General features: G+C 39.5%; 93 protein-coding genes, 3 tRNA genes, 1 other RNA gene and 1 riboswitch. Of the genes, 45 read left to right on the top strand and 52 right to left on the bottom strand.

Translation table 11 applies throughout. The annotated features are described in order from the left end of the window. Nucleotides 1-46: 46 nt before the first annotated feature. The 8 genes from artM to dnaQ all read right to left on the bottom strand — a co-directional run bounded on the left by artM (nt 47) and on the right by dnaQ (nt 4819). Nucleotides 47-730, bottom strand: a complete 684-nt coding sequence (artM, locus tag CVP05_RS11130) for an arginine ABC transporter permease ArtM (protein ID WP_100289642.1) — start codon at nt 728-730, stop codon at nt 47-49. A 2-nt stretch (nt 731-732) separates the two neighbouring features. Continuing rightward, complete coding sequence (gene artQ / locus CVP05_RS11125) at nt 733-1404, bottom strand: arginine ABC transporter permease ArtQ (RefSeq protein ID WP_100289641.1); 672 nt, start codon at nt 1402-1404, stop codon at nt 733-735. Between the two features lie 3 nt (nt 1405-1407). Then, a complete protein-coding gene (locus CVP05_RS11120) occupies nt 1408-2136 on the bottom strand; it encodes a lysine/arginine/ornithine ABC transporter substrate-binding protein (protein WP_100289640.1) in 729 nt (242 codons plus the stop codon). Nucleotides 2137-2149: 13 nt separating this feature from the next. Then, nucleotides 2150-2878, bottom strand: a complete 729-nt coding sequence (gene artP / locus CVP05_RS11115) for an arginine ABC transporter ATP-binding protein ArtP (RefSeq protein WP_100289639.1) — start codon at nt 2876-2878, stop codon at nt 2150-2152. A 148-nt stretch (nt 2879-3026) separates the two neighbouring features. Next, entirely contained in the window at nt 3027-3614 is a 588-nt protein-coding gene (gene lpcA, locus CVP05_RS11110; protein WP_100289638.1) for a D-sedoheptulose 7-phosphate isomerase, read from the bottom strand. Nucleotides 3615-3789: 175 nt separating this feature from the next. After that, nucleotides 3790-3866 (bottom strand) — tRNA-Asp (locus tag CVP05_RS11105). A 26-nt stretch (nt 3867-3892) separates the two neighbouring features. Continuing rightward, nucleotides 3893-3969: transfer RNA gene (locus CVP05_RS11100), tRNA-Asp, on the bottom strand. Between the two features lie 94 nt (nt 3970-4063). Next, nucleotides 4064-4819, bottom strand: a complete 756-nt coding sequence (gene dnaQ / locus CVP05_RS11095) for a DNA polymerase III subunit epsilon (RefSeq protein WP_100289637.1) — start codon at nt 4817-4819, stop codon at nt 4064-4066. Nucleotides 4820-4884: 65 nt separating this feature from the next. Here dnaQ and rnhA point away from each other — a divergent pair, with 65 nt between their 5' ends. Next, a complete protein-coding gene (gene rnhA, locus CVP05_RS11090) occupies nt 4885-5349 on the top strand; it encodes a ribonuclease HI (RefSeq protein WP_100289636.1) in 465 nt (154 codons plus the stop codon). 77 nt (nt 5350-5426) lie between these two features. On the opposite strand, the gene mfd is transcribed toward rnhA, so the two are convergent. From mfd to pspB, 5 genes are all read right to left on the bottom strand, one after another. After that, a complete protein-coding gene (gene mfd / locus CVP05_RS11085) occupies nt 5427-8855 on the bottom strand; it encodes a transcription-repair coupling factor (protein ID WP_100289635.1) in 3429 nt (1142 codons plus the stop codon). Between the two features lies 1 nt (nt 8856). Next, on the bottom strand, nt 8857-9942 hold the full coding sequence (locus tag CVP05_RS11080) for a TIGR01620 family protein (RefSeq protein WP_100289634.1): 1086 nt from the start codon (nt 9940-9942) through the stop codon (nt 8857-8859). A 15-nt stretch (nt 9943-9957) separates the two neighbouring features. Continuing rightward, nucleotides 9958-11367 (bottom strand): YcjX family GTP-binding protein, encoded by a 1410-nt coding sequence (locus CVP05_RS11075; protein ID WP_100289633.1) that lies wholly within the window; start codon nt 11365-11367, stop codon nt 9958-9960. A gap of 86 nt (nt 11368-11453) precedes the next feature. Next, the gene (locus tag CVP05_RS11070; protein ID WP_100289632.1) at nt 11454-11738 is read right to left on the bottom strand and encodes a PspC domain-containing protein; all 285 of its coding nucleotides are present in this window, start codon (nt 11736-11738) and stop codon (nt 11454-11456) included. Between the two features lie 39 nt (nt 11739-11777). Further along, nucleotides 11778-12023 (bottom strand): envelope stress response membrane protein PspB, encoded by a 246-nt coding sequence (gene pspB, locus CVP05_RS11065; protein ID WP_100289631.1) that lies wholly within the window; start codon nt 12021-12023, stop codon nt 11778-11780. A gap of 78 nt (nt 12024-12101) precedes the next feature. On the opposite strand from pspB, the gene CVP05_RS11060 reads away from it, so the two are divergent. From CVP05_RS11060 to bacA, 8 genes are all read left to right on the top strand, one after another. After that, nucleotides 12102-13799 carry an ABC transporter substrate-binding protein gene (locus CVP05_RS11060; protein ID WP_100289630.1) on the top strand — a complete coding sequence of 566 codons (1698 nt, stop codon included), beginning with the start codon at nt 12102-12104 and terminating at the stop codon, nt 13797-13799. Continuing rightward, nucleotides 13796-14761, top strand: a complete 966-nt coding sequence (locus CVP05_RS11055; RefSeq protein ID WP_100289629.1) for an ABC transporter permease — start codon at nt 13796-13798, stop codon at nt 14759-14761. The genes CVP05_RS11060 and CVP05_RS11055 overlap by 4 nt, the downstream gene beginning before the upstream one ends. Next, nucleotides 14751-15638 (top strand): ABC transporter permease subunit, encoded by an 888-nt coding sequence (locus CVP05_RS11050; protein ID WP_100289628.1) that lies wholly within the window; start codon nt 14751-14753, stop codon nt 15636-15638. Before CVP05_RS11055 ends, CVP05_RS11050 begins: the two co-directional genes overlap by 11 nt. 8 nt (nt 15639-15646) lie before the next feature. Next, nucleotides 15647-16702 carry a peptide ABC transporter ATP-binding protein gene (locus CVP05_RS11045; protein ID WP_100289627.1) on the top strand — a complete coding sequence of 352 codons (1056 nt, stop codon included), beginning with the start codon at nt 15647-15649 and terminating at the stop codon, nt 16700-16702. After that, nucleotides 16699-17508 (top strand): peptide ABC transporter ATP-binding protein, encoded by an 810-nt coding sequence (locus tag CVP05_RS11040; RefSeq protein ID WP_100289626.1) that lies wholly within the window; start codon nt 16699-16701, stop codon nt 17506-17508. The genes CVP05_RS11045 and CVP05_RS11040 overlap by 4 nt, the downstream gene beginning before the upstream one ends. Before the next feature lie 65 nt (nt 17509-17573). Beyond that, entirely contained in the window at nt 17574-18530 is a 957-nt protein-coding gene (locus CVP05_RS11035) for a sigma 54-interacting transcriptional regulator (protein ID WP_100289625.1), read from the top strand. Nucleotides 18531-18621: 91 nt separating this feature from the next. Continuing rightward, nucleotides 18622-19593: an elongation factor P--(R)-beta-lysine ligase gene (gene epmA / locus CVP05_RS11030; RefSeq protein ID WP_100289624.1), complete on the top strand. Its 972-nt coding sequence runs from the start codon at nt 18622-18624 to the stop codon at nt 19591-19593. 51 nt (nt 19594-19644) lie between these two features. Next, nucleotides 19645-20448 carry an undecaprenyl-diphosphate phosphatase gene (gene bacA / locus CVP05_RS11025; protein WP_100289623.1) on the top strand — a complete coding sequence of 268 codons (804 nt, stop codon included), beginning with the start codon at nt 19645-19647 and terminating at the stop codon, nt 20446-20448. On the opposite strand, the gene srmB is transcribed toward bacA, so the two are convergent. Next, complete coding sequence (gene srmB / locus CVP05_RS11020) at nt 20445-21773, bottom strand: ATP-dependent RNA helicase SrmB (RefSeq protein WP_100289622.1); 1329 nt, start codon at nt 21771-21773, stop codon at nt 20445-20447. The two genes, bacA and srmB, sit on opposite strands and share 4 nt — an antisense overlap. Before the next feature lie 133 nt (nt 21774-21906). Between srmB and CVP05_RS11015 the strand changes: the two genes are divergently transcribed. Beyond that, the gene (locus CVP05_RS11015; protein ID WP_100289621.1) at nt 21907-22614 is read left to right on the top strand and encodes a tRNA1(Val) (adenine(37)-N6)-methyltransferase; all 708 of its coding nucleotides are present in this window, start codon (nt 21907-21909) and stop codon (nt 22612-22614) included. On the opposite strand, the gene pnuC is transcribed toward CVP05_RS11015, so the two are convergent. Next, a complete protein-coding gene (gene pnuC, locus CVP05_RS11010; protein ID WP_100289620.1) occupies nt 22580-23281 on the bottom strand; it encodes a nicotinamide riboside transporter PnuC in 702 nt (233 codons plus the stop codon). The genes CVP05_RS11015 and pnuC overlap by 35 nt on opposite strands. 282 nt (nt 23282-23563) lie before the next feature. Between pnuC and rapA the strand changes: the two genes are divergently transcribed. The 4 genes from rapA (at nt 23564) to CVP05_RS10990 (ending at nt 29826) form a co-directional block, all read left to right on the top strand. Then, a complete protein-coding gene (gene rapA, locus CVP05_RS11005) occupies nt 23564-26464 on the top strand; it encodes an RNA polymerase-associated protein RapA (protein WP_100289619.1) in 2901 nt (966 codons plus the stop codon). Between the two features lies 1 nt (nt 26465). Continuing rightward, on the top strand, nt 26466-27122 hold the full coding sequence (rluA, locus tag CVP05_RS11000) for a bifunctional tRNA pseudouridine(32) synthase/23S rRNA pseudouridine(746) synthase RluA (protein WP_100289618.1): 657 nt from the start codon (nt 26466-26468) through the stop codon (nt 27120-27122). Between the two features lie 137 nt (nt 27123-27259). Then, the gene (uvrD, locus tag CVP05_RS10995; protein ID WP_100289617.1) at nt 27260-29434 is read left to right on the top strand and encodes a DNA helicase II; all 2175 of its coding nucleotides are present in this window, start codon (nt 27260-27262) and stop codon (nt 29432-29434) included. Nucleotides 29435-29502: 68 nt separating this feature from the next. Continuing rightward, nucleotides 29503-29826 (top strand): DUF496 family protein, encoded by a 324-nt coding sequence (locus CVP05_RS10990; protein WP_100289616.1) that lies wholly within the window; start codon nt 29503-29505, stop codon nt 29824-29826. A 38-nt stretch (nt 29827-29864) separates the two neighbouring features. On the opposite strand, the gene CVP05_RS10985 is transcribed toward CVP05_RS10990, so the two are convergent. From CVP05_RS10985 to CVP05_RS10970, 4 genes are read right to left on the bottom strand one after another with little or no spacing between them, the layout of a single operon-like run. After that, on the bottom strand, nt 29865-31034 hold the full coding sequence (locus CVP05_RS10985; protein ID WP_100289615.1) for an FAD-dependent monooxygenase: 1170 nt from the start codon (nt 31032-31034) through the stop codon (nt 29865-29867). After that, entirely contained in the window at nt 31035-32234 is a 1200-nt protein-coding gene (gene ubiH / locus CVP05_RS10980) for a 2-octaprenyl-6-methoxyphenyl hydroxylase (protein ID WP_100289614.1), read from the bottom strand. Next, nucleotides 32218-33519, bottom strand: coding sequence for a Xaa-Pro aminopeptidase (gene pepP / locus CVP05_RS10975; RefSeq protein WP_100289613.1), 1302 nt, complete (start codon nt 33517-33519; stop codon nt 32218-32220). Before pepP ends, ubiH begins: the two co-directional genes overlap by 17 nt. A 12-nt stretch (nt 33520-33531) precedes the next feature. Then, complete coding sequence (locus CVP05_RS10970; RefSeq protein WP_100289612.1) at nt 33532-34101, bottom strand: UPF0149 family protein; 570 nt, start codon at nt 34099-34101, stop codon at nt 33532-33534. Between the two features lie 125 nt (nt 34102-34226). On the opposite strand from CVP05_RS10970, the gene CVP05_RS10965 reads away from it, so the two are divergent. From CVP05_RS10965 to CVP05_RS10955, 3 genes are all read left to right on the top strand, one after another. After that, on the top strand, nt 34227-34538 hold the full coding sequence (locus tag CVP05_RS10965; protein WP_100289611.1) for a cell division protein ZapA: 312 nt from the start codon (nt 34227-34229) through the stop codon (nt 34536-34538). 75 nt (nt 34539-34613) lie between these two features. Continuing rightward, a non-coding RNA gene (ssrS, locus tag CVP05_RS10960) (6S RNA) lies at nt 34614-34796 on the top strand. A 22-nt stretch (nt 34797-34818) separates the two neighbouring features. Continuing rightward, the gene (locus CVP05_RS10955; protein ID WP_100289610.1) at nt 34819-35376 is read left to right on the top strand and encodes a 5-formyltetrahydrofolate cyclo-ligase; all 558 of its coding nucleotides are present in this window, start codon (nt 34819-34821) and stop codon (nt 35374-35376) included. Between the two features lie 71 nt (nt 35377-35447). Here the strand turns inward: CVP05_RS10955 and lysC are convergent, their stop codons facing one another. The 3 genes from lysC to galE form a co-directional block, all read right to left on the bottom strand. Beyond that, nucleotides 35448-36800 (bottom strand): lysine-sensitive aspartokinase 3, encoded by a 1353-nt coding sequence (lysC, locus tag CVP05_RS10950; protein ID WP_100289609.1) that lies wholly within the window; start codon nt 36798-36800, stop codon nt 35448-35450. 89 nt (nt 36801-36889) lie between these two features. Beyond that, a riboswitch (Lysine riboswitch) is annotated at nt 36890-37067 on the bottom strand. A 63-nt stretch (nt 37068-37130) separates the two neighbouring features. Beyond that, on the bottom strand, nt 37131-38408 hold the full coding sequence (locus tag CVP05_RS10945) for an AmpG family muropeptide MFS transporter (protein WP_100289608.1): 1278 nt from the start codon (nt 38406-38408) through the stop codon (nt 37131-37133). After that, on the bottom strand, nt 38408-39427 hold the full coding sequence (galE, locus tag CVP05_RS10940) for a UDP-glucose 4-epimerase GalE (protein ID WP_100289607.1): 1020 nt from the start codon (nt 39425-39427) through the stop codon (nt 38408-38410). The genes CVP05_RS10945 and galE overlap by 1 nt, the downstream gene beginning before the upstream one ends. 151 nt (nt 39428-39578) lie before the next feature. Between galE and CVP05_RS10935 the strand changes: the two genes are divergently transcribed. From CVP05_RS10935 to CVP05_RS10920, 4 genes are read left to right on the top strand one after another with little or no spacing between them, the layout of a single operon-like run. Then, a complete protein-coding gene (locus CVP05_RS10935; protein ID WP_100289606.1) occupies nt 39579-39968 on the top strand; it encodes a DUF805 domain-containing protein in 390 nt (129 codons plus the stop codon). A gap of 29 nt (nt 39969-39997) precedes the next feature. Further along, nucleotides 39998-40630: a dephospho-CoA kinase gene (coaE, locus tag CVP05_RS10930; protein ID WP_100289605.1), complete on the top strand. Its 633-nt coding sequence runs from the start codon at nt 39998-40000 to the stop codon at nt 40628-40630. Continuing rightward, on the top strand, nt 40614-40820 hold the full coding sequence (yacG, locus tag CVP05_RS10925) for a DNA gyrase inhibitor YacG (RefSeq protein ID WP_100289604.1): 207 nt from the start codon (nt 40614-40616) through the stop codon (nt 40818-40820). The genes coaE and yacG overlap by 17 nt, the downstream gene beginning before the upstream one ends. Continuing rightward, on the top strand, nt 40820-41092 hold the full coding sequence (locus CVP05_RS10920) for a GNAT family N-acetyltransferase (protein ID WP_100289603.1): 273 nt from the start codon (nt 40820-40822) through the stop codon (nt 41090-41092). The genes yacG and CVP05_RS10920 overlap by 1 nt, the downstream gene beginning before the upstream one ends. A gap of 100 nt (nt 41093-41192) precedes the next feature. On the opposite strand, the gene hutW is transcribed toward CVP05_RS10920, so the two are convergent. Both hutW and CVP05_RS10910 read right to left on the bottom strand, forming a co-directional pair. Then, nucleotides 41193-43010 (bottom strand): heme anaerobic degradation radical SAM methyltransferase ChuW/HutW, encoded by a 1818-nt coding sequence (hutW, locus tag CVP05_RS10915; RefSeq protein WP_100289602.1) that lies wholly within the window; start codon nt 43008-43010, stop codon nt 41193-41195. A 222-nt stretch (nt 43011-43232) separates the two neighbouring features. Further along, entirely contained in the window at nt 43233-44729 is a 1497-nt protein-coding gene (locus CVP05_RS10910; protein ID WP_100289601.1) for a nicotinate phosphoribosyltransferase, read from the bottom strand. Nucleotides 44730-45007: 278 nt separating this feature from the next. Here CVP05_RS10910 and CVP05_RS10905 point away from each other — a divergent pair, with 278 nt between their 5' ends. After that, on the top strand, nt 45008-47356 hold the full coding sequence (locus tag CVP05_RS10905; RefSeq protein ID WP_100289600.1) for a TonB-dependent receptor plug domain-containing protein: 2349 nt from the start codon (nt 45008-45010) through the stop codon (nt 47354-47356). A 126-nt stretch (nt 47357-47482) separates the two neighbouring features. Then, a complete protein-coding gene (locus CVP05_RS10900) occupies nt 47483-50248 on the top strand; it encodes a M16 family metallopeptidase (protein ID WP_100289599.1) in 2766 nt (921 codons plus the stop codon). Between the two features lie 49 nt (nt 50249-50297). Here CVP05_RS10900 and znuB read toward each other — a convergent pair whose 3' ends face one another. Both znuB and znuC read right to left on the bottom strand, forming a co-directional pair. Further along, on the bottom strand, nt 50298-51083 hold the full coding sequence (gene znuB / locus CVP05_RS10895) for a zinc ABC transporter permease subunit ZnuB (protein ID WP_100289598.1): 786 nt from the start codon (nt 51081-51083) through the stop codon (nt 50298-50300). Nucleotides 51084-51085: 2 nt separating this feature from the next. After that, nucleotides 51086-51889, bottom strand: coding sequence for a zinc ABC transporter ATP-binding protein ZnuC (gene znuC / locus CVP05_RS10890; RefSeq protein ID WP_100289597.1), 804 nt, complete (start codon nt 51887-51889; stop codon nt 51086-51088). Between the two features lie 200 nt (nt 51890-52089). Between znuC and mepM the strand changes: the two genes are divergently transcribed. Beyond that, nucleotides 52090-53637 (top strand): murein DD-endopeptidase MepM, encoded by a 1548-nt coding sequence (mepM, locus tag CVP05_RS10885; RefSeq protein WP_100289596.1) that lies wholly within the window; start codon nt 52090-52092, stop codon nt 53635-53637. 55 nt (nt 53638-53692) lie between these two features. Here mepM and priC read toward each other — a convergent pair whose 3' ends face one another. Next, entirely contained in the window at nt 53693-54274 is a 582-nt protein-coding gene (priC, locus tag CVP05_RS10880; RefSeq protein WP_100289595.1) for a primosomal replication protein, read from the bottom strand. Nucleotides 54275-54592: 318 nt separating this feature from the next. Between priC and CVP05_RS10875 the strand changes: the two genes are divergently transcribed. From CVP05_RS10875 to rlmKL, 5 genes are all read left to right on the top strand, one after another. Then, nucleotides 54593-55633 carry a porin gene (locus CVP05_RS10875; RefSeq protein ID WP_100289594.1) on the top strand — a complete coding sequence of 347 codons (1041 nt, stop codon included), beginning with the start codon at nt 54593-54595 and terminating at the stop codon, nt 55631-55633. Nucleotides 55634-55766: 133 nt separating this feature from the next. Next, entirely contained in the window at nt 55767-56420 is a 654-nt protein-coding gene (gene udk, locus CVP05_RS10870; RefSeq protein WP_100289593.1) for a uridine kinase, read from the top strand. 9 nt (nt 56421-56429) lie between these two features. Then, nucleotides 56430-57017, top strand: a complete 588-nt coding sequence (dcd, locus tag CVP05_RS10865) for a dCTP deaminase (protein WP_100289592.1) — start codon at nt 56430-56432, stop codon at nt 57015-57017. Next, the gene (locus CVP05_RS10860; protein ID WP_100289591.1) at nt 57014-58189 is read left to right on the top strand and encodes a hypothetical protein; all 1176 of its coding nucleotides are present in this window, start codon (nt 57014-57016) and stop codon (nt 58187-58189) included. Before dcd ends, CVP05_RS10860 begins: the two co-directional genes overlap by 4 nt. A 16-nt stretch (nt 58190-58205) precedes the next feature. Next, a complete protein-coding gene (gene rlmKL / locus CVP05_RS10855; protein WP_100289590.1) occupies nt 58206-60353 on the top strand; it encodes a bifunctional 23S rRNA (guanine(2069)-N(7))-methyltransferase RlmK/23S rRNA (guanine(2445)-N(2))-methyltransferase RlmL in 2148 nt (715 codons plus the stop codon). Nucleotides 60354-60410: 57 nt separating this feature from the next. Here the strand turns inward: rlmKL and dctA are convergent, their stop codons facing one another. The 5 genes from dctA to CVP05_RS10830 are packed head-to-tail and all read right to left on the bottom strand — an operon-like array spanning nt 60411 to nt 65491. Then, complete coding sequence (dctA, locus tag CVP05_RS10850) at nt 60411-61685, bottom strand: C4-dicarboxylate transporter DctA (RefSeq protein ID WP_100289589.1); 1275 nt, start codon at nt 61683-61685, stop codon at nt 60411-60413. A gap of 39 nt (nt 61686-61724) precedes the next feature. Next, on the bottom strand, nt 61725-62648 hold the full coding sequence (locus CVP05_RS10845) for an amidohydrolase family protein (RefSeq protein ID WP_100289588.1): 924 nt from the start codon (nt 62646-62648) through the stop codon (nt 61725-61727). Between the two features lie 10 nt (nt 62649-62658). Continuing rightward, nucleotides 62659-63357 (bottom strand): 4-carboxy-4-hydroxy-2-oxoadipate aldolase/oxaloacetate decarboxylase, encoded by a 699-nt coding sequence (gene ligK / locus CVP05_RS10840; RefSeq protein WP_100289587.1) that lies wholly within the window; start codon nt 63355-63357, stop codon nt 62659-62661. Between the two features lie 3 nt (nt 63358-63360). Next, complete coding sequence (locus CVP05_RS10835; protein WP_100289586.1) at nt 63361-64392, bottom strand: amidohydrolase family protein; 1032 nt, start codon at nt 64390-64392, stop codon at nt 63361-63363. A gap of 1 nt (nt 64393) precedes the next feature. Continuing rightward, nucleotides 64394-65491, bottom strand: coding sequence for a 4-oxalomesaconate tautomerase (locus CVP05_RS10830; protein WP_100289585.1), 1098 nt, complete (start codon nt 65489-65491; stop codon nt 64394-64396). A 99-nt stretch (nt 65492-65590) separates the two neighbouring features. Between CVP05_RS10830 and CVP05_RS10825 the strand changes: the two genes are divergently transcribed. Beyond that, entirely contained in the window at nt 65591-66493 is a 903-nt protein-coding gene (locus CVP05_RS10825; protein WP_100289584.1) for a LysR family transcriptional regulator, read from the top strand. Nucleotides 66494-66585: 92 nt separating this feature from the next. On the opposite strand, the gene CVP05_RS10820 is transcribed toward CVP05_RS10825, so the two are convergent. The 5 genes from CVP05_RS10820 to CVP05_RS10800 form a co-directional block, all read right to left on the bottom strand. Then, on the bottom strand, nt 66586-67620 hold the full coding sequence (locus CVP05_RS10820; RefSeq protein WP_100289583.1) for a WaaS/CpsH family glycosyltransferase: 1035 nt from the start codon (nt 67618-67620) through the stop codon (nt 66586-66588). A 106-nt stretch (nt 67621-67726) separates the two neighbouring features. Further along, complete coding sequence (gene mglC / locus CVP05_RS10815) at nt 67727-68737, bottom strand: galactose/methyl galactoside ABC transporter permease MglC (protein ID WP_100289582.1); 1011 nt, start codon at nt 68735-68737, stop codon at nt 67727-67729. Between the two features lie 20 nt (nt 68738-68757). Beyond that, the gene (gene mglA, locus CVP05_RS10810) at nt 68758-70278 is read right to left on the bottom strand and encodes a galactose/methyl galactoside ABC transporter ATP-binding protein MglA (protein ID WP_100289581.1); all 1521 of its coding nucleotides are present in this window, start codon (nt 70276-70278) and stop codon (nt 68758-68760) included. Between the two features lie 77 nt (nt 70279-70355). Beyond that, on the bottom strand, nt 70356-71348 hold the full coding sequence (gene mglB / locus CVP05_RS10805; protein WP_100289646.1) for a galactose/glucose ABC transporter substrate-binding protein MglB: 993 nt from the start codon (nt 71346-71348) through the stop codon (nt 70356-70358). Nucleotides 71349-71570: 222 nt separating this feature from the next. Then, complete coding sequence (locus CVP05_RS10800) at nt 71571-72578, bottom strand: substrate-binding domain-containing protein (protein WP_100289580.1); 1008 nt, start codon at nt 72576-72578, stop codon at nt 71571-71573. 223 nt (nt 72579-72801) lie between these two features. Here CVP05_RS10800 and galT point away from each other — a divergent pair, with 223 nt between their 5' ends. From galT to hcr, 7 genes are all read left to right on the top strand, one after another. After that, complete coding sequence (gene galT, locus CVP05_RS10795; RefSeq protein ID WP_100289579.1) at nt 72802-73848, top strand: galactose-1-phosphate uridylyltransferase; 1047 nt, start codon at nt 72802-72804, stop codon at nt 73846-73848. Between the two features lie 78 nt (nt 73849-73926). After that, nucleotides 73927-75084, top strand: coding sequence for a galactokinase (gene galK / locus CVP05_RS10790; protein ID WP_100289578.1), 1158 nt, complete (start codon nt 73927-73929; stop codon nt 75082-75084). Beyond that, nucleotides 75078-76079 (top strand): galactose-1-epimerase, encoded by a 1002-nt coding sequence (gene galM / locus CVP05_RS10785; protein ID WP_100289577.1) that lies wholly within the window; start codon nt 75078-75080, stop codon nt 76077-76079. The genes galK and galM overlap by 7 nt, the downstream gene beginning before the upstream one ends. 145 nt (nt 76080-76224) lie before the next feature. Beyond that, nucleotides 76225-77130 (top strand): CNNM family magnesium/cobalt transport protein CorC, encoded by a 906-nt coding sequence (corC, locus tag CVP05_RS10780; protein WP_100289576.1) that lies wholly within the window; start codon nt 76225-76227, stop codon nt 77128-77130. Continuing rightward, entirely contained in the window at nt 77130-78686 is a 1557-nt protein-coding gene (gene lnt / locus CVP05_RS10775) for an apolipoprotein N-acyltransferase (protein WP_100289575.1), read from the top strand. Before corC ends, lnt begins: the two co-directional genes overlap by 1 nt. A gap of 352 nt (nt 78687-79038) precedes the next feature. After that, nucleotides 79039-80691, top strand: a complete 1653-nt coding sequence (gene hcp, locus CVP05_RS10770) for a hydroxylamine reductase (protein ID WP_100289574.1) — start codon at nt 79039-79041, stop codon at nt 80689-80691. Nucleotides 80692-80777: 86 nt separating this feature from the next. Then, entirely contained in the window at nt 80778-81815 is a 1038-nt protein-coding gene (gene hcr / locus CVP05_RS10765) for an NADH oxidoreductase (protein WP_100289573.1), read from the top strand. Here the strand turns inward: hcr and CVP05_RS10760 are convergent. Further along, nucleotides 81812-82117: a DciA family protein gene (locus CVP05_RS10760; protein WP_100289572.1), complete on the bottom strand. Its 306-nt coding sequence runs from the start codon at nt 82115-82117 to the stop codon at nt 81812-81814. The genes hcr and CVP05_RS10760 overlap by 4 nt on opposite strands. Nucleotides 82118-82218: 101 nt before the next feature. Between CVP05_RS10760 and secM the strand changes: the two genes are divergently transcribed. Both secM and secA read left to right on the top strand, forming a co-directional pair. Next, nucleotides 82219-82533 carry a secA translation cis-regulator SecM gene (gene secM / locus CVP05_RS10755; protein ID WP_100289571.1) on the top strand — a complete coding sequence of 105 codons (315 nt, stop codon included), beginning with the start codon at nt 82219-82221 and terminating at the stop codon, nt 82531-82533. A 62-nt stretch (nt 82534-82595) separates the two neighbouring features. Beyond that, entirely contained in the window at nt 82596-85298 is a 2703-nt protein-coding gene (gene secA, locus CVP05_RS10750; RefSeq protein WP_100289570.1) for a preprotein translocase subunit SecA, read from the top strand. Nucleotides 85299-85383: 85 nt separating this feature from the next. Here secA and poxB read toward each other — a convergent pair whose 3' ends face one another. Then, nucleotides 85384-87120, bottom strand: coding sequence for a ubiquinone-dependent pyruvate dehydrogenase (poxB, locus tag CVP05_RS10745; protein ID WP_100289569.1), 1737 nt, complete (start codon nt 87118-87120; stop codon nt 85384-85386). A 169-nt stretch (nt 87121-87289) separates the two neighbouring features. Here poxB and mutT point away from each other — a divergent pair, with 169 nt between their 5' ends. After that, entirely contained in the window at nt 87290-87688 is a 399-nt protein-coding gene (gene mutT, locus CVP05_RS10740) for an 8-oxo-dGTP diphosphatase MutT (RefSeq protein WP_100289568.1), read from the top strand. Here the strand turns inward: mutT and holA are convergent. The 3 genes from holA to leuS form a co-directional block, all read right to left on the bottom strand. Further along, a complete protein-coding gene (gene holA, locus CVP05_RS10735; protein WP_100289645.1) occupies nt 87685-88728 on the bottom strand; it encodes a DNA polymerase III subunit delta in 1044 nt (347 codons plus the stop codon). The two genes, mutT and holA, sit on opposite strands and share 4 nt — an antisense overlap. 2 nt (nt 88729-88730) lie before the next feature. Next, on the bottom strand, nt 88731-89219 hold the full coding sequence (locus tag CVP05_RS10730; protein WP_100289567.1) for an LPS-assembly lipoprotein LptE: 489 nt from the start codon (nt 89217-89219) through the stop codon (nt 88731-88733). 176 nt (nt 89220-89395) lie between these two features. Next, on the bottom strand, nt 89396-91996 hold the full coding sequence (gene leuS, locus CVP05_RS10725) for a leucine--tRNA ligase (RefSeq protein WP_100289566.1): 2601 nt from the start codon (nt 91994-91996) through the stop codon (nt 89396-89398). A gap of 217 nt (nt 91997-92213) precedes the next feature. On the opposite strand from leuS, the gene CVP05_RS10720 reads away from it, so the two are divergent. Beyond that, nucleotides 92214-93317, top strand: a complete 1104-nt coding sequence (locus CVP05_RS10720; protein ID WP_100289565.1) for a Fic family protein — start codon at nt 92214-92216, stop codon at nt 93315-93317. Nucleotides 93318-93333: 16 nt separating this feature from the next. Here the strand turns inward: CVP05_RS10720 and CVP05_RS10715 are convergent, their stop codons facing one another. Next, entirely contained in the window at nt 93334-94242 is a 909-nt protein-coding gene (locus tag CVP05_RS10715; RefSeq protein ID WP_100289564.1) for a cupin domain-containing protein, read from the bottom strand. Between the two features lie 109 nt (nt 94243-94351). Here CVP05_RS10715 and CVP05_RS10710 point away from each other — a divergent pair, with 109 nt between their 5' ends. The 3 genes from CVP05_RS10710 to rng all read left to right on the top strand — a co-directional run bounded on the left by CVP05_RS10710 (nt 94352) and on the right by rng (nt 96732). Beyond that, nucleotides 94352-94693 (top strand): carboxymuconolactone decarboxylase family protein, encoded by a 342-nt coding sequence (locus CVP05_RS10710; RefSeq protein ID WP_100289563.1) that lies wholly within the window; start codon nt 94352-94354, stop codon nt 94691-94693. 22 nt (nt 94694-94715) lie between these two features. Continuing rightward, a complete protein-coding gene (locus CVP05_RS10705) occupies nt 94716-95072 on the top strand; it encodes a rhodanese-like domain-containing protein (RefSeq protein ID WP_100289562.1) in 357 nt (118 codons plus the stop codon). A 184-nt stretch (nt 95073-95256) separates the two neighbouring features. Continuing rightward, entirely contained in the window at nt 95257-96732 is a 1476-nt protein-coding gene (rng, locus tag CVP05_RS10700) for a ribonuclease G (protein WP_100289561.1), read from the top strand. 8 nt (nt 96733-96740) lie between these two features. On the opposite strand, the gene rimI is transcribed toward rng, so the two are convergent. Continuing rightward, complete coding sequence (gene rimI, locus CVP05_RS10695; protein ID WP_100289644.1) at nt 96741-97190, bottom strand: ribosomal protein S18-alanine N-acetyltransferase; 450 nt, start codon at nt 97188-97190, stop codon at nt 96741-96743. After that, entirely contained in the window at nt 97183-97608 is a 426-nt protein-coding gene (locus CVP05_RS10690; protein WP_100289560.1) for a DNA polymerase III subunit psi, read from the bottom strand. Before CVP05_RS10690 ends, rimI begins: the two co-directional genes overlap by 8 nt. Before the next feature lie 176 nt (nt 97609-97784). Here CVP05_RS10690 and rsmC point away from each other — a divergent pair, with 176 nt between their 5' ends. Beyond that, the gene (rsmC, locus tag CVP05_RS10685; protein ID WP_100289559.1) at nt 97785-98786 is read left to right on the top strand and encodes a 16S rRNA (guanine(1207)-N(2))-methyltransferase RsmC; all 1002 of its coding nucleotides are present in this window, start codon (nt 97785-97787) and stop codon (nt 98784-98786) included. A 67-nt stretch (nt 98787-98853) separates the two neighbouring features. Here the strand turns inward: rsmC and CVP05_RS10680 are convergent. From CVP05_RS10680 to CVP05_RS10650, 7 genes are all read right to left on the bottom strand, one after another. Continuing rightward, a tRNA-Ser gene (locus tag CVP05_RS10680) sits at nt 98854-98943 on the bottom strand. Between the two features lie 148 nt (nt 98944-99091). After that, complete coding sequence (locus CVP05_RS10675) at nt 99092-100459, bottom strand: sodium-dependent transporter (RefSeq protein WP_100289558.1); 1368 nt, start codon at nt 100457-100459, stop codon at nt 99092-99094. A gap of 11 nt (nt 100460-100470) precedes the next feature. After that, nucleotides 100471-101106, bottom strand: coding sequence for an endonuclease III (gene nth, locus CVP05_RS10670; RefSeq protein WP_100289557.1), 636 nt, complete (start codon nt 101104-101106; stop codon nt 100471-100473). Next, the gene (locus tag CVP05_RS10665; RefSeq protein WP_100289556.1) at nt 101103-101798 is read right to left on the bottom strand and encodes an electron transport complex subunit E; all 696 of its coding nucleotides are present in this window, start codon (nt 101796-101798) and stop codon (nt 101103-101105) included. The genes nth and CVP05_RS10665 overlap by 4 nt, the downstream gene beginning before the upstream one ends. 13 nt (nt 101799-101811) lie before the next feature. After that, on the bottom strand, nt 101812-102423 hold the full coding sequence (rsxG, locus tag CVP05_RS10660) for an electron transport complex subunit RsxG (protein WP_100289643.1): 612 nt from the start codon (nt 102421-102423) through the stop codon (nt 101812-101814). A 4-nt stretch (nt 102424-102427) separates the two neighbouring features. Further along, nucleotides 102428-103468 (bottom strand): electron transport complex subunit RsxD, encoded by a 1041-nt coding sequence (gene rsxD, locus CVP05_RS10655; protein ID WP_100289555.1) that lies wholly within the window; start codon nt 103466-103468, stop codon nt 102428-102430. 19 nt (nt 103469-103487) lie between these two features. Further along, on the bottom strand, nt 103488-103670 hold a 183-nt coding region (locus CVP05_RS10650), incomplete at its 5' end, for a hypothetical protein (RefSeq protein WP_133118719.1).

Below are 103670 nucleotides of genomic sequence, written 5' to 3'. Positions count from 1 at the left end.
TTTTGGGGTGCAGATCATTTTGACCGCTCTTTTTTATCATAGCGCTTTAAGTCGCTTTTTCAGTTTCTAATCGTTCAAAAGCAAGGACTTTGCGTTCGAGTTTACGCAGAAGTAGGGTGGCGATTCCTGTAATCACTAGATAGATAGCGCCAGCTAAGCCGTAGATTGTAAGGGCGTCATATTCTGTGCCATAGAGTTGTCGTGCATAGCCCATGATGTCTAAAATTGTGATAGTTGAGGCAAGTGAGGTGCCTTTAAAAACTAAAATAATTTCGTTGCTATATGAAGGTAAGGCACGCTTTAAGGCATATGGAATTAATATTTTTAAGGTCTGTAATTGGCTTAGACCAAGTGAGGCACAGCTTTCCCATTGTCCTTTGGGTATCGCTTTAACTGCTCCATGGAATAATAAGGTCGAATAGGCTGCACTGTTAAGGGCGAGGGTTAACATGGCGCAGAACCAGGCATTTGATAGTAATGCCCATAGTGGACTGTTGGTGATCCATTCAAACTGTCCAGGCCCGCTATAGATTAAGAAAAACTGTACTAAGAGCGGGGTGCCAGTAAATAAGGTTAAATAGCTTTTAACCATCAATTTGACACATTTACCGCCTAAGGATAGGAGATATGTAAGTCCTAAAGCCATAAAGAAAGCAACAACAAGGGAAACAAAAGTGAGTAATAAACTCGTTGGTATGCCTTGTGCGATAATAAGGAAGTAGTCGAACATATTTATTTACCTCCTCGTTCAAATCGGGTAAAGCGCCATTCTAATTTACGAATAAAAAATTGGCTGATTAGCGTGATCATTAAATAAATTAAAGCGGCAATACCAAACCAGGTAAATGGCTGGTGTGTATTCGTATTGATTAATCCGGCTTGGCGCATAATGTCATCAACCCCCACTAATGAAACAAGCGCGGTATCTTTTAATAGTACGAGCCATTGATTGCTTAAACCCGGTAGGGCATGTCGCCAAACTTGAGGGAGGACAATACGGATAAAGGTTTGTGTTCGATTTAACCCTAGTGCTGCGCCGGATTCCCATTGTCCAAGAGGAATAGCTTGTATGGCACCACGCAAGGATTGGGAAGCATAAGCTGCAAAAATCAATGAAAGTGCAATGACACCTGAACTAAATGCGCTTAATTCTAAATAATCTCCCGTAAGGGTTTCGACGAGTTCAGGCGTGCCAAAATAAATTAAAAAGACCACAAGGATTTCAGGTAATCCCCGTAGTAGGGTCATGGATATACTCGTGATTTGGCGTAGCGCGGCAATTCTCCCAGTTTCTAACACCACAAAGAGCATGGAAAGCAGTAAGCCTACGATCAATGAACAAACCGCTAACCCTAAGGTCATTAGGGTTGCGGTGTACATTAAAGAAAGATAATCAAGAAACATAGTTTATTGTGCAGTCATCCATTTATCGTAAATTTTTTGGTATTCACCGTTTGATTTAATGGCGGCTAGGCCTTTATTTAAATCTTCGACTAATTTTTTGTTGCCTTTGTTAACTGCGATTCCTAAGCCGTTGCCGAAATATTTTTTGTTGTCAACTTTGTCACCAATAAATGTGAGGCTGTCTTCTTTACTTAACATATCGGCAAGCACAGCGGTATCACCAAAAATAATATCAATACGGCCATTTTTAATATCTAAGATTGCATCTTGTAACGAAGCATAAGCTTTGGGTGCATATTGTTTTGCTTCAGCTACAACATATTGTTGGAAAGTAGTACCATTTTGCACGCCAACATTTTTCGCTTCGTCTAGGCTTTTAATTTTACCTTTTACTGCAACAAAGCTAGCTGAACTATCATAATATGGGTCACTAAACGCAACTTGTTTTGCACGAGCTTCGGTAATATCAATAGCCGAAATCGCCGCATCAATGCGTTTTAATTTTAATTCTTGAATTAAAGAGTCAAAAGATTGGCTCTTAAATTTACATGTTGCTTGAATCTCTTTGCAAATAGCATTAGCGATATCCACATCAAATCCGATGATTTCGCCTTTTTCATTGGTGAGCTCAAAAGGTGGATAACTTGGTTCCATCGCAAAAGTGATATCTTGAGCATGAGCAGCGAATGTTGTACTTGCGAAAAGTGCGGTTAAAAGTAGCGTTTTTTTCATGTTGTGTTCCTTTTTAGTGTGATAGATAGTGTTTAAATTGCTCGGTTTGTGGGGTCTCAAAACAGCGAGCATCACCCATTTCAATAATTTTTCCTTGCTCCATGTAGACGACTTTATTGGCGACCTTTTTCGCAACACTGACTTCATGGGTGACAATGACTTGTGTAATACCGGTTTGTTGCAATTCTTGAATAATCGAGACAATTTGCGCCGTAATTTCCGGATCAAGCGCCGCTGTTGGTTCGTCAAACAATAGCACTTTGGGTTTCATCATTAACGCACGAGCAATAGCAACCCGTTGTTGCTGGCCACCGGAAAGTTGCAAAGGGAAACGGTCTTCATAATTTTCTAATCGTAGACGCGCGAGTAATCCTTTTGCTCGTTCTCTCGCTTCTTGTTCTGTGATCCCTAATACTTTCATTGGCGCTTCAATTAAATTTTGTATAATGGTCATATGTGGCCAAAGATTATACTGCTGAAATACCATGCCGACATCTTGGCGTAGTTGGCGAATTTGTTTGGGATCGACTTTTGCAGACAAATTAAATTGGTTATTTGCCACACTTAATTCTCCAGACTGTGGCACCTCCAATAAGTTTAATGTACGAATCAGGGTGCTTTTACCTGCGCCACTTGGGCCAAGTAGCACGATAGTATCGCCATCTTCTGCGCTGAGGTTGATGTCAAAGAGTGCTTGTGATGAGCCATAAAAGAAGTTTAAATTTTTAACACGAATAGTCATTTTTATCACAATTCTCAAGAGAAGCTAAAATTGCAATAATATTAATATTATTTGCATAATTATGCAAATTGTATTTTGTTGTCGGAATGTTATGTAATTGATGGTTTTGTGGAGAGATAAGGCGAGTTGTTAGCTCGCCCAGGATGAATTATTGTTCAGTTTTAGCCATTTCAAATTCAATTAACATCATTAAAATATGAATAACTTTTATGTGGATTTCTTGAATGCGATCGGCATAACGGAAGTGAGGCACACGAATTTCTACATCGGCAAGCCCAGCCATTTGCCCCCCATCTTTCCCTGTCATGGCAATCACTTTCATTCCTTTTTCTTTTGCGGCTTTAATAGCATTTAGCACATTCTTGGAATTACCTGAAGTAGATAAACCAAACAGAACATCACCTTTTTGTCCAACGGCTTCTACATAGCGAGAGAAGACATATTCATAGCCGAAATCGTTACTAACACAGCTTAAATGGCTAACATCAGAAATCGCGATAGCGGGGTAGCCTGGACGGTTTTCTCGATAGCGTCCAGTTAGCTCTTCAGCAAAATGCATGGCATCGCAATGTGATCCTCCGTTACCGCAGGAAAGCACTTTGCCTCCTTGTTTAAAACTGTCTGAAATTAATAAAGCGGCTTGTTGAATTAATTTAATGTTGTTTTCATCGTTTACAAATTTATTTAATACATCTTGCGCTTCAATTAATTCTGCTTTAATTTGCTCCAAATACATAGTATCTCCTTTTATGTTTGTTGTTATAGACTGCAGACAGTCAAATTGTATAGTAAAAGTGTGGTCGGAATCTATATTTTTCAGGCAGAATATTTAGGGAATATAATAGTCGAGTAATATATTAAGTTTTATATTGCTCAAAAAGGTATGAACTAACTATGGAATATAAGAGAATTGGCGGAATGGACGGGACTCGAACCCGCGACCCCCTGCGTGACAGGCAGGTATTCTAACCAGCTGAACTACCACTCCGCAATAGGAAGATATACTATAAAAATTGGCGGAATGGACGGGACTCGAACCCGCGACCCCCTGCGTGACAGGCAGGTATTCTAACCAGCTGAACTACCACTCCGCACTGGTGGAACGCATAATAATCATGTTATTATCTGTCGTCAACTTTTTTTTGAGATCTTTTGTTTACTTGCTTAATCAATGAACGAAAATACTTAATGTAAGGCTTTTTCGCTCGTTGTCCATAAACATTTATCCCCACTTTTTTTATTGATAAGTTTGAGATAGTCAAGATGAGCTGAAAGTTCTTCTTCTGTCGGCATAATGGTTTTTAAATCTTGCTGAAAATGTACCGCACTTTGCATTTGGTGTTGTGCATTGGTTGGGGCAAGAACTTCTTCGGTTTCATCGAATAAGCTGGTTTGTCCCCCCGTCATTGCTAAATATACATCAGCAAGAATTTCCGCATCCAATAATGCGCCATGCAGGGTACGTTTACTATTATCGATAGCTAAACGATCACATAAGGCATCTAAATTGTTGCGTTTGCCTGGATACATTTGGCGGGCCATTTGTAATGTATCAGACACTAGGCAAATATTGGCTGTTTTGACGTTACGCCCAAGTTTGGCAAATTCATAATCCATAAAGCCCACGTCGAAGGGCGCGTTGTGAATCAGCAATTCAGCCCCTTGAATAAATTCAATGAACTCATCGGCAATTTCAGCGAAAACCGGTTTATCTTCTAGCATCTCATCTGTAATACCATGCACCTTGATTGCATCAGGATCAACCGGACGATCGGGTTTAATATAAACGTGATATGTGCGACCAGTATAGCGACGGTTAATCATTTCGACTGCCCCAATTTCAATAATACAGTGGCCTTCATAATGGGCACCAAATTGGTTCATACCAGTGGTTTCCGTATCTAGGACGATTTGACGGTTGGGATTAATTTCTATGCTCATGATAATTTTTAGGTTATGATCTTCGTGTTATGACAACAAATAGACTTCTATTGTAACAAAGATTTATGCAAAAAAAGATTGAAATTTTTACAGACGGTTCTTGTTTAGGTAATCCCGGTACTGGCGGTATTGGCATTTTATTGCGCTATAAGCAACATGAAAAACAGATTTCTCAAGGTTATCGACTTACAACGAATAATCGCATGGAATTACGTGCAGTTATTGAGGCATTAAGTTGTTTGACTGAGCCATGTCATGTAGTGTTGTACAGCGACAGCCAGTATATGAAAAATGGTATCACTCAATGGATTTTTAATTGGAAGAAAAATAATTGGAAGACAAGTACAGGTAAAGCGGTTAAAAATCAAGATTTGTGGATAGCGTTAGATCAAGCCATTCAAAAGCACCATATGGATTGGCAATGGGTGAAAGGACACGCGGGACATCGAGAAAATGAAATTTGCGATGAACTGGCGAAACAGGGGGCGCAAAACCCAACACTTGATGATATAGGTTATCAGCCTGAATAACTCTTCAGGTAAACAGTGTTTATTTTTGACTCGTAATAGATTGGTTATTGGCTTGAGGAATGCTCAAGCCATTTATTTTACGGGAGTAAGGTTTTCAGTAAATCTATCACAAAATCCAATCGCGCTTTATAGCTCTCAAATGTTTTTGTAAATCTAAACTTACTTGGACCATCGAATTTATATACATTCGGCTGTTGTTGAATGAGATGAATAAATTTTATTGGATCCATGTCTGCATTTGGGGCAAATTCAATAAAACCGCCTTGGGCATGGGCATCAATTTTGTTGATTTTTAATGTTTTGGCTTGCAGGCGAAGCTCCGCAATGTGGAACAGATTTTGTGTTGCATCAGGCAGGGTGCCAAAGCGATCGATGAGTTCCACCTTGAGTTCATTAAGCGCGGATTGATTATCGGCTCCTGCAATACGTTTGTAAAAAGATAAACGCATGTTGACATCAGCCAAATATTCTTCAGGCAATAAAGCCGGAATGCGTAAGTCAATTTCTACTTGAGATTGTGTAAGTTCTTCTAAACTCGGTTCTCGTCCGTTTTTTAATGCTTCTACAGCGCTTTCGAGTAAATCCATATAGAGGGCAAAGCCAAGACTTTCAATTTGGCCGCTTTGTTCCGCGCCTAATAATTCTCCAGCGCCACGAATTTCTAAGTCATGGGTTGCAAGTATAAACCCTGCGCCAAGATTATCGAGACTTTCTAGGGCTTCAAGGCGTTTTATGGCATCTTTGGTCATAACCTTTGGATTTGGTGTGAGTAGATATGCATAGGCCTGGTGATGTGAGCGTCCAACGCGTCCACGTAATTGATGTAATTGTGCTAAACCAAAATGATCGGCACGCTCAATGATAATCGTATTGGCAGAAGGTACATCAATTCCTGTTTCAATAATGGTTGAACACACGAGTACATTAAAACGTTGATGATAAAAATCAGACATAACACGTTCGAGATCGCGTTCACGCATTTGGCCATGTCCAATTGTAATACGCGCTTCGGGAACAAGTGCGGTTAATTTTTCTGCACAATTTTCAATGCTGGCCACATCATTGTGTAAATAGTACACTTGTCCACCACGTAGAATTTCGCGCAAAATGGCCTCTCGGATTAATAAATCATCAGATTGACGTACAAAGGTTTTAATCGTTAAGCGACGTGCTGGAGGCGTTGAGATAATGGATAAATCTCGAATGCCATTCATCGCCATATTGAGTGTGCGAGGAATTGGAGTGGCGGTCAATGTCAAAATATCAATATTGGCACGTAGTTGTTTGATTTTTTCTTTTTGTCGCACACCAAAGCGGTGTTCTTCATCAACGATAAGTAATCCTAAATCATTAAAATTGACATCAGATTGTAATAATTTATGTGTACCAATGAGAATATCAACTTTACCATCTTGTAAATCCTGTAAAATTTGTTTCTGCTCTTTGGTTGTTTTAAAGCGAGAAAGCACTTCTACATTGATAGGGAGATTAGCGAAGCGATCTTTAAAATTATCATAATGTTGTTGGGCAAGTAATGTTGTGGGAACAAGCATTGCAACTTGTTTTTCATTCATTATGGCTAAAAATGCAGCGCGCATAGCGACTTCGGTTTTGCCAAATCCGACATCACCACATACCAAACGATCCATCGCTTTTGCTTGACACATATCAGCAATAACGGCATTAATCGCCATTTCTTGATCGAGGGTTTCTTCAAAAGGAAAGGTTGCTGCAAATTTTTGCATTTCTTCTCGATCGTAATGAAAAGCGAACCCTTTTTGCGCTTCACGTTGTGCATATACATCTAATAATTCGGCTGCGACATCACGGATTTTTTCAGCTGCTTTTTGTCGTGAACGCACCCAAGCTTCGCTACCTAGCTTATGCAGAGGCGCATTTTCATCAGCACCTCCTACATAACGGCTAATTAAATGTAATGACGATACTGGCACATAAAGTTTTGCTTCATTTGCATAGATTAATAGTAAATATTCTGCCGTAATGCCGCTGTTTTCAATTGTCACTAAGCCGCCATAACGCCCGACACCGTGTTCCAAATGGACAACGGCTTGTCCAATTTTGAGTTCAGCAAGATTCCGGATTAATGTGTCAGGGTTAACGGATTTTTGTTTCGAGCGATTGCGTTGTTGTACGCGTTCGCCTAATAGTTCAGTTTCAGTGATAATCGCAAGGGTATTATCAATAAGGAATCCTTGATCAAGAGAACTAATCCATAGACTTTGTGCATGTTCCATATCATGACCGAAGCTTTTAATTTGTGTCGGCTTCAGTTTTAATGGTTTAAGGAGATCTAACAAGGTTTCACGTCGTCCTTCGCTTTCCACCGAAAATAGAATATTGCCCTTAAAGCTTTCCATAAATTGTCGTAACAATTGTAATGGTTCTTTATTTTGAGGCTGGATTGTCAGCTCAGGTAATAAGGTAACAGGTAAATTTTGTTGACGGACTGAGTGTCGTAATTTTTCTTTTTTTAAGGTTAAACGAGGGTAGCCTTTTAAAGTGCGGTTAATTTCATCAATTTTTAGCCATAGTTGTTGAGGCGCAAGTAATGGGCGCATTGGATCGATTTTACGGCTTTCAAAGCGATTTTCAGCATCTTGGTAAAAACGCTCGCCTTGAGCCATGTTGTCATCGAAATCCACAAATAATGTTTGTTCAGGTAGATAATCAAACAAACTGGCCATTTTTTCAAAAAAGAGAGGTTGCCAATACTCAATTCCAGCAACGAGAGTACCTTTACTAATTTGCTGATAAATGTGTTCAGGATCTCGGCGAATCTCACTAAAGGTTTCTCTAAATTGACTCCGAAAAAATTCAATACCTTTTTCATCAGTTGGAAATTCATGAGCGGGCAATAGATTAATTTGGGGGATTTCTTCTGATGTCCGTTGACTATCCACATCAAATGTGCGGATAGAATCAATTTCATCATCAAAAAAATCTAGGCGAAAAGGCACCGCACTTCCCATTGGAAAAAGATCTAATAAAGCACCACGTACAGCATATTCCCCATGTTCCCAAACTTGTTCGACTGCACGATAACCAGCACTTTCAAGTTGTAAACGCATTTTTTCAATACGTAACCGATCCCCTTTTTTGATTAACAATACGTTATTCGCCAAATATTCTGGCGGACAAAGCCGTTGCATTAGGCTGTTTATAGGTAAAATAAAAATACCTTGTTTAGCTTGTTGTAGATGAAAGAGTGCACTCAGACGGGCTGAAATAATATCCTGATGTGGTGAAAAGCTATCATAAGGTAACGTTTCCCAATCAGGAAATAGCGTGACAGGAAGTGCGGTCAAAGTTGGGAGAATTTTTTCTAATCGTATGGCACTTCGAGTATCCGCCGTGATAACAACGGTTAACCCTTGATATTGTTGAGCAATTTCGCTAATTGCAAGACTATCGGAACGGGAGAGCACGTTGCCGAGTAGTTTATGATCTTGCGGCTGAGTGGGAATGTTGAGATTAAAATAATGCATATTATAGAACGTCTTTTTCTTTTATTTTGCTACCAGTTAATATAGTGGTTTTAATCGTGTTGAGTAATTCACGATGTACTATACTTAATCGAGGTTTTTCATCTTTTTTAAAACTGAGTGGGCGGCAAAACTCCATCGTTTTGATACCTAAGCGAGCAGTGAGAAGCCCTACCCCGATCCCTTGTGCTGCACGCGCTGATAACTTAGCAGTGATATCTTGAGAGAGCCAATCCATACCAATTTCATGCACCAGTTCAGTCGCACCAGCAAAGGCGATATTGAGTAAGATCATGCGCATTAAGCGTAGGCGACTAAAGTAGCCAAGTTCAATGCCATAGATTTTGGCGATTTTATTTATCATGCGAATATTGCGCCATGCGACGAAAAACATATCAACTAAGGCAAGTGGGCTAATGGCGACGATAACCGCAGACTCTGCAGCACTTTTACTGACCAGTTTTTTAGCCTGACGATCTCTATCTTGCAATACCATTTCACTAAATAAATAGGTGACTTCCTGCGCGGTATGGGCTTCATTGAGATGATTTTGCCATTGAACAAGAGCGGGATGTTGTGAGTTTAGTTGCATATTTCGAGCAATATCTAAACATAAGGCTTTGCCTTTTTCACTGTCATCTAGGGCGGCATTGGCATTGGCTTCAAGGAAAATTTGATTGCCCTTTTGTTGATTTTCAGCAAGAGATTTTAAGCGTACCAAACGTCGCCACTCTTTTATAATGGCTGTGATTCCAACGAAAACAACCGATAAGCCAACTAATGAAAAAGCGAAATAAATCCATTGGTTTTGTTGCCAAGTGTCGATTACCCATTGGATAGATTGTGCTACAGTGGCGGCTAAAAATAAAAGTGCGGTGAATCCTAGCACTTTTTTCCACCAACGAGGTTTCGGTTTCACAATTTGTTCAAATTTATCGGTAAGTAATTCACCTTCTAAAGCTTGGCTATCGATGGGATCGATCTCAATTTGTGTTTCATCACCACTAAACTCCTGTTTCGGTTTGAAGTGATGTTGAGAGTCGATGGTATCGTAAGTGTCATTCGTTTCATTGAAAATTTGTTTACTCATAACTTTCCTTTTTATTTAGCGTAGCTTATCCGCTAATAAGAATTGTAACACAGCATCCATTCTTAAATGAGGGATTAGCTCATTATCCACTAAAGGCTGTGGTTCAAATTGGTCAAAGTCAAATGTTTGTTGTTGCCAAAACTGTTCAGTTGGTAGCTTGTTTGGCACACTGCCAGGATAAAGGGTGACAAGCTGTTTATCTTTGGTTCGAATACCTTGTAGTGCTTTAAACTGTTTACCATTTTGCGTGACGGTGACTTGCTTGGTCGCTCGAATTGCAGCGATCGCGGAGTATTCTGTTTCAATACCTTCAAATGCGACATGTCGTCCGCCTTCTTGCACTAATTGGCGCATAAGGCTAACTAAATTAGGCAGTTGATCGCTGGTAATATGATCGGCTTTGCTTGCGACAAACATTAATTTATCAATTCTTGGAGAGAATAGACGGTGTAATAATGTGCGCTTACCATAATGAAAATTTTGGAAGAGATGCTGCAAACCTTCGCGCATATCGTTAAAGGCTTGTCGGCTATGATTTAATGGCGTTAAACAATCGGCCAAGATAATTTGGCGATCAAAATGGGCAAAGTAATCTTGATAGAAATCTTTAACGATATGCTGGCGATAATAATCGTAGCGTTTGGTTAATAGGCTAAAATAACTTTTTGAGCTAGCTTTATTTTTTAATTCCTGCCATTGCGTTTCATTGAGATGAAGCAAAGGAAAGAATTGTAAGGCGGGAGCGCCGTCAAGCTCGCCAGGCAAGACGAAGCGTCCAGGTTGAATAAAGTGCAGTCCCTCCGCTTTACATGCATGTAAATAAGCCGTGTATTCTTTTGCTAACTGCGCCAAAACATCTTCATCAGCAGTCTCACTAAGATCAAGCTGTTCGACTTTGGCTAACCAGGTTTGGGCCAGAATAGAACGTTGTCCAAAGTTAAGTCGTTGCAGATCTTGTGACCATTGTTGGAAGTTTAAGTCGAGCAAGGGAAGATCTAACAACCATTCACCGGGATAATCGAAAATATCTAAATAGAGTGTGCCAGTGTCTTTAATATGACGCATTAAACCATCGCGATGATAATAGCGAATAGCTAAACGGGTTTCGCTTACGCCGCGTGTTGATTGAGGCCAAATGGGAGGTGTCTGCTGTAAATCTCGTAAGTTATTATCATAATCAAAACGAGGAATTTTCATGTCGAGCTGAGAGACTCGTTTTACACCAATAATATGATTATTACGCGCAGGCTCAAATAGCGCAAGGTGATGATTACCTTGCGAATTTATGTTCAAGAGTTGGTTGACAAGGCTCGTAATAAATGCCGTTTTTCCACTGCGACTGAGCCCTGTAACGGCCAGTCGTAATGTGCGGTCAAAACCTCGATTAAATATATCGTTAACTTCTCGTTGAATACGATTAAACATAGTCATTACCAATTTTTAGAAAATGTATCTGATTTTATATAGTGTTCAAGTTTTTGTGTGCGTTGGGTTAATACTGCAAATTCAAGCTATAATTGCTTGATTTGATTATTATCTGTTCTTGGTGATGTCCATTTTGTTTGTGTCCCATTGCCGTTATATAAAGCACTTGGTGGCGATATATAGTAGTTATCTGGCGCTTTTTCCATTAACAATGCGCCAGCAATATAGAGTAAGGGCATGAAAAAATAACCACCAAAGAAAAATAAAATAATGACAGTTAAGCGGATAACCCAAGCATCAAAACCAAAATAACGCGCAAGCCCTAAGCAAACGCCTGAAACTTGACCTTCTTTAGGATAACGATAAATCATTAAGTACTCCTTAAATATTTTCGACGTTTAATAATATTGTTAGGGGTTTGTTGTATCTGTACGCCAGTTGGGTTGGTGATAATCCAATAGCGCTTCTAGCGTGTTAATGCGTTGTGCTAATTGTTTAGCCTCGTTCTCTAGTTGTTGTAGCTGCTGTTTTTCTTCAATACTCAAATTGATATGAATTTGGCTTCTGCTTTTATAGTGCAAATATAACCAAAATGGCACGATAAGTATGCACACTAAAAACGCAGAGACAGAAAGGAATAAAAAGCTTGTAATCATAAACATCTCCAAATGAAAATAGCATATTTTTCTAATATATCTTACAATTCTCTCATAATGAATAGAAGATAATGAATTATGTGGAATATCAAGTGTTTTTTTGCAGCCGTTTCCATTATGGCATGTGGGGCCACAGAGGTTTTGGCTGCGCCACGTGTGCCAGACGAACTGACTCAAAACGGTCTCATTTATTGTACTCATGCTTCCGGATTTTCTTTTAATCCACAAACAGCCGATGCCGGTACAAGTATGAATGTGGTGACGGAACAGATATATAACAAGCTTTTTGAAATAAAAAATCATACTTCTGAGGTCACGCCCGTACTTGCGCAGTCTTATCATGTCTCATTAGATGGCAAAGTCATCACTATTAATTTGCGACGAGGGGTGAAATTTCATTATACCGAATGGTTTACCCCTACGCGTGATTTTAATGCAGAAGATGTGGTTTTCTCTTTAAATCGAGTATTGGGGCATAATGAGGATTTGCCAACGTTAGATAATGCGCGAGCTTTTGATAGTCCTCAATATACGATTTTTAATAATTTGGTCAAAAAAGCCCGTTTCCCTTACTTTGAAAGTATTAATTTGAAAAGTAAGATTGAAAGCGTACGAGCAGTGGGGCCTTATCAGGTCGAAATTCGATTATTTTCGCCTGATGCTTCAATTCTTTCCCATTTGGCAAGCCAATATGCCATTATTTTTTCCCGTGAATATGCATTACAGCTAAATGCAGATAATAATTTAGCCCAGTTAGATTTGTTGCCCGTAGGGACGGGGCCTTATCAACTTAAAAATTATATGCGTAATCAAGTGGTGCGTTTAGTACGCAATGAAAATTATTGGCGTAAAAAACCTCAAATTGAAAATATTGTTATTGATGTGTCCACTAGTCGTATTGGGCGTTTGGCGAAGTTTTTTAACGGAGAATGTCAGATTGTCGCATTCCCTGAAGTCAGCCAACTGGGACTATTTAAAGAAGATAATTCACGTTTTTTAGTGCAGTCGACAGAAGGTATGAATTTATCTTTCTTGGCCTTTAATTTTCAGAAAGAGGCAATGAACGATATATTGTTGCGCCGTGCGATAGCCAAAAGTATCGATCGTCATCGCATTGTTCGTCATATTTATTATGATACCGCAACTGTCGCTGAAGGGATTATTCCACAAATTTCTTGGGCGGTGAACAATAAAACTCAACGCTTTGACTACGATTACGATCCTCAGTGGGCAAAAACGGTGTTGTCAGATCGCCAATTAGATTTGACGATGTGGGTGGTGAATGAAGAGCAAGTCTATAACCCCGCGCCCATAAAAATGGCAGAGTTGATCCGAATGGATTTGGCCAAAGTTGGTGTCAATGTTAAAGTGAAAAATGTATCACGGAACTATTTGATGCAACAGTTACAGGCGAAAACGGAAGACTATGATTTGATCTTAACCGGTTGGCTAGCGGGGACTTTTGATCCCGATACCTTTTTACGCCCCATTTTAAGTTGTGGCACACAAAATGAAGTAACGAATTTATCAAATTGGTGTTATCGCCCATTTGATGACATGATTGATCGAGCACTTCGACATCGTGGCACATTAACGCGTAATTTGGATTATAATATTGCACAACAAACGATTTTTGAACAAGTTCCCATTGTGCCCATTGCGAATGTGAAGCGTGTATTGATAGCCGATAGTCGGGTAAAAGGCTTAAATATGTCTGCATTTGGCAGTATTCGTTTTGAAACCTTATCCTTGACAAAACAAGGAGGGAAGCCATGATTTTTTCTTTGGCTCGCCGTTTATTTCTGATTGTCTTAACCTTATTTATTTTATCCTTTGTGAGCTATCACATTTTGTTACGCGATCCTTTAAATCAAGAATTGCTGACCGCGCATTTTCATTTGGGTTATTTCAGTTATATCCGAGATGTATTACAAGGGAATTTAGGGATTAGTTATAACGGTGGAGAATCATTACTGACATTAATTTTAACGGTATTGCCGCCAACCGTAGAACTTTGTATTACCGCCATTTTATTGGCGTTGTTATTAGGTATTCCTTTGGGATTGATAGGCGCTTGGAATCATCAAAATATCTTAGGAAAAAGTATTCACGCCGTGTCCTCTTTGGGACTGTCTGTTCCGGTATTTTGGATTGCGCCTTTATTGTTGTATTTTGCTGCGTTATATCATTGGGAAATCGCGGCAGTTGGACAGTTTAATTTACTCTATGAAATTAAGACAGTGACGGGATTTGCTCTAATTGATGTGTGGTTTATGGAACAACCTTATCGAATTAAGGTGATTCAAAATGTATTACAACATTTGATCTTACCAACATTAGTCTTAATGATTTCACCTACTATGGAAATGACACGTTTAGTGCAACAGCGGGCAGAATTTTTAATGCGAGAAAATTTTGTTAAGGTTGCCGCGACACGAGGTTGGTCAAAGTTTAAGATTATGCGCAAATTGGTATTGCGTAATACATTGCCGCTGATTGTGCCACAATTTCCACGAATTTTTACATTAGTGATGGCCCATTGTATGTTGATTGAAAATGTATTTGGTTGGCCTGGTATTGGGCGTTGGTTAATCGACGCATTAGCTCAGGAAGATTATAATGCGATTTCCGCCAGTATTATGGTGATTGGTTTATTAATTATTGCGGTCAATCAATTGAGTGATCTTGTCGCTTTTTTATTTGATCCATTACATCGGAAGGGCTGGTATGCAAGATAAAGAACCGGAAGAATTTCGTGAGCGAGAAGCCTTATTGAATATCTGGCGATATTTCCGCACAGATCGACTTGCCCTATTCAGTTTCTATCTTTTTATTTTATTTATTTTGACCGCACTTTTCGGGACATGGCTAGCCCCTTATCCCAGTGATATGCAGTTTGTGGGGAAAGAGCTGTTACCGCCGTCTTGGAATGATCAAGGAACGGTAACTTATTTTTTGGGAACCGATGATATTGGTCGAGATGTATTAAGTCGGCTGATTATTGGTGCTAAATATACATTTGGAGGCGCGACATTAGTCATTATTGCAACGGCTATTGTCGGAGGGGCCTTAGGGGTATTGGCTGGAATGAGTGAGGGGTTAAAGTCACGTATATTAGGCCATTTTCTTGATGCTTTTCTATCTGTGCCGATCTTATTAATTGCTATTATCATAGCCACGTTAATGGAGGCGAGCTTGCTTAATGCAATGTTAGCCATTTTATTAGCGTTATTACCACACTTTGTTCATGAAGTTTATCAAGCGGTACGAAAAGAATTAACTAAAGAATATGTTTTAACGTTACGTTTAGACGGTGCTTCCAATTTAACATTATTACGCGAAGCGATTTTGCCAAATATAGCCGTACCTTATGTTAAAGAGATAGCGCGCGCTTTTACTATTGCGGTGTTTGATATTAGTGCATTAAGCTTTATTTCACTCGGTGCGCAGCGCCCTCAACCAGAATGGGGCGCGATGATACGAGATTCTTTAGATTTAATTTATTTAGCACCTTGGACGGTCATTTTACCCGGTATAGCAATTATTATTGTTATTTTAACCGTCATTATTTTGGGCAATGGTTTATGTAAAGCCATACAAAAATATGAGGATTAAATAAAAGAATGGCATTATTAGATATTCGTAATCTTTGTATTGAAATAAAAACGCCTAATGGTCGTGTTAGAGTGGTGGATAATGTGAGCCTTACATTAAACGAAGGCGAAATTTGTGGACTGGTGGGGGAAAGTGGTTCTGGTAAAAGTTTAATTGCTAAAGTGATTTGCAATGCCGCAAAAGACAATTGGGTGATTACAGCTGATCGTTTTCGTTTTGATGATATTGAGCTGTTAAAACTGAGCCCAAGTAAACGGCGAAAGTTGGTGGGTAATGAAATTTCTATGATTTTCCAAGATCCGCTAAGTTGTCTTGAACCGAGTAAAAAAATTGGTAAACAACTCATTGAACATATCCCTTTTTCAACGTTTAAGGGACGTTGGTGGCAATGGTTTGGTTGGAAAAAACGCCGCGCAATAGAACTTTTGCATCGTGTCGGCATTAAAGATCATAAAGATATTATGCAGAGCTATCCTCACGAAATTACAGAAGGGGAAGGGCAGAAAGTCATGATCGCGATTGCGGTCGCTAATCAGCCTCGTTTATTGATTGCTGATGAACCCACGCATTCTGTTGAGGCGACAACTCAGGCTCAGATATTCCGCTTATTATCCAGTATGAATCAAAATCATGGCACATCAGTGCTGTTAGTGAGTAATGATATTATCAGTATTAGTGAATGGTGCGATACATTTAGTGTACTGTATTGTGGGCAAAATGCAGAGGCTGGGCCAGTGGAGAGCATACTGGCGACACCACATCACCCATATACGATGGCATTATTGCATTCTATTCCTGATTTCAGCCAGCCTTTACCTTTGAAAAGTCGATTGAATACTTTAAAAGGCACTGTGCCAATGTTAGAAGAAATGCCGATAGGCTGTCGTTTAGGCCCGCGCTGTCCGTTTGCCCAGCGAAAATGTGTCCATAAACCGCCGATGCAACGTATTAAACAACATGAGTTTGCTTGTCATTTTCCGTTAAATTTACGTGTAAGTCGGAAAAAAATAGCAGAATTAACACCGATTACTTTAAGCCATGTGGAAAAGGAAGAAGAACAATGACCCCATTATTACAAGTAGAAGATTTAAGCAAATCCTTTACAGATAGTGTTGGGCTATTTGGACAACGCCGATTTTCTGCGGTTAATCAAATCAGTTTTAGTTTAGAGCGTAAAAAAACATTAGCGATTATTGGGCATAATGGATCTGGGAAATCAACGTTAGCGAAAATGATCGTTGGAATTACAGAACCGAGCGCGGGAAAGATACTATTTAATGGTAATGAATTATACTTTGGAGATCATGAGTATCGCGCTAAACATATTCGAATGGTATTCCAAGATGTGAATAATGCATTTAATCCGCGTTTGAATGTGGGACAAATTTTGGATGCGCCACTGCGTTTGTTGACGAATTTAACAGTGCATGAGCGTAATGAAAAAATTGGTTTAACATTGCGTATGGTGGGGTTATATCCTGATCATGCAAATATTAAAATTAGTACCATGTCGATTAGTCAAAAACAACGTGTTGCATTAGCTCGGGCAGTGATTCTAGAGCCTGAAATTATTATCGCTGATGATGCTTTAGGTTCTCTTGATTCTTCAGTAAAAACGCAATTGATTAATTTAATGTTGGAATTGCAAAATCGGCTAGGGGTTTCTTATATTTATGTTGGGCAACATTTGGGAATCATTAAACACATGGCTGATGAAGTGTTAGTGATGGATAATGGGCAAATGATAGAGTATGGAACAACAAGAGAACTGTTTAGTGCGCCACAAACAGAGATTACCCGTCGTTTGGTCGAAAGTCACTTTGGTAAAGAATTAGATAATAGTGCATGGGAAAGCTTAATGTGTAAATAAAACTTGCCAAAGCAAGCATAAGATTTTACAGTACCGTAATAATAATGTGTTTGTAAGAGGTTAGTATGGCGTTTAGTGCAAATCAAAGTCATGATTTCTCAGAAATTATTTTCATTAGTCCTAAAATGTCTGCGCTTATTGATAAGGCGAAAAAATTTGCCTTATTAGATGCGCCTTTGCTGATCCAAGGTGAAACCGGGACAGGAAAGGAATTACTTGCTAAAGCTTGCCACGCCTTAAGCCATCGCCAACAAGCTAAATTTATTGCGGTCAATTGTGCAGGATTGCCCAAAGACGATGCAGAAACAGAAATGTTCGGTAGTGGGGCAAAAGGTAAGGAAAGCATGGGCTTTTTTGAATATGCTGACGGTGGCACAGTTTTGTTAGATGGCGTGGCAGAATTGCCTTTAGAATTACAAGCGAAATTATTGCGTTTTTTAAATGATGGGACATTCCGTCGGGTTGGGGAAGAAAAAGAACAATATGCAGATGTACGGGTGATTTGTACCTCTCAGATCCCATTACAAAATTATGTTGAACAAGGTAAAGTGCGTAGCGATTTATATCATCGTCTCAATGTCTTAACCCTAGATATTCCGCCATTACGTGAGCGGAAAGAAGATGTGCCGGCATTAGTGGATCTATTTTTAGATAAGATTTGTCAACAGTTACAGATTCGCCCTCCGCGCTTTGATTCACAATTTATGCAGTATTTAATCAATTATCCATGGTCAGGTAATGTACGTGAGCTTTATAATGCCTTATATCGAGCCAGTTCTTTAGCCACTGATGGCCAATTAACCATTGAAAATTTGAGCCTGATTGAACATGATATTCAATCTATGGATATTGCCCAATTTGGTGATGAAACACTTGAACAGATTTTAAGTCATTTTGAAGAGGCAGTATTACGTAAGTTCTATGAACAGTATCCTAGCACTCGAAAACTGGCGGCACGTTTAGGCGTGTCCCATACCGCCATTGCTAATAAATTGCGCCAATATCATATTGGACGTTCTTAATTCTTATCACAGGGCAGTAAAATAGCTGTCCTGGTTTCTATCTCATAAAAATTTCGTTAAAATAGACCGCTCTTTTTATTTGGAAATTATTATGTCTGCAGAAATACAATGGCAACCATCAGCGCCAATTAAAAATTTACTTGCTCGAGCAAAAATTATTGCAGAGATCCGTCGTTTTTTTACCGATCGTGGTGTATTAGAAGTGGAAACGCCGGTGTTAAGTGAATTTGGTGTGACTGATGTACATTTATCAACGTTTAGCACAGAGTTTGTGGCGCCTTTTGAGGCTCAATCTAAAACATTGTGGCTTGGAACAAGCCCCGAATATCATATGAAGCGTTTGTTGGCGGCTGGAAGTGGGGCAATTTTTCAGCTTTGCCATGTTTTTCGTAATGAGGAAGCAGGGCGTAAACATAATCCAGAATTTACGATGCTAGAGTGGTATCGTCCACATTTTGATATGTATCGTTTAATTAATGAAGTTGACGATTTGCTGCAACAAATTTTAGATTGCGAGCCGGCAGAAAGTTTAAGTTATCAATTTGTGTTTCAAGAATATGTAGGGCTTGACCCCTTAGAAGCTGAAAAAGAAGAATTGGTTGCGAAAGCAAGAGAACACGGCTTTCAAGCAGAGGAAGATGAATCAAGAGATACTTTATTACAATTCCTATTTAGTGAAGTTGTTGAACCTCAAATTGGGCAAGAACGTCCTATCGCGGTTTATCATTTTCCAGCCAGCCAAGCTGCATTAGCACAGGTTAGTTCCGAAGACCATCGTGTCGCGGAACGCTTTGAATTTTATTATCGAGGATTAGAGTTAGCAAACGGTTTTCATGAATTGACCGATGCGAAAGAACAATTGCATCGTTTTGAACAAGATAATCGTTCCCGTGAATTAATGGGATTGCCTAAGCGTGCTATTGATTCACGTTTTCTAGCGGCATTAGAAGCTGGAATACCGAGTTCATCAGGCGTGGCTTTAGGTGTGGATCGTTTATTGATGATTGCACTGGGAGCAGACAAAATCTCTGATGTTTTGGCATTTAGTATCGAAAATGCTTAATTTTGCCGTTAAAAGTGCGGTTAATTTTTATTATTTATCTTTGAGGAAGTTATGTCTGAATTATTTATTGCGTTTATTTTAGGTATTGTTGAGGGACTGACAGAGTTTTTGCCGGTATCTTCAACAGGCCACATGATCATTGTGGGACATTTGTTAGGTTTTGAAGGCGAAAAAGCCGCAACCTTTGAAGTGATTATTCAGCTTGGTTCTATTTTAGCAGTTGTGGTCATGTTTTGGCGCAAGTTATTTGGTTTAATTGGAATTCATTTTGGACAAGAAATTAACAAAAATGAACCGCACTTAACCTTAATGCATATTATACTTGGCATGATTCCTGCCGTTATTTTAGGGCTGATTTTTCACAGTAATATTAAAGCGTTATTCAGTCCAGAGATGGTGATGTATTCGCTAGTTGTTGGAGGGGTATTGTTGATTATTGCTGAAAAATGTCGCCCGAAAGTGAGTGCAGAAACCGTTGATCAAATGACCTATAAACAAGCTTTTGCGATTGGATTATTTCAATGTTTAGCGTTGTGGCCGGGTTTTTCCCGTTCAGGGGCGACAATTTCTGGGGGATTATTAATGGGCGTAGGACGTCATGCCGCTGCGGAATATTCTTTCATGCTAGCCGTTCCTATGATGATGGGCGCCACCGTATTAGATGTGTATAAAAGCCTTGATTTCTTAACTTGGGCAGATTTACCGATGTTCGCGGTTGGCTTTGTTACGGCCTTTTTGGTGGCGCTCATTGCTATAAAAACGTTTTTAAATGTAATTAAAAAAATCTCCTTTATACCTTTTGCAATTTACCGCTTTGTCGTAGCGATTGCGGTATATTTTGTGTTTATTTTCTAAGTTTGATGGCCTTCAATTTTATTCGAAGGTTGTCTACGTTTACCGATATTTTTGCTATCTTTATGACGTACTTTGATTTTCTTTTTGAGTGCGTCTTTTTTCTCTTCTCGTTTTTGTTTTATGTAAGCTTTTTGTTTTTTGGTCATTGATTTTATTTCACCATCTTTTGGTGCTTTCGTTCTAGGGGCTAAGCCTTCAATGATACGCGCTTTGAGTATTTCTTGAGTATAGCGCTTAATTTTACCTAATAACTTGTAATCATGGGCCTCAACAAAAGAAATAGCGGTTCCTTTTTTGCCTGCACGTGCAGTACGGCCAATGCGGTGGAGATAGGTATCCGCGCTGTAAGGAAGATCGAAGTTAAATACATGACTAATATCATCAATATCAATGCCTCGCGCAGCAACATCTGTCGCCACCAATATTGTGACCAGCCCTTGTTTCAGTTTATCTATCGCGTTATTGCGTTGAGATTGTGCCATTTCGCCTTCGAGATAGGTTGAACGGATACCCCGTTTACGTAAGGTGTCTGACAGTTCACGCGTATTTTCACGGCGACGAACAAAGACAATCCCTTTGCTCACCTGCTCTTGTTCGATGGCGCGGGCTAATAATTTAATTTTGTGCTCAACGCTATCAGCATGGTAATACCATTGCTGAATTTTTTTCCGTTCGCGACGGCTCGGTTCTGCCTCTATGTGTATTGGATCGTTTAGTAGGCGTTGTGCGAAATCGACCAATAACTCGCCTTCTAATGTGGCAGAAAAGAGTAGTGTTTGCTTACGCCAACGGGTTTCGGCAGCAATTTTTTCGGCATCTTGCCCAAAGCCCATTTGAAGCATTCTATCGGCTTCATCAAAAATAAGAATTTCAACGGCTCGACAATCAAAGTTTTCTTCTTTAATGTATTGTAATAAACGCCCTGGGGTTGCGACGACAATATCTTGATTTTGGTTGAATATTTCACCGTGATTTTGGTAGGCTACGCCCCCTGTGATAGTGGCAATGCTTAAGTGCGTGTAATGAGCAAAGTGTTCTGCTTCTTCTGCAACTTGCATCGCCAGTTCACGAGTTGGTGTTAAAATAAGTACGCGCGGGGCGCCGGGTTTGCGACGCGGATAATCTAATAAATGTTGAATCGCAGGCAAGAGAAAAGCCGCTGTTTTGCCTGTTCCGGTGGGGGCTGAACCTAATACGTCACGCCCTTCCATTGCAGCTGGGATTGCCTCGAGCTGTACTGTGGTTGGACGTGAATAATGTTTATCACGGATAGCTTTTAATAGTTCCGGAGCAAGATCAAAGTGGTCAAATTGCGGTAAATTCATTGTGTTCTCAGTATGATGTAAATTAACTAGCGGGAATTATAGCTCAAAATAGGGTATAGTTTAAGTTTGTACTGAGGGAAACTTAAACTCTCTATGGGGAATGGTAGGGATTTAAGTGCCAAACGGAGGAGCGATGTCAGGTTTTCGTTTTAAACAATTTTATGTCGAACAAGAACATACTGCGATGAAAGTCGGGACTGATGGGGTGTTATTAGGAGCGTGGGCTTCTCATACCAATCCAAGCCATATTTTAGATCTTGGCACAGGAACAGGGCTATTGACGTTAATGTTAGCACAGCGTTATCCTCAGGCGCAGCTATCGGCAGTTGAACTAGATGAAGCAGCGTTTAAACAGGCTCAATTTAATGTGCAACAATCTCTATGGAGTGAACGTATTCAGCTTTTTCATCGTGATATTGTGGCGTTTTCCCAAAGCAATAATCAGAAATTTGATTTAATTGTCGCGAATCCACCTTATTTTGAAACAGGCTGTCAATGCCGTTCGACCGCTCGTCACCTCGCGCGTTATACTGATACACTCACGCATTTGGATTGGTTAAGGATTGCTGCTGATTGCTTAAGTGATGAAGGGAATATTGCATTTGTCTTGCCTTTTTCTGCGGGAGAACAGTTAAAAACATGGGCAAAATCCACCGCACTTTATTGTGTGGCGCAAACGGATATCATCACGAAAACCGGTAAAACGCCACAGCGTATGCTATTAAGTTTTGCTTTTCAAGAAAGGCCAAGGGAGAAAAAAATACTGGCTATTTATGATGAAAATAGCCAGTATCATCCGGATTTTATTACGCTAACTCAGGCGTTTTATTTGCGCTTTTAGTGAGTTGTCGCCAGTTGTAATAGCCGTAAATAGAATTGACTAAATACCCTGTAAACATAATGTACATAGCAGGGGTTTCCGCCCATAAGGCGATAGATAAGATATTGAGAACGATCCATAATAACCACTGTTCACGGTAGCGCAAAATCATTAATAATTGCGCAGTGAATGTAATAATGGTCGTTGTACCGTCTAACGCTGCGGAACTACCGCCTGCGGCACGTACTGCCAAAATAAAGAAGTAAGAACATACGATAATGCCGAGTAGTAAAATAATCCACCCTTTTAGACTTAGGGCTTTTGCTTTAACACTTTCGTTGCCTTGAGAATCTTTTTGCATATTGGCTTTCCAAATGAAATAGCCGATAAATTGAGCCGGTAGGTAGACATAAAGCACCGTATTCATTTCGCCAATAAAATTGCTTCCCCATGCGACATAGAAATAGGTATAGGCAAAAATGAGTCCAAAGAAATAGTTACTAATTTTTCCTTTGCTGACGAAGATGACACATAATAAACCCGCGATACCGGAAACCATGCCGAGTAGTGTGTCTGGGTTTTGTGTATATGCCCAAATTTGTGCACCGACAAAAACAATTATCCAAATGACTTCGAAAGGTTTCCAGCCACCGAAAAATTCCTTTTTAATGATTTCAAAATAATTCATATTGGTTCCTTTAGTAGAAAATTTAGTGAATTTTTGCACCGCACTTTTTATATGTCAAGTATAGGATCTAATTTTTGTGAGCGCACAAACAAAAATTGATATTTTTGTAGCAAATAAACCACTATGTTATCTTGGATTTTGTGCTTTGGCTATGGTTCATTAGGGTTAAATAAATGGGATTGAGCAAAGGGAAAATCTCACTAATAAAGATGAATAAACCCTACATTTTTTATTGAAATGAAGCTAAAATACGCGCCTTAATTAAGCAATAGAAGAATAAAAATGGTATTTGCAGTAGGACAACGCTGGATTAGTGAAGGTGAAAATAATTTAGGTTTAGGTGTTATTGTTGGTGTGGAAATACGCACAGTGACCATTTTATTTCCAGCTTCAGATGAAAAACGCGTATATGCGCTTGCATCTGCGCCGCTAACTCGGGTGCAATTTCAAATTAACGATCGTATTTTCCATCAGGATGGGTGGTCAGCAGATGTATTAGAAGTATTAGAGCAAGAGGGAGTGTTTACTTATCGCGCAAGATGTGTGGAAACTCAAGCAGAAGTGCTTATTCCAGAAAAGGCGCTCTCTCATCACATGAGTGTGAGTAAGCCACAAGAACGTCTATGGGCAGATCAAATTGATCGTAATGAGCACTTTGTCACACGTTATCAAGCCCTATTAAATCAACAGGCGCAATTTCAATCATCATTGCGTGGTTTGCGAGGTTTTCGCGCAAACCTTATTCCTCATCAATTACATATCGCACAAAGTATTAGCCAACGTATAGCCCCAAGAGTGTTATTAGCTGATGAAGTAGGGTTAGGTAAAACCTTAGAAGCGGGTATGATTTTACAGCAGCAGTTGCTTGTAGGCAAAGTAGAGCGCGCGTTGATCATTGTGCCTGAAAATTTACAGCATCAATGGTTAGTTGAGATGTTACGTCGGTTTAATCTCGCTTTTTCTTTGTTCGATGAAGAACGTTGCGCAGACTTTGCCCCAACAGAGGAAGAGGAAAAGGGGGTTAATCCTTTTGAAACAGAAAGTTTAATTATTTGTGCATTAGATTGGTTAGAGCAGTATCCGCAACGCGTGGAACAAATTAGGCAAGCTGGATTTGATTTTTTGATTGTAGATGAAGCCCATCATCTCGCTTGGACAGAACATGCACCAAGTGTGGAATATCAATTGATCGAACAATTAGCGCATGTTATTCCCGCTGTGCTCTTGTTAACTGCCACGCCAGAACAATTAGGGCAAGAGAGCCATTTTGCACGTCTTCGTTTACTTGATCCCCATCGTTTTTATGATTATCAAGCCTTTGTTCAGGAGCAGCAACATTACCAGCCTGTCGCTCAAGCCGTTAATATATTATTAAATGGGCAACAGCTGACGGATACGGACAAAAATCATATTGCGGCATTATTGACTGAGCAGGATGTAGAGCCACTTTTTAAAGCGATCGCTTCCCAAACTGAGGAAAGTGATCATGCTCGTCAGGAGTTGATTACACAGTTAATTGATCGTCATGGCACTAGCCGAGTATTGTTTCGTAATACACGGCAAAGTGTAAAAGGTTTCCCGCATCGGATTTACCATCAAATTACCCTTGAACAACCTAAGCAATATGCTAATGCGATGAATGTTGTCAGTTCTCTCGGGGAGCTTGATCTCAAAACAAGATTTAATCCTGAACAAATTTTTCAACAAATTCATGCTGATGTACGTTGGTGGGAGTTTGATCCGCGAGTAGAATGGTTGTTGCAATTTATCAAGACACAGCGTAATGAGAAAATCTTAGTGATTTGTCAGCGGGCGGATACGGCAATTCAACTCGAGCAGGCTTTACGTGAAAAAGAAGGTATTCGAGCAGCAGTCTTTCATGAACGGTTGTCGATTGTTGAACGAGATCGGGCAGCGGCGTATTTTGCACAGCAAGAAGAAGGCGCGCAGATATTATTGAGTTCTAGTATTGGCTCTGAGGGACGAAATTTTCAATTTGCTTGTCACTTAGTATTATTTAATTTGCCGGATTCGCCAGATTTGCTTGAACAGTGTATTGGTCGTTTAGATCGTATTGGACAGCTGCGTGATATTCATATTCATGTGCCTTGTTTTGCGAATTCCCCTCAAGCTCGACTAGCGCAATGGTATCATGAAGGATTGAATGCGTTCGAAGAAACTTGCCCAATGGGGGAAACATTATTTGAGAAGTGCGGTGAAAAATTACAGTTTTTTTTACAAAATCCGACCGCACTTGCAGACTTTGAAAGCTTTATTCGTCAAACGCGCCATATGCAACAGCATTTAAAACAAGCGCTAGAACAAGGGCGAGATCGTTTACTTGAGTTTAATTCAAGTGGTGGCGAAGCTGCTCAACAGTTAGCGGAGCGTATTGCTAAAGCAGATGGATCACCGGATTTAGTGAATTTTGCTTTGAACTTATTTGATATTATAGGAGTTGAACAAGAGGATTTAGGGGAAAAATCCATTGTGTTATCGCCAACGGGCCATATGTTAATACCGGATTTTCCAGGCTTAAAAGAAGAAGGTATAACTATTACCTTTGATCGACAACAAGCCCTTGTGCGAGAAGATATTGAATTTTTGACTTGGGATCACCCGATGATTCGTCAGGGCATTGATCTGATCACCACAGGTGATATAGGTAAAACAACGGTTGCGTTGCTGGTGAATAAAGGATTACCAGTAGGCACATTATTGTTAGAATTGATTTATGTAGTTGATGTTCAAGCCCCCAATTATTTGCAACTCAATCGCTTTTTGCCACCGACACCGATTCGAGTTTTATTAGATGTTCATGGTACAAATATTGCCTCACAGGTTTCATTCAATGGGTTGAATAAACAGTTAAAACCGCTGAGTAAAAACATGGCGATTAAAGTGGTGAAAATGGCAAAAGCGAAGATTGTGGCGTTATTGGCCAAAGCAGAAAAACAAGTACCCAATTTAGTGGAAAATGTATTGCGTGAAGCGAAACAACGAGCAGACAGTACCTTAAGTTATGAATTAACGCGTTTATATGGGTTAAAAGCAGTCAATAAAACGATTCGTCAAAGTGAAATTGAAGCATTAGAACAAGTACGTGAACAATCTTTACAGCAGATTGAGCAGGCAACATGGCGTTTAGATAGCCTGCGTGTGATCATCAGTAATAAGGAATAACATGGCACTCATTGAATATCATCCACCGGTGGAACCGCTAACGATTTTATATCAGGATAATCATATTATTGCAGTAGATAAGCCGAGTGGTTTATTGTCTGTTCCAGGCAGTCAGCCTCAATATTTTGATAGCGCGATGAGTCGGGTAAAAGCCAAATATGGGTTCTGTGAACCGGCTCATCGCTTAGATATGGCAACGAGTGGAGTGTTACTATTTGCTTTAAGTAAAGCAGCTGACAGGGAATTAAAGCGCCAATTTCGTGAACGTGAACCGAAAAAACATTATCAAGCGTTAGTTTGGGGGCATTTGAAGGAAACTCAAGGGACAATAAATTTGCCATTGATTTGCGATTGGGAAAACCGACCTCGCCAAATTATTTGTTTTGAACGAGGAAAAAAAGCCATCACACATTTTCACGTTTTACAACGGTTATCGAATAATAGCACTCGTGTAAAGTTAACTCCCATCACAGGACGTTCTCATCAATTGCGTTTACATTTGTTAGCGCTCGGGCATCCGATTTTAGGCGATAAATTCTATGCTCACCCTCAGGCTAAGGCGATGTCATCGCGTTTATGCTTGCATGCAGAACAACTACAAATTACTCACCCCATTACAGGAGAACCCTTGTGTTTTCAGGCTAAAGTGCCTTTTTAGTACATTAGTGTTTTATCATGTTTTCTATTGGTATATAAAAATTAGGTATTTTTGACCGCACTTTTTTGCGGTTGCTACTATCCAAATTTTAAAATATTGTTATAATGGGTCTGTATAAAAAAACAGTGGTGGAATGCATGGATTTTTCAGAATTACTTGATGGTTTAAATGATAAACAACGAGAAGCAGTCGCAGCGCCTATTGGAAATTATCTTGTATTAGCAGGGGCTGGAAGCGGCAAAACCCGTGTTTTAACTCATCGCATAGCTTGGCTTATTGGTGTCGAAAATGTGCCTGAGGGGAATATTATGGCCGTGACATTTACCAATAAAGCCGCAGCAGAAATGCGCCACCGTATTGAAAGCACTTTAGCTGAACAGCGTTTATTCGGCATGTGGGTTGGAACATTTCATAGTATCGCCAATAGATTGTTACGCGCTCATCATTTAGACGTCGATTTACCCCAAGATTTTCAAATTTTAGATGCAGACGATCAGTTGCGTTTAATTAAACGCTTGATGAAGTTACATCAGTTTGATGAAAAGGCATTTCCGCCAAAACAAGCATGTTGGTATATTAATAATAAAAAAGATGAAGGATTGCGGCCTCATCACCTTGATGCTGGCGATGATCGCCAAGAAAGAGAATGGATTCGCATTTACCAAATTTATCAAGATGCCTGTAACCGTGCGGGTTTAGTTGACTTTGCTGAGTTATTGTTAAGGGCTTATGAGTTATGGCTTAAAAAACCTGTCATACTCGCACGTTATCAGCAACGTTTTCAGCATATTTTGGTTGATGAGTTTCAAGATACTAACAAGATTCAATACGATTGGATTCGTTTATTAGCGGGAGATACCGGTAATGTGATGATTGTTGGTGATGATGATCAATCTATTTATGGTTGGCGTGGCGCGAAAATTGAAAATATTCAGCAATTTTTACGTGATTACCCTAAGGCACAAACCATTCGTTTGGAGCAGAATTATCGCTCTACTAATAATATTCTGAATAGCGCAAATCAACTCATTTCTAACAACCACAATCGATTAGGAAAAGATCTTTGGACACAAGATGGCGCAGGAGAACCGGTGGGGATTTATGCGGCATTTAATGAATTAGATGAAGCACTTTTTGTCTCATCACAAATTAACATTTGGTTAGAAGACGGTGGAAAATTAGACGATTGTGCGGTGCTATACCGGAGTAATAGCCAATCACGTGTATTAGAAGAAGCATTAATTCGTGCAAATATTCCTTATCGTATTTATGGCGGAATGCGCTTCTTTGAACGTCAAGAAATTAAAGATGCGTTGGCTTATCTACGTTTAATTGCTAATCGTCAAGATGATGCTGCGTTTGAGCGAGTGATTAATACCCCGCCGAGAGGGATAGGCGATCGAACATTAGACATCTTACGTAATTTAACCCGTGAACGACAAGTCACACTTTGGCAAGCGACACAGATCGCAATTCATGAAAACTTATTAGCAGGGCGTGCCTCTACCGCATTACTACGTTTTAGGGAATTGATTAATTCATTACAACAAGAAACAGAAGAAATGCCACTTTTTGCTCAAACTGATTTTGTGATCAAACATTCCGGCTTATATGAAATGTATCAGCAGGAAAAAGGCGAAAAAGGTGAAGTGCGTATTGAAAACTTAGAAGAATTAGTTTCAGCAACCCGAGAGTTTGTTAAACCGGATGAAGTGGAAGATATGACCGATTTAACCGCATTTTTAACCCATGCATCGTTAGAGGCGGGTGAAACACAAGCCTCTCCTCACCAAGCTTGTGTTGAAATGATGACTTTACATGCAGCGAAAGGCCTGGAATTTCCACGCGTGTTTATGGTTGGTGTTGAAGAAGGTATTTTTCCGAGTGCAATGTCTTTAATGGAGCAGGGGCGTTTAGAGGAAGAGCGTCGTTTAGCCTATGTAGGGATTACCCGCGCGAAGAAAAAGCTAACCATTAGTTATGCTGAAAGCCGCCGTTTATATGGTAAAGAAGAGCGCCATGTCGCTTCGCGTTTTATTAGTGAGTTGCCAAAGGAGTGCATTCAAGAAATTCGTCTACGTGGAACCGTGACCCGCGCATATAATCGGGCAGCTACAGTAAATGCTTCTGCATTGTTAAATGATGATGCGGTATGGAAGATGGGGCAAAAAGTGAAGCATGAAAAATTTGGTATTGGCACGATTATTAATGTAGAGGGCGTAGAAAGTAATACTCGTTTACAAATAGCCTTTCAAAATCAGGGGATTAAGTGGCTCATTGCCGCCTTAGCAAAATTAGAAAAAGTCGGTTAATATTTTTTGACGAAACAAAGAAAAACCGTTAAATTAGGGTTAGTGTTATTTATTTAGAGAAATTAGCTATGGAAAATGTTAACAAACAATCTTTTCAAGATGTCTTAGAGTATGTGCGTATGTATCGTCTAAAAAATAAATTAAAGCGTGATATTGCGGACAATGATCGTAAAATCCGTGATAATCAAAAACGTGTACTATTACTTGATAATCTGAACCAATATATTAATGATGATATGAGTATTGAGGATGTGCGTGCGATCATTGCGAATATGCATGATGATTATGAAGGACGTGTTGATGAATATATGATTCGTAATGCGGAATTATCAAAACAACGCCGTGAAATTAGTGCCAAAATGAAAGAACAGGCAAAATCACATAAGAAATAATCTATTTCGGAGCAAGCATAGCGCTTGCTCTTTTTTGTTTATAGGTTTAATGCCTGTTTTATCAGTTGGTCTTTGACGAAATTGAGCTGTTGTGTTGTGGCTAAACCTATACCGCGTACCCATTTTTTTAGTGGATGATCGCCTTCAAATAGGGATTTGAGCCCTTGCATTGCGGCTAGCATTTTCATCGCCTCGACTTTACGTGTCCGTTCATAATGACGCAGATAGCGATATTCTCCAATGTCTAAATGAGCAGCTTCATTCTCCAATAGTGTTTTTGCTAGACTTTCTACATCCTGAAAACCAAGATTTACGCCTAAGCCGGCTAAAGGGTGAATGGTATGAGCGGCATCGCCAATAAGTGCAATACGAGGGTGGGCAAAATTTCGAGCATAACGCGCAGTCAAAGGAAATATTTTACGTTCACTAGTGATTTGGCATAGGCCAAGCTGACCATCAAATGCGACATTTAGGGCTTTATTAAAGCTTATTTCATCACAGCTATGTAATTGTTTGGCTTGCTCTGGAGGTAAAGACCAAACTATAGAACATAAATTAGGTTTATCTAGAGGTAAAAACGCTAATATACTGTCAGAGGAAAAAATTTGGCGCGCACAATGGTTATGCGGTTCTTGTGTATTAACATTGCAGACAAGAGCATGGTGGCCATAATCATGGAATACTAAGGGGATATTAGCTTGTTGGCGAACCCAAGAGTTTGCACCATCGGCACCGACCACTAATTTGGCTGAGATCATTTCATGGTTATCAAGCTGTAAAATAGCGGTATGTGGATTAATGTCTAACCGATGTGGAAGTGCGGTTATAATATCGACATTTTTTTGTTGCATGACATGTTGCCACAAGATACCTTGAATAAGGTGGTTTTCAGCGATATGTCCTAAGTGATTGATACCTAATCCTTGCGTGGTAAAATCAAGACGGCCAAAGCTATCTTTTTCCCAAATTGTCATTTTATCATAAGGAGTTAGGCGTAATTGTTGTAATTCTTGCCATATGCCAATTTGTTGTAAGAGCTTTTCACTGGATAAGTTTAATGCACTAACACGTGGCGCATAACTTGAGAAATCCAACGCGGGGGGAAAAGCTTCAATTATACATAATGATAGGGAGGATTGCTTTAAACGGGCTGCGAGTGCTAATCCCACCATACCTCCACCGATAATAATGACATCCACATGTTTCATTTAAATCCACCCTAAAGTTGGTTTCGCAAAATATTGGCGCAGTAGCTGTGACTGTGCCAGTGTGATTAAGCCTAGATTACGCCCAATTTGCATAGGTAAAAGATGATTAGAGAAAAGAGAAACTAAACCATCGGTTAAGTTTATTATGCTTTGTTGATCGGCTGTGCGTTTCATTGCGTAACGTTGTAATACCTTATATTCTCCCCAGTCTTGTTGTTGCATAAAAGCGTCGCTGACAATCTTGGCTAAGTTTAACACATCACGAATCCCTAAATTAAATCCTTGCCCTGCAATCGGATGTAATGTTTGTGCGGCATTGCCAATAAGTACAACGCGAGGTTGGATACTATGAGAGGCTTTGGTTAAATGAAGCGGGTAGGCAACACGTGGGCCACACTGTTGTAATTTTCCCAATCGCCAGCCAAATCGCTGTTGAAGTTGGCTAAGAAAAGCGGCATCTGATAAATGGAGAAGCGGCTCGGCTTGCTTAACACACCAAACGAGAGTCATAAGATTATTTGCCATGGGCAAGAGCGCAATCGGGCCTTCATCAGTGAATCGTTCAAAAGCGCGTCCTAAATGCGCTTGTTGAGGTTGAATATTCGCGATGATTGCCGTTTGTCCGTATTGGCGAATAATGTCTTGTGTCATATTGAATGTGTGAGCGATTTTGGAATTGGCGCCATCAGCTCCTACCAATAAGCTTGTGGTCAAGCGTCGACCGTTTTTCAGTGTGATGTGAACGATTTGTTTGGTTCGTTCAATCTGTTGAATTTCGTCCGGGCAAATATAGTCAATATTAGGGCAACGTTGAATTTGTTGTAATAATAAGTTTCCCATTGCAGAAAGTTCAACTACCACACCTAACTGAGGTAAATTAAATTCTTTAGCATGAAATTCAACTAGGCCAAAATGCCCTTTATCAGAAACATGTATATGCTGAATTGGAGTGATAATTGGCTGCATTTGAGACCACAAAGATTGTCCATGTGGAAGCTGGATTTGGTCAAGTCGTTGGCATGTACCATCAGACAGCGCAATACAACGGCTATCGAAGCCGCTATGTTGATGTAGGCTCGGGGATTGCTTTTCAATAATGGCAATGCGACATTTGCCTTGTGTGAGATGAGTGAGTGCTAATGCCAACGTTGAACCTGTCATTGCACCACCATTGATTACAACATCATACATGATTGGCATTCCACATCAGTTGTTCAATATCGTCAATTTCTTTTGGCGCCGCACTGGTTAGGTTTTTATTGCCATATTCAGTGATCAGAATATTATCTTCAATGCGAACGCCGATCCCGCGATATTGATGGGGAACATTTGCATCTAGCGGAATATATAATCCAGGCTCTACGGTCACAACCATGCCGACTTCTAATGGCCGATTGCGATTTTCTCCATATTCTCCGACATCATGTACATCTAATCCTAGCCAATGGCCTAAGCCATGCATATAGAATTGCCGATGTGCATTATCTGCAATTAATTGCTTAATATCGCCTTGTAAAATGCCTAATGCAACTAGTCCTTCAACTTTAATACGAATAACTTCATCATTAACTTGTTGAATAGAATTGCCAGCAACGAGTAGTTCAATGGCTCGTTTTTGTGCCTTGAGTACTAAGGTATAAATGGCTTTTTGTGGCTCGGTAAATTTGCCATTAACCGGGAAAGTACGTGTAATATCACCGGCATACATTGCAAACTCACAGCCCGCATCAATTAGAACTAAATCACCATCAACAAGGGGTTGATCATTTTCAGTATAATGTAAAATGCATGCATTATGGCCACCGGCTACAATGGAATTATAAGCGGGAAAACGGGCGCCATGCCGATTAAATTCATATTCAATTTCTCCAGCAATTTCATATTCCAAACGGTTAGGGCGAGTTTGTTGCATGGCTCGAATATGTCCTAACGCTGAGATTCTAGCCGCTTGTTGCATTAAGGTAATTTCATTGGGAGATTTAAACAAACGCATATCATCTAGCCAATGTTTCCAGCTATGTTGGGCATGGGGAAGTTTTAATTGGGCTAATAGCGTTTCGGCCCATTCATGCCAATCGGCTAAATGATAAAGTATGCTGCATTTTGAGAGCAGCTTAGGTAAAATTTGTTCAATATCTTGTATAGAAAAAGCCTGATCAATATGTAAATGTTTAGGCGCCTGCTCAACACCTAAACGACGACCATGCCAAGTTTCCATTAATGGATCTGACGGCCGTAGAAACATCACTGTTTGGTATGTGTTAGCTTGTTTTAGTAGTAATAAGACGGAATTGGGTTCATTAAAACCGGTTAAATACCAAAAGTAGCTGTCTTGACGAAAAGGATAGCAGCTATCATTATTACGTCGTTTCTCGATTTCTGAAAACACGAGCAAAGCCGAATTATCTTGCATGTTTGCAAATAACTGTTGACGTCGTTGTACAAACTCTTCAGTTGGTAGAGCCGACATATATGCTAAGTCCATGTTTTCCTCGCTTTAATGTAACATTTTTGTCTGTGATGTAATGGGTTTAAATTGTGCAAAATGCGTAAAAAATAAGGTTGAGAGTGTGCGCACATATTCAACGATTTCTTCTACTGCGTGATTAAGTTCTTCGAGATCATCGTCTTCGTCGTAGCTTAACATGCAAATGTCTTGTAAATCCCGAAATGCTTCACGAATTTCTGGGGTGTTGAGTTCTTTTTCAAAATGCGGGCGTGCTAAGCCTATGCCTAATAGAAAATGGCTCACCCATTCAGATAAAGCGTCTGCTCGCTGAAAGATATTATCTTCTTCTGGAAGCCATAAATCGAAATTAAACCCGTCTATGTCGGCTAATTTTTGTTTAGTATCAATGTAGAGTTGTTGTGTTTCTTTTAGTAGCTGCATGGGATAAGCATGGCCGTCATTGGTAAATTGATACACAAAATTTAGCCAATCTTCATGGGACACCGCGCCGGCAATTAATCCTGTAATCAAACCGTGTACTTCTGCTGCAGAGTGGGGAATACCTTCACGTTCTAGATAGACTGAAAATTGTTCATAAGATGAAAGTTCAATGGTCATTTTTATAATCCTTACATTAATTGCCCGCTATTTTACCACTCTTACAAGTTGCCCACCAATAAATCTAGATTAAATATAAGAAAAAATGGCATAATAGACAAAAATAGAAAATATGAGGGGCAAAAATGTCATCTAAAAATATTGAATTAAGCCTTTTTGGTCAAGTATTACGCTTAAATTGTCCTGAAGAACAGCATTCAGATTTGCGTGCTGCAGCAGAATCATTGGAGAATAAAGTTTTTGAGTTAAAAGAACGTGCTGGTATTGTTCAATTAGAACGGGCATTAGCGATTGTTGGGTTAAATTTAAGCTATGAACTTGCTCAAGCACAACGAAAAAATGATGCAACAGAAAATCTGTGGCAGAGTCGTTTGCAACAATTAGATCACTCTTTAGAAAATATTCTCACACAACAAAATTTATACAAAACGCAATAATTTGAATAGATTTACAGCATAATCTCAAAATTAATACTAGGAAAAATTGATAAATTACGTTAGTATTATTCTATAAATTTCCTGGAGTGTTCGCCAGTGAGTTACGTCCCTGAGCCGATACTTTAAACTTTATGAATTGGTTCTCTATTATTGGTGTGCAAGCTTAGCTTGACTAAGAAGCCTAAAAATAATAACAACTAATTCCCTTGAACCGTTGGGTTCAAGGACTGCCACTCGCAACGGCACTCTGGGGCCTCTCAAACTGCAATGAATTGATTTTATGGAAACTCGCCAACAAATCCGTTCTCAGATCCGAAAAATTCGTCGAAATTTAACCGCACTTCAACAAACTCAAGCTGAACGATTAGTGACTCGACAAGCGTTGCATTTTATTGAGCAGCATCAAGCGGAGCATATTGCGCTTTATTTGTCTTTTGATGGAGAGATTTCAACTCAAAGCCTTATTAATGCGTTATGGCAGCAGGGAAAATCAGTCTATTTGCCGGTTTTACACCCATTTAGTCAAGGGCATTTATTATTTCTCGCTTATATGCCCACAACGCAAATGCAAGTAAATGCATTTGGCATTTTAGAGCCTCAACTTGATATAAGAGCGGTGTGGCCAAGTGAACAATTAGATATTATTTTCACGCCATTGGTTGCCTTTGACCAGCAAAAGAACCGGCTAGGTATGGGCGGCGGATTCTATGATCGCACATTGGAAAATTGGCAACAAAAGCACTTTATTCCTGTTGGGCTAGCCCATGCCTGTCAACAAGTGGATATGTTACCTGTTGAAAGTTGGGATATACCGCTATTTGATATTTTAATTGGCTAAATAAATTTGAATGTGGGCGCTGTGTTAACAACGCCCATCGCATTTGAATAAATGATGGATTGTAGATGCGATTATTCAAATAATTCGGCATGTAATGCACGTACAACATTATCAGCATCACTGCTGCGCACTAGGGTACAAATATTATTGGTACTTGCACCATAGCTTATCATGCGTACATTGTAGTGTTCCAATGTGCCGAAAATCCGTTTTGCCACACCCGCAGCAATATGTAAATCATTACCAATTAGCGCAACCAAAGATAAGCCAGTATCAACTTTCACATTACATAATGCGCTAAGTTCGGTAAGTAATTCATTCGATAATAACTCCGCACCTGATGAGGCAGAGCCTGTTTTATCTAAGGTTAAAGCGACACTGACTTCAGATGTTGTAATGGTATCAACGGAAATTTTATGTTTGGCTAAAATATTGAAGACATTCGCTAAGAAACCTTGTGCATGTAGCATATTTAAGCTAGATAAGGTTAATAAGGTTTGGTCGCGACGTAATGCTATGGCGCGAAAAGTTGGACGAGGTTGCGGATCGCGTGTTACCCACGTTCCACCTTGTTCAGGCGCTTTGCTTGAACCTACATAAACAGGAATATTACTGCGAACTGCAGGTAGGAGTGTCGCTGGATGTAAGACTTTGGCTCCAAATGTAGCCATTTCTGCGGCTTCAGCAAAACTCATGGTATCAATACGTTTGGCGGCAGAAGCAATACGAGGGTCAGTGGTGTAAATACCAGCAACATCTGTCCAAATTAATACATCTTTTGCATTTAAAACTTCGGCTAATAAGGCAGCAGAATAATCAGAACCACCTCTTCCTAATGTTGTTGTTTTACCAGAAGGTGCGCGGCCGATAAAACCTTGCGTAACAACCAATTCACCTTGATTAATGAGTGGTTTGAGTACATTATCAGCATTATGCTGTGTTTTTTCATCATTTGGTGAGGCTTTACCAAAGTGTTCATCTGTTGCAACAACGGTACGAACATCTAACCAAGTTGCTTGGCAATTTAATTCACGTAACACTTCGACAAAAATGAGAGAAGACATCATTTCCCCATGGCTGATTAATTCATCAGTGAGTGCTGGCGATGTCGCTAAAGCTGCAGCTTCTGCTAAAGATTCGATATTATCAAGATAACGATCGATTTCTTGACGAATAATATTGGCATCTTTGAGCTCATCTAAAATGGCATATTGGATTTGGCGGACATTTTCGATAACTGTTGCACGGTGAACGGGATCACATCCATTGGCTAATTCTACCAAAAAATTAGTGACTCCTGCAGAGGCAGAGAGGACAACAACACGGGTATTGGGGTCGGCAATCACAATATTCGCGCTTGCTTGCATTGCTGAAAAGTTTGCGACACTAGTACCGCCAAATTTAGCGACAGAAAGATTCGACATCATAAAGTTCCTTTTAGTTAATAAAATAATGGCTTAACAGAAGAATATTTAAACTTAGGGAACGCAGGATCAAGGATAAGTAGATAATTGATCTTAGAAGCGCTCCACTAATTAATCATTAGTGACAGCTTTGGAGATTCAACCCTCAAAGCCGATAAAGTACCTATTCGGATAAGTAATTTATCTCGGCGAACATTCCCCTGATTATTTTTTATGGATTCCGAAATCAAAAAATAACGACCTGAATGACGCACCTCTTCCGTACGCTTATAGAAATAACGTTAAAAAAAATATTTGTCAAATAAAATAAATATTTTTTGTTATTCACTGCTAAACAGCCGTTGGTTTTTCTTTCCATGGCGCCACCCAAATCAAGCAAATCATGCCGGGGATACCCACAAAAAAGCAAATCCAGAAAAATTGATAGTAACCTACGTTTTCAACTAATGCGCCGGCAAATGCACCCAAAATTTTGCTAGGAATAGCTGAGAGACTTGTGAAAATGGCTAATTGTGTTGCGGTATAAAGGGGATTTGTTTCACGCGCCATAAATGCAACGAATGCCGCAGTGCCAAGTCCAACACCAATATATTCAGCTATCATAACAGTCGACAACACCATATATTCATAGGAACCAATTGATTCAAACTTAATATAGCTTGCCATCCAGACAAAACATAAAATGGTGATGAGTTGGACAAACCCGAAGATCCATAAAGAGCGATTAATCCCTAATCGGATCATCATCACGCCACCTAACATGCCTGAAATGACAGAGGCCCAAAGAGAATTAAATTTTACGACTGTGCCAATATCAGTTTTACTAAATCCCATATCAAGGATAAACACGGTTTGTAAAGAGGTGGCGAGGGAGTCGCCAAATTTATAGAGAAAAATAAAGAGAATAATCCCAACACCCGACCATACTCCTTTACGAGAGAAAAACTCTTTAAAAGGATTGGTAAACGCAATATAAAACGGGGTTGAGCGATCGATCTCGGGGACATTCGGTTCGCGGGCTAAAATCAGAGAGAGAAAAAGGCCGGGCAGCATAAAAAGTGCGGTGAAAATAAAGACAGAATTCCAGCTCATCATATCGGCCAAAATTAAAGATAAGCCTCCAGGAATGAGACCCGCAATGCGATAGGCGCTAACATGGATAGAATTTCCTAACCCGAGTTCTTGATCGCTTAAAATCTCTCGTCGATATGCATCAATCACGATATCTTGTATTGCAGAAAAAATCGCAATTGACGTGGCTAAAATGGCGACAATTTGGATATCTGCTTTTGGATCAAATTGCCCAAATAAAGCAAGCAGCGCTAATAGGCTAATTTGAGTTAAAAACATCCATGAACGGCGTCGGCCTAAAAAGTTTGGGTAGTAGCGATCGAGTAAGGGAGCGATCATAAATTTCCAGCCATAAGGAAAACCGATCAAGGTAAAAAAACCGATAGTGGTTAAATCTACAGCAGAATCACGTAACCAAGCAGGCACAAGCTGGAAAATAAAATAGAACGGTAAACCGGAACTAAATCCCGTAAATATGCAGAGCAGCATATTACGGGTAAAGATCTGTTTCCATAAGCTAGTTGGAGCGGTTTGCATTAGGCGTCCTTGTAGCCATGAGGGTTATTTTTTTGCCAATTCCAAGTATCTTTCATCATGGTGGTTAAATCACGTTGTGTGGTCCAACCTAACACTTGTTTTGCTAAACTTGGGTCTGAATAACATGTGGCAATATCACCTGGTCGACGGTCAACAAGTTTATAGGGAATAGAGATTTGATTAGCTTGTTCAAAAGCTTTAACCATATCTAGGACAGAATACCCTTGACCAGTACCAAGATTATAAATGTGTAATCCCGCTTGGTTCACATGACATTCTAAGGCTTTTAAGTGACCGATGGCTAAGTCAACTACATGAATATAATCCCGAACCCCAGTGCCATCATGGGTAGCGTAATCACTACCGAATATGGAAAGTTGTGGCAATTTACCAATGGCAACTTGGCTAATATAAGGTAATAAGTTATTTGGTATGCCGTTTGGATCTTCGCCAATTAAACCGCTTTCATGGGCACCAACAGGATTGAAGTAACGTAAAATGGTAATGCTAAATTGAGGTTCAGCCTGAGCAACATCTTTGAGTATTTGTTCAACCATGAATTTTGATGTGCCGTATGGGTTTGTAGTGCCGCCTACTTGACAACTTTCAGTAATTGGAACGATCTCTGGATCACCATAAACAGTGGCTGACGAGCTGAATACAAAATTCCAAACACCCGCTTTTTTCATCTCTTGCAAAAGAGTTAAAGAGCCGGTGACATTATTGGTATAATATTCCATTGGTTTTTGTACGGATTCACCCACCGCTTTTAACCCAGCAAAATGAATGACTGATTGAATGGTATTTTCGGTAAAAATACGCTGCAAGAGTAAACTATCCAGTATATCGCCTTGATAGAATTTAACCGATTTTCCAGTGATTTTTTCTACTCTTTCAAGGGATTTTGGGGAGGAATTAGATAAATTATCTAACACAACTACATCTTTTCCTGCATTTAGTAACTCAACAACGGTATGTGAGCCAATGTAACCTGCGCCACCAGTGACTAAAATCGTCATGATATTCTCCTTTGGATCAATAAACCAAGAGCAATTGCTCTACATTGCTTTATAGTATAAAGCATCTGACAGAAAAATAATGAAAAACTTTTTTCTTTTTGTGGAGATGTGGTATAAATTAAAGTAATTACGAGCCTAAAAAGGAGGTAATATGAATTGGTATTTATCCGTTATTAAACAATATGTGAATTTCAATGGACGAGCAAGACGTAAGGAATATTGGTTTTTTACTTTATTCAATTTTCTGATTGCTTTTGCATTGAGTATTCTTGATCTTGCATTCGGTTTATTTTCTTATGAAAGTAACATCGGTTTATTCAGTGGTATTTATGGTTTATTCGTTTTTCTTCCCACTTTAGCCGTTAGTGTACGTCGTTTGCATGATATTAACCGCTCAGGTTGGTGGCTACTGATTGGCCTTGTGCCAATTTTAGGGGCTATTGTGATTTTTGTGTTTATGTTATTCGATGGTACGCCAGGGGTAAATCGTTTTGGGGAAAACCCAAAAAATATTTCCATTGAAGGTCCTTTAGTTCATTAGGGAAATGCTTTTTGCTTGAGTAAAATATCATGAGCTATATAGTCGGTTTGACAGGCGGGATCGGCAGTGGGAAGTCAACCATTGCCGATTTATTTTCAGCCTTAAATGTCCCCGTAATTGACGCGGATATTGTGGCAAGGAAAGTGGTAGAAAAAGGATCGCCACTGCTTTCGGAAATTGTGGCACATTTTGGCCAAAACATATTAACGGAGGCCGGTGAGCTTGATCGGGCCGCATTACGTAAGTTAGTCTTTAATGATGATAAACAAAAACACTGGCTCAATGATTTATTACATCCTGCCATTCGTACGGAAATGCAGCATCAACTCGCCGTTCAAACAGCCCCTTATGTTATCTGGGTAGTACCGCTTTTAATTGAAAATAACTTGGTAGAGATGTGTGATCGCGTATTAGTTGTCGATGTATCGCCTAGTGTACAGCTCGCACGCGCAGCGAAACGTGATAATCATAGTGACGAATTAATTCAAAAAATTATGGCAACACAGGTTAGTCGCGAAGAACGATTAAAGTCGGCTGATGATGTGATTTATAATGAAGCGAATTTTAGCGATAATGGCGCACATTTAAAACAACAAGTATTGACATTACATCAATTGTATCTAGAACTAGCAGAAGAGAAATGCAATGAGCGAAATAATTGAAGTGCCTTGCCCGACTTGTGGCAAAGTGGTTGAATGGTCAGAAAAAAGTATATTTCGTCCGTTTTGTAGTAAACGTTGTCAATTAATTGATTTAGGTGCGTGGGCTGCAGAAGAAAATGCGATTCCAAGTGAGACAGCTGATTTTGCGATGGAAGTAAGTGATGAAAACCAAGATTGGGTGAAGCATTAATGGATATTCAACATACCTATAATAATGAGCAAGGTGAATTTTTTCTGTTAAATGAAACAGGGGCTAAAATTGCTAAGCTAAGTTATTATTTTGTCGACAAACACACGATTAATGCAAATCATACATTCGTTGATCCGAGTTTAAGAGGGCAAGGCATTGCTGATAAATTGTATCAAGCTTTGTCTGATTTTGTGCAACAAAAGCAATTGGATTTAATACCAAGTTGTCACTATATTGCGACCAAATGGCAAAAAGAGCGGTCAAAAAATTAAAAAAATTTTGAGATTGTCGAACAAATAAGAAGGGCAGATTAGTTGAATCATGCCCTTGAATCAGAGGAATCCGATATTGTGACAATAAACGAAGAACGGTTTATTGGTTAACAGCTTTGATTAGTTGCTTTATGGCATTAATTTGTTCTTCGCGTAATTGCCCCTGTTCATCACGCCCTATGAAAATTTTGAACATTGCTTCGCCTTGCTGATTGATAAAATTTAACGAAACAGTGCGTTTTCCCATAAATGGGCGATCTATTAAATAAATTGCATGGCAATTTTCATAGCGTAAGTGGCCGTGTACCCCGCCTTCTTGTGTATGTTCAAAATTATAAAAACCACGACCAATTTTTCCGGAAGGGAGCCTTGCTGTCACTTCGACAACCGCATCTGGAGTGTGAGCAATAAAGGTAACGGGATGTGGCCAAGTCGCAATAGCCTGCATGATCGTAATAAAATGCTCACCATTGGTTTTTGCAACCATCTCTACAGGTAGGCAGTTGATCACCGTTTCTAAATTGCATTGATGCATACCGGCAACCATTTCTAACACTTGTGCAGGATTTGAGGCTAAGTTTTCACGTAATTTGTTTTGTAATTCTGCATTGGCAGACATCATATTTTTCTCCTTATTAGATTGTGTAGGTAAGCTAAGCATTAATTTGCGGATTAAGGTTGGAGACCAGTAGCGACCACTCGTATTTAAATATGCCATCTTTCCTTGATGTTGAAGCAAAGATTGGGCTTGCCACTGATCTAACAACCGTTGCGCTTTTTCATTGTGCGTAAAGGGGGACGTGTCTAAGTAGCCTAATTCAAGGCTGTGTTGAATGGTCCCTAATAAAGATTTATAGGGGCCATGTCGGCTCAAATAAGAAAGGGGTTTTTGCTCTAGTGGCGTGTTTAAATAGTCTTTTATATTGCTTTGTACTTGATAGCTAAAGTTGCCAATACTGCCACCTGCTCCGGAACCAAAGGCCAAGCAGGGCATATTTGATTTGACTAGAATATTATAACGATTACGTTCCCCTCGTTCAGGGAAAGCAAAGTGGTTATTGCTGACTTGTTGCCAGCCAAGTTGATTGAGGTATTCTACAGCGTAAGCATATTGTATACTTTGGTCACTAAAACTAGCGGGTTCCGGCAATTTACCGTGTTCAATTAGGCGGTTAATCGGTAAAAATGGATAATTATTAAAGGCATAAATATCTAAACCTGATAATGCTAAGCTAGAGATTGTCGCGAGATCTTGTTGCCAAATTTCGGCATTTTGATTGGGTAGGCCAAAGATTAAATCGGCAACGATAACGGCATTTAATTGGCACAATTGTTGTAGATAATCATAGGCTTCTTCGCCACTATGTTTCCGGCCAAGTCGTTTCCGTAAAGCTGTGTTAAATGTTTGAATGCCAATGGAAAATCGATTAGCGCCAGCATCAATACAAGCTTGTGCTTTCTCTAGGCCAAAATGACTAATACGCCCTTCAATGGTGAATTCACATTCTTCACTGAGTGGAAGATAATCATAACAAGCATGAATTAATCGCACGAGATCTTCTGTATGTAATGCAGTAGGTGTGCCACCACCGAAATAAACTGCTTGAATTTTTCCTTTATCCTGGCGCAGGCTAGCTTCATGTCTTAATTCTGCGATTAAGCGATCTACATAAATTTTACTGTATTCATTTTTCCACGCATTACGATAAAACCCACAAAAAATGCAGTGGCTAGCGCAAAAAGGGATATGTAAATAGGCTAATCCATCGGTGTGGAGGGCATGAGGTAATTGTTGTTGCCATAAATTTTGCCACTGAGATAGTTCAACCGCTTCTCCACCCCAAATCGGCATAAGTGCTTGGCGTTCAGGAAATGCATTTGGCGCTGCTTGTAGTGGCGTCCATTTGAAGTTAATCATGTTGTCTCACATTAGCTATTAAAAAGAAGTGTAATTTATAGCAAATAAAAGTAATGATATAATTGATCAAAATCAAATGAGAATTATTTTTAATTGTGTAATGAAGTAGTTGTTGCGTTTTTAGCTAAAAGAGCGGTTGGAATGAAAAAAGTTTTGAGCTTAGGAAATTTTAAGAAGTGTATGTAGAAGCATGTTATAAATGCTTCTACAAAAGAAAAAACGTTATGGCAAAGTAAATTGAAACTGCTCACCAAGAGAAATCAAATCTTTTGTAAAATTTGACCGCACTTCTTCGAAAGAAAGGCTATTTCTGATTTCACCATTATAAAAAATGGTATGTAGCTGATCATCACTAAAATCACTATGTAGCCCTAAACCATCTTGAAAATCGCCATTGGGTAATACTTTTACCATGCCACGTGGTGAGCGTTTGTTGTGATCGGTTTTTGGATCTTTGAAAACAAGTCGTTCTTCGCCATTCACGACGGCATGCGTGGCTTTTACTGCCAGGCCCAGAGAATCACGGGAATTTTGTTGGTAAGCTAAAGAGCCGATACCAAATACAATATTAGAGGCGGCAAAGCCTTGAGAAATAAGCTTTTTGATAATTTGATTAGCTAGTTCAAGATTGATGGAGTCACCGTAAATAACACCAATATGGGGATCGAGCTTAATAAATCCTTTCGCATTTTTTTGTCCGCCAAAAATATGATAAAGTGCTGCGATTAAACCAATACGCTCTGTAGGGTCTTTTGCTTGAGGATTACCACAAATAATCTTCATCGGATCACCGGAGTCCGGCCGAATAACGACTTTCCCTTCTCGCGCTAAAATAAGTGTTTTAAGCGCAGGCAAAGTAACACGGATATTGTGCCAAAAATCATAGCTATCAGACACAATACTTACCGTACCCGTTGGATAAACTTGCGTAATAAGATATTCGAATGTAGCTAATTCATCTCGGCCATGAATACACATAACGGAATGCTCTGTTGCAGGAATGGAGCTTCCAATTAACATTTTGTTATTTATTGGGTAGTAATGTTGGACAAAATGAATAGCAGGGATAACATCAGTGCCTTTAAAAGCGATTAAATGGGCTGCACCGCTTAATGCTGCACTTTCTAATGAGCTTAATCCACGCATAGAAAAATCATGGGCTTGATAGTCAATATAGGCTAAATCAGCATTGCTAATATTTCCCCATTTTTGCAAGGAAGAACGGTACATTGCTGCAATGGTTGCAGAAGTTGTGGGTAGCCATGTGGAGGTTAATAAGAGGGTTTCTAAATAGTTTGTTAGCCAGAAAAAACGCGGATCCGTATTACGTATGGTTAATAATGGGTTTTTAATTGGAATCATTTTTCCCTCTGGTATGGCTTTGATTTCAAGCGGTAAATAGCCGAGATCATGTAAAGCAACCAGATGGTGTGTATCTATTGTTTCATCTGACATATTTAAACAAGCGCGGAAACATTGTTTATATTGTTCAATCAATGTTTGTTTGTCTTGTTGGAAGAAATATTGATCAAAATACTCCATCAGATAACGTTTTATAAACGCTTGATAACCAAAAGAAACAACATGGCTAACATGATAGAGTTTTTTACTCGTGCGTGGGGTTAAGACAGAATAAATATACTGTGTATCTTTTGGGTATTGTTTTCGGTGAAATTGTTTATAAAAGTCACTTAATAGCAAAGGGTTATAATGGAACATAATAGCACCTTGTGTATAGTATATGCTACATATTATGTTTTTTATTTTTAATAAGTCAAGGTAAATGTAAAGCTCACAGTGATTTCTATCGTGTTGTGAAAATTATTTACAACGAAATAGTCAGTGGTAAACGGCCAAATTTGAGGTATGAAGATTAATCAATTTTAGGAAAAATCCAGCGTATTTTTATTGCATTTATGATAATGATTTGCATTTAATTTGTAAGGTATTTAAAATATTGACATTATAAAATAAAAATATAACTAGAGAGTATTTTGATGACGTATAAATTAAATAAAATAACAATTTTACTTTGTGCAAGTTGCAGTTCATGGGCAATGGCGCAAGAGCAGATGGACACCATGCAAAGTTCAGCGAATACATTACACGAGATTGTGGTGTATGCAGAACAAAATGCAAGTTTATCTTCCGCGCAAACGGTTTCTCAAAAAGACATGAGTGTTGCACCGGCAACGAATAATAACATATCCGATTATTTGAAATTGAATCCTCATGTGCGTTTTGTCAATAGCGATGAAAATACGATGCTGCGTGGTGAAATTAAGCCAGCAGAGATCAGTATTAATGGGGCTGAAGCAAGTCAAACCAGCTATTTTGTCGATAATGTAAATATGAATAATGATCTTGGGATTGGCGCTGATCTTTTTGATGGCGTAATGGCAACAATACCACGTGCAGACTATGGGCAAGCTTATTTTTTTGATACAAACTTGCTTTCTTCTGTGACCGTATATGATAGCAATATTTCGGCTAGCTTAGGGGGATTTAGTGGTGGGGCAGTGGTGGCCAAGACCAAACAGTATGGCGGGGAAGATCACGTCCAGTTACGGTATAGAACAACGCGTGCGGCTTGGGCGAAATTCCATGTGGCAGAAGGGGATAGAGCAAAATTTGAAGAAGTGTTACCTAATGGTATGAATGCCGATTTTCAGCCTAAATATAATAAGCATTTTGTGAGTTTATCAGCGGAAAAAGGAATATCAGATAATTTAGGTGTGGTTTTTGGTATTAGCCGTCGTGGAGCAAATATTCAGCAAAACCGTCTTATTTCTCCTGATGGTCAAATGGGAAAACGGAATCATACACGTCGTTCTGATAATGGGTTAGTCAATTTCAGTTGGACACCCAATGAGCAACACCGTATCGAATGGGGGCTGCGCTATTCTAATTATCGAGAGAGTAAATTTTATGCGACAAATTTACACAGCGATATTCATGACTATCATCAAGCATTTGGCACAACGTTAGCTTGGGTAAATGGATTGCCCGCAGGGATATTAACAACGACATTAGCATATGATGACTTCAGAGATAAGCGTAAATCCGCTTCCACGTATATGAAGACGATCATTGATTCACAGGGATTAGAGTATAGTCAAGGTGGAATGGGCAATAGCACATTGAACCAAAAAAATTGGCATATCTCGGCAGAATATGCCCTTAATCCGTTTAGCTGGGGAGATTGGACACATTCCATTTCTTTGGGGGGAATTTATCAGTTTACTCAATATGCTTTCAATCGTGCTCAAGATGCACATAGTGAACTTTATATGGATTCAGGCTTTGGCTTAATTCCTCTTGATCAACATTCTGTGCGTAAAGGCACAGTTAAAGCCAAATACCAAAACATCGCTTTTTATGCGGAAGACTTGATGAAGTGGGCGCAATTGGAATTTCGTCCAGGCATACGTATTGAGCGTGACGATTATCTAAGAAATACCAATATTGCGCCACGTTTTGCGATGCGCTGGCAATTTCTAGAGGATAGTGCGTTAAATTTTGGCCTAAATCGTTATTATGGACGGAGTTTCGCCTCAATGAAATTAGCCGAACAGATATTTCAATTAGATGGCCATGATACATTCCGTTATCAAGATGTGAAACGGTTTAAAACACCTCATGCAGATGAATTGACTATCGGAATTGAGCAGGGGCTTGGTAATGTCATGATGAAATTCAATTATATTCATCGACAAAATAAAAACCGTATCGTGTTACATGAAAGCGAAAATGCCTTAACGGGTGAAAAAGAGCGTTATTATAAAAAGGGTAAAGATTACCATGCGGATATTTATACCTTAGCTTTTCATAATATTGAGCCTTGGGAATTAGGCTTAACTCAGTGGCAAACGACATTGGCATTTGATTGGCTGCGAATGAAGGGCCTAGACTTTGGGCGAGGTTATAACGCAGATAGCCAAGTGATCTTAGATGGTAAATGGACTTCTTATGGCGACATGATGAAAAAAGTGAATAATCATCGCGAGGAATGGGTAGCTCGTTTAGGGATCCATATGGCGATTCCTGCCTATCATGTAAGTTGGACAAATAATGTTTTTGTAAAAGCACCGATTAAGGGGATTGAACATTATGATGATCTGAATAGTATTCCGCTTTATCGCCGTTACGATTATGGCACGCACACACAGTGGGACAGCAGTATTCGTTGGCAACCGATGATTCATGATAAACATTCTGTGTATGTGAAATTAGACATATTAAATGTACTGAACAAAACGCGTAAAGGTATGACAAGCAAAGGTGAAGACTATGGTTTTTATACCGCAGGACGTGAGTTTTGGCTTGAGTTAGGTTATGAGTTTTAGAAGAATATAGCAGACTAAACAGAGGATTGCTCTGCCTCAGATTAATACCAAACCTCGTAAGATAATGGGCGCATGTAATGCGCCCTACAATAAACATCATCATTCATTGAAATTTAAATAATATTTATGAAAAAATTTTGGTTTTTTTTACCGCTCTTTTTCTTATTATCTTGCCAAATAGAGCGACATTCTGAACAAGTATTACCTTTTCATACTCAAATGGAACAGGGGCAGTTAGAGAATGGTTTACGCTATTTTATTTTGCCTCATCAAGAGCCGAAAAATCGTATTTACTTACGTTTAATTGTCAATGCTGGGTCATTACATGAAGAAGATGATCAAAAAGGTGTGGCACATATTGTGGAGCATATGGCATTTAATGGGACAACGCGTTTTCCAGAAAATCAAATTATTCAAGCGTTAGAGCAGCTTGGTATGACTTTTGCCCGCGATATCAATGCGTTTACGGATTTTGAAAATACGGTTTATACCCTTGATTTATCGGATAATGATGAACAAAAGCTGGCATTAGCATTTGATGTCTTGAATGAATGGATCCAACATGTCACGATTTTGCCTAATGATTTAGAAAATGAAAGAGGGATCGTGTTAGAAGAGTGGCGTTCTCGTTTGAGCCCTATGCTACGACTTGGCGATCAAAAAAGCCGAATTGAAATGGCAGGTTCTCGCTATATTTTACGAGATCCTATTGGTGATGTAGACGTGATTAAGCATGTTTCTGCACAGCGTGTAAAAGACTTTTATCAAAAATGGTACCGCCCAGATAATATGTCTGTTGTCATAGTTGGTGATATTGATAGCGCTAAAGTGCGGTCACTTTTACAACAAAAATTAGCCAATATCCCACGCCCTCAAATACCTATTGAAACGGTTGATTATGGTGTGCCTTTGGTGGACGAATGGCGAGTTGCGAGTGTGTCTGAACCTGAAATTGATTACCGGACTTTGGAATTTAGTTTGAATGAGAAATTTATTGAAAACAATACGTTATCTCATTACAGACAACAGCTTATTCTTCAAGTGATGGGGCGTTTACTCAATGAGCGTTTCCAAGAATGGGAGCGTCAACATGCGGAGTTAATTGATTCTGCAACATTCCATCGTACACAGCTAGGACGGGAGGCGTTGCAAAATAGGTTTACCTTACAATTAGCAAACACAAACTATGAAGAGAGCTTGAAGAAGTTGTTCAGTTTTCTCAGTGAAATTGCGCAACATGGCTTTAGCCAAGAGGAATTTGAGGCCGAAATTCAACGTTTACACGGGTTTAATCAACGGAAATTTGAGTTAAAAGAACGTAGTTTACATATTGCCAATCATTTGTTATCGGTAGCTGTTATGGCTTTACCGGTTTATTTAGATAAACAACAAGAATATGAATTAACAGCGAAATTATTAAATAACATAACGAAACAAGAAGTGGAGCAGCAATTTAAACAGCTCATTGCTTTGCCATCTAAATTACTATTGATTACACAGCCTCACCCAAGCAAAGATATCGCTTTTTCTCGTCAAAAAGTGACCGCACTTTGGCAGGATATTCAGCAACAAAATCAGCCTCAATGGGAATCTAAAATTGCCCAAGCTACTTTACCCGATATGTCGCTAACTCAAGGGTATGTTGTTGAAAAGAAAGATTGGGAAAAAGAAAAAGTGACGGAATTTACGCTGAGTAACGGCAGTCGCTTAATTTATATGTATAGCGATAAACAACCTGCTCAAATTTATTTCAAAGCTCTTACATCGGGTGGCATTCGTACAATTCCACCGCAAGATTATCACCAGTTACGTTCCGCAGTGAGTGTATTGGATCAAAGTGGTGTTGGGATATATTCACAAATGCAATTGAACAAGATGTTTGGGGATTCGCCTTTGGGAATATCCACCGTATTAGATGAATATAGTCAAGGGTTTATCGGGGTGAGCAAGGCCGAGAACCTAGAAAACTTGCTGAAATTATTTCGCTTAAAATTACAGTCTAATCAGGTCGATGAAACGGTTTTAGCAAAATATAAAAAAGACACGTTAGAGTATTTAACTCGTGCGGATAGAGAAAGAGAATTTTCGCAAGCTATTGCCGCCCTGAGACAGCCGAATAGCGAGACGGTTTATAGTCATACCCCTCGACACATTCAGGCATTAAATGCACAGTCGATTTTAAGTAGCTATCAAAAATATATTACTCATCAAACAGATTTCACTTATTTTATTGTTGGCGATATAAAGCTGCCGGAATTATTGCCTTTAGTGAATACCTATTTGGCTTCTGTTGAGCATAAAAAGCGAGAGCAAATGCCTTATTTTGTTTATGGTAAAACGCCAAGGCAGACATTAAAGATGAACGGATACACAGAGCCGCGAGCTGAAGTTGAAATTTATTTGACTGCAGATAATGTATGGCAACCGAAAGATGAGTATTTACTAGATATCTTGGGGACGATGATTGAGGAAAAATTGCGCTTAGAATTACGTGAAAAAGAATCAGGCATTTATGCCATTAGTAGCCAATTTTATCAGGAGCCTGAATTGAATCAAATTGAGGGGAGAATCCGTTTTAGCACGTCCCCCGAGCGCGTAGATCAATTAATTGATTTAGTTTATCGTCTTTTTGATGATTGGAGTAAACAGGGCGTGGAAGAAGCCTTACTCCACAAAAAACGAGAGGAAAAAAGGCTACGCATAAAACAAAATAAGGATAGTTTAGTTTATCTGTTTGATCGCCTTGCATACAGTTATCAATATACTCATTCACCTAATTTATTGTTTATGGACGAACAATTCGTGGCGAGTGTGACTAAGTCGGAACTTGATCCATTAGTCAAAAAATTGATGAAAAATGAAGTGCGCTTTAAAGCGATCTTAGTGCCTTAATATAGTGGGTTAGCGCATCTATTGTGGCTAACCCTTTCAGAATCAGGCATTATTTTTTGTCCCGATAAAATAATGACAGCAAAAATAATGTTGATGATGAAATCACAACAGATGGTCCGGCTGCGGTGTCATAAAATGCGGATAAGACAAGGCCTAAAGACACCGCAATCATACTGATAACTGTCGCAATACCCACCATGCTTTCCGGTGTTGAAGCAAAACGTCGCGCTGTTGCTGCGGGGATAATCAGCAATGAAGTAATGATTAATGCACCGACAAATTTCATGCTTAAAGCAATGGTCAAGGCGGTAAGTAGCATCAAAATTAACCGCATTTTGCGAATATTAATGCCTTCTACTTGGGCAAGTTCCGGGCTGACTGTTGTGGATATAAGGGGTTTCCACCAATATAATAAGGCGATTAAAACAAGGACAACGCCTCCACCGATATAGAGTAAATCATCATAAGTAATCGCCAGCAAATCACCAAATAAATAGGCCATTAAATCCACGCGAACGTTATTGAGTAACCCTACTGTAACAACACCGAGAGACAGACAGCTATGGGCAATAATCCCCAAAATAGTATCAACAGAAAATTGATTATGATTTTCTAGCCAAACCATGCCGACAGCTAATATTAAGACTAAAACTAAAATCGATAAATACGGATTGATATTGAGAAAAATCCCTAAGGCAACACCCAGCAAAGCAGAATGGGCTAATGTATCGCCAAAATAAGCCATTTTTCGCCAAACCACAAATGCCCCTAAAGGCGCGGTAATAAAAGAAAGCAAGATACCGGAGAGCCAAGCGGGAAAAAGAATATCAAACATGCTTAACTCCTATTTTTTGATTGATGAGTACATTGCTGAGTATACGAATGCGGTGTGCAACATACATCACCGTGTAAATCATGTTTATGATTGTGATGATGGGTATAAAATGCCACATTTTTAGAAAATTGATCCCCGAAAATATAGCGAAAGGTGGGATCATTGGAAATAGCTTCAGGTGTACCCGCACAACAGATATGTCGGTTAATGCATAAAACTTGATTGGTATCTGCCATAACAAGATGTAAGTCATGGGAAACCATTAAAATAGCGCAGTTTAGTTGCTGTTGTGTATGATGAATAAGTTGATATAACTCCGCTTGACCTGTAATATCAACGCCTTGCATAGGTTCATCTAAAACTAATAAGTTGGGTTTATTTAACATAGCACGAGCCAATAAGACCCGCTGCATTTCTCCACCGGATAACTTTTGCAAACGATTATCGGTTAAATGGGTAATGGACAGTTGCGCTAATGCATGTAGAATATCCGCTTTCTTAGCGTTTTTTTGTAAGGATAAAAATTTTTTTACTGTAATAGGCAGGCTAGGGTCTACATGGATTTTTTGGGGAACATAACCAATACGCACGCCTTTGTTGTAAACCACTCGCCCGGATGTAGGACGTTGTAATTTTAATAACACTTTTAATAATGTTGATTTTCCACCGCCATTTGGGCCGACAATAGTGGTAATGGTATTAGGATAAATATCCAAATTAATATTTTGTAAAGCGATTTTTTGTTCAAATTCAACAGTAATATCGCGAAGCTGCACTAAGGGCGCTTGAATGGATTTGACTAACATGCTGATTATGGTGATAGATTAACTCGTGCCTTGAGGCAAACTTAATATTGCGTTTAACATAGCGTATTTTAGGGGAATTAACAAGTTTCTTGCAAAAGCTGATGATTATTTATTCATACAGTAAAATAATCAGGAATTTTTTGGGATTTCCACTGTCTGAATAACGAATAGAAATAGAGAAGATAAGGAAAAAGAGTATTGTGCGACATGTAAAGTTAGCGAGAGATAGACGGAAGAGGAAATCGCGGATTAAAGCCGTTGTTTTCTTTTTGGCATTATTGTCTATTTTTACAGGCGTGTTGTTACAATTGAATGAAACCTTGCACACACAAGAGCAAACCGTATCGACTCAACTTGACCCTTACCAAAAATTAACCGTTGAGCCGATTGTTAATCCTAATGCTCAACCTTCTATAGATCCAGCCCTTGAATTAGCTAACGCGGTAGAACAGGCTGCTGAAATTGTCACGCCAAAACCACAAGGCGATGAGACAACATCACAGCAAGGGGAAAATGATAATTCTGCAGAAAACACTCAATCCAACACGCCTCAAGTAGCGGGGCAGCTTGGAGAGGCAACCTCTTATGATGATGAGCTTTTAGACGAAGATGATGAGGTCGATGGTGGCCTGCCGGATAGCGCGTTAAGTGCACTAAATGATTTATTAGATGCGGCAGATCAGGCTTGGCGAATTAAAAACCAATTTAGTCATACGGTGGTTCGTGGCGATACATTAAAAGATGTATTGGAGTTGTCAGGTTTGGAAGCGAGTACTAGCCAAGCGTTGATTTCGCGTTATCCTGAATTAAAAAATCTTAAACCGGGTCAGCAATTTTATTGGATTCTGGATAATCACAATGAATTAGAATACATGAATTGGTTAATTTCTGAAAAAGAAGAGCGCATTTATGAATTAACCGAAAAGGGAACATATACCCGACAAATTTTAGAGAAAAAAAGCGTTTGGAAAAAAGAGGTCCTAAAAGGACAAGTTGGTACATCACTCAGTCGTAGTTTACAACGTCTAGGTCTAGATTCTCGACAAATTAATCAATTATCTACCGCACTTCAGTGGCAGGTAAGTGTCAATAAATTAAAAAAAGGAGATAAGTTTGCTTTGCTCGTGTCTCGTGAATATCTTGGTGACAAATTAACCGGGCAAGGTAATGTAGAGGCTATCCACATTATTAGTGGCGGTAAAAGTTATTACGCGATTCAAGCGGAAAATGGACGATATTATAATCGTAATGGTGAAACCTTAGGGAAGGGGTTTGCACGTTATCCAATGCAACGACAAGCGAGAATTTCGTCACATTTTAACCCTCGTCGCAAGCATCCTGTAACGGGGCGAATCTCACCACATAAAGGGGTGGATTTTTCTGTGCCAATAGGTACGCCAATTATTGCGCCTGCCGATGGTGTGGTCGAAAAAGTCGCTTATCAAGGTAACGGCGCGGGGCGTTATATTATTTTGCGACATGGACGTGAGTATCAGACCGTCTATATGCATTTAAGTAAGGCCTTAGTGAAAACGGGACAAAATATTAAGAAAGGGGAACGTATCGCTTTGTCTGGTAATACAGGGCGTTCCACCGGCCCTCATTTACATTATGAATTCCATATTAATGGACGACCGGTTAATCCTATTACGGTTAAATTACCAGGAACAAGTAGCGGACTGAGTTCTCAGGAACGACGTAAATTCCTTGCTGTAGCGAAAAATGCTGTCGCGAGATTGAAAATTTAGCCTATGCCCTCGTTTTTCTCATTAAAAGAAAATGCGTGGGCATTAATTATTATTGCTAAGACTGTCCTTCTTGATAGAGCAAATATTCTTCCAATAAATCTATCGCCTCTAAACAGCGTTGTTTACGTTGTTGGGTGAGAGTTATCTGCTCGTGATAGATCGCTCGCTGCGCTTCAGATTGGGCATCATGAGCGAGTAAATGAAATCCATCAATTTTGTCATTCAATGCTTGCAAGGCTGCGTAATATTTTTCAAGACGCTGTGCGGGTGGAAGAGTGTGAATATTGTTTTTTTCCCTAGTGGGTTTTTGAGGCGAAATATGTACCGCACTTTCACGATACATACGTTGGGGTTTCGTCTTTAATGCCTCAGTGAGCGCGGTACATTGCGCGGTTAATTTTCTCGCCAAATAGTCACATTGTATTATTTGTGATTCATCAAGATTGTTTAACGTAGTCAATGTATTTTCAATTTCCTGTAGATAAAATCCCACATTTTCAAAGTTTTGACTAAACAAAGTGCGGTCAAATTTGGCAAAGATTTTTTGTTCTTTGCGGAAGGCGTATTGCTGGCACAACTGATTGACATGTTGAGATAATATATCTTTTAGGTGATGTATTGAATTTGGCATAGACATAAATGAAGAGAAATACTCCTAAAAGCAATAATGATGAATACACAGAAAAATCATAAAACGATTTGATAAGATGTGCAACTTGTGTTGTGTTTTGAAATCCTAATTAAGTTGGCGTAATCAGTCAAATAATCAGTAATCATCCCGTTGATATTTTCCAAAAAACTGATCATGATCAACAAAAAATGGTGTAGTCAGGTGATTTTCTATTGACACTAGACAATACATCTGCCATTATTCCCCTCGATTGACATCTCTTCTAGAGAAAAGTTCAATTAAATTAATTTAATTATAACTATTTCATCATGAGAGGAAATTATCATGAAAAAGACATTAGTAGCATTAGCAGTAGCAGCAGTAGCGGCAACTTCAGCAAACGCAGCAACCGTGTATGAAGCTGACGGTACTAAAGTAGAATTAGGCGGTTCATTACGTTTATTCTTAGGTAAATTAGGAAAAGATGAGCGTGGTGATTTACTTAATGACAAATCTCGTCTTATCCTTAAAGCAAGCCAAGATTTAGGAGACGGCTTCAAAGCATTAGGTGGATTTGAGATCCGTTTTGATAATGTTAACGGTAGCTCAGATAAATATAAATTCGGTGATCCACGCACTGATAAACTTTATGCTGGTTTTGCACACTCTGATGTTGGTACTGTGACTTTCGGTCGTCAAGCGACAACGGGTGATGAAGTAGATTTAGCAAATAACGCACATATTATCGGTGATGGTAATAACAACTTAAATACTTCTGGTAAAAAAGTTGCTAAATTCCGTTCTGCAGAGTGGCAAGGTTTTAGCTTTGGTGCGGATTATGTATTCGGCCAAGCGAATAAAAATGCGTTAGTACATGGTGAAACCAAATATGGTTATGGTGCATCTTTATTCTACTCTCGTGAATTAGCACAAGATTTCCTTTTTGATTTCGCAGCAGGTTACACCAAAGTGAAAACTGATGTTGGTGCAGGTAACGTACGTCCAACACAAACTTTCGGTTCTGATGTTCAATGGCGTGCAGCGACTAAGTTTACTTACGGTCCAGCTTCTTTAGGTGCAGAATATGGTCAAGGCCAACTTAAAGAGGGTGGTGTGAAAACTGAAGAGAATCGTAACTTAATCGTGAGCTTAAAATACCATGTTAATGAGCCAATCGCGGTTTATACACAATGGTTAAACGATCGTACTAAAGACTTAGTTAACAATACGAAAGAAACAAAAAATACCATCGTAGCAGGTGTAGGCTATAGATTACACAAAAATGTGTTAACTTATGTTGAGTATGGTTACACACGCACTAAAGAGAATGATCAATCAGCTGAGCGCGATAACGCATTTGGTGTAGGTTTACGCGTATTCTTCTAATTTTGGTTAATACCGTATAACAATAATAGTAAGAAGCCGATAGAGATATCGGCTTTTTTCGTATTTATTACTGCGTAAATTCAAAATTTTCTTTATAATTTACCTTAAAAATATCTATTTATAGGTGGACTATATGTCAGATTCAGTAACATCAAATTCTTCTTGTGTGATTATTGCTATTGCCGGGGCCTCAGCTTCGGGGAAAAGTTTAATTGCTTCGACCATTGACCGAGAACTACGCGAAGAACTAGGTTATCAAGATATTGGTATTATTTCCGAAGACAGTTATTATAAAGACCAAACTCATCTTGCTTTTGAAGAACGGGTTAAAACGAATTATGACCACCCCAATTCTATGGATAGAGATTTATTGATTGAACATTTAAACGCCTTAAAATGCGGACACCCTGTTGAGATTCCGGAATATAGTTATGTAGAACATACTCGAACGGGAAAAACGAATCGCTTTGAACCAAAGAAAATTATTATTTTAGAAGGCATTTTGTTATTAACAGATGAGCGTATCCGCAATATAGTGAATGTATCTATTTTTGTTGATACACCATTAGACATTTGTTTTATCCGTCGTTTACAGAGAGATATGCAAGAACGCGGTCGTTCATTGGAGTCTGTGGTTGCACAGTATCGTAAGACGGTACGGCCAATGTTTTTGCAATTTATTGAACCTTCCAAACAGTACGCTGATATTATTATTCCTAAAGGCGGGAAAAACCGCATAGCAATTAATATGTTAAAAGCACAAATTATGCACTTATTAGCAAAATAGGAACATAGCATGAGATTATGTGATACAGATATAGAACGTTATTTAGATGATGGCATTATTGCCCTCGAACCACGCCCAAGTAATGATAAAATTAATGGCGCGACAATTGACGTGCGTTTAGGAAATTCTTTTCGCGTGTTTCGTGAACATTCCGCGCCTTATATTGATTTAAGTGGGCCAAAAGAAGAAGTAGCCGCACAGCTTGAATCCGTTATGAGTGATGAGATTTTAATTCAAGATGATGAAGCTTTTTTCTTACATCCTGGCGCGCTAGCGTTAGCAACCACGTTGGAGTCCGTGAAATTGCCTGCAAATATTATTGGTTGGTTAGATGGCCGCTCTTCTCTTGCTCGCTTAGGACTTATGGTTCATGTGACCGCCCATCGTATTGATCCAGGTTGGGAAGGCAAAATTGTGTTGGAATTTTATAATTCAGGAAAACTCCCTTTAGCACTACGTCCAAATATGGTGATTGGGGCGTTAAGTTTTGAAGTGTTAAGCGGTGAAGCGGCGAGACCATACAATCGCCGTCAGGATGCCAAATATAAAAACCAGCAAGGCGCTGTAGCCAGCCGTATTAACGAAGATCAATCATGATGAAAAAAAGCGTTGGGGTTTTGGCTATTTTTTTGCTACTTAGCTTTGGTGTGTTTTTTGTGCAGAAAAATAGGCTTGAAACTCAGCTAGTTGCGGTATTTGCTCAGCATGATATTGAGATACAGCCACAAGATATTCGCCTACAATTATTCCCTTTGGTATTAACTCTTAAAAATGTTACGTATCGGCCAAAGCGTGATTGGTATGTGGCAGCGCCTAAAGCGGATATTGAGTTTGGTTTTTTCTCTTTGCTTAGAACCAGTCCAGTAGTGCGCTTTATTCGAGTGCATGAGGCGGTTTTGCATAGTAAAGTGCGGTCAGATTTGGCGGAGTTTCAAGGCATTAATGTTAGTTTGGAACCGACCGCGCTTTCAGTGTCTGATTTAGCGGAAAATAATTGGTTTAAAAAAGCCTTTCATTTGGATTTATCTTTCCGTTCTCCTAATAATCAACTTCCGGTTCAATTGGCAATCCGAAATGGCGTTTTATTGTCAGCGAATAATGCTATACAACTACATGTGACGAATATGGTGTTGAATAAAGCTGAGCTACATGATGTGCGCTTACAGTATACTTTAAATAACACGGTATTTTTTCGTTCGGCACAGGGAAGTTTAGATATTTATGCCCATGATTCATATCGTATAATCGGGAAAGACGTAGAAATCGCAACGGTATTCGCGGCACTTAATATTGATTCTATCATGAGTGGTAAGGGCGATATTTGGGGAACATTGCAGTTTAAACAACCTCAGCTTCCTGTCGGAAAATTAGCCTTTCTTGTACATAATGGTAAATTGAACGGGATGAATTTATTGAGCATGATTGCGCAATATATCCCGATTAATTATGACGAACAGGCATTAAAAGAGAAAAGTTTGGATACGGAATTTCATTCAGCGACGGCACAGTTAATCTGGCAGAATGATCATCTTCAAGTAGAAAAATTAGAAATGACGATGCCATTATTGCATTTAATGGGGACGGGAAAAATGGATTTTTCGACACAGCAATGTGACTTTAAGACAACATTTTTACCGAATATTGCCAATACAAAATTAGAAGTGCCGGTGAGTTTTTTTGGTGATTGTCGTTCACGACAATATAAAGTTGAATTTAATCGAAAATTACAACGTAGTTTGCGAGAATTACTCAAAGAGCATTTACGTTAAAAATAAAGAGTATCGAATGAAAACATTATTTGCCACGACTGCACGTGGATTTGAAGAATTATTAAAAAATGAATTAATTGAGTATGGTGCAACAGATTGCCAGATCGCACAAGGCGGAGTGCATTTTCAGGCTGATGATGAAAGCCAATACCGAGTATTATTATGGTCTCGTTTGGCTTCACGCGTGTTATTTCCTCTTATTCGAACCAAAATTTATAGTGAATTAGATCTGTATTCTTCTATTGTCAATCATGCTTGGTTGCAGCATTTTGATGAAAAGTCTCGTTTTTTAGTGGATTTTAACGGAACCAATCAGGAAATTCGACATACTCAATTTGGCGCAATGCGCGTGAAAGATGGCATTGTTGACTATTTTGAACGTCAGGGGCGTGTGCGACCTGTTGTCGATAAAGATTATCCGGATATTCGTATCCATGTTTATCTTAATCGTGACGAATTAATCGTTTCTTTAGATTTAAGCGGCGAAGCATTACATTTTCGGGGTTATCGAAGCGAGACAGGAAAAGCGCCATTACGTGAGACATTGGCTGCTGCAATCGTGTTGCGTTCTGGTTGGCAAAAAGGTTCTCCGTTGGTGGATCCTATGTGTGGTTCAGGGACATTATTGATTGAAGCTGCGCAAATGGAAGCACGAATTGCGCCGCAATTGCAACGCATGCACTGGGGATTTGATCATTGGTTAGGACATAATCAGGAAGTTTGGAATAACATTAAAGCAGAAGCATTGGCTTTGGCTGAAGCACAATTAAAACATAATCCACAACCTCATTTTTATGGTTTTGACTTGGATCATCGTGTGCTACAGAAAGCAAGAAAAAATGCACAGAATGCGGGTGTTGCACATTTGATTCAATTTAAACAATCCGATGTTGCGGCATTAAAGAATCCTTCGCCAGAACAACAAGGTACGGTGATTTGTAACCCTCCTTATGGGGAGCGTTTAGGTGCAACGCCGGCGCTTATTGCGTTATATTCTGTTTTTGGACAGCGCTTAAAAACCGAATTTGCTAATTGGAATGTATCGGTATTTAGTGGAGAACCAACATTATTAGACTGCTTACGTTTACGTTCTCACCGTCAATTCAAAGCCAAAAATGGTCCATTAGACTGTGTACAAAAAAACTATCAGATTTCAGACCGCACTTTTATTCAACAAAATAGCGAAAAAGGGCTACCGAATTTTGATTCTGCAATGAATAGTGGGATCGCCCAAGATTTTGCTAATCGATTGCAGAAAAATATCAAAAAAATTGAAAAATGGGCGAAGCAACAGGGCTTAGATGCTTATCGTTTATATGATGCGGATTTGCCAGATTATAATTTAGCGGTTGATCGTTATGGTGATCATATTGTTGTACAGGAATATGCTGCACCGAAAAATATTGATGAAAATAAAGCTCGCCAGCGTTTGCTCGATGCAGTAACTGCAACATTAGCGGTTACTGGCGTTGACACGAATAAGTTAGTGTTAAAAGTGCGCCAAAAGCAAAAGGGAAGTAATCAATATGAAAAATTGGCGCATAATGGCGAATATTTTTATGTTCAGGAATATGGCGCGAAATTGTGGGTAAATTTAACAGATTATTTGGATACAGGCTTATTTTTAGATCATCGTTTAACACGTAAAAAAATTGGCGAAATGGCAAAGGATAAGGATTTTCTGAATTTGTTTGCTTACACTGGGTCGGCAACAGTTCATGCTGCACTAGGTGGCGCGCGTTCAACAACCACAGTGGATATGTCCAATACCTATTTAAATTGGGCAGAACAAAATTTATTGTTAAATGATATTCAAGGTAAACAACATAAATTAATTCAAGCAGATTGTTTGCAGTGGTTAAGCCGTTGTGATAAACAATTTGATCTAATTTTTGTGGATCCGCCAACTTTTTCCAATTCCAAACGCATGGAAGAGAGTTGGGATGTACAACGTGATCATGTTAAATTAATTGCCCAGTTAGATCGTTTATTAAGAGAAGCGGGTATTATTGTTTTTTCTAATAATAAACGTGGGTTTAAAATGGACTTCGCGGCTCTTGAAACGCTAGGCTTAAGTGCGGTAGAAATTTCAGAAAAAACGTTACCTTTAGATTTTGAACGCAATAAACAGATTCATAATTGTTGGATAATACAACGGAGATAATGCTGCAGTAAGGACACGATTGTGTCCTTACTCATTTTTAATGGGTAGTTCAGCTGGTTAACTTTTTGAGATACTCTCTGTTTCATGAAAAACATGTTGCATTTTAGTTTGGTCAAAACTGCCATTCCATGCTGAAATGGCGATAGTCGCAATCCCATTGCCAATTAAGTTGACAATCGCTAACCCAGTGCCAACAAAGCGGTGTATACCTAAAATTAATACCATGCCAGCAACAGGAACAATCGGTAAGACGATTAATGTACTCGTTAGCATAACAAATGCTGCGCCAGTTACGCCAGCTGCACCTTTTGAAGTGAGCATGGCTACAATTAATAAGATAATTTGGTTGGTTAAACTCAAGTCAGTATTTGTCGCTTGAGCAATGAAAATAATGGCCATTGTCATATATAGATTCGTTCCATTAAGATTGAATGAATAACCTGATGGAACCACGAGTGCGATAACCGATTTTGGGCAGCCCAAACGTTCAAGTTTTTCCATGATGTGAGGTAATACAACAGAGGAGGAACCAGTGCCAAGAATAATTAATAGTTCTTCTTTAATAAAGCGGAGATAGGCGAATAAATTGACACCACATAATTTAGCGATGAGGCCGTAGATGACTAGGGTGAATGCAAGCAAAAGGGCATAGAAACCCAGTATAAATTTAATAAGCGGGATTAAAGAGGCTAAACCGTAAGCACCAATCGTGTAAGTAATCGCGCCAAATGCGCCAATGGAAGATAATTTGGAGATTAGGTGTACATTATGGAAAAAGACTTTTGAAGCGCTTTCAATAAAATTATAAACAGGTTTTCCTCTTTCGCCTAATACAGATAATGAACAACCAAATAAAATAGACACTAATAAAATAGCGAGTACGTTACCAGAGGAAAAGGCACCAACAAATGTCGCAGGAATGATGTTCATGACAAAGTCTGTGAGATTGACATTTTTTGCACTCTCGGTATATTTGGTTAACGATGTGGTATCTAAGGCGGCGGGATCAATATTAAAGCCGATGCCAGGTTGGATAATGTGTCCCCATATTAAACCAATAATTAATGCGATAAAAGACATAATAAAAAAGTAAATTAAGGCTTTTCCGCCGACCTTACCTAGTTCACTCATATCTTTCATGCCTGCAATACCTGTCACAATGGTACAAAAAATAATGGGGCCGATTATCATGGCAATTAATTTGATAAAAGCATCCCCTAAAGGTTTAAGTTGTACCGCGAAGTCGGGATAAAAGTATCCTAAGGCGATACCGGAAATAATCCCGATTAAGACTTGAAAATATAATTCTTTGTAAAAAGGTTGTTTAGCCATGCTATTCTCCTTACCACACGATAAAGTGCGGTATGTTTTTTAAATTTTTTTGTGCTCTTCCGGCCAATATAAACGCATTGGATTATGGACTAATAAACGTTGACGGCTTTGTTCCGTAGGGGCAATTTGTGCAATATAATCCACCAGTAATCCGTCGTCAGGCATGTGATCTTTTAAATTAGGGTGAGGCCAGTCTGTGCCGAATAACACACGATCAGGAAAATCTTGGATAAGACGTTGTGCGAATGGAACGACATCAGTATAAGCAAATTGTTCACCATATAGGGCTTTTGGGCCTGTTTTACTTAGACGTTCAGGGCAAGACACTTTAGACCAAATATTTGTATGTTGTTGCATTAACTTCATAAACAGAGCAAATTCTTGACTGTCAACGGTTTTGCTAACGTCAGGCCGCCCCATGTGATCCACGACAACAATGGTGGGTAAATGGGTAAAGAAATCCCATAATTCAGGTAGATCTACCGATTCAAAATACACAACAATATGCCAACCTAACGGGGCGATTTTATGGGCAATTTTCATGAGGGTTTCTTTAGGGGTGAAATCCACTAAGCGTTTAACAAAATTAAATCGTACACCTCTCACGCCAGCATGATGTAAGGCGAATAATTCAGTTTCATCAATATCATGCTTGACTGTTGCTACTCCCCGAGCCTTGCCTTGTGAGCTTATTAAAGCATCAACTAAAGCACGATTATCTGTGCCGTGGCAGGTGGCTTGCACGATGACATTTCTTTCAAAGCCTAACCAATCACGTAATTCAAATAACTTTTCTTTTGGGGCATCACAAGGGGTATATTTTCGTTCAGGCGCATAGGGAAATTTATCGCCAGGCCCAAATACATGACAGTGGGCATCTACTGCGCCTTTAGGTAAAATTAACTGGGGTTTTGATGGGGTAGGGTGAAATGGTAGCCAACCCGGCGTAGTTTCAAATTTCATATCATGACTCCTAATCAATATATTTCAGACCTGCTTTTTCTAATTTTTCACGCATTTGATAGAGGTCTAGCCCTAAAATCCCTGTTTCAAACTGCGAACGTTTGATGGCTTCATTGGCTTCTCGTTTTTCGGCAATATTTGCTACATCAAGTGCTTGTTCTGCAGGGACGACAACAATGCCATCAGCATCGGCGATGACAACATCTCCAGGATAGACCACCATACCAGCGCAGATAATGGGAACGTTCACCGAACCAACCGTCGCTTTGATTGTCCCTTTGGCATGGATAGCCTTACTGAACACAGGAAAATGCATATTCTCTAATGCTTCTATATCACGTACACCACCATCAATGATTAATCCTTGACAACCTTGCTTACGGAAGGAAGTGGCTAGTAATTCACCAAAAAAACCATCTGTGCATTCAGAAGTGCAGCCTGCAACCACAACGTCGCCTGGCTGAATTTGTTCTGCGGCAACATGTAGCATCCAATTATCACCAGGTTGTAATAAAGCGGTAATTGCCGTACCACATAATTTTGCATGGGGGTAGATAGGGCGCATATAGGGGTGCATAAGCCCCATTCTTCCCATCGCTTCGTGGATTGTTGCGACACCAAAATTTTTTAATTTTTGGACCGCACTTTGTGGTGCACGCGTGATATGACGTTTTACAATGCCTAATTGATTGATTTGTAACGTATGCATAATCTATAACCCTTTTGCTTTTAGCTGTTGATCTAATCGTGGGAAAACGCGACGGGCATTCCCTTCATAAATGTGATATTTTTGTTCTTTGGTTAATGTGCTTGCTTCGATATAACGTTTAGTATCATCAAAATAGAATCCGGTGTTAGGATCAATATCTCGTACTGCACCAATCATCTCGGAAGCAAAGAGAATATTTTTGTAAGGGATAACATCGACGAGTAAATCAATACCGGGTTGATGATAAACACAGGTATCAAAGTAGATGTTGTTTAATAAATGCTCTTCTAGCGTTGGTTTTTTCATCATCATGGCAAGACCACGAAAACGCCCCCAGTGATAAGGCGCTGCACCACCGCCATGGGGAACAATAAAACGTAAGGTTGGGAATATTTTGAATAGATCGCCCTGCAAACATTGCATAAAACTGGTGGTATCGGCATTAAGATAATGCGCCCCAGTCGTATGGAAACAATGATGACAACTCGTGCTCACATGAATCATGGCGGGTACGTTATATTCCACCATTTTTTCATAAATAGGAAACCAGTATGGATCGGTGAGCGGAGGAGATGTCCAATGCCCACCAGAAGGATCTGGGTTAAGGTTAATTCCAACATTACCATATTCATTTACACAGCGATCTATTTCAGCTAAACAGGTCTTTGTAGGAACACCTGGTGATTGCGGTAACATGGCGACAGGGATAAAATGGTTTGGGAATAATTGTGACACTCGATAACATAATTCATTACAAATAGATGCCCAAGTAGCTGAAATATTGTAATCACCAATATGGTGCGCCATAAAGCTTGCTCGTGGCGAAAAAAGAGTAATATCAGCGCCGCGTTCTTGCATAAATTTTAGTTGATTTAATTCAATGGATTCCCGTAATTCATCATCAGAGATTTTTAAATCGGATACTTTGGGCATCTCAGAGGGCTGATTGATTCCTGCGATTTGTTTATTACGCCATTGTTCTAAGGCCTTTGGCGCGGTTGTATAATGCCCATGACAATCAATGACTAAACTCATATTATTCTCCTTTTGACCAAATTGATTTTGCGATCATGACATCTCCTCGCATTAATAATCTTGCAGTACGTAATAGGGCGGCATGTGTTACTTTGCCTTGCTGATCACAGGTTAGTGATACGCTGAATTCCCCACTAGGGTGTTCGACTGAGAAAGGACGATCCGGTTCAAAGCGAGATAAATCATAGGCAACCGTGCCTTTCATAGCACAAGCAGTAGCGATGGTTACTGCGGCTAAAACACCAATTGCTTCATGGCATATGTGAGGAATGAAGCAGCGAGTATGTATATGGCCATTTTGAATAGGCTGATTTAATAAGCACATTTTGGGGTAGCTTTTATCAGATACGTCACCTAACTGCATTTTATAGCCCGCTTGAAGACGGAGATTTTCTAGTATCTCTTTTAATTCATGATCTTGGTTTAATTGGGAAACGCTTTCATAGGCGGTACGATTTAAATCTTGTGCAGAAATAAGCACCATCGGCATACCATTATCAATACAAGTGACGTTAAGTTTACCTATTTTCGGGATATCAAATTCGTCATAGGTGTTGCCTGTGGGGAATAACTGACCACAGGTGGATCCTTCTGTATCTAAAAAACGGATTTGTATTGGAGCATGGCTATGAGGGACTCCATCTATTTTGGTATCGCCATCATAATGTATTTCACCATTTGGTGTTTGCACCGTAATATCCGCAATCACACCAGTATTCAGTGTTAGCACGCGTGCGGTTGTCGTTGGATGTTGTGCTGTGATTAAACCTCGTTCTAATGCAAAAGGCACCACTGCCGCTAGCATATTGCCGCAATTAACATTGGTATTCACACTTGTGCTATCTGGCTGTAATTGCACAAATAGAAACTCTAATTCGATACCCGGTTTGTGACTTTTACGCACAATGCCCGCTTTACTGGTTAAAGGGGTTGCTCCTCCAATACCGTCTATTTGGCGTTTATCCGGTGATCCCATCAGTGCGAGGAGAACTTTATCCCGAGTTTCAATATCTTCAGGTAAATCCTGAAAGGTAAAAAAGGGGCCTTTAGATGTACCTCCTCGCATTAACATACAAGGGATGGGGATTTGTGAACTCATATTGCCTCCAAAAATAATTTTTTATTATTGTAAATATTCCAATGTCTACTAAAAAGTGCATAATTGTTCTATCAGATATAACAAAAATGGTGGTGATTTATGGTGGAGTTAAAACAACTGATGTATTTTATTAAGGTAGCAGAATTTAATAGCTATACACGTGCGGCAGATCAATTAGATGTTGCTCAACCATTATTGAGCCGGCATATTCGTCAATTAGAAGTGGCATTAGGACAAAATTTATTTATTCGAAATGGACGAGGAGTCAGGACAACGGAAGCGGGAAATATTCTTTTATCTCATAGTTACCGCATTATGTCTCAATTAGATGAATTAAAAGATGAACTAAATCGCCATAGTGGGAAAATCACAGGAACGATTAGTTTAGGGATTCCGCCAACACTTTCAAAATTACTCGCAAAAGATATTATCAAAACCTTTCATCAACGTTTACCCGATGCTAACCTTATTGTGCGCGAGGGGTTGACCAGTGATTTACAAGAACAGCTAGAATTTGGACGCTTACAAGTTGGTTTATTGCATAACCCCTCATTTATTGCCGCAATAGATTATCAGCTATTAACTCAAGCTTATTTGTGTTTGATTGTACGTAAAGATGATCCATTATTTTTGAATAAGTCAAAAATTACAGCAAAGGATTTAGAAACCATTCCATTAATTATACCTACGCAAGATAATACATTTCGTCAATTACTGGATTATGAAATGGCAAAATTACAGAAGAAAGCTAATATAGTGTTTGAAATTGATAGTAAAGAATTATTATTGGATTTAGTTGAAGAAGGGGTGGGGAATTCGATTTTATTGCCAATGGTATTAGCATTTGGACAAGCGCATCCGGCATTAAAAGCCATTCCGATTCAGGAACCATTATTGCCTTGTCATCTTTATATGGCAACGAATAATAAAACTGCCCCAACACGTTTACAACAAGAGTTTATTAAGATTATACAAGATGTATGCCATCGTTATTTTGCTTAGCGTTAGACTGACACCAATTTTTTGAGCATTTTGGGAATAATAATGAAAATTTTATTTGATTATCAGATGGTCAATTAGATAAAAATTCATCACTATTCTTTTGGTAGATTAATCGGTATGTGAGGTGTAATATCTAAAATATATCTAATCCAATTACCGAAACTATATTTTTCTTTAATATGCTGATCAATACAAATAAATGGCTTTGCTAAAAAATCTTGAATATCATCGAAATTATTATCTAATATAAAAATATTATTGGGGTGATAAAAATCATATTTTTTGACTTCTTTATTTGTTGTAATCAATTTTTTATTATGTCCTAATGCTTCAAATACTCTTAGAGAAAGCCCCTTATGATCACTAATAACAAAATCAAGTAATACCTTTGATTTTCTTGCCATATACAAATTTTCTTCAAAACTGAGTGTTTCACCTGGCTTTAATAATGTAACGTTCTTAGGATAAAGATTTTGATTATTTCCATCATATACGACATTAAAATTAATATTCCAGTGCATTTTTTCTGCATATTTAGCAAAGTTTACCATTAACTCACATCTATCTGATTTATGGCCGCCAAGAAAATAAAAATCATATTCACAAGGTAATGGTGCTAAATCGTAATCAAAATAAAAATTTGTGATACTTTTTAATTTTGGATCAAGCTGCAAATCATCAGCATCAAATACATAACAGCGATCAAAGACTTCCAAACGATCTAACACACTTGGATAACGTCTCATTCCGTCCCATTGATAGTTAATCATGCCATTCTCTTTTGTTCGAGATTTCACATACTTCAAAAAATCTTGAGAGAAACATTGTGCAAGAAAGAATAAACTATAATCAACCTTATTATCACCTAATAAAGAAACTAATTCTTTCTTAAGTATTTCAGATTGCAATTTTAACTTTGCTTCTTTATCCTTTAGAAAAATCTTCCGAAATTTTACCTTTATATTATCCATAATAGATGGATACTCAAACGGTCTTTCCTTACGATCATAACGAGCTATATTGATAACATTAAAACCATAATGTTCTAAATTTTTATGAATTAAATCAGAAATACCATGAACAGTAGAAAGTGCTAATAAAATATTTTTTTGTTCTTGATTTTTCATAGAGCCTTCCTTACTTACACAGCGATTTTTGCTGGATTCTACCTTGATACGAAATAATTAAAAAACAGTGAGCATTTGCCCACTGTTTGAAAATGTTGGTTTAAAATTATTTTTTCTTCGCGTATTTAAGGGAGTCAATCGCAACCGCAAGAATGATAATACTCCCCTTGATAATATACTGCCAATAAGGGTTTACACCGATATAAGTTAAGCCATAGTTAATCACGGTAAAGATTAATACCCCAGTGACAACCCCAATAATTGTACCTACTCCACCAGCAAATGATACCCCTCCAACAACCACTGCGGCAATCGCATCCATTTCATACATGAAACCTAAGTTGTTTGTGGCTGAGCCGATACGACCGGCTTCTAACATACCGCCAAAAGCATAGAAAATACCGGATAGCATGTAGATCATCATTAAGTTGCGTACAACGTTAACACCTGAAACTCGTGCAGCTTCCGGGTTGCCACCGATGGCAAAGATATTTTTACCAAAACGGGTTTTATTCCATAAAATCCACATGATGATGGTCGCGATAATGGCGTAAATCGTGATATAAGATAGTTTAAAATTGCCTATTCTAAAAAAGCCTTGCGCAAAGGTAGAAAAGGTTTCACTAAAGCCGGCAATAGGAGAACCTCCTACAGCATCATAATAGAGTGAATTAAACCCATAGACGATAATCATTGTCCCCATCGTCGCGATAAATGGGGTAACGTTTAATACTGCGATAACGAATCCATTAAGTAAACCAATCACAGCGCCAATCGCACATACCGCAAGCATCACAACAGGAATTGGAATTTCCCCTAAATTTGGGAATACTCGGTTCATATTATCCATAGATTGCAACATGGTGGCGGATACTACCGCAGCAAGGCCGACTTGACGTCCTGCGGATAAGTCTGTGCCTTGTACCACAAGTAAGCCAGCGATACCGAGTGCAATAATCAAACGCACAGAAGACTGCGTAAGAATATTACTAAAGTTCATAATATTTAAGAATGTTGGGTCTTGTATAATAATCACCGCAAGGAGGATAAGTAGAACAAAATAGATAGCATTTTGTTTAAAAAGATCCCAAGTTTTATTTTTTTGTAAGGCGCTCATAACTATTTCCTTATCTTATATTACAAATGTTTCGCAGCAAGTTGCAAAATTTCTTCTTGTGAGGTTGTTGCGGTATCTACAATACCTGCGACTTGACCGTTGCTCATGACGAGAATGCGGTCGGTTACCCCTAATAATTCAGGCATTTCAGATGAAATCATAATAATACCTTTGTCTTTTTTAGCGAGATCCATGATCAGTTGATAAATCTCATATTTTGCACCAACATCAATACCTCGCGTTGGCTCATCTAGCATTAAAATTTCAGGCTGTGTCAATAGCCAACGGCCAATAACCACTTTCTGTTGATTTCCCCCTGACAATGAACCAATGGTGGTTTTTTGTGAAGGTGTTTTAACATTCATGGAATCAATCACCCATTGAGTGTCACTTTTCATTTTTTTATTGCTTAATAATCCCCATTTTGTCATATAAGCTTTCATGTTTGAAATCAATGAGTTAAATTCAATACTGAGATTCGCGTAAATACCGGTTGAGCGTCGTTCTTCTGTAACAAGGGCAAAACCATTATTAATTGCTTCAAGTGCGGTCCGATTTTTCATCGTTTTTCCATGTAGTTTAATTTCACCATAGGCTTTTTCACGCACACCAAAAATAGTTTCAACAATATCGGTACGTTTTGCACCAACAAGTCCGGCTATACCAAGAATTTCCCCTTTGCGTAGCTGGAAAGAAATGTCCTTGATAGAGGGCTGGTTTTTGGCTGTAAGGTTTTCGACTTCTAAGATGATTTCTTTCGGTTCATTGGTTTTAGGCGGAAAACGTTGTGTGAGTTCACGTCCAACCATCATGGCAACAATGCTATCCATCGTCGATGTGGCAACCGGAACGGTGTTAATCCATTTACCATCACGTAAAATGGTAATTTCATCACAAATTTTGAAAATTTCGTCCATTTTGTGTGAAATATAAATAATGCCGCAACCACGCTCTTTTAACTTGGCGATGATTTTGAAGAGATGATCTACTTCTTTTTCTGAAAGGGAAGAGGTCGGCTCATCCATAATCACAATTTTGGCATTATAAGAAAACGCTTTCGCGATTTCGATCATCTGCATTTGTGAAACAGAGAGATTTGCTACTTTTTCTTTGGGATCAATATGGATATCTAATTCATCAAAAATTGCTTTGGTGTCATGATACATCTTATTATGATCAACAAATATCCCTTTCATTGGGTAGCGACCTAGCCATAAATTGTCCATTACATTGCGTTGGCGTACAAGATTTAATTCTTGGTGCACCATAGAAATGCCGTTTTCTAAGGCTTCTTTAGAGGTTTTAAAATTTACTTTCTTACCTAAAAATAAAATATCACCTTCATCTTTGGCATAAATACCAAATAAACATTTCAGTAATGTTGATTTACCGGCACCATTCTCTCCCATTAAAGCATGCACAGAATGAGAACGAACGGTAAGATTCGCTTTATCTAATGCTTTAACACCTGGAAAGGATTTGCTGACATTTGTCATTGTGAGTAGCACTTGACTATCATGACTTTCTGTATGTGTGGTCATATCCAACCCCAATTTCTACTTATCTTAAAAATAGGGACGAAAAATTCGCCCCTTACAACTAATATTGATGATATGAATTATTTTAAGAAGTTATCCAAGTTATCTTTATCTACGCCGACATAAGGTACACGAACTACGCGGTTTTCCAATTTCCAGTCAGTGCCTTCTGCCGCAGGTTTGCCAGTTGCAAGATTTTGAGATAGTTGAACAACAGCTTTACCTTGGTTAACACCATCGTTTAGCACTGTTCCGGCTAATTCCCCGCGTTTGATTAATTGTAATGCTTCCGGTAGCGCATCCACACCGAAGATTGGTAGTTTTTTGCCGTGTGCTTTTGTCGCTTCTAGCGCCCCTAATGCCATGCCGTCATTATTGGAGATAATAACTTCAATATCATTAGCACGTGAACTTGATAACCAAGCGTCAACTTTATCTTTAGCCATTGCAGCATCCCACATACCGGTATCCATAAATAATTGTTCCGTTGGGATACCTTGTGAGTTTAACTGTTCAATTACATATCTTGTACGCGCTTCGGCATCTGGATGTCCAGGCTCCCCTTTTAATAAAACAAATTGAATTTTTCCATCTTTGTTTAGATCGAGATCCGGATTAGCTTTCCATTGCTTAGCAATTAAATCCCCTTGAATAATACCGGATTCTTTAGGGTCCGTTCCGACATAATAAGCATTTTCATAGCTTGAAATCACTTTTTCACCCGGATCTTTATTGAAGAAAACAATTGGAAGATTATCCGGTTTCGCTTTGTTAACAATAGTTGGTGCAGCAGAAGGATCCACTAAGTTAATCGCTAATGCTTTTACTCCGCGAGAGATGAGCACATCCACTTGGTCATTTTGGATTGATTGTGCGTTTTGAGAATCGTTCATTAATAGCTTAATGTCTTTATAGTTTTGCGCTTCCTTATCAATTTCTTTGCGCATTAATGCCATAAAGTTATCATCATATTTATAAATAGTCACACCGATACGGGTTTCGGCTTGTGCGGTGGCACTGATAGTACCTAAACCAACGGCTAATGCGATTGCGCTTAATACTGTTTTTTTCATCATGAGTTGTCTCCATATTGAAGTTTCAATGTTAGCTCTGTTATTGAGCCATCAGTTTGAGCATCGAGACCGATTTTCTGTTTCACTGTTGCAATCGGTTACGACTAAGATAACTGCTGTTAAATATACCTTTTTTAATGTTAGAAAAATGTGATCTCATTCACATTATGAAAACGATTACATTATTTTTTTATAAAAGTGGAACCTAGCTCACAAAATTTTTTATTTTTCGACCGCACTTTCGGTAGAAAAACGACGTACTAAGGTTGGATTAAATTGAGTATGACTTGGTTTTATTACGGATTCATTGACCAAGCTTAATGCAAGTCTTGCCGCATAATTTGCCATTAAGTCAATAGGGTAGCGAATGGTTGTGAGCTTCGGGATCAAATAGCGAGCAATAGGCATATCATCAAAGCCTATCACAGAAAATTGGCTTGGCACTCGAATATTATTTTCATTGAGTACGGATAATGCGCCAGCAGCCATAGAATCATTGTAAGCAATGAGCGCGGTCAGGTTAGAATTAAAGCTGAGTAACTTTATCATGGCTTCTTCGCCGCCTTCAAAGTCGGGGGAACTATGAGCTATAGCATGCTCTAGCGCGGGCAAATTATAATGTTTTAAGGCGGCTAAATAACCGCTTTGACGTTCGATCTCATCTGTGATTTGATGATTTGAGCCGATATAACCAATACGTTTATGTCCTAAATGCACCAATGTTTGAGTCGCTAAAAATGTGCCTTTTTGATTATCTAAACTTACACAACGATTTTCATAACCAGGAATCACGCGGTTAATCACAACCATACCCGGCACATGGTCTAAATAATTTGCAAGGGTATGATTATCTAAGGCTTTAGAGTGGACAACTAAGCAGTTACAGCGTTTGCGTAATAAGGTGTCGATAGCTTCTTTTTCTTTTTCCGCATGGTGATAGCCGATACCAATTAAGATAGTTTTGCCATACTGTTCAGCGACTTGATCAACGGCTTTGACTAAAATCGCAAAAAACGGGTCAGTGACATCAGTGACAACAACACCGATGGTCGTTAGATTTTGTGAGGCGAGTGCTTGCGCATTGGCATTTGGTTGATAACCTAATGCGCTGGCGGCGGCTAATACAGCTTCACGAGTTTTTGTGCTGGAAGAAGAGTGGTTATTTAGCACACGGGAAACTGTGGCAACAGATACACCCGCCTGCTTGGCAACATCTTTAATGGTAATCATAGGGAGTCTCTTATTCGTTTTCCGCTTATTTGACCGAGCCTATATCATAGTTAACTTCTGGTTTGTTGAAAACGATTACTTATTAAAAACGGAAGCTAGTTCACAAAAATAATGTTATTTGTTGGAGGAAAATCTACTTTTGTGATCAAGTTAACAGATTATTAAGGAAAATATGGTATCTTAGAGGAAATATTTTGTAATCGTTTACATTTGTGAGGTTTATATGGAAAAGGCTCAATTTGAACCGACAGAACATCCACATCGACGCTATAATCCTTTAACAGACGAATGGGTACTTGTTTCACCTCATCGTGCAAAGCGTCCTTGGCAAGGGCAGCAAGAGAAAGTCGCAGAATCACATATGCCGACTTATGATGAGGGTTGCTACTTATGTCCGGGTAATCAACGGATTACAGGGGAACATAACCCAAATTATACACAACCTTTTGTTTTTAAAAACGATTTTTCTGCATTGATGACAGATACCCCGATCCCGCCGTTTACTAAAAATCCATTATTTCAGACCGCACTTGCTCAAGGGGAAAGCCGAGTGATATGTTTTTCACCGGATCATAGCAAAACGCTACCTTTATTAAGTGAATCAGAAATATTCGCCGTCATTAAAACATGGCAAGCCCAATTGCTTGAATTAGGACAAAAATATCAATGGGTACAGATTTTTGAAAATAAAGGTGAGGCGATGGGGTGTTCAAATCCCCATCCTCACGGACAAATTTGGGCAAATAGTTTCTTACCAAATGAAGTCGCAAAAGAGGATCGCACTCAGCAGCACTATTTTGCAGAGTATGGTTCGGTGATGTTGGTGGATTACGTTCAAAAAGAATTGGCACTCAAAGAACGTATTGTGGTAGAAACAGAACACTGGGTCGCCCTTGTGCCTTATTGGGCTGTTTGGCCATTTGAAACATTATTGTTACCAAAAGAACATGTAAAACGATTAACTGAACTCACAGAGACGCAGTCGCAGGATTTGGCGTTAATTTTGAAAAAATTAACGACACGTTATGATAATTTATTTGAAACCTCCTTCCCATATTCAATGGGCTTTCATGCTGCGCCATTTAATGAAAACAATAATGCTCATTGGCAATTACATGCCCATTTTTACCCTCCACTATTACGTTCTGCAACTGTGCGGAAATTTATGGTTGGCTATGAAATGTTGGGCGAAAGTCAACGGGATTTAACCGCAGAACAAGCGGCTGAACGGTTACGAGCATTGAGCGACATACATTATAAATATCGATAAACTTGATTTATTATTCAGCCAAAATTAATGGGAAACATTATCTGTTTTTCCGTACATTAGAGTATTAAGGAATATTTCATGACCCAAGTAGCAATAGCAAAAAAAGTATTTCAGCAGATTTTTCATTCAGAGCCAACGATCACGGTATATGCACCAGGGCGAGTGAATATTATTGGGGAACATACAGATTATAATGATGGTTTTGTCATGCCTTGTGCAATTAATTATGGAACGGCCATCAGTGGGAAAGCGCGTACAGACGGAATATTTAAAGTATATGCAGCAGATCTTGAATTGTTTGATGAATTTTCATTGTTAGCCCCTATTGTGCCTTCGTCAGAGGGAAAATGGACTGGCTATGTGCGTGGTGTGGTGAAATATATTCAGCAGCGTTGTCCTGAATTTACAACCGGTGCCGAATTAGTGATTAAAGGTGATGTGCCTTTATCCGCAGGCTTAAGCTCTTCTGCTTCATTGGAGGTGGCGGTAGGGAAATTTTGTCAACAATTGGCAAATTTACCATTAACGAATACTGATCTTGCCCTCATTGGCCAGCAAGCTGAAAATCAATTTGTGGGGGCAAATTGTGGCAATATGGATCAGTTGATCTCTGCGTTAGGACAAGCTGAGCATTTATTGATGATTGATTGTCGTAGCTTGGACACCATTGCAACACCGGTGCCATCTGATGTAGCGGTGATTATTGTGAACTCTAATGTAAAGCACGATCTCGTCGCGGGAGAATACAATACTAGACGTGCACAGTGTGAACGTGCCGCCGCTTTTTTTGGCGTAAAAGCTTTGCGTGATGTGAGTATTGCACAATTTAAAGAAAAAGAAGCCGAATTAATCGCGCTTGATAGAGATGTTGCCAAACGTGCACGCCATATTGTCACTGAAAATCAACGAGTGCTTGATGCTGTACAAGCGTTGCAAAGAGGCGATCTTGCCGGTTTAGGCGAATTAATGGGGCAATCTCACGACTCTATGCGAGATGACTTTGAAATTACGGTTCCAGAAGTGGATTATTTAGTGGAATTGGCTCAGGTGGCAATCGGTAAATCAGGGGGCGCTAGAATGACTGGAGGGGGCTTTGGAGGATGTATTGTCGCCTTAGCACCATTAGATAAAGTCGATGATGTTCGCGAGATTATTGCAAAAAATTATGAAAAACAAACGGGTTTAAAAGAAGATTTTTACGTTTGTGTCGCATCGCAAGGAGTGCAAGTATGCTAACGCCACAGATCATTCGTTTAACGAATAGTCATGGCATGGTGATAGAACTTATGGACTGGGGGGCAACTTGGTTGTCATGTCAGGTGCCTGTAAATGGTGAATTGCGTGAGGTTCTGTTAGGTTGCCGGCCACAAGACTATAGACATCAACAGGCTTATTTAGGGGCAACGATAGGTCGGTATGCAAACCGAATTGCAAATAGTCGATTTTTGTTAAATGGTAAATGGGTTGAGTTAACGCCCAATCAGGGGGAACATCAATTACACGGCGGCAATGGATTTGATAAACGCACTTGGCAAGTGGAAAAGTGCGGTCAAAATTTTGTAGAATTTTCGTTATTCTCACCTGATGGTGATCAAGGATTTGTGGGAAATGTTCAGGTTAAAGTGGTTTACCGTTTAACGGAAGATAATGGGGTAGAAGTCGAATTTGAAGCACAAAGTGATGAAGATACCCCACTTAATTTAACAAATCATGCTTATTTTAATCTAGAAAATGCGCAAACGGGTCGAGATGTACGCAATCATATTTTACAACTCCATGCGACGCAATATTTGCCAGTGGATTCAGCGGGTATACCGAATGCGCCATTAAAATCAGTGGAACAAACGACATTTGATTTTCGTCAAGGGAAAGTGATTTCACAAGATTTCTTACAAGATGAGCAAAAGCTTACTAAGGGCTATGATCATGCTTTTTTACTTGATCATCGCCCCGATTTTAGACAAGTTCCAGTCGCGCATTTAACAACCGGTTCTGGCGAATTAGGGTTGAAAATTTATACTTCTCAACCTGCGTTACAGGTGTATACCGGAAATTATTTAGGCGGTACGCCGACACGTGAGCAGGGTGTGTATGCGGATTACAGTGGTATCGCCCTTGAAACACAAGCTTTGCCGGATACTCCGAACCATCCAGAGTGGCGCCATTTAGGCGGGATAAGTAAAGCGAGAGAATGGTATCAACATTGGACTAAATTTGCCTTTGTGACATGATAGCCTATGTTGAAGCCGTGAGTATTTTCAGATAGATCTTTGAGGTAGGAGTAGCGGAAACGCGCGATATTCTTACCTTTTATTTTCATATAAAATATGATACCTTGCTTGTGTGTCAATCCGACATTTACTATTGAATATTTTTATGAGCGAAGAACAAGTAACGATTTCCACACAAACGGAAAACAATCAAAAGAAGAGTTTTTTTCAATCTTTATTCGGGCGCTTTTTTCAAGGCGAATTGAAAAATCGTAAAGATCTTGTAGAGGTGATTAGAGACTCTGAACAAAACGAGCTTATCGATCAAAACACCCGTGAAATGATTGAAGGTGTGATGGAAATTTCTGAATTACGTGTACGTGATATTATGATTCCTCGTTCACAAATTGTATTTATTCAATTAGGACAAGATCTCGATTCTTGCTTAGATGTCATTATTGAGTCTGCACATTCTCGCTTTCCTGTCGTGAGCAATGAACGAGATAATATCGAAGGATTGTTGCTTGCTAAAGACCTCTTAGGCTTTTTGCGTGCGAATGCTGAAGAGTTTCAACTTCAAGAATTATTACGACCAGCGGTAATTGTCCCTGAGAGTAAGCGCGTGGATCGTATGTTAAAAGAATTTCGTTCTGAGCGTTTCCACATGGCAATTGTTGTCGATGAATTTGGCGCTGTGTCAGGATTAGTGACCATTGAAGATATTCTTGAACAAATTGTCGGTGATATTGAAGATGAATTCGATGAAGAAGATATTGCGGATATCCGACAATTGTCTCGCCATAGTTATGCTGTACGCGCGTTGACTGATATTGAAGATTTTAATGCACAATTTAATACCCAGTTTGAAGATGAAGAAGCGGATACTATCGGTGGATTAGTCATGCAGGCATTTGGTTATTTACCAAATCGAGGGGAAGAAATTACATTAGAAAATATTCACTTTAAAGTCACTTCAGCCGATAGTCGCCGCATCATTCAATTACGTGTAACGGTGCCTGATGAACAGTTACCAGAAATGGAAAAAGAAGTTGAAACTGAGACACAAGATTAATGGGCAAAATTTTTTATTATTTGACCGCACTTTTTAGTGGTGGCATCGGTTTTCTTGCTTTTTCACCCTTTGACCTATGGGGTGTGGCTTATCTGTCTCTCATTGGATTGTTGATTGTGGTTAAAAATCCCCATAAAAAAACCGCACTTTGGGGGGCGTTTTTGTGGGGGCTAAGCTTTTTCTCAGTTGGGGTGAGCTGGTTAAACGTGAGTATTCACCAATTTGGTGGCGCGCCATTAATTGTGAGTTATTTATTGGTCGTTTTGTTATCGGCATACCTGGCACTCTATCCGGTTTTATTTGCTTATATTATCCAGCGTTTTCAGATTCAAAAACTTGCGATGTACCCCGTTGTTTGGACATTTACTGAATTCCTGCGCGGTTGGGTATTTACAGGATTTCCATGGTTGCAATTCGGTTATACGCAAATTGATAGCCCATTTGCAGGGCTTGCACCCTTTTTTGGCGTAACTGGGTTAACCTTTTTTGTGGTATGGAGCAGCGCGGTTATTCTAAATAGTTTATCGGCTATTTTTAAAGGGCCACGTTGGAATATTGTGATCGCAAATCTGTGTATGTTGTTGGTGGTTGGCAGTGTGAGTGTGTATGCAGGTAAACAACATTTTGTTAAAGAGGTACCTGAAAAAGCACTGACGATTACGCTGGCGCAAGGTAATATTGAACAAAATTTAAAATGGGATCCTGATTATTTACAACGTACTTTGGACATTTACTTTCAGCAGATAGCAGAACATTTAGGTCAGTCAGATGTCGTGATACTGCCGGAAGCCGCATTACCGACCCTAGAAAATCGTATTGCGCCATTATTACAAGATTTGCAACAAGCGGCGCAGGAAAAGGGGACGGAAATTATTATTGGTACGGTGTACCAAGATCAGACCATTGCACGGTTATTTAATTCTATTATTGTATTAGGTAACCAGGAAAAGCCTTATGGTGATGAGACAAAAAATCGTTATAACAAACATCATCTAGTACCATTTGGTGAATATGTCCCGCTAGAGAGCATTTTACGCCCGTTAGGAACTGTCTTTAATTTACCTATGTCAAACTTCCAACAAGGAGACATAGTGCAATCGCCATTATTCAGTAAAGAGCGTTATTTTACGCCTGCGATTTGTTACGAAATTATTTTCGGCTCACAATTACAAGAAAATATACAAAAACAAACGGATTTTATTTTGACGATTTCTAATGATGCATGGTTTGGTCATTCAATTGGACCATGGCAACATTTGCAAATGGCGAGAATGCGTGCGCTGGAATTAGGAAAACCGGTGATTCGGGCGACAAATACAGGCATTACAGCATTCATTGATGCCAAAGGCAAGATTATTGCCCAAGCGCCACAATTTGAACAAGTGACGTTAACCCAACGGGTTATGCCAACAACAGGGCGCACCCCATATGCGGTTTTTGGTAATCACTCTATTTATATTTTATCATTAATATTGACCCTATTTTGGGGGCTTGGAACATGGTTGAAAAGCCGAATGGTAGGGCGCAATCATATTAAAACAACAACATCTTCATAATTGAATTAAGAATAAATCTCATTAAAACAACGGTTTATGTTTGTACCTGTAATTGGGTAGGAAATTTTATCTAAATCAAAAAAGTATTAAATATCCGAGTAAACCGTTTTGTTCTCCTTTACTTTCCTCTTATTATCGTCACTGTTTTTTAATTTGTGACTTTGGCGAGAGATGATTTGTTATCTGAATATCGCCACATCTGTAGGTTTCGTAGACAAATTAAATAATATCATCTTTTAAATTCAATTTGATACCGCATTAAGTTCGTTTTTGGTCTCAAAATGCATTTATTTGATTATCAATAAAGATAACAGGATTTATTTGGAGTAGGTGTTTTTAAGGGGAATTAATTATGTATTGCATTCAATGTGAACAAACAATGCACGCACCAACGGGGAACGGCTGTAGTTATTCTCAAGGCATGTGTGGTAAAACAGCGGAAACTTCCGATTTACAAGATTTATTAGTGGCTTCATTGCAAAGCCTTTCGGCTTGGGCATTGCTTGCTCGTGATTATGCAATCATCGATCATGATGTAGATTCTTTTGCAGCGCGTGCATTTTTCTCCACATTAACTAACGTAAATTTTGATTCTGCGCGTATTGTCGGTTATGCACAAGAAGCCATTGCTTATCGTGATAGCTTAATTCAACGTATTCGCGAAAAGAATCCAAGTGCGGATTTAGATCACCCGCTAGCACATCTGCAATTAAAAGATGCGGATATTCATACTTTGGCGGAACAAGCAGTGGATTTTGCATTGAACAAAGACAAAGCAGAAATCGGTGAAGAAGCACACGGCTTACGTATGTTGGCGTTATACGGTTTAAAAGGTGCGGCTGCCTATATGGAACATGCGCATGTATTAGGCCAATACGACAATGAAGTATATCGTAAATACCACGAAATCATGGCTTATCTCGGCACCAATCCCAGCGATATTAATGCGCTTGTAGAATGCTCGATGAATGTCGGTAAAACCAATTTTGAAGTGATGGCTTTATTGGACAAAGGTGAAACGGAAGCCTATGGTAATCCGATTCCGACAACGGTTAATGTGAAACCGATTGCAGGTAAATGTATCTTAATTTCCGGTCATGATTTAAAAGACTTAAAAGCTCTTTTGGAACAAACGGAAGGTACCGGTATTAACATTTATACTCATGGCGAAATGCTGCCGGCACATGGCTATCCGGAATTAAAAAAACACAAACATCTAGTGGGTAACTATGGTTCAGGTTGGCAAAATCAACAAAAAGAATTTGCCCGTTTCCCAGGACCAATCATTATGACTTCTAACTGTTTGATCGACCCGAATGTAGGTGAATATGGCGATCGCATTTGGACGCGTAGCATTGTCGGTTGGCCGGGTGTGAAACATTTGGACGACGAGGATTTTTCTGCGGTTATTGAACAAGCTAAAACACTTGCCGGTTTCCCTTATGATGAGATTCCGCACAATATTACTGTGGGGTTCGGCCGTCAAACGTTATTGGATTCTTCTGATGCGGTGATTGATATGGTTGCTAAAGGCAAATTAAAACATGTATTTGTCGTGGGCGGTTGTGACGGCAGCCTGGAAGAGCGTAGCTACTATACAGAATTTACCCAAAAAGTACCAAAAGATAGCGTAGTGTTAACTTTAGGTTGTGGTAAATATCGTTTTAATAAATTAGATTTCGGTGATATTGACGGCTTCCCTCGTTTATTAGATGCCGGGCAATGTAACGATTCTTATTCTGCCATTATGCTAGCGGTAAATTTAGCCAACAAATTAGGTTGTGGCGTGAATGATTTACCGTTGACTTTAGTGCTTTCTTGGTTTGAACAAAAAGCGATTGTAGTATTGTTAACCTTATTAGCATTAGGCGTGAAAAACATTTACACCGGGCCGACCGCTCCGGCATTCTTAAATGATAATTTACTTGCGATCTTAAACGAAAAATTCGGCTTACGCACCACAGGTGATGCCGCTACGGATTTAGCGGCAGCGCTTGCTAAGTAATGTCTTAAAAGTGCGGTTGGTTTTTTGAAATTTTTGCCAAAAAGCACCGCACTTTTTCCTTTTTGAATTCTATTTGGAACAGTCATATGGCAAATCAAAACCCAATTTGTACCCATGAAATGATGGTACACAGCATTGTGCAAGAAACACCGGATGTCGTCACTGTTAATCTAATTGCGCACGATTTCTACCCTTACGAACCGGGCCAATATGCAATGCTGAGTATTAAAAATTCTTATAACATCGCTCGTGCTTATACTCTGTCTTCTACACCGGGTATGAGTGAGTTTGTTACCTTAACCGTACGCCATATCGAAAATGGTGTTGGTTCTACTTGGATCAACAAAGAGTTGAAAGTCGGTGATATTGTATGGCTTTCCGAGCCGATGGGGGATTTTACGTGTTCAAAAATTCATAGTGATAACTATTTGTTAGTGGGGGCGGGCAGTGGTGTCACACCGATCATGTCTATTGCGCGTTATTTATTGGCTCGCCGTCCGGAAATGCCATTAACGGTTATCTATAGCGTGCATTCACCAAAAGATGTAATCTTTAAAGATGAATGGCAACAATTGCGTAATACTTATCCGCAATTAAATTTAATCATTAATGCTTCCGTTAATGCTCTAGACGGTTTTGTTGCCGGTCGTATCTCAGAAGGAATGTTACGTCACTTTGTACCGGATTTAGCGGATAAAACCGTGTTAGTTTGTGGCCCTGAAAGTTATATTGAAACCTTGAAGGAAATCACGGACAACGCAGGTGTGCCGCAAGATAAATTCTTCGTTGAACAGTTCTTCGGTACGGCAGTGGAATCTGACATCGATCCCGATAAAAAAGTGACATTATCTATCAGCGGTGCGCAAGTACAGAAATTTGACGTGCCCGTGGGTATGACATTGCTAGCGGCAATGGAAGAGGCGAAACAACCGATTGTTGCGGCTTGCCGTAGCGGTATTTGTGGAACCTGTAAAACCGTAGTGCTTAACGGTCGTGGCGAATTAGAACAACTTGCAACGGGCCCACTCACCGCAGATGAAATCGCACAAGGCTATGTGCTCGCTTGTTCTTGTCGCATTAAAGGTAATGTGGAAATTAACGCGCCTCTAATTATCGCGGCTTAAAGAGAAAGGTCAGGGTTTATCCGAAGATTGAGCTGTTGGATCTTCGGATATTTTTGTTGAATCAAAGCTAATAATTCGGTTTGCTTAAATAAAAATCCTTGTCTTACTACCGCACTTTTGACTTCAATAACAAGATTTTCCTCGTTTATATTCGCAACTCGATATAAGCCATTAAATTGTGTTGGTAACAGCTGAGAAATTTGGTGATTGAGGTCAGCCAAAAAGAGGCTACGTTGCATAATTTTAGTCAAACTTGAGTTTTCCAATATTGTTTTAATATTCATCATTTTTTTATTACGCATTATCTGACCTTGATTTTCCTTGTTTCATCACCATATTGTTATGACATTGTAGCGGATTTTCGTTATAATATAAGAAATTTTTGATAGGATAATTTGAACTTATGGGTAACAAGAATAAACATAGTTTTTGGTCGCAGCTACTTTTAGGTATGCTGGCGATTTTTTTGTTGCCAACCAGTCAGAATGTTTCGATTCAAACTACAACCCAAGAAAGTAATTATCAGCGCACACAAGCTTTAGAACAAGCGCAGCATGATACAGTGTTTGCAGAACCTTCTGCTTTGACACCTCTTCAATCATCTGCCTTAGCTGAAGCCGAAATTTATCCTGAAATTACACCGCACTTTGCTCTTAATCGTTTCGCAATTGAAACACCTATCCGAGCAGGCCCTATATATTCTCTTTATTTTTCATAGTTTAGGTTTATTTCTCAGGAAATAAGCATTGTGTTTTATTTTATATTTAAAAAAGAGATATTATGTTTTCAGCTATTGCAAAAAAAATTTTTGGCAGTCGTAATGACCGTATTTTGCGCCGTTTAAATAAACGTGTTGCACAAATTAATAAATTAGAGCCTGAATTTGAGGCGTTAACCGATGAAGAATTAAAGGGAAAAACGGCAGAGTTTCGTAGTCGTTTGGAACAGGGAGAAAAACTGGAAGCTTTAATTCCTGAAGCTTTTGCGACAGTGCGTGAGGCAAGCAAGCGTGTATTAGGAATGCGTCCGTTTGATGTGCAGCTTATTGGTGGTATGGTGTTAAATGATCGTTGTATTGCAGAAATGCGCACGGGGGAGGGGAAAACCTTAACCGCAACGTTACCTTGTTATTTAAATGCCTTAACCGGAAAAGGGGTGCATGTGGTAACGGTCAATGATTATTTAGCCCGTCGAGATGCAGAAACTAATCGTCCACTATTTGAGTTTTTGGGTATGACAGTTGGTGTGAATGTACCCGGTATGGCGCCTCAAGAAAAACGTGATGCGTACGCTGCAGATATTACTTATGCAACAAATAGTGAACTCGGTTTTGATTATTTACGTGATAACTTGGCCCATTCACCATTAGAACGTTTCCAACGTCCATTACATTATGCTTTAGTTGATGAAGTGGATTCTATTCTTATTGATGAAGCGCGTACGCCATTGATTATTTCAGGCCAAGCAGAGGACAGTTCAGAACTGTATTTGGCGATTGATAAAATCATTCCACAACTGATTTTACAAGAGAAAGAAGACAGTGAGGAATATCAAGGAGATGGCGATTTTACTGTTGACTTAAAAAATAAACAAGCTTATTTAACTGAACGTGGTCAATTAAAAGTTGAACAACTTTTAACAGAACTTGGCTTGATGACAGAGGAAGATTCTTTGTACTCTCCGTCAAAAATTACGCTATTACACCATGTTTATGCGGCATTGAGAGCGCACGCGTTATTTGAACGTAATGTGGATTATATTGTAAAAGACGGTGAAGTCGTGATCGTTGATGAACATACTGGCCGTACAATGGCGGGTCGTCGTTGGTCTGATGGGTTACACCAAGCCATTGAAGCGAAAGAAGGGGTGAAAATCCAAAGTGAAAATCAAACCGTCGCTTCAATTACTTATCAAAATTATTTCCGTTTATATGAAAAATTGGCGGGAATGACGGGTACTGCGGATACTGAGGCTTTTGAGTTCCAACAAATTTATGGTTTGGAGACCGTAGTGATCCCAACAAATCGCCCGATGATTCGTGATGATCGTACGGACTTAATGTTTGAGACGGAAGCCTATAAATTTGATGCCATTATTGATGATATCAAAGATTGTGTTGCTCGCAATCAACCTGTGTTAGTGGGAACGGTATCAATTGAAAAATCTGAGCTATTATCTTTGGCACTCAATAAGGCAGGGATCAAACATAGCGTACTAAATGCGAAGTTCCATGCTCAAGAAGCAGAGATTGTCGCTAATGCGGGTTATCCGGGCGCGGTGACGATTGCGACCAATATGGCCGGTCGTGGTACGGATATTGTATTGGGCGGGAACTGGAAAGCTGAGATTGAAAAGTTAGAAAATCCAACAGAAGAGCAAATTGAAGCAATTAAAGCGGCATGGCAAGAACGCCATGACATTGTTATGGCGGCTGGCGGTTTGCACATTATTGGAACAGAACGCCATGAATCTCGTCGTATTGATAACCAGTTACGTGGTCGTTCAGGCCGTCAAGGTGATCCAGGTTCATCTCGTTTTTACTTATCATTAGAAGATGGCTTAATGCGCATTTATCTCAATGAAGGTAAATTAAATATGATGAAAAAAGCATTTACTGAAGCTGGCGAAGCAATGGAGTCGAAATTACTTGCAAAAGTTATCGCCTCAGCTCAAGCTAAAGTAGAGGCGCATCATTTTGATGGACGTAAGAACCTCTTACAATTTGATGATGTTGCCAATGATCAGCGTCATGCTATTTATGAACAACGTAATTATCTGTTGGATAACGAGGATATTTCTGAAACCATTGATGCTATCCGCACTGATGTATTTAATAGTGTCATTGATCAATATATTCCGCCACAATCGTTGGAAGAAATGTGGGATATTCCTGGTTTAGAGCAACGCTTGGGCACAGATTTTGCTCTTCATTTACCGCTACAGCAATGGCTAGAGGAAGATAATACTCTACATGAAGAAACCTTACGTGAGCGTATTTTAGAGACGGCAGTAACAGAATACAAACACAAGGAAGAACTTGTTGGGCCTGAAACAATGCGCAGCTTTGAAAAAGGCGTGATGTTGCAATTACTTGATGAATTATGGAAAGACCATTTATCGTCAATGGATCATTTGCGTAAGGGGATTCATTTACGCGGTTATGCACAAAAAGATCCGAAACAAGAGTATAAAAAAGAGTCCTTCCAAATGTTTACGGAAATGCTGGATGCATTGAAATTAGCAGTTGTCACCACGTTAAGCAAGGTTCAAGTTCGTAGCCAAGAAGAAGTAGAGGCGGCAGAACGTGCAAGACAAGAGGCTGCTCAGCGCGAGGCAGAACGTATTCAATTACATGCCAATGGTGAAGATCCAGAAGCGCCGGTACAGGAAAAGGCACAACGTAAAATCGGTCGTAATGAGCCTTGTCCGTGTGGTTCTGGTAAAAAGTATAAGCATTGTCACGGTAGCCGTGCGAGCGTGTAGTTAGAGGTTGCTGATAAAGAAAAGTGCGGTGCATTTTCAAAAACTTTTTGGAATAGCACCGCACTTTTTTATTGCTTATGATAAGTTAAATCCACTGTTCCCAGTTTGTTTTAACAAGCTCAACCACTTCATCACCACGACCATTCATAATCGCTTTTAGCATAAATAAACTAAACCCTTTAGCTTGAGCGAGTTCAATTTTAGGTGGCATGGCCAGTTGTTGCGTTGCAGTTTTCACGTCAATAATCACAGGACCATTGTGATTAAATGCTTCCGTTAATGCGGAATCGACATCTTCGGCATTTTCAACGTGAATGCCTTTAATGCCAATAGCATTTGCCATGTCTGCAAAGTTTGGATTAACCAAATTTGTTTGATTATCCAAATAGCCTGACGCTTTCATTTCCATAGCCACGAACCCTAAATCGCTATTATTAAAAATCACTACTTTAACAGGCAGATTGAGTTGTTTGAGGCTTAAAATATCTCCCATCATCATGGCAAAACCGCCATCACCAGAAAGGGTAATCACTTGGCGATTTGGGCAAGCCCCTTGAGCGCCTATGCCTTGCATCATGGCATTTGCCATAGAACCATGATTGAATGAACCTAATAAACGACGTTTACCATTCATTTTCAAATAACGAGCAGACCAAATGACAGGCGTGCCAACATCTGCGGTAAAAATCGCATCTTCGGCAGCAAGTGCGCTAATTCGGCTAGCAAGATATTGTGGGTGAATAGCGGTGCCTTTTGGTGTGATTTTAGCGAGAGAATCTAACTGTTCACGGGTTTTTACATAATGTTTTTGAGCTTTTTGGAGAAAATCTGCCGATTTTTCCTCTTTTAATAAAGGCAGTAAGGCATTGATGGTTTCTTTGACATCACCGACGATACCCTGAGTAAGCGGAACACGTTTACCGAGCGCAGTAGGGTTGCGATCGATTTGAATAACCTTTGCGCTTTCTGGATAAAACGGGCGATATGGGAAATCCGTGCCTAGCATTAACAAGGTATCACAATGTTGAATGGCGTGATAACCTGATGAAAAGCCGATTAAGCCAGTCATGCCCACATCATTAGGGTTATCCCATTCTAGATGTTCTTTACCGCGTAGCGCGTGTACAATAGGTGCTTGCAATTTTTGAGCTAATGCAACGACTTCATCATGAGCACCAGCGCAGCCACTACCCGCTAAAATTGTGATTGTTTTGGCATTATTTAAATGTTCTGCTAAGGTATTGAGTTCAGTGAAGTCAGGTAAAATTCTCGGTTGTTTTGGTGGTGTCCAACGTGGAATATCACTGATTTCCACCTCCATAACAGAAACATCACCAGGTAAGACAATGACCGCTACGCCATTTTGACCGACTGCGGTATTTAATGCTCTGAATAAGACTTCTGGCATTTGTTTTGGGTTGCTAATTAATTCGACAAAATCGCTACATTCACGGAACAGTTCTTGTGGATGTGTTTCTTGAAAATATCCTAGTCCAATTTCAGAAGAAGGAATATGCGAGGCGATAGCTAAAACAGGGACATGATTACGTTGACAATCAAAGAGGCCATTGATGAGATGTAAATTTCCCGGACCACAACTTCCCGCACAAACCGCAAGCTTTCCGGTAACAGCGGCTTCTGCACCTGCGGCAAATGCGGCAGTTTCTTCATGGCGAACATGCATCCACTCTATTCTGCCATCTCGGCGTAGGCTATCATTAATACCATTTAAGCTATCTCCGGTAATGCCCCAAATCCGCTCAATGCCAGCTTCGGCTAATATTTTGACTAAGAGATCTGCAATGGTGATTTTATGTGTCATATTATACCCCTTGTATATGGTTTTTTACTTCGACGATAAATTTCATTGGTTGAGCTTTTATGCTATTCCTTATAAAATCGTGAGTATAGGTTATATTAGTAAGAATGATATGTACAGCCATTAAACAAATCTTTATATTGATAAAAGTGGCACAGAATAGGGAGCTAAAATGCAAAAACCGTTGATACGTGTATCTGCAGGTATTATTCGTAATGAATTTAAACAAATCTATTTGACACAACGTTTAGAAGGACAGGATTTTGCACAATCTCTCGAATTTCCGGGCGGAAAAGTCGGGGAGCATGAATTACCGGAAGAGGCATTGAAGCGAGAACTGGAAGAGGAAGTGGGGATCCATGTGTTAAGCGCCTATCCTTATGAACATTTTTCTTTTGAATATCCAAACAAAATTATTGAATTTTATTTTTATTTAGTAGAAGAATGGGTTGGAGAGCCTTTTGGTCGAGAGGGGCAAGAAGGGTTTTGGGTGACACAGAGTGAATTGGATGCGGGACAATTTCCACCGGCCAATGGCATGTTAATTCAACGTTTACGCAGTGAATGCTAGAGAGCGCCTAGACAGATCTTTATGGAGAGTGCCTGTAATTTATCCCAGACATCGGCGCTAAAATCTTGCTTAATCGCACGTTCAATTTCGGCAAGCTGCTGAAAAGTGCGGTACAATTTTTCATAATTATAACGTTGTAGAAACGCGGTAAATAAAGGACGACGATTCTGCCACACTTTTAGTTGATCAAAATGGGTTTTGAGTTGGGTACTCGGTAATGGAGTATCTAACTGTACTTTGTGCTGGGGTTGTGCAATGTGCAGTAATACCATCAACTCACGTTGTAAAATGCGCAATAGTATAACCGGTTGTATATCTTCTTGTTGCAGACTTTTGAGTATGCGCTTTGCTCGCCCTTCTTTACCTTCCAGTAAGGCATCAACCCATTGATAAGGCGTGAATACGGAAGATTGTTCCACAACTTCTTTGACACGTGGATAGGTTAATTTGTTGTCAGGATAGAGGAGAGTTAACAGCTGTAAAGTTTGCTTTAGCGCTAATAAGTTATTTTCATAACTATAACAAAGGAGTTGTACGGCTTCTTGTTCTATGTCTAACCCCATCATATTGGCACGTTGTTTTATCCAGCGTGGATATTGCTCAAAAGTGGGGGCTTGACAATTGATCTGCACTAAATGTGGCTCGTAGTGGTTGGCAAGCTGGAACCACTCCTGTTTTTCATTGGTTTTGGCGAGCTTCTCAAATTGCAATATCAAGAGTATATCATCATGCAACAATCCCATTAACTCCGCGAGATTTTTATGTAAAAGTGCGGTTAAATTTTCAGGCAATGTTAGGATTAATACTTGACGGGAAAAAAATAAACCGACGGATTGGCAGCGCTCAAATAACGCGTTCCAATCGGTATTATGATCTATTGCGATTTCCAGTTTTTCATCAAAACCTTGTTGTAACGCCGTTTGCACAATCAAATCTTTACTCTCATTTAATAACAACGGTTCCTGCCCCACTAAATAATATATACGACTTAGTCGCTGATTTAGTGAGGTAGAAAGTTGTTCCGTAAAGATTTTCTGGATCATTAGTTTGCTTGATGTTGTACTGCGGCCATTTTTATAATTAACTGACGTGCAGCTTGTTCATACATATCATGCCAAATCACTTCTTTTTCAGTTGATTTTGCGAGTGCTGCGCGAGAGTTATCGAAGAATGTTCGGTTAACCTGCGCACTAATTGCACGAGGCGCTTGATTTGGTAAATGTACGCTAGCTTCCACATTCAATATCAGCAGTTTTTCAGCTTCACGACCTTGTTTAAAGACGGAGACGACTTCTGAGTTCATCGACGTTTTATTTAAACGCAATACCGGAACGTTTTGTTGATTGTCTACGAGGGTAACATTTCGTATTTGCAGTTGACGACGTAATACGCGTGACATATCGCTATAAGGATCGTTACTTTGTAGGGAAATAGTTTGTAATTCTTTAGGTAAAAGCTGTTCATTTTGAAATGAAAAACCACAGGCCGTTAATGTGAAAAGTGCGGTGGTTAAAATGAGTTTTTTTAACATATTGGTTTCCCCAATGTAGGGGGCGTATTGTATATGCCCCAGATTATTGACAAAGTCCGCTTCTTTGGGGCGTATGCGATACGCCCCTACAAAAGAAAATTAAATATCATTAAAATTCAATGGTTTATGTTTTTTAATGTAGGGGCGTATTGCATACGCCCCAAATTTAATAAAAGTTATCCTTCATCAGCAATAAAACGCAAACTAACTAATTTTCCTGGAACATAAATAATACGTTCTTTATCAAGTTCATGATTAATTAGCATATTTTGTACATATGGTGTATTTATTGCAGCTTGTTTAACATCTTCATCATTCATTGTTGCAGGTACTGTTATTTTAGCTCTAACTTTGCCATTAACCTGAATAACTATAAGTTTTTCATCATCAACCATTGCGCTTTCGTCCGCTTGTACCCAAGTTGCGTTGTCGATGGTATCACTGTTACCAAGGGCTTGCCATAATTGGAAACAAATATGCGGAGTGATTGGGTAGAGCATACGCACCACAGCGCTTAAGGCTTCTCCCATTACCGCTTTGTCTTGCTCGCTTTCAAGGCTTGCACGGGTGAGTTTGTTCATCAATTCCATAATCGCAGCAATGGCGGTATTAAAGGTTTGACGGCGACCGATGTCATCGCTCACTTTGGCGATAGTTTTGTGTACATCGCGGCGTAAGGCTTTTTGATCCGCTGAAAGTGCGGTCGGATTTAGCGCAGTTTTTGCCGGATCTTTTTGGTATTCAAACACCAAGTTCCATAAGCGACCTAAGAAGCGTTTTGCCCCTTCCACGCCGGATTCTTGCCATTCTAAAGTCATTTCCGCAGGGGAGGCGAACATCATAAACAAACGCACGGTGTCCGCGCCGTATTTTTCCACCATTTCTTGCGGGTCAATACCGTTGTTTTTGGATTTCGACATTTTGGTCATACCGCTGTGTACAAGCTCGCGACCTTCTGGGTCAAAGGCTTTTACGATACGTCCTTTTTCATCGCGCTCTAAGGTTACTTGCGTTGGGCTGACCCAAATACGCTCGTTGGTTGGGCTGGTGTAATAAAACGCATCCGCCAACACCATACCTTGACATAACAGTTTTTTGGTCGGTTCATCTGAATTCAAAATGCCCGCATCGCGCAATAATTTATGGAAGAAGCGGAAATAGAGTAAGTGCATGGTGGCGTGTTCGATACCGCCGATATATTGATCCACTGGCAACCAATAGTTGGCTTCATCGCTGTCTAGCATTGCATTGTGGGCATTCGGGCTAGTGTAGCGCGCGTAATACCAAGAAGATTCCATAAAGGTATCAAAAGTATCCGTTTCTTTTAATGCCGGCTGACCGTTATAAGTAGTTTTTGCCCAGTTTGGATCTGCTTTGATTGGGCTTTTCACGCCGTCCATCACCACATCTTCAGGCAACACAATCGGTAAATCTTCCATTGGTGCAGGCACTACATCGCCGTTTTCCAAAGTTAACATTGGAATTGGCGCGCCCCAATAACGTTGGCGAGAAACGCCCCAGTCGCGCAAGCGGTAATTCACTTGGCGTTTACCCACGCCCATCGCTTCTAATTTATCCGCAATGCCATTAAAAGTTTTGTCGAAATCTAAACCGTCAAATTCTGCGGAATTCACTGCTACGCCGTGTTCGGTGAAGGCTTGTTTGCTTAAATCGATTTCTTCGCCGTTGGCAGGCGCAACCACTTGTTTAATTGGCAAACCGTACTTGGTTGCGAATTCATAGTCGCGTTGATCGTGCGCAGGTACAGCCATTACCGCACCGGTTCCATAGTGCATTAACACAAAGTTTGCTACCCAAATCGGTACTTCTTCACCGGTAATCGGGTGAATGGCGAATAAGCCTGTGGCCATGCCTTTTTTCTCCATCGTAGCAAGCTCGGCTTCCGCTACTTTGGTATTTTTGCATTCTTGAATAAAGGCGCTCAATGCTGGGTTATTTTGCGCCGCACTTTCTGCTAATGGGTGTACAGCGGCCACTGCCATATAGCTTACGCCATAGAACGTATCTGGGCGAGTGGTGTAAACGGCAACGCTTTCATCGCGATCTTTGATCTTGAAAGTAATTTCTACCCCTTCAGAACGGCCGATCCAGTTGCGTTGCATGGTTTTTACCATTTCTGGCCATTCAGGTAGATTATCTAAACCGCCCAATAATTGCTCGGCATAATCGGTAATTTTAATAAACCATTGTGGAATTTCTTTTTGTTCCACTGGGGTGTCACAACGCCAGCAGCACCCTTCATGTACTTGCTCATTGGCCAACACGGTTTCATCGTTCGGGCACCAATTTACGGTTGAGGTTTTTTTATACACTAAGCCTTTTTTATACAGTTCGGTGAAGAACCATTGTTCCCATTTGTAGTATTCAGGGCGACAAGTAGTCACTTCACGATCCCAGTCATAAGCAAAACCCAGCACTTTCAACTGGTTTTTCATATATTCGATATTTTCGTATGTCCATTTCGCAGGGGCGGTATTGTTTTTAATCGCCGCGCCTTCTGCCGGCAAGCCGAATGCGTCCCAACCCATTGGTTGTAATACATTTTTGCCGTTCATACGTTGATAGCGGGAAACCACATCTCCAATGGTGTAGTTACGCACGTGTCCCATATGCAAACGCCCAGATGGGTATGGCAACATTGAAAGACAATAATATTTTTCTTTTGAGGTATCTTTGATGGCTTTGAAAGTTTTGTTTTCAGCCCAATGTTGTTGCACTTCAGGCTCAATCAAATCGGGACGGTATTGCTCTTGCATTGTGTATAACCTTAAAAAAATTTTTGGAAAAATAACCGCACTTTAGGCGGTAAATTGATACTGTAAAATGTCTGATAGAATAGCGTAAAACAAGGAAAATTAACAGTAATTTGTTTATGGTTAAAAAACAATGGGCCGAATAAAATGTATATTCGGCTCTTGATGTGAGCTGAATAAGGCGTATAATCGGCTCATGGGGATATAGTCGGTAAAAAATATGAACGAAAAATATATTTGGCAACAGAAAAATTGGACGGCATTTCAATGGGATAACACACAACTTGCGGATAAACTTCGTCGCTGCTGGAAATTATTAGGGGAGTTAATCGGGCAGACGGAAAAGGAAGATGACAACGTATTGGATGTGCTATTAAGTAATATCATTCATTCTTCTGCTATTGAAGGCGAACAATTAAATGGGCAGGCAGTGCGTTCTTCGTTGGCAAAGCGATTGGGCATTTCTTTGGCACAGCCTTATCCTGTATCCGAGCGTTCTGAAGGGGTGGCGAATATCCTTTTTGATGCGTTGGAAAACAGACAACATCCCTTGACTCTATCTCGTTTATTGCAATGGCATGAATGGCTGTTTCCTACGCAGGGGTTGCAACTGGTGCGAGTGGGGGCATTACGGGGCAATGAACCTATGCAAGTGGTTTCAGGGCGGATTGATCGCCCTACCGTTCACTTTGAAGCCCCACCGAGAGAAATATTGGAAAATGAGTTGGATCGCTTTATTCATTGGTTTAACCAAAGTCGGCATGATGTTGAGCTTGACCCTTTGTTGCGAGCCGGTATTTGTCATCTGTGGTTACTTACACTGCACCCTTTTGATGACGGTAACGGGCGACTTACTCGAGCCTTAACGGATATGGCATTGGCACAAGCGGAGCAACAAAGCGTGCGGCTTTACAGTATTTCCAGTGCGATTTTTCATCAGCGTAATCGCTATTATCAAATGCTGGAAACCGCACAAAAAGGCGAACGAGATATTACCCTATGGCTAAATTATTTCTTAGATTTGCTAACGGAAGCCGTGTTGCAAAGTTTGCATAAAATTCGAGCTACAATCAAAAGAACACAATTTTGGGTAAAAAATGCTCATTTGGATTTAGCTGAAGGACAGAAAAAAGTGCTTAATCGCCTGTTGGAAAGTGGTGAAAATAATTTTGAGCATGGCATCAATGCTTCACAATACCAAAAAGTAGCGAAAGTCAGCAAAGCCACCGCAACTCGACATTTAGCGGATTTAACCGCAAAAGAATTGCTTATCCGTTCCGATTCGGGCGGGCGTAGCACCAGATATGTGATCAACACGCCTTAATTTGCACAAAGTGCGGTTAATTTTGTAGGCGTTTTTGTTTGCGATAAACACTGGGTTGCACACCGTAATATCGTTTGAAGGCTTTGCCAAAATGGGTTTCCGATTGAAAGCCGGTGGCAAGGGCGATATTGAGAATACTGTCAGCACTGCGGTTAAGCAACATGGCCGCTTTTTGCAAGCGTTGTTTCATCACGAAAGCATGAGGGCTGATGGCGATTTTTTGTTTAAATAGTCTCATTAGCTGGGCTCTCGATATATGGGCAATATCAGTCATTCTTTTGACCGACCAATTTTCTTGGGGAGTCGCTACGATTTGCTGAATTAACACGCGAAGTCGCTTATCTTGCCAACCGTTTAATGTACCAGTTAGTTCATGATTTTCCTGGGCTAAATAAGCTCTAATGAGCTTGACCAATAACACATTGGCAAGGGCATCAATTACGCTGCGAGAACCGGTTAAAAATCGCTGGCTTTCGCTCGTCAGTAATTGCAATAAAGGCGAAAGTTGCGATTGTGTAATATGCAAAAATAACATGTGAGGCAAATTAAAAATCAGTTCAGCATGAGGGTCATAATGAAAAGTGGCACAAAACAGGCTTAACTCCCTTTCCCCTTGCCCGGTATGTTTAAATTGAAATGCTCCTGATTGTGTTTCCTGCACCGCGACATTCAGGTTTTCACAGGCAAGGTTATGGCTGAAAACATGTTCTTCGCAACGTGGAAAAAATATAATATCTCCCGCTTGCATTAGGCGGGGTGGTTCATTCGCTATTTTCACATAGCCTTTGCCGCTTGTCACAATATGCACAATACCTTGATTTTTCTGTGATTTATGTTCAACAAACCATTGTCCTTGAAATTGACATTGAATATTAATGGTGCCGCTGATTTGTGCTGTTTGAATAAGATTATCTAGAATATCCATTATTTTGCCGAAAATATGAGATGATTTGATGATTATACCTGAAAATTTAGTGTAATAATATGCCTGCTTTGAGTTGTTTTATCATTTTAATCTTATTAAGGATATTTTTATGAGCCAGTTTGAAAATTGGAAAGAGCATACCGCTCATGTTAAAAAATCATTCGGTGCATTAGGTCAAAAACACCCTAAAATGTTAGAAGCCTACGGTGCATTAAATAAAGCGGCTGCAGCTGAAGCACTCGATACGAAAACCCGCGAATTAATTGCTATTGCTGTGGCGGTAACGACTCGTTGTGAAAGTTGTATTAGTGTTCATGCAGAAGCCGCCGCGAAAGCAGGGGCAACAGAGAGCGAAATTGCAGGCGCATTGGCTACAGCAATCGCCTTAAATGCAGGTGCAGCTTATACTTATGCTTTGCGTGCAATGGAAGCTATCGAGGCACAACGTTAATGCCAAATTAGAGGGAATGGAAATGAAGAAAATCGTATTAATTTTGCTGAGTTTAGGAATTGCCATGCCGATTTTAGCGCAAACCGATACGCAAAACGCAGCGCAAGTGCAAATACAAAAAGCGGCAGGCGTATGGATTGATGTGCGTAGTGAGGAAGAGTTTAATGCAGGGCATTTGCAAGATGCAGTGAATGTACCTCACGAACAAATCGAGGCGGAAATCAGTCGTATTGAACCTAATAAAGATGCACCGATTAATCTTTATTGTCGTTCAGGGCGACGTGCTGAGTCTGCTATGAATGTGTTAAAGCATTTAGGCTATACCAATGTGACTAATCATGGTGGTTATGAAGATCTAAAAAAACAAGGGCTACGATAATTCTCTTTTGTTCATTTACTGTTGAAAGTGCGGTGGAATATGAAAAAGTTTTTTCAGTTTAACCGCACTTTTTTTATTTGTGTTTTAAGATTTTGAGCTGGCTCATATTTTTATTTGATTTAACTAGGATTATGTTTGTCTTTTCGTTAGACTAAGCAAAAATTTTGCTATTTAGGTAAATGGAATGAGTAGTGTTGAATTATTGGTGAATGTAACGCCTAGCGAAACTCGTATTGCATTAGTGGATACTGGGGTGTTAAAGGAAGTTCATATTGAACGAGAAGCCAAACGAGGTATTGTTGGTAATATTTATAAAGGCCGTGTAACGCGTGTGCTACCTGGTATGCAGTCAGCATTTGTAGATATTGGGCTAGAAAAAGCCGCTTTTTTGCACGCTTCAGACATTGTTTCACATACTGAATGCGTAGATGAAAATGAAAAAAAGCAATTTGTGGTGAAAGACATTGCGGAGTTAGTGCGCGAAGGACAGGATATTGTGGTGCAAGTGGTCAAAGATCCGCTGGGTACAAAAGGCGCTCGATTGACTACGGATATTACATTGCCATCGCGTTATTTGGTCTTTATGCCTGAAAATAGTCATGTGGGCGTTTCGCAGCGTATAGATAGCGAAGAAGAACGCGCGCGCTTAAAAGAATTGGTGCTGCCTTATTGCGATGAGTTGGGTGGCTTTATTATTCGTACTGCTTCTGAGGGCGTGAGTGAGGAAGAGTTGCGCCAAGATGCGGAGTTTTTAAAACGCTTATGGCGTAAAGTATTAGAGAGACGTACAAAATATCCTACAAAGTCTATGTTATATGGCGAGCTAAAGTTGGCACAACGTGTATTGCGTGATTTTATTGGCGCCTCTTTGGATGTCATTCGCATTGATTCTAAATTGAGTTTTTCTGAGGTAAAACAGTTTGCGGAAGAATTTATGCCAGAGTTGGTCGATCGTTTGGTATTGTATTCGGGTAATCAGCCTTTATTTGATATGTATGGCGTGGAGCGCGGGATCCAACAAGCGTTAGAAAATCGCGTGAATTTAAAATCAGGTGGTTATTTGATTATTGAACAAACCGAAGCCATGACAACGATTGATATTAACACTGGGGCATTCGTAGGACATCGTAATCTAGAGGAAACCATTTTTAATACCAATATCGAAGCCACACAAGCAATTGCGCAACAATTACAGCTACGCAATCTTGGTGGGATAATTATCATTGATTTTATTGATATGCAAACAGATGAGCATCGTAATAGAGTGATTCAATCTTTGGAAGAGGCATTATCAAAAGATCGTGTAAAAACCAATGTAAATGGTTTTACTCAGCTCGGTTTAGTGGAAATGACACGTAAGCGTACACGGGAGAGTTTGGAGCATGTATTATGCGGAGAGTGTCCAGCCTGTAAAGGACGAGGCCGATTGAAAACGGTGGAAACGGTTTGCTATGAAATAATGCGGGAGATTATTCGGGTACATCATTTGTATTCAAGCGAACAATTTGTTGTGTATGCTTCACGTGCAGTGGCTGAATACATTATTAATGAAGAATCTCATGGCTTACTTGCGGAATTGGAAGTCTTTATCGGTAAACAAGTTCAGATTAAAACTGAAGTGTTTTATCATCAAGATCAATTTGATGTTGTGGTGATGTAATTATTGATTTATAGATACAACGCCATAACGACCGCATTTTCTCGCCCTCCATCGGATTTCGGGTAGTAATTTTTGCGAATATCAACTTCATTAAAGCCCAGTGTTGAGTACAAACATTGGGCTTTTTGATTCGATTGACGAACCTCTAACCATAATGTTGTGATGTTTTTTTCTCTTAATGTATTGATGAGCGTTTGTAATAAATATTTACCGAAACCTTGTCCTTGAGATTGGGGCGCAATGGCAATATTAAATAAGGTTGCTTCATCTAAGACTAGCTGACAAATCGCGAAGCCAACGATTTGATTTTGTTGAACTAATTTGAGGTTAAAGTAACGCTCGCCTTGATTGTTTTTTAATGTACCCATTGTCCAAGGGGTCTCATGAGCGGCTTGTTCAATTTGATAGAGCGCATCAAAATCGTCGGGATTAACGGGTAAGATATGAATATTATGCATCATAGTCAGATAAAGAATGATAAATTTGTTGCCATAAAGCTCGCTTGGCTTGTGGATCTTGTTGGAAATCCGCCCAGTCAGGAGACTGCCAAATAGCGGTTGAATTATGACAGAAACGTAAGGTGCTGTCGATTTGTTCGGAGTTATTACTGAGTAGCCAATAAGCGAGTGGGTTTGTGGTGGTAAGGTGTTGTGCTTGAGAAAAATCAAGGCATAAACATTCGTCTGTGTGAATATTTAACGCGTGTAAAATATCTTGAAAAAGCACCGCACTTTTATTCAAAGCGTGTTCACTAATCACAATGATACGGGTATTTTCCGCCACAGAGACTTGTACCGCGCCTTTTAATACTTCCGGTTTGCGTAGTTGCCATTGGGTGATGCCCATTTGTTGTAATAAAAGATCTTGTCTTGTCATTGCCATCGTTGATTAGTTATTGGTTCAAGCTATTTTAGCGAATTTTCTATAAGATGAATAGGGATTTAGTCGGTTGATCTTTTAGAGGGATAGGGATAGAATTGAACGCTCTTTTTGAATAAAAGCCTGTGCATTTGTGCAGGTTTTTTCTTGTCTAATATCATTAAGGAAGCCAAATGCTCTCACTTGAAAGCGAAGTTTTACAACGTCATTTGCCCTTTTTTACGCATAAATCCGTTTTATTTGCAGGGGGAATTAATGATGATTTTCCTGTGCAAGTTGCACAAATGGCAAAGTCAGTGACAACCTGGTCTTGTTATTTTGATTATGTTAATGATGTGCAAAATAAAAGTACGGTGCATTTTGGAATAGAATGTCAGTTACAGGCCGATCTCATCGTTTATTATTGGACGAAGAATAAAGGAGAAGTGGTTTTTCACTTGCTGCAATTACTGGCACAAAGTCAGCCTGGACAAGAGCTTCTGATTATTGGCGAAAATCGTTGTGGCGTGCGCTCAGTAGAAAAAATACTTGCGCCTTATGGCGAAGTAGCCAAAATTGACTCCGCTCGTCGTTGTGGCTTGTATCATTTTTGTTTGAAAAAACGACCGCACTTTGCTTTGCAAGAGTATTGGCAATGTTATGAAAACCCTCAATTAGGTGAGCTAAAAGTGTGGAGCTTACCGGGCGTTTTTAGTGCAACAGAATTGGATATGGGGACGGCATTATTACTGAGTACGTTGGACAAACCCATTCGAGGTAAAGTGTTAGATGTCGGGTGTGGCGCTGGAGTGGTGGGCGCAACGATTGCACAACACAATCCTAAAGCCAATGTGACTTTAGTGGATATTCATGCTATGGCATTAGCTTCAGCAAAACGCACTTTGCAAGAAAACCAGTTAAGTGGCAATGTGATAGCAAGCGATGTGTTTTCTCATGTTTCAGATAAATTTGATTTAATTATTTCTAATCCACCTTTTCATAATGGTATTGATACGGCATTTCAAGTGGTACAAAATTTGATTGAAGGCGCAAAATGGCGTTTAAATCAGGGAGGGGAATTACGTATTGTAGCAAATGCATTTTTAGCTTACCCCGATTTACTTGATCGTTATTTTGGACACCATGAAGTATTAGCGAAAACAGGAAAATTTAAAGTATATTCTGTGCGAAATTAATGAAATGGGTAAATACTGAGTAGAAGCGAGTGAGCAGGTAAATAGCGAGGATTTTATTGAGATAAAATGGCGGAGGAAGTGAGATTCGAACTCACGGAGGGCGTAAACCCTCGCCGGTTTTCAAGACCGGTGCCTTCAACCACTCGACCATTCCTCCGTGATTTAAGCGGTGTGAATAATACGGATTTTGTTATGTGAAGTCAAGGGATTATTGGTGTAATGGGTGAAAATGTAGGTTAACGCTTATACTCTAAGGCGTTAACCCACTTTTTAAATGATTATTTCACGATATTGCAAGGAAAATATCACACCAAGTTACTGATAAAAATTATAATAATAATCAACGGTACGATAAATTTAACGTAATTAAACCATATTGTAGTAAATAAGAAGTTGGGGGTAGGGGAAAGTTCTTTTTTTGCATCTTCTTTCAGTACAAAGCCTACAAAAATCGCACAACCTAATGCGGTTAATAAGAAGAGAATGTTACCACTGATATAATCAAACGCATCGAAAATACTCTTATTCAAAAAAGTGATGTTTTTCCAAACGTTATCTCCCAAAATTGCAGGAATATTACCGAAGATAAAAATGCCACCTAAGGTAATAAAAATAGCTTTACTACGACGCATGCGGCGTTTTTCTTGTAGCGCTGTGATCATCACTTCATAAATCGTTAGTGAAGTTGTGAGAGCGGCAATTAATAATAATCCAAAGAATACGATTGCAAAAAATTTCCCTGCCCACAGATGAGAAAATACGATAGGTAAACTCTGGAAAACCAATGTCGGGCCGGCATTAGGCGATATGCCAAAGCTAAATAAAGAAGGAAAGATCATAAAACCGGCGAGAACGGCAATAATGGTATTCGTAAAACCGGTAATAACAGCAGTTTGGATCAGGTTCTCTTCTTTGTTTAAGTAACTGGATAATGTGATGAGTACACCAAATCCTAGACTGAGGGCAAAAAATACCTGACCTAACACCATAATAAAGAGTTGTGGTGTGATTTTAGAAAAATCAGGTTTTAGATAGTAAATAATCCCTTCCATAGCACCAGGTAAGGTGACATTTCGGATAACCATACCGATTAAAAAAATAAACAGCAAAGGCATTAAGTATTTTACCGCACGCTCAATCCCACCTATGATGCCTTTTGCCAAAATGATATAGTTGATAATGACAAATAAAAAGGTATAGAGCGTGATTTGTAAGGGGCTATCACTGATACTGGTTTGATAAAAACTTTGTGCGATTTCTTTCGTAATTGGGTGAGAAATGTCTAAATTATTGGTCGTTAAATTAATAATATAGCTGATAACCCATCCGCCAAGCACCATATAATAGGCCATAATGCCAAATGCGCCGATAAGTCCCATATAGCCAATAATTTTCCAGTGTTTTGATATGGATTTATCTTGTAATTTATCACCAAATGCATCAATAGCGTTGACACGCAAACGGCGCCCAATGACATTTTCGACTAAGATCATCGGGATACCAATAAGGAGCATAGCTAGGCAAAATAGTAATACATAAGCCCCGCCACCATTTTCTCCTACTAGATAGGGGAAACGCCAAGTCGCACCGAAACCAACGGTAGCGCCGGCAACGGTCATAATATAAGTCAGTTTGCTTGACCAAGTTTGTCGTTCTGTTGTTTTAGTTGTCATGTATATCTCATTTATATTTCAGTTTTTTCTTTGTATTCACAAAGATCCTCAATAATACAAGCTCCGCAGCGAGGTTTTCTTGCAATGCAAGTATAACGTCCGTGTAAAATTAACCAATGATGAACGTCGATTTTAAATTCATCAGGTACAACTTTAAGTAATTTTTCTTCTACTTTCACGACATCTTTACCTGGTGCAAAACCGGTACGATTCGCTACACGGAAAATGTGGGTATCCACAGCGATAGTCGGGTGACCGAATGCTGTATTTAGCACAACATTAGCGGTTTTGCGCCCAACACCGGCAAGCGCTTCTAGTGCTTCACGATTTTCCGGCACTTCACCATGATGCTTTTCTAATAAAGTGCGGCAAGTTTTAATAATATTTTCTGCTTTGCTATTGTATAAGCCGATAGTTTTGATGTATTCCTTTAAACCGTCTAACCCCAAATCTAGGATAGCTTGCGGTGTATTGGCAACAGGAAATAATTTATCTGTTGCTTTGTTAACGCCTTTATCAGTAGCTTGAGCAGAGAGAATAACTGCGATTAACAATTCAAAAGGAGAGTTAAAATGCAGTTCAGTTGTCGGATGTGGATTATTAGCTCGTAAGCGTGTTAGGATTTCAACCCGTTTTTCTTTATTCATTTTTTATCAATGATATTTTTAATTGCTAATAGTAGCCCTAAGCCAAGAAAGGCGCCGGGAGGTAAAATGGCTAGTAAAAAACTACTTTCTGTTTTGAAAACATGCACAGTTAAGTGACTTGCCCATTGACCGAATAAATTTTCAATGCCAACGAATAGTGTGCCATTGCCTAAAATTTCACGTAATGCACCTAATAAAAGCAGGCTAAATGCCATTCCTAATCCCATAGCAAAACCATCAAATGCGGATTTTGCGATATTATTTTTAGAGGCAAAAGCTTCTGCACGACCAATTACAATACAATTTGTGACAATTAAAGGAATAAAAATCCCAAGTGATTGATAGAGTGTATAGGTGTAAGCATTCATTAACAGCTGCACAAAGGTCACTGTTGTGGCAATAATCATGACATAGATAGGAATGCGGATTTCATGAGGAATTTTTTTACGAAAAATAGAAACGACGGTATTTGTACATGTCAGCACCAGTAAAGTGGCTAATCCTAACCCAAGCGCGTTGGTAGCTGTATTTGATACCGCTAATAAAGGGCACAAACCTAAAAGTTGAACTAACGCAGAATTATTTTTCCATAACCCTTGCCACAAGAGTTCTTTCCAAATAGAGGGCGCTTTTTCTTGTTCTTGGACATTTTCCACCGTGTTTTCAGCTAGGCTATCAAGTGTATTATTCATATTTTATTCCAGTTTAAGGGCATGGTACCAATTCAAGATTGTGATCAAGTTTTTCTAATAAATTGAGTGAAGCGCGTTTAACTTGGTTAACAACAGCGCGTGGCGTAATGGTTGCTCCTGCAAATTGATCGAATTTTCCACCATCTTTTTTTACAGCCCAATCTTGTAAATTATCAGAATGCAGAAATTGGTGGGTAAAACTTAGGATCCAATCTGAAATACGCGTTTCAATTTTATCACCTAATCCGGGCGTTTCATGGTGTTCAAGAGTACGCACACCTAGAATTTCACCTTTTGGTGTTAAACCTACAAGCAAGCGTATATCACCAGAATAGCCATCAGGCGCCGTTGTCTCAAAAGCATAGGCGGTGAGATTGCCGGCTAATGTGGCTCGGTATAGCTTGTTGATACCAGTTAAGTGACTTGGTGGCAGGCTACAGCTTGCGAGTAAGTCGTTATCAAAATAAGATTGAGGTACTACTTGTAATAATAGTTCTTTTTGCTGGTTATCAATCGCGTGTTGAATACGGTCTTTAGTGAGAAAATATACACCACTAGAGGCAGTAGCACAAATCAGTGCCACAAATGCCAAGATAAAAGCATAGCGTAAGGTGATAGATTTCATAATTTTACCGTCCATAAACTCTTGGGCGAGTGTAGTGATCAATCAAGGGTACGCCAATATTACTCAATAAAATAGCGAATGCGATACCGTCGGGATAATTTCCATAAAAACGAATAATATAGACTAAACTTCCGACTAATATACCAAAGACGATCTTACCTTTAATGGTAATGGAAGCTGTAACAGGATCGGTTGCAATGAAGAACGCGCCAATCATCATTGCTCCACTAAATAAGTGTGTCCAAGGTGATAGAAACTGTTCTGGTGCAATAATCCATGTGATTGTTGCAAGCAAGCCGAATGCGCTTAGCATTGCAACCGGAATTTGCCAGTGAATCACTTTTTTCCAAATTAAAAATATGCCTCCTAATAAAAAGGCGAGATTCACTTGCCACCAGCCTAATCCACCAAAAGGTGTAAAGATAGGTGTCGCAGTCACATGAGTAAGTGCGGTATTTTTTAGCCCTGTTTTTGCAGCATCAAGAGGTGTCGCTTGTGTGATACCATCAATGCTATTAACGAGTTGTAATAGGCTGAAACCATCGGTCGTGTGATTTTGAAAAATGAGATATAAGCTATCGGTAAAACTTGGTGGCTCGTGTAGTAATGATAATGGTGGTAGCCAAGTTGTCATTTGTAATGGAAAAGCGATGAGTAAGACAACATAACCTATCATCGCGGGATTAAATAGGTTTTGGCCTAATCCACCATAAACGTGCTTTCCAAGAATAACTGCGCAAAATGTACCGATTAATATGACCCAGTAAGGGGCATAAGGCGGAATAGCAACTGCGAGAATGAGCGCCGTGACGACAACGCTAAAATCTGAAAGATAGAACATCGTGGTTTTTTTACGTAATAAGGTCACACACCATTCTAAGAAAATAGCAAAACCGACGGCTAGTAATATTTGGATTAATGAACCATAGCCGAAGTAAAACCATTGCACTAGAATAGCGGGACACATGGCAAATACCACCCAAAGCATCACTTGGGCAGTAAGTTTGCCCGAATGCGTATGAGGGGAGCTGATCATTCTAAACATGGTTTATCTCTCTTATTTTTTATTCTGCTTTTGATTGTTGTTGTGCAGCTTTCTTAGCTTTCGCACGTGCAATTGCGGCAGCAACTGCAGCTTTTTTCGGATCCCCAATTTCTTCTGTTTTTTCCACCGCACTTTCTGCTGCGTGGGCGGTGTCGCCTGCAATAGACAGAGATTGTTGGGCAGCTTTCTTGGCTTTCGCACG

It is taken from the genome of Conservatibacter flavescens (genome assembly GCF_002795425.1).
Classification (GTDB): Bacteria; Pseudomonadota; Gammaproteobacteria; order Enterobacterales; family Pasteurellaceae; genus Conservatibacter; species Conservatibacter flavescens.
This window is presented reverse-complemented; position numbering and strand designations above follow the sequence as displayed.

Excerpts from the sequence above, each read along its gene's own strand:
- artM (WP_100289642.1), bottom strand. The coding sequence starts at position 730 with ATGTTCGACTACTTCCTTATTATCGCACAAGGCATACCAACGAGTTTA.
- artQ (WP_100289641.1), bottom strand. The coding sequence starts at position 1,404 with ATGTTTCTTGATTATCTTTCTTTAATGTACACCGCAACCCTAATGACC.
- CVP05_RS11120 (WP_100289640.1), bottom strand. The coding sequence starts at position 2,136 with ATGAAAAAAACGCTACTTTTAACCGCACTTTTCGCAAGTACAACATTC.
- artP (WP_100289639.1), bottom strand. The coding sequence starts at position 2,878 with ATGACTATTCGTGTTAAAAATTTAAACTTCTTTTATGGCTCATCACAA.
- lpcA (WP_100289638.1), bottom strand. The coding sequence starts at position 3,614 with ATGTATTTGGAGCAAATTAAAGCAGAATTAATTGAAGCGCAAGATGTA.
- dnaQ (WP_100289637.1), bottom strand. The coding sequence starts at position 4,819 with ATGAGCATAGAAATTAATCCCAACCGTCAAATCGTCCTAGATACGGAA.
- rnhA (WP_100289636.1), top strand. The coding sequence starts at position 4,885 with ATGCAAAAAAAGATTGAAATTTTTACAGACGGTTCTTGTTTAGGTAAT.
- mfd (WP_100289635.1), bottom strand. The coding sequence starts at position 8,855 with ATGCATTATTTTAATCTCAACATTCCCACTCAGCCGCAAGATCATAAA.
- CVP05_RS11080 (WP_100289634.1), bottom strand. The coding sequence starts at position 9,942 with ATGAGTAAACAAATTTTCAATGAAACGAATGACACTTACGATACCATC.
- CVP05_RS11075 (WP_100289633.1), bottom strand. The coding sequence starts at position 11,367 with ATGTTTAATCGTATTCAACGAGAAGTTAACGATATATTTAATCGAGGT.
- CVP05_RS11070 (WP_100289632.1), bottom strand. The coding sequence starts at position 11,738 with ATGATTTATCGTTATCCTAAAGAAGGTCAAGTTTCAGGCGTTTGCTTA.
- pspB (WP_100289631.1), bottom strand. The coding sequence starts at position 12,023 with ATGATTACAAGCTTTTTATTCCTTTCTGTCTCTGCGTTTTTAGTGTGC.
- CVP05_RS11060 (WP_100289630.1), top strand. The coding sequence starts at position 12,102 with ATGTGGAATATCAAGTGTTTTTTTGCAGCCGTTTCCATTATGGCATGT.
- CVP05_RS11055 (WP_100289629.1), top strand. The coding sequence starts at position 13,796 with ATGATTTTTTCTTTGGCTCGCCGTTTATTTCTGATTGTCTTAACCTTA.
- CVP05_RS11050 (WP_100289628.1), top strand. The coding sequence starts at position 14,751 with ATGCAAGATAAAGAACCGGAAGAATTTCGTGAGCGAGAAGCCTTATTG.
- CVP05_RS11045 (WP_100289627.1), top strand. The coding sequence starts at position 15,647 with ATGGCATTATTAGATATTCGTAATCTTTGTATTGAAATAAAAACGCCT.
- CVP05_RS11040 (WP_100289626.1), top strand. The coding sequence starts at position 16,699 with ATGACCCCATTATTACAAGTAGAAGATTTAAGCAAATCCTTTACAGAT.
- CVP05_RS11035 (WP_100289625.1), top strand. The coding sequence starts at position 17,574 with ATGGCGTTTAGTGCAAATCAAAGTCATGATTTCTCAGAAATTATTTTC.
- epmA (WP_100289624.1), top strand. The coding sequence starts at position 18,622 with ATGTCTGCAGAAATACAATGGCAACCATCAGCGCCAATTAAAAATTTA.
- bacA (WP_100289623.1), top strand. The coding sequence starts at position 19,645 with ATGTCTGAATTATTTATTGCGTTTATTTTAGGTATTGTTGAGGGACTG.
- srmB (WP_100289622.1), bottom strand. The coding sequence starts at position 21,773 with ATGAATTTACCGCAATTTGACCACTTTGATCTTGCTCCGGAACTATTA.
- CVP05_RS11015 (WP_100289621.1), top strand. The coding sequence starts at position 21,907 with ATGTCAGGTTTTCGTTTTAAACAATTTTATGTCGAACAAGAACATACT.
- pnuC (WP_100289620.1), bottom strand. The coding sequence starts at position 23,281 with ATGAATTATTTTGAAATCATTAAAAAGGAATTTTTCGGTGGCTGGAAA.
- rapA (WP_100289619.1), top strand. The coding sequence starts at position 23,564 with ATGGTATTTGCAGTAGGACAACGCTGGATTAGTGAAGGTGAAAATAAT.
- rluA (WP_100289618.1), top strand. The coding sequence starts at position 26,466 with ATGGCACTCATTGAATATCATCCACCGGTGGAACCGCTAACGATTTTA.
- uvrD (WP_100289617.1), top strand. The coding sequence starts at position 27,260 with ATGGATTTTTCAGAATTACTTGATGGTTTAAATGATAAACAACGAGAA.
- CVP05_RS10990 (WP_100289616.1), top strand. The coding sequence starts at position 29,503 with ATGGAAAATGTTAACAAACAATCTTTTCAAGATGTCTTAGAGTATGTG.
- CVP05_RS10985 (WP_100289615.1), bottom strand. The coding sequence starts at position 31,034 with ATGAAACATGTGGATGTCATTATTATCGGTGGAGGTATGGTGGGATTA.
- ubiH (WP_100289614.1), bottom strand. The coding sequence starts at position 32,234 with ATGCCAATCATGTATGATGTTGTAATCAATGGTGGTGCAATGACAGGT.
- pepP (WP_100289613.1), bottom strand. The coding sequence starts at position 33,519 with ATGGACTTAGCATATATGTCGGCTCTACCAACTGAAGAGTTTGTACAA.
- CVP05_RS10970 (WP_100289612.1), bottom strand. The coding sequence starts at position 34,101 with ATGACCATTGAACTTTCATCTTATGAACAATTTTCAGTCTATCTAGAA.
- CVP05_RS10965 (WP_100289611.1), top strand. The coding sequence starts at position 34,227 with ATGTCATCTAAAAATATTGAATTAAGCCTTTTTGGTCAAGTATTACGC.
- CVP05_RS10955 (WP_100289610.1), top strand. The coding sequence starts at position 34,819 with ATGGAAACTCGCCAACAAATCCGTTCTCAGATCCGAAAAATTCGTCGA.
- lysC (WP_100289609.1), bottom strand. The coding sequence starts at position 36,800 with ATGTCGAATCTTTCTGTCGCTAAATTTGGCGGTACTAGTGTCGCAAAC.
- CVP05_RS10945 (WP_100289608.1), bottom strand. The coding sequence starts at position 38,408 with ATGCAAACCGCTCCAACTAGCTTATGGAAACAGATCTTTACCCGTAAT.
- galE (WP_100289607.1), bottom strand. The coding sequence starts at position 39,427 with ATGACGATTTTAGTCACTGGTGGCGCAGGTTACATTGGCTCACATACC.
- CVP05_RS10935 (WP_100289606.1), top strand. The coding sequence starts at position 39,579 with ATGAATTGGTATTTATCCGTTATTAAACAATATGTGAATTTCAATGGA.
- coaE (WP_100289605.1), top strand. The coding sequence starts at position 39,998 with ATGAGCTATATAGTCGGTTTGACAGGCGGGATCGGCAGTGGGAAGTCA.
- yacG (WP_100289604.1), top strand. The coding sequence starts at position 40,614 with ATGAGCGAAATAATTGAAGTGCCTTGCCCGACTTGTGGCAAAGTGGTT.
- CVP05_RS10920 (WP_100289603.1), top strand. The coding sequence starts at position 40,820 with ATGGATATTCAACATACCTATAATAATGAGCAAGGTGAATTTTTTCTG.
- hutW (WP_100289602.1), bottom strand. The coding sequence starts at position 43,010 with ATGATTAACTTCAAATGGACGCCACTACAAGCAGCGCCAAATGCATTT.
- CVP05_RS10910 (WP_100289601.1), bottom strand. The coding sequence starts at position 44,729 with ATGTTCCATTATAACCCTTTGCTATTAAGTGACTTTTATAAACAATTT.
- CVP05_RS10905 (WP_100289600.1), top strand. The coding sequence starts at position 45,008 with ATGACGTATAAATTAAATAAAATAACAATTTTACTTTGTGCAAGTTGC.
- CVP05_RS10900 (WP_100289599.1), top strand. The coding sequence starts at position 47,483 with ATGAAAAAATTTTGGTTTTTTTTACCGCTCTTTTTCTTATTATCTTGC.
- znuB (WP_100289598.1), bottom strand. The coding sequence starts at position 51,083 with ATGTTTGATATTCTTTTTCCCGCTTGGCTCTCCGGTATCTTGCTTTCT.
- znuC (WP_100289597.1), bottom strand. The coding sequence starts at position 51,889 with ATGTTAGTCAAATCCATTCAAGCGCCCTTAGTGCAGCTTCGCGATATT.
- priC (WP_100289595.1), bottom strand. The coding sequence starts at position 54,274 with ATGTCTATGCCAAATTCAATACATCACCTAAAAGATATATTATCTCAA.
- CVP05_RS10875 (WP_100289594.1), top strand. The coding sequence starts at position 54,593 with ATGAAAAAGACATTAGTAGCATTAGCAGTAGCAGCAGTAGCGGCAACT.
- udk (WP_100289593.1), top strand. The coding sequence starts at position 55,767 with ATGTCAGATTCAGTAACATCAAATTCTTCTTGTGTGATTATTGCTATT.
- dcd (WP_100289592.1), top strand. The coding sequence starts at position 56,430 with ATGAGATTATGTGATACAGATATAGAACGTTATTTAGATGATGGCATT.
- CVP05_RS10860 (WP_100289591.1), top strand. The coding sequence starts at position 57,014 with ATGATGAAAAAAAGCGTTGGGGTTTTGGCTATTTTTTTGCTACTTAGC.
- rlmKL (WP_100289590.1), top strand. The coding sequence starts at position 58,206 with ATGAAAACATTATTTGCCACGACTGCACGTGGATTTGAAGAATTATTA.
- dctA (WP_100289589.1), bottom strand. The coding sequence starts at position 61,685 with ATGGCTAAACAACCTTTTTACAAAGAATTATATTTTCAAGTCTTAATC.
- CVP05_RS10845 (WP_100289588.1), bottom strand. The coding sequence starts at position 62,648 with ATGAAATTTGAAACTACGCCGGGTTGGCTACCATTTCACCCTACCCCA.
- ligK (WP_100289587.1), bottom strand. The coding sequence starts at position 63,357 with ATGCATACGTTACAAATCAATCAATTAGGCATTGTAAAACGTCATATC.
- CVP05_RS10835 (WP_100289586.1), bottom strand. The coding sequence starts at position 64,392 with ATGAGTTTAGTCATTGATTGTCATGGGCATTATACAACCGCGCCAAAG.
- CVP05_RS10830 (WP_100289585.1), bottom strand. The coding sequence starts at position 65,491 with ATGAGTTCACAAATCCCCATCCCTTGTATGTTAATGCGAGGAGGTACA.
- CVP05_RS10825 (WP_100289584.1), top strand. The coding sequence starts at position 65,591 with ATGGTGGAGTTAAAACAACTGATGTATTTTATTAAGGTAGCAGAATTT.
- CVP05_RS10820 (WP_100289583.1), bottom strand. The coding sequence starts at position 67,620 with ATGAAAAATCAAGAACAAAAAAATATTTTATTAGCACTTTCTACTGTT.
- mglC (WP_100289582.1), bottom strand. The coding sequence starts at position 68,737 with ATGAGCGCCTTACAAAAAAATAAAACTTGGGATCTTTTTAAACAAAAT.
- mglA (WP_100289581.1), bottom strand. The coding sequence starts at position 70,278 with ATGACCACACATACAGAAAGTCATGATAGTCAAGTGCTACTCACAATG.
- mglB (WP_100289646.1), bottom strand. The coding sequence starts at position 71,348 with ATGAAAAAAACAGTATTAAGCGCAATCGCATTAGCCGTTGGTTTAGGT.
- CVP05_RS10800 (WP_100289580.1), bottom strand. The coding sequence starts at position 72,578 with ATGATTACCATTAAAGATGTTGCCAAGCAGGCGGGTGTATCTGTTGCC.
- galT (WP_100289579.1), top strand. The coding sequence starts at position 72,802 with ATGGAAAAGGCTCAATTTGAACCGACAGAACATCCACATCGACGCTAT.
- galK (WP_100289578.1), top strand. The coding sequence starts at position 73,927 with ATGACCCAAGTAGCAATAGCAAAAAAAGTATTTCAGCAGATTTTTCAT.
- galM (WP_100289577.1), top strand. The coding sequence starts at position 75,078 with ATGCTAACGCCACAGATCATTCGTTTAACGAATAGTCATGGCATGGTG.
- corC (WP_100289576.1), top strand. The coding sequence starts at position 76,225 with ATGAGCGAAGAACAAGTAACGATTTCCACACAAACGGAAAACAATCAA.
- lnt (WP_100289575.1), top strand. The coding sequence starts at position 77,130 with ATGGGCAAAATTTTTTATTATTTGACCGCACTTTTTAGTGGTGGCATC.
- hcp (WP_100289574.1), top strand. The coding sequence starts at position 79,039 with ATGTATTGCATTCAATGTGAACAAACAATGCACGCACCAACGGGGAAC.
- hcr (WP_100289573.1), top strand. The coding sequence starts at position 80,778 with ATGGCAAATCAAAACCCAATTTGTACCCATGAAATGATGGTACACAGC.
- CVP05_RS10760 (WP_100289572.1), bottom strand. The coding sequence starts at position 82,117 with ATGCGTAATAAAAAAATGATGAATATTAAAACAATATTGGAAAACTCA.
- secM (WP_100289571.1), top strand. The coding sequence starts at position 82,219 with ATGGGTAACAAGAATAAACATAGTTTTTGGTCGCAGCTACTTTTAGGT.
- secA (WP_100289570.1), top strand. The coding sequence starts at position 82,596 with ATGTTTTCAGCTATTGCAAAAAAAATTTTTGGCAGTCGTAATGACCGT.
- poxB (WP_100289569.1), bottom strand. The coding sequence starts at position 87,120 with ATGACACATAAAATCACCATTGCAGATCTCTTAGTCAAAATATTAGCC.
- mutT (WP_100289568.1), top strand. The coding sequence starts at position 87,290 with ATGCAAAAACCGTTGATACGTGTATCTGCAGGTATTATTCGTAATGAA.
- CVP05_RS10730 (WP_100289567.1), bottom strand. The coding sequence starts at position 89,219 with ATGTTAAAAAAACTCATTTTAACCACCGCACTTTTCACATTAACGGCC.
- leuS (WP_100289566.1), bottom strand. The coding sequence starts at position 91,996 with ATGCAAGAGCAATACCGTCCCGATTTGATTGAGCCTGAAGTGCAACAA.
- CVP05_RS10720 (WP_100289565.1), top strand. The coding sequence starts at position 92,214 with ATGAACGAAAAATATATTTGGCAACAGAAAAATTGGACGGCATTTCAA.
- CVP05_RS10715 (WP_100289564.1), bottom strand. The coding sequence starts at position 94,242 with ATGGATATTCTAGATAATCTTATTCAAACAGCACAAATCAGCGGCACC.
- CVP05_RS10710 (WP_100289563.1), top strand. The coding sequence starts at position 94,352 with ATGAGCCAGTTTGAAAATTGGAAAGAGCATACCGCTCATGTTAAAAAA.
- CVP05_RS10705 (WP_100289562.1), top strand. The coding sequence starts at position 94,716 with ATGAAGAAAATCGTATTAATTTTGCTGAGTTTAGGAATTGCCATGCCG.
- rng (WP_100289561.1), top strand. The coding sequence starts at position 95,257 with ATGAGTAGTGTTGAATTATTGGTGAATGTAACGCCTAGCGAAACTCGT.
- rimI (WP_100289644.1), bottom strand. The coding sequence starts at position 97,190 with ATGCATAATATTCATATCTTACCCGTTAATCCCGACGATTTTGATGCG.
- CVP05_RS10690 (WP_100289560.1), bottom strand. The coding sequence starts at position 97,608 with ATGACAAGACAAGATCTTTTATTACAACAAATGGGCATCACCCAATGG.
- rsmC (WP_100289559.1), top strand. The coding sequence starts at position 97,785 with ATGCTCTCACTTGAAAGCGAAGTTTTACAACGTCATTTGCCCTTTTTT.
- CVP05_RS10675 (WP_100289558.1), bottom strand. The coding sequence starts at position 100,459 with ATGACAACTAAAACAACAGAACGACAAACTTGGTCAAGCAAACTGACT.
- nth (WP_100289557.1), bottom strand. The coding sequence starts at position 101,106 with ATGAATAAAGAAAAACGGGTTGAAATCCTAACACGCTTACGAGCTAAT.
- CVP05_RS10665 (WP_100289556.1), bottom strand. The coding sequence starts at position 101,798 with ATGAATAATACACTTGATAGCCTAGCTGAAAACACGGTGGAAAATGTC.
- rsxG (WP_100289643.1), bottom strand. The coding sequence starts at position 102,423 with ATGAAATCTATCACCTTACGCTATGCTTTTATCTTGGCATTTGTGGCA.
- rsxD (WP_100289555.1), bottom strand. The coding sequence starts at position 103,468 with ATGTTTAGAATGATCAGCTCCCCTCATACGCATTCGGGCAAACTTACT.